Source organism: Gilvimarinus sp. 1_MG-2023 (assembly GCF_030548285.1).
Genome location: NZ_JAUOSC010000003.1, coordinates 1 through 115,343 on the forward strand (window position 1 = coordinate 1; position 115,343 = coordinate 115,343).

Annotated in this window: 84 protein-coding genes, 1 other RNA gene and 1 pseudogene (1 of these 86 running past the window's edge); 36 read left to right on the plus strand and 50 right to left on the minus strand. The window is 50.7% G+C overall.

Going from position 1 to position 115,343, the window contains the following annotated elements:
- The first annotated feature begins 397 nt into the window (after nucleotides 1-397).
- Nucleotides 398-788: a transfer-messenger RNA gene (ssrA, locus tag Q4563_RS05560) on the plus strand.
- Nucleotides 789-1,064: 276 nt separating this feature from the next.
- Here the strand turns inward: ssrA and Q4563_RS05565 are convergent.
- On the minus strand, nucleotides 1,065-1,403 hold the full coding sequence (locus Q4563_RS05565) for a tRNA-binding protein (protein ID WP_303603895.1): 339 nt from the start codon (nucleotides 1,401-1,403) through the stop codon (nucleotides 1,065-1,067).
- Between the two features lie 115 nt (nucleotides 1,404-1,518).
- Nucleotides 1,519-1,908 carry a hypothetical protein gene (locus Q4563_RS05570; RefSeq protein WP_303603896.1) on the minus strand — a complete coding sequence of 130 codons (390 nt, stop codon included), beginning with the start codon at nucleotides 1,906-1,908 and terminating at the stop codon, nucleotides 1,519-1,521.
- A 229-nt stretch (nucleotides 1,909-2,137) separates the two neighbouring features.
- Here Q4563_RS05570 and Q4563_RS05575 point away from each other — a divergent pair, with 229 nt between their 5' ends.
- The 7 genes from Q4563_RS05575 (at nucleotide 2,138) to Q4563_RS05605 (ending at nucleotide 13,340) form a co-directional block, all read left to right on the plus strand.
- On the plus strand, nucleotides 2,138-2,341 hold the full coding sequence (locus Q4563_RS05575; RefSeq protein ID WP_303603897.1) for a hypothetical protein: 204 nt from the start codon (nucleotides 2,138-2,140) through the stop codon (nucleotides 2,339-2,341).
- A gap of 661 nt (nucleotides 2,342-3,002) precedes the next feature.
- The gene (locus tag Q4563_RS05580; RefSeq protein WP_303603898.1) at nucleotides 3,003-5,135 is read left to right on the plus strand and encodes a type I restriction-modification system subunit M; all 2,133 of its coding nucleotides are present in this window, start codon (nucleotides 3,003-3,005) and stop codon (nucleotides 5,133-5,135) included.
- Nucleotides 5,135-6,388 (plus strand): restriction endonuclease subunit S, encoded by a 1,254-nt coding sequence (locus tag Q4563_RS05585; RefSeq protein WP_303603899.1) that lies wholly within the window; start codon nucleotides 5,135-5,137, stop codon nucleotides 6,386-6,388. The genes Q4563_RS05580 and Q4563_RS05585 overlap by 1 nt, the downstream gene beginning before the upstream one ends.
- A 141-nt stretch (nucleotides 6,389-6,529) precedes the next feature.
- On the plus strand, nucleotides 6,530-7,150 hold the full coding sequence (locus tag Q4563_RS05590; protein ID WP_303603900.1) for a type IV toxin-antitoxin system AbiEi family antitoxin domain-containing protein: 621 nt from the start codon (nucleotides 6,530-6,532) through the stop codon (nucleotides 7,148-7,150).
- 26 nt (nucleotides 7,151-7,176) lie between these two features.
- A complete protein-coding gene (locus Q4563_RS05595) occupies nucleotides 7,177-8,082 on the plus strand; it encodes a nucleotidyl transferase AbiEii/AbiGii toxin family protein (RefSeq protein ID WP_303603901.1) in 906 nt (301 codons plus the stop codon).
- Nucleotides 8,083-11,364: a type I restriction endonuclease subunit R gene (locus Q4563_RS05600; RefSeq protein WP_303603902.1), complete on the plus strand. Its 3,282-nt coding sequence runs from the start codon at nucleotides 8,083-8,085 to the stop codon at nucleotides 11,362-11,364. It abuts the gene before it with no gap.
- 173 nt (nucleotides 11,365-11,537) lie between these two features.
- A complete protein-coding gene (locus Q4563_RS05605; protein WP_303603903.1) occupies nucleotides 11,538-13,340 on the plus strand; it encodes an ABCB family ABC transporter ATP-binding protein/permease in 1,803 nt (600 codons plus the stop codon).
- A 470-nt stretch (nucleotides 13,341-13,810) separates the two neighbouring features.
- Here the strand turns inward: Q4563_RS05605 and Q4563_RS05610 are convergent, their stop codons facing one another.
- From Q4563_RS05610 to Q4563_RS05620, 3 genes are all read right to left on the minus strand, one after another.
- On the minus strand, nucleotides 13,811-14,497 hold the full coding sequence (locus Q4563_RS05610; protein ID WP_303603904.1) for a DUF3581 family protein: 687 nt from the start codon (nucleotides 14,495-14,497) through the stop codon (nucleotides 13,811-13,813).
- Between the two features lie 329 nt (nucleotides 14,498-14,826).
- A complete protein-coding gene (locus tag Q4563_RS05615) occupies nucleotides 14,827-16,035 on the minus strand; it encodes an acyltransferase family protein (RefSeq protein WP_303603905.1) in 1,209 nt (402 codons plus the stop codon).
- A gap of 22 nt (nucleotides 16,036-16,057) precedes the next feature.
- Nucleotides 16,058-16,657, minus strand: a complete 600-nt coding sequence (locus Q4563_RS05620; RefSeq protein ID WP_303603906.1) for a CIA30 family protein — start codon at nucleotides 16,655-16,657, stop codon at nucleotides 16,058-16,060.
- Nucleotides 16,658-16,841: 184 nt separating this feature from the next.
- Between Q4563_RS05620 and Q4563_RS05625 the strand changes: the two genes are divergently transcribed.
- The gene (locus Q4563_RS05625) at nucleotides 16,842-18,452 is read left to right on the plus strand and encodes an RNA polymerase sigma factor (protein WP_303603907.1); all 1,611 of its coding nucleotides are present in this window, start codon (nucleotides 16,842-16,844) and stop codon (nucleotides 18,450-18,452) included.
- 263 nt (nucleotides 18,453-18,715) lie between these two features.
- Here Q4563_RS05625 and Q4563_RS05630 read toward each other — a convergent pair whose 3' ends face one another.
- The gene (locus tag Q4563_RS05630) at nucleotides 18,716-19,384 is read right to left on the minus strand and encodes a peroxiredoxin-like family protein (protein ID WP_303603908.1); all 669 of its coding nucleotides are present in this window, start codon (nucleotides 19,382-19,384) and stop codon (nucleotides 18,716-18,718) included.
- A gap of 750 nt (nucleotides 19,385-20,134) precedes the next feature.
- On the opposite strand from Q4563_RS05630, the gene Q4563_RS05635 reads away from it, so the two are divergent.
- The 4 genes from Q4563_RS05635 to Q4563_RS05650 all read left to right on the plus strand — a co-directional run bounded on the left by Q4563_RS05635 (nucleotide 20,135) and on the right by Q4563_RS05650 (nucleotide 27,830).
- Nucleotides 20,135-23,131 (plus strand): TonB-dependent receptor, encoded by a 2,997-nt coding sequence (locus Q4563_RS05635; protein ID WP_303603909.1) that lies wholly within the window; start codon nucleotides 20,135-20,137, stop codon nucleotides 23,129-23,131.
- A gap of 108 nt (nucleotides 23,132-23,239) precedes the next feature.
- On the plus strand, nucleotides 23,240-24,796 hold the full coding sequence (locus Q4563_RS05640; RefSeq protein WP_303603910.1) for a tryptophan halogenase family protein: 1,557 nt from the start codon (nucleotides 23,240-23,242) through the stop codon (nucleotides 24,794-24,796).
- A 38-nt stretch (nucleotides 24,797-24,834) separates the two neighbouring features.
- Nucleotides 24,835-26,301 (plus strand): tryptophan 7-halogenase, encoded by a 1,467-nt coding sequence (locus tag Q4563_RS05645; protein ID WP_303603911.1) that lies wholly within the window; start codon nucleotides 24,835-24,837, stop codon nucleotides 26,299-26,301.
- On the plus strand, nucleotides 26,298-27,830 hold the full coding sequence (locus tag Q4563_RS05650; RefSeq protein ID WP_303603912.1) for a tryptophan halogenase family protein: 1,533 nt from the start codon (nucleotides 26,298-26,300) through the stop codon (nucleotides 27,828-27,830). Before Q4563_RS05645 ends, Q4563_RS05650 begins: the two co-directional genes overlap by 4 nt.
- Before the next feature lie 135 nt (nucleotides 27,831-27,965).
- Here the strand turns inward: Q4563_RS05650 and Q4563_RS05655 are convergent, their stop codons facing one another.
- From Q4563_RS05655 to Q4563_RS05670, 4 genes are all read right to left on the minus strand, one after another.
- Complete coding sequence (locus Q4563_RS05655) at nucleotides 27,966-29,114, minus strand: polysaccharide lyase family 7 protein (protein WP_303603913.1); 1,149 nt, start codon at nucleotides 29,112-29,114, stop codon at nucleotides 27,966-27,968.
- 381 nt (nucleotides 29,115-29,495) lie between these two features.
- Nucleotides 29,496-30,827, minus strand: a complete 1,332-nt coding sequence (xylA, locus tag Q4563_RS05660; protein WP_303603914.1) for a xylose isomerase — start codon at nucleotides 30,825-30,827, stop codon at nucleotides 29,496-29,498.
- A gap of 128 nt (nucleotides 30,828-30,955) precedes the next feature.
- Nucleotides 30,956-32,437: a xylulokinase gene (locus Q4563_RS05665; RefSeq protein ID WP_303603915.1), complete on the minus strand. Its 1,482-nt coding sequence runs from the start codon at nucleotides 32,435-32,437 to the stop codon at nucleotides 30,956-30,958.
- A gap of 637 nt (nucleotides 32,438-33,074) precedes the next feature.
- Complete coding sequence (locus Q4563_RS05670; protein WP_303603916.1) at nucleotides 33,075-36,293, minus strand: CBM35 domain-containing protein; 3,219 nt, start codon at nucleotides 36,291-36,293, stop codon at nucleotides 33,075-33,077.
- A gap of 242 nt (nucleotides 36,294-36,535) precedes the next feature.
- Between Q4563_RS05670 and Q4563_RS05675 the strand changes: the two genes are divergently transcribed.
- Nucleotides 36,536-36,670: a hypothetical protein gene (locus Q4563_RS05675; protein WP_303603917.1), complete on the plus strand. Its 135-nt coding sequence runs from the start codon at nucleotides 36,536-36,538 to the stop codon at nucleotides 36,668-36,670.
- A gap of 10 nt (nucleotides 36,671-36,680) precedes the next feature.
- On the opposite strand, the gene Q4563_RS05680 is transcribed toward Q4563_RS05675, so the two are convergent.
- The 8 genes from Q4563_RS05680 to Q4563_RS05715 all read right to left on the minus strand — a co-directional run bounded on the left by Q4563_RS05680 (nucleotide 36,681) and on the right by Q4563_RS05715 (nucleotide 47,753).
- Complete coding sequence (locus tag Q4563_RS05680; RefSeq protein ID WP_215977827.1) at nucleotides 36,681-37,412, minus strand: GntR family transcriptional regulator; 732 nt, start codon at nucleotides 37,410-37,412, stop codon at nucleotides 36,681-36,683.
- Between the two features lie 230 nt (nucleotides 37,413-37,642).
- Complete coding sequence (locus Q4563_RS05685) at nucleotides 37,643-38,488, minus strand: fumarylacetoacetate hydrolase family protein (RefSeq protein ID WP_215977828.1); 846 nt, start codon at nucleotides 38,486-38,488, stop codon at nucleotides 37,643-37,645.
- 66 nt (nucleotides 38,489-38,554) lie between these two features.
- On the minus strand, nucleotides 38,555-39,331 hold the full coding sequence (locus Q4563_RS05690) for an SDR family NAD(P)-dependent oxidoreductase (RefSeq protein WP_303603918.1): 777 nt from the start codon (nucleotides 39,329-39,331) through the stop codon (nucleotides 38,555-38,557).
- A 42-nt stretch (nucleotides 39,332-39,373) separates the two neighbouring features.
- Nucleotides 39,374-40,222 carry an amidohydrolase family protein gene (locus tag Q4563_RS05695; protein WP_303603919.1) on the minus strand — a complete coding sequence of 283 codons (849 nt, stop codon included), beginning with the start codon at nucleotides 40,220-40,222 and terminating at the stop codon, nucleotides 39,374-39,376.
- Between the two features lie 7 nt (nucleotides 40,223-40,229).
- A complete protein-coding gene (locus Q4563_RS05700) occupies nucleotides 40,230-41,270 on the minus strand; it encodes an aldo/keto reductase (protein ID WP_303603920.1) in 1,041 nt (346 codons plus the stop codon).
- A 16-nt stretch (nucleotides 41,271-41,286) separates the two neighbouring features.
- The gene (locus tag Q4563_RS05705; RefSeq protein WP_303603921.1) at nucleotides 41,287-42,447 is read right to left on the minus strand and encodes an alpha-hydroxy acid oxidase; all 1,161 of its coding nucleotides are present in this window, start codon (nucleotides 42,445-42,447) and stop codon (nucleotides 41,287-41,289) included.
- 18 nt (nucleotides 42,448-42,465) lie between these two features.
- On the minus strand, nucleotides 42,466-44,901 hold the full coding sequence (locus Q4563_RS05710) for a sodium:solute symporter family transporter (RefSeq protein ID WP_303603922.1): 2,436 nt from the start codon (nucleotides 44,899-44,901) through the stop codon (nucleotides 42,466-42,468).
- A 101-nt stretch (nucleotides 44,902-45,002) separates the two neighbouring features.
- Nucleotides 45,003-47,753, minus strand: a complete 2,751-nt coding sequence (locus tag Q4563_RS05715; protein WP_215977834.1) for a TonB-dependent receptor — start codon at nucleotides 47,751-47,753, stop codon at nucleotides 45,003-45,005.
- A gap of 256 nt (nucleotides 47,754-48,009) precedes the next feature.
- Between Q4563_RS05715 and Q4563_RS05720 the strand changes: the two genes are divergently transcribed.
- Complete coding sequence (locus tag Q4563_RS05720) at nucleotides 48,010-49,104, plus strand: mandelate racemase/muconate lactonizing enzyme family protein (protein ID WP_303603923.1); 1,095 nt, start codon at nucleotides 48,010-48,012, stop codon at nucleotides 49,102-49,104.
- 66 nt (nucleotides 49,105-49,170) lie between these two features.
- On the opposite strand, the gene Q4563_RS05725 is transcribed toward Q4563_RS05720, so the two are convergent.
- Nucleotides 49,171-49,821, minus strand: a complete 651-nt coding sequence (locus Q4563_RS05725) for an SOS response-associated peptidase (RefSeq protein WP_215977836.1) — start codon at nucleotides 49,819-49,821, stop codon at nucleotides 49,171-49,173.
- Nucleotides 49,822-49,887: 66 nt separating this feature from the next.
- Here Q4563_RS05725 and Q4563_RS05730 point away from each other — a divergent pair, with 66 nt between their 5' ends.
- The gene (locus Q4563_RS05730) at nucleotides 49,888-50,316 is read left to right on the plus strand and encodes a LexA family protein (protein ID WP_336623029.1); all 429 of its coding nucleotides are present in this window, start codon (nucleotides 49,888-49,890) and stop codon (nucleotides 50,314-50,316) included.
- Complete coding sequence (locus Q4563_RS05735; RefSeq protein WP_303603924.1) at nucleotides 50,279-51,553, plus strand: Y-family DNA polymerase; 1,275 nt, start codon at nucleotides 50,279-50,281, stop codon at nucleotides 51,551-51,553. The genes Q4563_RS05730 and Q4563_RS05735 overlap by 38 nt, the downstream gene beginning before the upstream one ends.
- Here Q4563_RS05735 and Q4563_RS05740 read toward each other — a convergent pair.
- From Q4563_RS05740 to Q4563_RS05750, 3 genes are all read right to left on the minus strand, one after another.
- Nucleotides 51,550-53,238 (minus strand): GGDEF domain-containing protein, encoded by a 1,689-nt coding sequence (locus Q4563_RS05740; RefSeq protein WP_303603925.1) that lies wholly within the window; start codon nucleotides 53,236-53,238, stop codon nucleotides 51,550-51,552. The two genes, Q4563_RS05735 and Q4563_RS05740, sit on opposite strands and share 4 nt — an antisense overlap.
- A gap of 136 nt (nucleotides 53,239-53,374) precedes the next feature.
- Nucleotides 53,375-54,154 (minus strand): substrate-binding periplasmic protein, encoded by a 780-nt coding sequence (locus Q4563_RS05745; RefSeq protein ID WP_303603926.1) that lies wholly within the window; start codon nucleotides 54,152-54,154, stop codon nucleotides 53,375-53,377.
- A 135-nt stretch (nucleotides 54,155-54,289) separates the two neighbouring features.
- A complete protein-coding gene (locus Q4563_RS05750) occupies nucleotides 54,290-54,961 on the minus strand; it encodes a 2OG-Fe(II) oxygenase (RefSeq protein WP_303603927.1) in 672 nt (223 codons plus the stop codon).
- A gap of 216 nt (nucleotides 54,962-55,177) precedes the next feature.
- Between Q4563_RS05750 and Q4563_RS05755 the strand changes: the two genes are divergently transcribed.
- Complete coding sequence (locus Q4563_RS05755) at nucleotides 55,178-55,945, plus strand: MBL fold metallo-hydrolase (RefSeq protein WP_303603928.1); 768 nt, start codon at nucleotides 55,178-55,180, stop codon at nucleotides 55,943-55,945.
- A gap of 8 nt (nucleotides 55,946-55,953) precedes the next feature.
- Here the strand turns inward: Q4563_RS05755 and tpiA are convergent, their stop codons facing one another.
- On the minus strand, nucleotides 55,954-56,712 hold the full coding sequence (gene tpiA, locus Q4563_RS05760; protein WP_303603929.1) for a triose-phosphate isomerase: 759 nt from the start codon (nucleotides 56,710-56,712) through the stop codon (nucleotides 55,954-55,956).
- Nucleotides 56,713-56,906: 194 nt separating this feature from the next.
- Between tpiA and Q4563_RS05765 the strand changes: the two genes are divergently transcribed.
- Nucleotides 56,907-57,458 carry a methyltransferase family protein gene (locus Q4563_RS05765; protein ID WP_215977842.1) on the plus strand — a complete coding sequence of 184 codons (552 nt, stop codon included), beginning with the start codon at nucleotides 56,907-56,909 and terminating at the stop codon, nucleotides 57,456-57,458.
- Nucleotides 57,459-57,500: 42 nt separating this feature from the next.
- On the opposite strand, the gene Q4563_RS05770 is transcribed toward Q4563_RS05765, so the two are convergent.
- Entirely contained in the window at nucleotides 57,501-59,159 is a 1,659-nt protein-coding gene (locus Q4563_RS05770) for a tetratricopeptide repeat-containing sulfotransferase family protein (protein WP_303603930.1), read from the minus strand.
- A 14-nt stretch (nucleotides 59,160-59,173) separates the two neighbouring features.
- Nucleotides 59,174-60,070 carry a D-alanyl-D-alanine endopeptidase gene (pbpG, locus tag Q4563_RS05775; protein WP_215977844.1) on the minus strand — a complete coding sequence of 299 codons (897 nt, stop codon included), beginning with the start codon at nucleotides 60,068-60,070 and terminating at the stop codon, nucleotides 59,174-59,176.
- Between the two features lie 119 nt (nucleotides 60,071-60,189).
- On the opposite strand from pbpG, the gene Q4563_RS05780 reads away from it, so the two are divergent.
- Nucleotides 60,190-60,729, plus strand: a complete 540-nt coding sequence (locus tag Q4563_RS05780; RefSeq protein WP_215977845.1) for a DUF2780 domain-containing protein — start codon at nucleotides 60,190-60,192, stop codon at nucleotides 60,727-60,729.
- A gap of 94 nt (nucleotides 60,730-60,823) precedes the next feature.
- Here Q4563_RS05780 and Q4563_RS05785 read toward each other — a convergent pair whose 3' ends face one another.
- A complete protein-coding gene (locus tag Q4563_RS05785) occupies nucleotides 60,824-61,504 on the minus strand; it encodes an OmpA family protein (RefSeq protein WP_215977846.1) in 681 nt (226 codons plus the stop codon).
- 259 nt (nucleotides 61,505-61,763) lie between these two features.
- Entirely contained in the window at nucleotides 61,764-62,645 is an 882-nt protein-coding gene (locus Q4563_RS05790; RefSeq protein ID WP_215977847.1) for a LysR family transcriptional regulator, read from the minus strand.
- A 208-nt stretch (nucleotides 62,646-62,853) separates the two neighbouring features.
- On the opposite strand from Q4563_RS05790, the pseudogene Q4563_RS05795 reads away from it, so the two are divergent.
- A pseudogene (locus Q4563_RS05795) lies at nucleotides 62,854-62,973 on the plus strand (hypothetical protein); the annotation flags it as partial.
- A 50-nt stretch (nucleotides 62,974-63,023) separates the two neighbouring features.
- On the opposite strand, the gene Q4563_RS05800 reads toward Q4563_RS05795, so the two are convergent.
- The 3 genes from Q4563_RS05800 to recQ all read right to left on the minus strand — a co-directional run bounded on the left by Q4563_RS05800 (nucleotide 63,024) and on the right by recQ (nucleotide 66,356).
- On the minus strand, nucleotides 63,024-63,530 hold the full coding sequence (locus Q4563_RS05800) for a protease complex subunit PrcB family protein (protein WP_215977848.1): 507 nt from the start codon (nucleotides 63,528-63,530) through the stop codon (nucleotides 63,024-63,026).
- An 82-nt stretch (nucleotides 63,531-63,612) separates the two neighbouring features.
- Nucleotides 63,613-64,140 (minus strand): disulfide bond formation protein B, encoded by a 528-nt coding sequence (locus Q4563_RS05805; RefSeq protein WP_215977849.1) that lies wholly within the window; start codon nucleotides 64,138-64,140, stop codon nucleotides 63,613-63,615.
- A gap of 65 nt (nucleotides 64,141-64,205) precedes the next feature.
- The gene (recQ, locus tag Q4563_RS05810; protein ID WP_303603931.1) at nucleotides 64,206-66,356 is read right to left on the minus strand and encodes a DNA helicase RecQ; all 2,151 of its coding nucleotides are present in this window, start codon (nucleotides 66,354-66,356) and stop codon (nucleotides 64,206-64,208) included.
- A gap of 375 nt (nucleotides 66,357-66,731) precedes the next feature.
- Here recQ and Q4563_RS05815 point away from each other — a divergent pair, with 375 nt between their 5' ends.
- A complete protein-coding gene (locus Q4563_RS05815; RefSeq protein WP_215977851.1) occupies nucleotides 66,732-67,289 on the plus strand; it encodes a DUF1415 domain-containing protein in 558 nt (185 codons plus the stop codon).
- Nucleotides 67,290-67,547: 258 nt separating this feature from the next.
- On the opposite strand, the gene Q4563_RS05820 is transcribed toward Q4563_RS05815, so the two are convergent.
- From Q4563_RS05820 to msrP, 5 genes are all read right to left on the minus strand, one after another.
- Nucleotides 67,548-68,399, minus strand: coding sequence for an SPFH domain-containing protein (locus Q4563_RS05820; RefSeq protein ID WP_303603932.1), 852 nt, complete (start codon nucleotides 68,397-68,399; stop codon nucleotides 67,548-67,550).
- A 21-nt stretch (nucleotides 68,400-68,420) separates the two neighbouring features.
- Nucleotides 68,421-68,885, minus strand: coding sequence for an NfeD family protein (locus Q4563_RS05825; RefSeq protein WP_215977852.1), 465 nt, complete (start codon nucleotides 68,883-68,885; stop codon nucleotides 68,421-68,423).
- A 106-nt stretch (nucleotides 68,886-68,991) separates the two neighbouring features.
- Nucleotides 68,992-71,412: a beta-propeller domain-containing protein gene (locus tag Q4563_RS05830; RefSeq protein WP_303603933.1), complete on the minus strand. Its 2,421-nt coding sequence runs from the start codon at nucleotides 71,410-71,412 to the stop codon at nucleotides 68,992-68,994.
- A 147-nt stretch (nucleotides 71,413-71,559) separates the two neighbouring features.
- Entirely contained in the window at nucleotides 71,560-72,156 is a 597-nt protein-coding gene (locus Q4563_RS05835) for a sulfite oxidase heme-binding subunit YedZ (protein ID WP_215977854.1), read from the minus strand.
- Nucleotides 72,157-72,167: 11 nt separating this feature from the next.
- The gene (gene msrP, locus Q4563_RS05840; protein WP_303603934.1) at nucleotides 72,168-73,166 is read right to left on the minus strand and encodes a protein-methionine-sulfoxide reductase catalytic subunit MsrP; all 999 of its coding nucleotides are present in this window, start codon (nucleotides 73,164-73,166) and stop codon (nucleotides 72,168-72,170) included.
- A gap of 121 nt (nucleotides 73,167-73,287) precedes the next feature.
- On the opposite strand from msrP, the gene Q4563_RS05845 reads away from it, so the two are divergent.
- From Q4563_RS05845 to Q4563_RS05855, 3 genes are all read left to right on the plus strand, one after another.
- Nucleotides 73,288-74,532 (plus strand): RNA polymerase sigma factor, encoded by a 1,245-nt coding sequence (locus Q4563_RS05845; RefSeq protein ID WP_303603935.1) that lies wholly within the window; start codon nucleotides 73,288-73,290, stop codon nucleotides 74,530-74,532.
- Between the two features lie 48 nt (nucleotides 74,533-74,580).
- The gene (locus Q4563_RS05850) at nucleotides 74,581-74,925 is read left to right on the plus strand and encodes a YciI family protein (RefSeq protein WP_215977857.1); all 345 of its coding nucleotides are present in this window, start codon (nucleotides 74,581-74,583) and stop codon (nucleotides 74,923-74,925) included.
- Between the two features lie 172 nt (nucleotides 74,926-75,097).
- Entirely contained in the window at nucleotides 75,098-75,511 is a 414-nt protein-coding gene (locus Q4563_RS05855; RefSeq protein WP_215977858.1) for a VOC family protein, read from the plus strand.
- A 6-nt stretch (nucleotides 75,512-75,517) separates the two neighbouring features.
- Here Q4563_RS05855 and Q4563_RS05860 read toward each other — a convergent pair whose 3' ends face one another.
- Both Q4563_RS05860 and Q4563_RS05865 read right to left on the minus strand, forming a co-directional pair.
- Nucleotides 75,518-76,027, minus strand: a complete 510-nt coding sequence (locus Q4563_RS05860; protein WP_303603936.1) for a cupin domain-containing protein — start codon at nucleotides 76,025-76,027, stop codon at nucleotides 75,518-75,520.
- A gap of 11 nt (nucleotides 76,028-76,038) precedes the next feature.
- Nucleotides 76,039-77,019, minus strand: a complete 981-nt coding sequence (locus Q4563_RS05865) for a helix-turn-helix transcriptional regulator (RefSeq protein ID WP_215977860.1) — start codon at nucleotides 77,017-77,019, stop codon at nucleotides 76,039-76,041.
- Between the two features lie 172 nt (nucleotides 77,020-77,191).
- Here Q4563_RS05865 and Q4563_RS05870 point away from each other — a divergent pair, with 172 nt between their 5' ends.
- The 5 genes from Q4563_RS05870 to Q4563_RS05890 all read left to right on the plus strand — a co-directional run bounded on the left by Q4563_RS05870 (nucleotide 77,192) and on the right by Q4563_RS05890 (nucleotide 87,687).
- The gene (locus Q4563_RS05870) at nucleotides 77,192-77,719 is read left to right on the plus strand and encodes a hypothetical protein (protein WP_215977861.1); all 528 of its coding nucleotides are present in this window, start codon (nucleotides 77,192-77,194) and stop codon (nucleotides 77,717-77,719) included.
- 24 nt (nucleotides 77,720-77,743) lie between these two features.
- A complete protein-coding gene (locus tag Q4563_RS05875) occupies nucleotides 77,744-78,694 on the plus strand; it encodes an ABC transporter ATP-binding protein (RefSeq protein WP_303603937.1) in 951 nt (316 codons plus the stop codon).
- Nucleotides 78,691-79,452, plus strand: coding sequence for an ABC transporter permease (locus tag Q4563_RS05880; RefSeq protein WP_215977863.1), 762 nt, complete (start codon nucleotides 78,691-78,693; stop codon nucleotides 79,450-79,452). The genes Q4563_RS05875 and Q4563_RS05880 overlap by 4 nt, the downstream gene beginning before the upstream one ends.
- Before the next feature lie 157 nt (nucleotides 79,453-79,609).
- Entirely contained in the window at nucleotides 79,610-83,164 is a 3,555-nt protein-coding gene (pulA, locus tag Q4563_RS05885) for a pullulanase-type alpha-1,6-glucosidase (RefSeq protein ID WP_303603938.1), read from the plus strand.
- 167 nt (nucleotides 83,165-83,331) lie between these two features.
- Nucleotides 83,332-87,687: a PAS domain S-box protein gene (locus Q4563_RS05890; RefSeq protein WP_303603939.1), complete on the plus strand. Its 4,356-nt coding sequence runs from the start codon at nucleotides 83,332-83,334 to the stop codon at nucleotides 87,685-87,687.
- Between the two features lie 67 nt (nucleotides 87,688-87,754).
- On the opposite strand, the gene Q4563_RS05895 is transcribed toward Q4563_RS05890, so the two are convergent.
- From Q4563_RS05895 to Q4563_RS05910, 4 genes are all read right to left on the minus strand, one after another.
- Nucleotides 87,755-90,877 (minus strand): efflux RND transporter permease subunit, encoded by a 3,123-nt coding sequence (locus Q4563_RS05895; RefSeq protein WP_215977865.1) that lies wholly within the window; start codon nucleotides 90,875-90,877, stop codon nucleotides 87,755-87,757.
- A gap of 3 nt (nucleotides 90,878-90,880) precedes the next feature.
- A complete protein-coding gene (locus tag Q4563_RS05900) occupies nucleotides 90,881-92,056 on the minus strand; it encodes an efflux RND transporter periplasmic adaptor subunit (RefSeq protein WP_215977866.1) in 1,176 nt (391 codons plus the stop codon).
- A gap of 181 nt (nucleotides 92,057-92,237) precedes the next feature.
- Nucleotides 92,238-92,843 (minus strand): TetR/AcrR family transcriptional regulator, encoded by a 606-nt coding sequence (locus Q4563_RS05905; protein ID WP_215977867.1) that lies wholly within the window; start codon nucleotides 92,841-92,843, stop codon nucleotides 92,238-92,240.
- A 384-nt stretch (nucleotides 92,844-93,227) separates the two neighbouring features.
- Nucleotides 93,228-93,785 (minus strand): hypothetical protein, encoded by a 558-nt coding sequence (locus Q4563_RS05910; protein ID WP_442903725.1) that lies wholly within the window; start codon nucleotides 93,783-93,785, stop codon nucleotides 93,228-93,230.
- A 147-nt stretch (nucleotides 93,786-93,932) separates the two neighbouring features.
- On the opposite strand from Q4563_RS05910, the gene Q4563_RS05915 reads away from it, so the two are divergent.
- Both Q4563_RS05915 and Q4563_RS05920 read left to right on the plus strand, forming a co-directional pair.
- The gene (locus Q4563_RS05915) at nucleotides 93,933-94,889 is read left to right on the plus strand and encodes a 2Fe-2S iron-sulfur cluster binding domain-containing protein (RefSeq protein WP_303603940.1); all 957 of its coding nucleotides are present in this window, start codon (nucleotides 93,933-93,935) and stop codon (nucleotides 94,887-94,889) included.
- A gap of 176 nt (nucleotides 94,890-95,065) precedes the next feature.
- Entirely contained in the window at nucleotides 95,066-96,076 is a 1,011-nt protein-coding gene (locus tag Q4563_RS05920) for a LacI family DNA-binding transcriptional regulator (RefSeq protein ID WP_215977872.1), read from the plus strand.
- A gap of 51 nt (nucleotides 96,077-96,127) precedes the next feature.
- Here the strand turns inward: Q4563_RS05920 and Q4563_RS05925 are convergent, their stop codons facing one another.
- Nucleotides 96,128-97,204 (minus strand): acyltransferase family protein, encoded by a 1,077-nt coding sequence (locus Q4563_RS05925; protein ID WP_303603941.1) that lies wholly within the window; start codon nucleotides 97,202-97,204, stop codon nucleotides 96,128-96,130.
- Nucleotides 97,205-97,235: 31 nt separating this feature from the next.
- Nucleotides 97,236-98,147, minus strand: coding sequence for an N-acetylglucosamine kinase (gene nagK, locus Q4563_RS05930; protein WP_215977874.1), 912 nt, complete (start codon nucleotides 98,145-98,147; stop codon nucleotides 97,236-97,238).
- A gap of 613 nt (nucleotides 98,148-98,760) precedes the next feature.
- On the opposite strand from nagK, the gene rdgC reads away from it, so the two are divergent.
- Nucleotides 98,761-99,675, plus strand: coding sequence for a recombination-associated protein RdgC (gene rdgC / locus Q4563_RS05935; protein WP_303603942.1), 915 nt, complete (start codon nucleotides 98,761-98,763; stop codon nucleotides 99,673-99,675).
- A gap of 50 nt (nucleotides 99,676-99,725) precedes the next feature.
- Here the strand turns inward: rdgC and Q4563_RS05940 are convergent, their stop codons facing one another.
- The 4 genes from Q4563_RS05940 to Q4563_RS05955 all read right to left on the minus strand — a co-directional run bounded on the left by Q4563_RS05940 (nucleotide 99,726) and on the right by Q4563_RS05955 (nucleotide 108,770).
- Entirely contained in the window at nucleotides 99,726-101,240 is a 1,515-nt protein-coding gene (locus Q4563_RS05940) for a tryptophan halogenase family protein (protein WP_303603943.1), read from the minus strand.
- Nucleotides 101,231-102,745 (minus strand): tryptophan halogenase family protein, encoded by a 1,515-nt coding sequence (locus Q4563_RS05945; RefSeq protein ID WP_303603944.1) that lies wholly within the window; start codon nucleotides 102,743-102,745, stop codon nucleotides 101,231-101,233. The genes Q4563_RS05940 and Q4563_RS05945 overlap by 10 nt, the downstream gene beginning before the upstream one ends.
- Before the next feature lie 62 nt (nucleotides 102,746-102,807).
- Nucleotides 102,808-105,546, minus strand: a complete 2,739-nt coding sequence (locus Q4563_RS05950; RefSeq protein WP_303603945.1) for a TonB-dependent receptor — start codon at nucleotides 105,544-105,546, stop codon at nucleotides 102,808-102,810.
- Between the two features lie 674 nt (nucleotides 105,547-106,220).
- Complete coding sequence (locus Q4563_RS05955) at nucleotides 106,221-108,770, minus strand: family 20 glycosylhydrolase (RefSeq protein ID WP_303603946.1); 2,550 nt, start codon at nucleotides 108,768-108,770, stop codon at nucleotides 106,221-106,223.
- A gap of 412 nt (nucleotides 108,771-109,182) precedes the next feature.
- Here Q4563_RS05955 and Q4563_RS05960 point away from each other — a divergent pair, with 412 nt between their 5' ends.
- Nucleotides 109,183-110,787, plus strand: coding sequence for a methyl-accepting chemotaxis protein (locus Q4563_RS05960; protein ID WP_303603947.1), 1,605 nt, complete (start codon nucleotides 109,183-109,185; stop codon nucleotides 110,785-110,787).
- On the opposite strand, the gene trpC is transcribed toward Q4563_RS05960, so the two are convergent.
- The 3 genes from trpC to Q4563_RS05975 are packed head-to-tail and all read right to left on the minus strand — an operon-like array spanning nucleotide 110,777 to nucleotide 113,270.
- Nucleotides 110,777-111,583 (minus strand): indole-3-glycerol phosphate synthase TrpC, encoded by an 807-nt coding sequence (gene trpC / locus Q4563_RS05965; RefSeq protein WP_215977881.1) that lies wholly within the window; start codon nucleotides 111,581-111,583, stop codon nucleotides 110,777-110,779. The two genes, Q4563_RS05960 and trpC, sit on opposite strands and share 11 nt — an antisense overlap.
- 25 nt (nucleotides 111,584-111,608) lie before the next feature.
- Nucleotides 111,609-112,637: an anthranilate phosphoribosyltransferase gene (trpD, locus tag Q4563_RS05970; RefSeq protein WP_215977882.1), complete on the minus strand. Its 1,029-nt coding sequence runs from the start codon at nucleotides 112,635-112,637 to the stop codon at nucleotides 111,609-111,611.
- A 45-nt stretch (nucleotides 112,638-112,682) separates the two neighbouring features.
- Entirely contained in the window at nucleotides 112,683-113,270 is a 588-nt protein-coding gene (locus Q4563_RS05975) for an anthranilate synthase component II (RefSeq protein WP_215977883.1), read from the minus strand.
- A gap of 198 nt (nucleotides 113,271-113,468) precedes the next feature.
- Between Q4563_RS05975 and rfbB the strand changes: the two genes are divergently transcribed.
- The gene (gene rfbB / locus Q4563_RS05980; RefSeq protein ID WP_303603948.1) at nucleotides 113,469-114,530 is read left to right on the plus strand and encodes a dTDP-glucose 4,6-dehydratase; all 1,062 of its coding nucleotides are present in this window, start codon (nucleotides 113,469-113,471) and stop codon (nucleotides 114,528-114,530) included.
- A protein-coding gene (gene rfbA / locus Q4563_RS05985; RefSeq protein ID WP_303603949.1) for a glucose-1-phosphate thymidylyltransferase RfbA crosses the window boundary here: on the plus strand, nucleotides 114,527-115,343 show its 5' portion. Its footprint extends 68 nt past the window's final position; 817 of the gene's 885 nt are visible here — the first part of the coding sequence; its start codon is at nucleotides 114,527-114,529; its stop codon lies beyond the right edge, outside the window. Before rfbB ends, rfbA begins: the two co-directional genes overlap by 4 nt.

The following is a 115,343-nucleotide window of genomic DNA, read 5'->3' on the forward strand; positions in this document are numbered from 1 at the left end:
GCTGGACGCTGGACGCTGGACGCTGGACGCTGGACGCTGGACGCTGGACGCTGGACGCTGGACGCTGGACGCTGGACAATATTGTGTTGCGCTGGCGCCTGGCGGTGTCAAGCATTATCGCCATTCAACTTCAATAAAAAGGGCGACCCCGGTAAGGAGCCGCCCTTTTTTAGCTGTTCTGCGTAATACGTTCAGCCTTCCGCGTGCTGCCTTCTGCGTTCTGCGTTTCGCATTCTACCCCCCGCGTTTTGCATCAAACATCAGACTTCTGACGTCAGACACTTTAATCCCTTGTATCCAAGGCCCCTCGGCCCTACAATAGCCGCCCCCTGTGAACTTAACCGTCATCATATTGTCACAGAGGGTGAGTTTACGCGGCCCTGCCGCACCCAGTTTTGGGGGCGATTTGGATTCGACGCCGGTGGCAAAACTCAAGGTGCATGTCGTGATGGTAGCGAATCACGTAAATCCAAAGCTGCATTTTATTAGTTGCCAATGACGACAACTACGGTGCCCAATTAGCCGCGTAAGCGGTTGATGAAGCACTTCTAACGGTACGCCGTTAGCGGTCCGTAACAAGGTGCCAGTACCGCGTTGCAGACTGTCATACAGAACTGGATAGCTGTGTTGTTATGACTGTGGCAACATTGCGAAACTTTTAGCAGACTCGTTCCCTGCACCCTGCCCGTTGGGTCGCAGATGAATTAAACCAATTAACGGAAACTAAGCATGTAGATCCGCGAGCGGAGTGCCGGCGGACGGGGGTTCAACTCCCCCCGCCTCCACCAAACAAACAAGGTCACCCAACTGGGTGGCCTTTTTTGTTTGTGGGGCAAGTAGAGAGTGTCCCCCGTAGGGTGGTTGACGTGCATGGACGCACTAATGTCGCGGGCGCAGGAAGCGCAGGAGCGATCACAAAATGCCGGGCAGATAATTGCTCCTGCAATATCTGCATTTCCACCATCCCTAGTGGTCAAGCATTTTGTACCGCGAATGCGCCCGAAGGGTTGGGGCCAGGGACAAGGTGAATGCCGCGCAGCGGCAGAGAAGGCAGCTTGGGCTTATTATGCCAACCGCGCGCCATTGGGTAACGCCATATCAACGGCTGATAGAACTACAGAACCATCAGGCCTATGCAGCCCAGTGACCAAACACTCCGACATAATGGGGCCAATTTGTTTTGGTGGGAAATTTACTACGGCTAACACCTGCTTACCGAGAAGCTCTTCTTTTGTATATAGAGCCGTAATCTGAGCACTAGACTTTTTAACACCGATTTCCTGCCCAAAATCCATCTTTAATTTGTAGGCAGGCTGACGAGCCTCTGGAAAGTCTTCGACCTCGACAATGGTTCCAACGCGGATATCGATTTTTTGAAAATCACCCCAATCAATATATTCCATAATTTACCTTAAGTATTTCTGTATATAACGTTGCACCAATGAGCACAACAACACTGGAAAATTTTTGTCGCGTAACACGAAAAGACGTCATTATTACGGAGCCTTATTGAACGCCTTACTGATACAAACCCTTCCTTGAAAGCTTTTTAATACAAAATACGAAAGTTAAAAAAACCACACATGCCCCAACTGAAGTTACCTGTTCAATGGTATTTGGTGGCACTACCAGCATAAAACCTTGGCCCTTTATTAATGATGAAAAGCTTGAAACACAAAATGGCATCATAAATAATCTGAACGTTTGCCAATGATCTTTTTGTTGCGCATTCGATACACTAAGCATAAGCGCAATACCAATAATTATGCTTATACCAATAGAATTAAGCCAAATCCTTAATGAGCCATCAAAATAATAATAAAGTGTTACGCAGTACCAAATCAGATAACACCATAAAACTATTTTCCCATTGGCGATGTTTTTAAAATACCGAATTGTGTTGTTCATAATCTCTCTTGTGCATAGTGCCCCGTAAGGGGAAATTTATGATTGGCTTAAACATTGAAAAGATGAGAATAAGACCCAAGCTCATTAACCAATAGCTCGGCAAAGGCCTATTATAGCGAGAGACCATTATGCAACAAAGTGGCTATGAGTAAGACGTCATCAAGCGCTGCGTTCTAAGCACCAACAACCATCTGCAGTAATTAAACGGTCTACTGCGAACGAAACTCTTATGCCCAACGCTAAACTGGAAAACTACCGCAAGCTAAATTTTCCGCCCACTTCGCCACTAAAAAGCAGAAACCTGCACACCTTCAACCCCACCACCTTATTGGAAATCCGCTTGCTGTTGGGTATGGTCCAATACGAACTTGCCGAACGATTCGCCATAGTTTTCCGAAAACCTACTTCGAAACAAAAAGCGGTGTCTGTTTAAGACTGTTGAATATGCGTTTAACGCCACAGATGATAAAGCGAGGTTAATAGCGTTAAATGGGGAAAACCTATTGAGGCTATGACAACTCCATACAGCGCAAACTAACTGCCCCAAACTCCGAATGCCTTGACTCCGGCAAACTTAAATAGACTAGATGCACAGAGCGACGATTGATCGACTTGCCCCGCCAGCCGAAAACTGAACAGAATTTGACCAAAATCAATGGTCAATAATCGGCCGGCAAGCAATGGTACATCAGGAATATGCGGCAAAAGCGCTTTAAGCCATCATGGGAATTAAGTGAACTGACCCCGGAATTCGGGCAAGTATGGTTGCTGATTCTGGGGACTACGTTTGGCCTAGATATCAGTGTAACGACTTGGGTAGAACTTCCGAGCTATGCTCACCTCATGCTGAATATTTGCCACTGGGTAAAGAAACCGAAGAGCTCGTCCTGAAAAACAGGGGCGTCCGGCACCAACATAATGATTCTGACGCCAAAAGTTTCATCTGACCCCATTAATCCCACCCTTCTCGTATCCCCCCACTAGCGGTATAGTTGCCCACCTGACACATAAGCGGCGGCTGACGAAGCTCGCCCATACAACATACAATCACCCGCCAGGCGGCCCACGGGCCCCGGCCAGAACAGTTGACGTTTATGAACGCCGAACAGCTAAAAGCACTGGAAGACAACCTCTGGCGCGCCGCCGATAACCTGCGCGCCAATACCGATTTAAAATCCTCCGAGTACGCCACACCCGTACTGGGGCTGATTTTCCTGAAATTTGCCGATAACAAATACGCCCTGGCCGAGCCCGATATTATTAAAGAGCACGCCAAGCTCAAGGGCACCCGGCGGGAAAAGTCCATCAGCGAAATCGCGATTGAAAAATGCGGCTTTTACCTGCCCGATAACGCCCGTTACAGCTACTTACTCAACCTGCCAGAAGAAGCCAACATCGCCAAAAAAATCAAAGAGGCGATGCAAGAGGTTGAAAACTACAAGCCCGAGCTAGACGGCGTACTGCCCAAAGACGAGTACCTACCCCTTGCCCGTATCGATAACACCATACCCGCGCAGCTGTTAAAGTCTTTCTCCGACATACCCCGCGATGCCAGCGGCGATATTCTGGGCAAAATTTACGAGTACTTTCTAAGCAACTTCGCCTTGGCCGAGGGCCAGGGCGGGGGCGAGTTCTTTACCCCCACCTCGGTCGTACGCTTAATGGTGGAGATTATCGAACCCTATAAAGGCACCGTGTACGATCCGGCCTGCGGCTCGGGCGGTATGTTTGTGCAATCGCAGCGTTTTATTGAAGAGCACCGCCAAGAGCTACAAGAGCTGGGCGAAGATCACGACGGCGACACTCTGTTTGTTAACGGCCAGGAAAAAACCCTAGATACCGTCAAACTGGCCAAAATGAACCTGGCGGTAAACGGCCTGCGCGGCGACATTCGCCAAGCCAACAGCTACGCCGAAGACCCATACAACGCCTTCGGCCAGTTCGATTTTGTCATGGCCAACCCGCCCTTTAACGTGGACGAAGTGCCCGTTGCCACGGTAGAGGGTGACCCGCGCTTTAACACCTACGGCATACCGCGCAACAAAACCAAAGCCAAAAAGGCCGCGCAGGGTAAAGAAACCGTCCCCAACGCCAACTATTTGTGGATTAACCTGTTCGCCACCTCACTTAAAGCGCCGGTCAAAGGCAAAGGCGGTGGCCGCGCCGCACTGGTTATGGCCAACTCCGCCAGCGATGCCCGCCACTCAGAGGCCGAAATTCGCCAAACTCTGATCGAGAACAACCTGATTTACGGCATGCTCACCCTGCCGTCCAACATGTTCTACACCGTTACCCTGCCCGCTACCCTGTGGTTTTTTGACAAAAACAAGCAAGACGATCGCCTGCTGTTTATCGACGCGCGCAATATATTTACCCAAATAGACCGCGCCCACCGCGAGTTTAGCGAGGCGCAAGTCAACAACATTGCCATTATCAGCAAGCTGCACAAAGGCAAACGCCGCGAGTATGTGCGCCTGGTGCACAGCTACTTTGAAAAAGGCATGGCGCTATTGGCCGAAAACAAAGCCCAAGTAGAACCGGTCAGTGAACAGTTATTAGACGTGCTGGACGACACACAGGGCAAACTGGCCGTGGGCGACCTAGTCAAACAATGGCAACAACTGAGCAAGCTGGACAAAAAATACCAGCAGTATTGCAGCGAGGTAAAAGGCCAGTTCAGGGCACACAAAAATGTGGACGCTATCAATAAAGCCCAGCACAAACTGCAAAAAGCCTGCGAGCCGTTTTTCGCGCAATTACACACTGGCCTAAAGCAGTTGGACAAAACCATACGCGCCCACGAAAAAGCCGCGCTAGAAAAAGCTAAGGCCCAGGCCAAAGCCGCCGGCAAAGCGGCCAAGCGCATCTCAGCCGACCGCAAAACCAAACTCTTAAAAGAGGCCCTGGAGCAACTGCACAAAGAGGTGCAATCCGCCGAGCTGTACTTTAACCATATTCACTGGCTGCAAGAGCGCTTCCCCAAAGCCGAGTACGAGGATGTCACCGGGCTGTGTAAATTGGCCACGCAAGAAGAAGTTAAAGAGCAGGATTATTCGCTGAATCCGGGTCGCTATGTGGGCGTGGTGATTGAGGAGGATGGTAAGACGGAGGAGGAGTTTATTGACTCAATAATGGCTTTGAATCAAAACTTGGTTGATCTCAGCGCTGAGGCTACCAACCTTCAAAAAACTATCAATAAGAACATCTATGCATTGGTTGGTGAATAATGGAGCTTTGGACCGAGAAACCAATAAAATCATTGGGAACTGTTGTTACCGGTAAAACACCATCAAAAGCACAAAGCGAATTCTATGCAAATGGTGAACATCTGTTTATTTCACCCAAGGACCTAGACTGGAATCAATTTTATGTTACCGACACTGAAACCCGCATTACAGAAAAGGCTTTAGAAAAGCATAAAAATCAAGTACTTCCAAAAAATTCGGTATTATTTACCAGCTTAAGCTTTGCTTTTGGAAAGATGGGAATAACCAGTCAACCCAGCCTAACCAACCAACAGATCAACTCTATAATCGTAAATGAAGAGCATGACTTTCGGTTTGTTTACTATTTATTACAACAATACCGTCCAACTATTTTTTCCTACAACTCTGGCATCGACACACCAATAGTTCCGAAGTCTGTATTCGAATCAATACTGGTTAAATATCCTAAATTAGAGACTCAAAGAAAAATCGCCGCCATTCTATCTGCCTACGACGACCTTATTGAAAACAATCAGCGCCGTATTACCCTGCTGGAAGCCATGGCCGAAGAAATCTACCGCGAGTGGTTTGTCCGTTTTCGTTTTCCCGGCCATAAAATCGCCGAGTTTGAGAAAGGAGTGCCGAAAGGGTGGGAGCGTCAATCTCTGTTAAAGTTATGTAGTGTTATCAAGAGAGGTATCTCGCCCAAATACAGTGATGGCTCCTCCAAGTTAGTCATTAACCAAAAGTGCATTCGAGATGGGAGAATCGATTTATCCCAAGCAAGAACACATGACAGCAAGGTCCCTGACGATAAGTACATACAATTTGGCGATGCCTTAATTAACTCAACTGGGGTGGGGACTTTGGGGCGAGTGTCGGTTGTAGAATTTTCCCCGGAAAATATAACAGTTGATTCTCACGTGACCATCTGTCGCGCTGAACCCAGTAAAATATGTCCCGTCTACTTAGGAAAGACCGTTGAAAAGATGCAGCACTATTTTGAATTTATGGCGGCAGGCTCTACAGGCCAAGTAGAACTTAATAAATCACTTATCTCAAAAATTGAGATTCTGACGCCAGATCAGACAACCCAAACTAAATTCCGAGAGTTTATCGAGCCAATCTTCAACGAGAAACAAACCTTATTTGCCGAAATTGACAACCTTAGCAAAACCAAAAACCTCCTACTCCCCCGCCTAATCTCGGGCAAGCTCTCCGTGGAGGACCTGGATATACAATTTCCACCATCCATGCAAGCAGAGGCGGATTAGCCGTTTATCGGGTTTACGGCGATCACGACAACGGGAAGGGTTGCAACGCCGACACTTGACCCGCGCCACCAAGTCAGACATAGTGTTACCACTTACACGCAAATGGAAGCATTATGTCTGACTTGCTATGGCTGACTCCCTATGGCTGACAATACAACCCACACACCCAACGCACTAAACCCCGAGGCGGTATTTCGCGCCCACGGCGGGCAAATGCGCATGAGCGAGGCGCTGGCGGCGGGGCTTAACCGCTACCAACTGTATCGCCTGCGCGACGCTGGGGTGATTGAGCCCATTAGCCGGGGCCTGTACCGCCTGGCAGAGCTGCCCCCCGTTACCCAGCCAGATTTACTGGCCGTGGCCAGCCGCTACCCCAAGGCCGTGCTGTGCCTAATCTCGGCGCTTGCCTGGCACGGCATTACCACACAAATACCCCACCGTATTCACTTGGCCGTAAACCGCCGCACGCGCCTGCCGGATATGGACTACCCACCGGTGCAGGGCTACCGTTTTAGTCAGGCCGCATTTGAGGCGGGCATTGAACAAAACGAATTAGACGGCACCACACTGAACGTCTACAACCCCGAAAAAACCCTGGCGGACTGCTTTAAATACCGCCATAAAATCGGCCAGGATATAACGCTAGAGGCCCTGCAACTGTACAAGCAGCGCTGCAAAGTAAAACCCGCTGAAATAATGCGCTACGCCCGCCTGTGCCGGGTAGACAATATTATGCGCCCGTATTTGGAAGCCGGGCTGTAAGTCGCAATCATCACAAGGAGGTTTATATGTCGCCAAGCAATATCGCCGCTTCGGTGCGCCAACGCTTACTTAACCGGGCGCGCCAACAAAAACGCCCTTTTAACGAGCTGCTGCAATACTACGCCATGGAGCGGTTTTTATACCGGCTAAGCCAATCGGCCCACGCCGAGCGCTTTATATTAAAAGGCGCACTGATGCTGCGGGTATGGCAGGCCCCCGAGGCCCGCCCCACCATGGATATCGACATGCTGGGCCAAACCGACAACCAGCCACAGGCCATCGTCCGGCAAATAACCGATGTGTTTAACACCCCCGTGGCCGACGACGGTGTGGTGTTTAATGCCGACACGCTCAACGCCGAAATCATCAAAGAAGACGCCGACTACCAGGGCGTGCGCCTACGCTTTACCGGCGAGTTGGCCGGAGCCCGCATTCCCATGCAGCTGGATATCGGTTTTGGCGATGCCATGGTGCCTGCGCCCCAGCGCAATACCTACCCCACACTGTTGGATTTACCCGCGCCCGAGCTCTGGTGCTACAGCCGCGAGAGCGCCATTGCCGAAAAATTTGAGGCCATGGTAAAGCTGGGCGAGCTTAACAGCCGCATGAAGGATTTTTACGATATTTGGCTGCTGGCCCGCCAGTTTGATTTTAGCGCCGAAGTACTGGCCGAGGCCGTTAAGCAAACCTTTACCACACGCGGTACTGCCCTGCCCCGCGCCCTGCCGTTTAATACAGACTTTATCGCGCTCAAACAGCCCCAGTGGCAGGCTTTTACCAAGCGATTAAACGCGCCGGGTGTTCCCACCCAGCTGGCTGAGGTATGCTCTGTATTGGCGGATTTTTTAGGGTTATTACTTGAGCCCCAACCCGCCGCCGCGCAGCTAAAACAACAACACTGGCGGGCCCCGGGCCCATGGAGACACCGGTAAATGGCAAACTTTATCGCCGAAGACGACATTGAAATGGCCCTGCTGCAACACCTGCAGCACCACCACGGCTTTAACGTACTAAACTGCTACACCGCCAAACCCGACGATATCAACGACGGCTCGGGCCGCAGCGATAAACGCGATGTCATACTGCCAGGCAGGCTGCGCGACGCCTGCCTGCGATTAAACCCCCAAATACCCGCCGAGGTGATCGACAGCCAGGTATTGCCCAAGGTGTGCGACCGCCGCGCCAACATGAGCCCCATTAATGCCAACCGCGAGCTGGACAGCCTGATTCGCGACGGCGTGGCGGTGGTGTATGACGATGAAAACGACATTAAGCAGCATGAGCAAGTCAAGCTGATCGACTTTTCCGCTACAGAAGAGGGAAAAAACGGCAATGATTTTTTGGCCGTACAACAACTCTGGATTAAAGCCAGTGTGCAGGCACCGCGCGCCGCCTACCGCCGCCCGGACGTTATTTTGTATATCAACGGCCTGCCGCTGGTGTTTATTGAGCTGAAAAACTCCAACGTAAAGCTGCGCTCGGCCTATGATGTGAATCTGTCTGATTATAAGCACGATATCCCCCAGCTGTTTCACTGCAACGCTTTTTGCATTTTATCCAACGCCATCGCCACCAAGGTAGGCAGCTTTACCGCCGGTTGGGAGCACTTTTTTAACTGGCTGCGAGTAGACGATGAAAAGGAAGCCATTAACCGCGACCAAATAAGCCGCAACGGCCTGACGCTGGAGCGTGTTATTCACGGCTTGTGCGCGCCCCACAAGCTGCTGGATTACGTCGAGAACTTTATTCTCTACCACAAAGAATCCACCAAGATTATTGCCCAAAACCACCAGTTTATGGGGGTTAACCAGGCGTTTACGCGATTTTTAAAGCGCGGCGAGCTGGAGGGCAAGCTGGGTGTTTTTTGGCACACCCAGGGCTCTGGCAAAAGCTTTTCGATGATTTTTTACGTGCGAAAGATTTTTCGCAAAGTTACCGGCAACTTTAGCTTTGTGGTGGTGACCGACCGCAGCGACCTGGACGAGCAAATTTACCGCAACTTTTTAAACACCAACACCGTCAACAAAAAAGACACCGCGCAACCCAAAAACTCTACGCAGCTGCGCGACTACTTAGGCCAGAATAAACGGGTGGTGTTTACCCTGATTCAAAAATTCCGCTTCGACAAAGGCAAAACCTACCCGCAACTGTTTGACCCAACCGCGCAAAAACGCGAAGTGGTGGTGATTGTCGACGAGGCCCACCGCACCCAGTACAAATCACTGGCCGAAAATATGCGGGCGGGTTTAAAGGGGGCCCACTTTATCGCGTTTACGGGCACACCTTTGCTGGGCAAAGAACGTAAAACCAGCAAGTGGTTTGGCGGCTATGTATCCGAGTACAACTTTCAGCAGGCCATGGAGGATGGCGCTACGGTTCCGCTGTTTTACGAAAAGCGCGTGCCCGAGGTACTGATTCAAAACGACGATTTAGGCGATGAGTTTTACGAGATACTGCAAGACGAAAACCTGGACGATGCCCAACAGGAAAAATTAGAGAAGAAATTCGCTAAAGAAATGCAGGTAATCGTACGCGACGACCGGCTGGACACCATCGCGCAGGATATCGTCTACCACTTTCCGCGCCGCGGGTATTTAGGTAAGGCGATGGTGGTATCGCTGGACAAGTTTACCGCCGTTAAAATGTACGACAAGGTACAGTCTTATTGGAAGGCCGAGATCAAGCGGCTGCGCGGCTTAGTCAAAAACACCACCAGTGACCTAGAGCGCCAGCGCTTTAAAAAAATGGTTGAGTATATGAAGTCGGTAGAGATGGCGGTGGTTGTCAGCGACCCCAGTGCCGACGAAGAAAAATTCACCCAAAAGGGGCTGGACATAAAACCCCATGTTGCGCGACTCAACCAGCTTGACGAGCACGGCCACGATGTAGAGGCCAACTTTAAAGACCCAGAGCACCCCTTACAAATTGTCTTTGTGTGTGCCATGTGGCTGACAGGGTTTGACGCGCCTACGGTATCGACCCTGTACCTCGACAAACCCATGAAAGACCACACCCTAATGCAGACCATCGCCCGCGCTAACCGCGTGGCGAGTTATCGCATTCAAGGGTATAGCGGCGAGCTAATAGAAAAGAAAAACGGCGAAATTGTCGATTACTACAATGTATTTCGCAATATGAAAAAGGCCCTGCGCGACTACGCCCAGGGCGAAGACGGTGCGACGCCGCCTATTCAAGAAAAATCCGAACTGTTCCGCCTTTTAGACGACGCCATTGTTCAGGCGGACCAATGGTGCCAAGAGCGCGATATTCACCTAAAAGCCATTATCGACTCCAAGAACACCTTTAAGAATATTGGCCTGTTTGAGCAGTACGCCGACATTCTACTCGGTACTGACGAGTGGCGAAAAACGTTTTACGTTTACGACAATACTGTATCGTCACTGTATGAGGCCTGCAAACCCGAGGTGTTAGGCCAGCCCAGGCCTTTAATCGCGGTTATTCAGTACCTGCGCGGCGTGATAGATATGCACGTTGAGCAAGCCGACATTGACGCCGTTACCGAAAGAGTCTCTGAGCTTTTGGACGAAAGCGTCGTGGTCGACAATGCTGATAAGTTTGCCGTTAAAGAGCACCAGGCGGAGTACAAAATTGTACAAAAGGGAAAATCTTGGGACTTAAGTAAGCTGAACTTCGACAAGCTCAAAGAGGAATTTGCCGAGGCCCAGTACAAAAATATTGAAATTGCCGAACTGAAGGCATTTATAGAGCAAAAACTCCGGCAAATGCTAGAGGCCAACCATACCCGCACTGATTTTGCCGAAAAGCTGCAAGAGATTGTCGATAAGTACAATGCGGGCGGCTCCTCAACCGAAAACTACTTTGAAGAGCTAATGACCTTTGCTGAAGGCATGCAGGCAGAGGACGAGCGCCATGTTCGCGAAGGGCTGAGTGAAGACGAGTTAGAGCTTTATGACCTTTTAAAGAAAGAAAAGCTCACCAAAGCCGAAGAGCAGAGCGTAAAACTTGCCGCCAAAGACCTTTTGGTTCGGCTGCTGAGCGAACACCCCAAAGTGTTGGTGCAAGATTGGTGGAAGGACGGCCAAACCCAACTGCAGGTAAAAGCCGTGATCGAGGAAGTGCTAGACGAAGACCTTCCCGAAAGCTATGACCGACTGGAGTTTAAAGACAAATGCGATAAGGTGTTTGAACTGGTCACGGATTTATCTGTACACGGTAGAAAGTGGATTGCTTGATTTGACAAAAACAAGCAGGACCTAACCCCCAGAGTACATGACCGCTACATAGAGTCGGCCACAAGAACTCCTGCCCCTGTGGTGTAGGGGTCGCCTTACTCAAGCAATCCCCCAACATTATCCCCCCATACTTGCGTAAACTATGCCCCCAAACCCCCAACTCGGAAGCAACCATGCGCGGTATGTCCCGTAAATTGCCCCCTGCGGCGCCCGACCCTTCAGTGCCCCGGCTTAACCTGCGGCAGGTGTGGGGTTATATCTGGCCTTATTTGTGGGATTACAAATGGCGGGTTGGGCTTGCCATTGCGGCGTTGCTGGCGGCCAAAGGGGCGACGCTGGCGATGCCCTGGGCGCTAAAACATATTGTGGATGGGGTGGACCGGTCTCTGCAGCCGGAGCTGGCACTGCCCCTGGCCTTTTTGCTGTTTTACGGTTTTTTGCGCTTTGGCGGGGTGTTTTTTGGTGAGCTGCGCGATGCCATTTTCAGCCGGGTGACCGAACGGGCGATGCGCCGGATTGGGCTGCGGGTGTTTCGGCACTTGCATCGGCTGGAGCTGGATTTTCACCTCAGCCGCCAGACCGGGGGCATTAGCCGGGATATCGAGCGCGGCACCAGTGCCATCAGTTTTTTGATGCGCTTTTTGATGTTTAATATTGTGCCCACGCTGTTTGAAATTTTTATGGTGGCGGCGATTTTTACCTTTGCCTTTTCTGCCTGGTATGCGCTGATTATTCTGGCGGCGGTGGCGGTTTATATTGGCTTTACGGTGTTTACCACCGAGTGGCGTACCCGGTTTGTGCGCGAGGCCAACCGGGCGGATTCCTCCACCAATACCCGGGCCGTGGATAGCCTGCTGAATTACGAGACGGTTAAATACTTTAACAACGAAGATTTTGAAGCGCAGACGTACGACCAGTTTTTGGCCGAGTGGGAGCAGGCCAAGCTAAAAAACCGCATGTCGCTGCTGGCGCTGAACTCGGGCCAGGCGCTGATTATCGCCGCCGCCATTACCGGCATGATGATTATGGCGGCCCAGTCGGTGATTACCGAGGAGATGACGCTGGGTGACTTGGCCATGGTGAACGCCTATATGATTCAGCTGTTTATTCCGCTGAATTTTCTCGGGTTTGTTTACCGGGAGATGCGCCGGGCGCTGACCGATTTAGAAAATATGCTGGGGCTTTTGAAACGTGCGCCGCGCATTGTGGATACGCCTGACGCCAAGCCCCTGCAGGTAACCGCCGGTGAAGTTGAGTTTAAGAATGTCGCGTTTGGCTATCGGCCCGAGCGAACCACCTTTACGAACTTGTCGTTTCGCGTAGCACCGGGACAAAGGCTGGCCATTGTCGGCGCCTCGGGTGCGGGCAAGAGCACCATCGCCCGCTTGCTGTATCGCTTTTACGATGTGGACGGCGGCTCCATCGCCATTGATGGGCAGGACATTCGCGAGGTGACGCTGGATTCGCTGCGCCAGGCCATCGCCGTGGTGCCGCAAGACACGGTGCTGTTTAATACCAGCATTCGCGCCAACATTGCCTACGGCAACCCCGAGGCGCCGGACGAGGCCATCGACCGGGCCATTACCATGGCCCATTTGAATGGGTTTATCGCCGCCCTGCCCGACGGTGACAGTACGCTGGTGGGCGAGCGGGGTTTGAAAGTCTCGGGCGGCGAGAAACAGCGCATTGCCATTGCCCGGGTGCTGCTTAAAAATGCGCCCATTTTGCTGTTTGACGAGGCCACCTCGGCGCTGGATTCGAATGCCGAGGCGGCAATATTGACCGCCATGCGGGAGGTGTCCAGCGGCCACACCAGCCTGGTGATTGCCCATCGCTTATCCACGGTGGTGGACGCGGATCAGATACTGGTGCTGCACGACGGCCAACTGGTGGAACAGGGCAGCCACCAAGAGCTGTTGCAGCGCGGTGGCCGCTATGCGCAACTGTGGGCGGTGCAGAAGCCAGAGCCCAATTAGGCCCGGCTGATGCTAACTTAATACGCTTAGCTAGAAGCCCTTGGGTGACCGCTAAAAATCCGCCCGTAGGCCGAGGCCACCTCTGTAACGAGCACGCAGCTCCGATTTGTGGCTTTGGTACCATTTTACCCCACTCGAAGTGTGGCCTATTGCCCCGCCACCAGATGAGCGTGAACCGAATACACGATCTAATCGAATCAAGTTATGAGCCGATTAGGGCCGATACTCCGCTCATAGAACAATAACTGACCCGTGAGTCATTATTCATCGTTAGCCGCCACGCCCGTTTTTGGGGCCTGGCTATCCAGTAAAGTCAGCATTGCTTGGGCGGGGTGACGGCAAACTCGCCGCGGCTATCGAGCGGCAACTAGGCTATTCACTTTTTTGTGGCATGGAGTTGAGTCATGGGCATCCCTTACGCTTAGCGGCAGTGTGTGTTTAGCCATTCAGTAAAAGGTCCCTACACCAACCTACCCCATGCTTTGATTGTAGTGCTCAATGAGCTCGTCCATGGCGGGTTTGTCGTAGTCGACAATACCGGAGACGAGCATGATTTTTTCGCCTTTACCGACTAGCTCATCGCCGTCTTTCCAGTGAAACGGTAAGGTAAGGCTGCCGCGTTTGCCCTCAGCGCTAAAGATGGGGGCCAGAGGCTCCAGTACGGGATTTTGAATATCAGTGCGGTCAAAATCTACCGCCATGCTCTGGTACATTACCATGGGACGCTTGGGGTTAATCATCACCTTTTGGGCCGACATAGCCGGCACTAAAATATGCGGGAAGGCCTCGCCCGAAAAAGCCACATACTGCTTGATGATACTTTCGACACAGGCCGGATCGGTATTGTTGTCGCCCGAGCGGTTCACAGTGACATAGGCTTTTTTGTCATCCGAAAATACCAAGGTGTCAGAGGGCTGCGGCAAGGTGATTATCGACTTTTCTGTGATCATCGCATCGAACGAGAACTGCATAGTCTGCGATATGCCGTACTTCAACAGCACCACGGCAAACAATAAGTCGCCCGGCACACAAAACCGTTTCGCATCCGTGTTGTGCAGAGGGTTGTAATCCCCGGCCACTTCCTTTGCAAACTGACTCGCTTGCTCGCGGGTAAAAGATAGAGTGTTATTGTTCTCGTGGAAAAAGTGATTAAGCATATTCGAAGGGTCTGGTGAGTCGTAAAAGGCTGGGAATAGTAAGCTTTTAAGGGTAGTTTTACAAACCTGCCAATAAAAGCCATGCAGTGGCAGGCTGCGGCACACGTTGTTACCTACTCGGCATCGTATAAACTCGCTGAACACCCTTCGTCGTGCAATGGCTGGGCGCCATTGCCGCGCCCAATCCTTTCACCGCCCCCCCACCGCAATTCAACCTCCGCTAGGTGGTGCTGGGTTTTGATTGCATTGAATGCCGCCACGGTTCACTGCCTTATAGTACCCATGCAAACCCAAAGCGCCCCGTATACGCACTGCGCGCTTGCTTACGGTCAGCCCACTGCGAACAGGGCCCTGTTCTTACGCTGCCCATTAAGCGTCGCGCCTATAAACGTAGACCTTACGCACAAGTCGTACAGCACGAGAGATAAGCCAATGGCAATACCAAAAACCAATGCCCACTTAATTCCCCAGTGCCAGCTCACCTCGGCAAAGGCAATTTGCAGCCAAATCACGATCGGTAAGTGAATTAAATACAGCCAGTAAGAGGCGTCGGCGAGATAGCGAATAACCTTATTGGGGCGGTCGAGGTAATGGCGAAATAATCCGATCATGAGCGCGATCAATGACCACATCATGACCGAGTAGCTAAATTTAAACGCCAGCGCTATATAAACAATGTGTGGATGACCGGGTTGACGCTCATAAGGGGAGGTAAGAATCGTCACAACAATAGCCGTTAGCGCCACTAACAATTTTTGCCAGCTTAACCGGCTAAAAGCCGGTATTAGGTCACTCTGGCGATGCATTAACCACCCCAGTGTAAAACAACCCCCATAAATACAATACACTGGCCAGTGCGGCACGAGAGACTTGTCGGGGGTATCCAAACCCCACTGCCCCATCAACCACATACACCCGGCAGTGGGAACGGCCAAAGCTAAAACAACCAGCGGCGAGTGACACAGCCACGCAAGTGCCGCATCCAATGATTTACTCAGTAAGCGGTAGGCAGGCTGAAAACGAACAGTGAGCGCGCGAACACACAACACACTAAGAGTCACTAACAACAGGTAATACAAAAACCATAGGTGGGTGCCCGTTAATAGCGATTGAGAAGCCGCCAGCATTGAACTGGCCCCCTCTTGCAACGCTGGCCAAAGACTGACATCGCCGCGCATACTCTGCGCACCCATGACCCAGGCAAATACCAATAGAGGTCGCAGTAGCATCCAGCCCAATACAAAGGGCAGCGCAATACGTAAGAGTCGCGACTTCAAAAACACGGCTCCCCCCTTGCGGTGATAGCTCATATGGCTGAAAAAACCCGCCAGTAAAAAGAACAACGCCATTCTAAAAGAGTGACTAACTAACGCGAACACGCCCACCACTGTGCTGGTGGAAATATCCATAACCGCCCAGCCAATATACACGGGTAAAAAAGACAAACAGGCGTGAAAAACAATGCCCAGCAAGAGCGCAAAAGCACGCACAGCGTCTAGATAATCCTGCCGGGTATTGTGTGGGGTATATGTGTCCATGGTCATATCCTTAACAAAGCCATTAGTAAAAGCTGACCTGATCCAATGCAAAGCTAAAGCGTTCGGGCTGCATGGCGTAGGCGACGATACTAATCCCGTTAATGGCTCCGGTGTTCAATGGCGTTTGCTCTGACCATGCGCGCTTAAGCGATTCAAACGGTACTTTTACCTGATGAAACTCACCATCGTTGGTGACCGTTACAGGCGCGGCGTGGTAATCATGGTTTTGAATTTCACTACCGTTTACCGTGACCGACAAGACTCCTTTGTTGAGCTTAACGCTCAGTAAAATACCGGTATAAGGCTGGGCGTTTTGCGAGCCGCCCTGAACGTCGAGTGGAAGCACCAGGCTCACCCAACCTAACTGCCCTCGCGCCGGTGTAATCTCCCCATCTACTGTAATAACGCCCTCGGCAATCGTGTGCTGAGCGGTGGAGCCTCCGCCCGCCAGACTGTCGGTTATGAGCTGACGCGGTAGCCCTAAGCTGTTATTCTCAGGCTTATCAAAGGTATCCACCACCGGTGGCAAAGTGCCACCCCAGGCTACCCCGGACAAGGAGAGTGTGGCCGCCAGAGCGATAGACTTAAGGGATGCGATTTTTGTCAGTGAATGTTTGTGCATGGTACTTTCTCCGCATATATAGAGGTTAACGACATAAGTGTCGCTCTCTAAGTACCCATGGCTGCGCAAAAGGTGACAATATTTCTAAGGAATCTCTGAATAAGCCCAAAAAAATAATTTTTCTGTCACCTTTTGTATAAAAGCTGGCACTCATAGGCCGAAGCGAATAAAACGGATCAAACAGATGAGCCTATTTAAAAGACGAGTGCAGTATAAAGAGTCGGCCGATACCTCACTGGTACTGGCCTCCATTGGCGGAGACCGCGACGCCTTTGGCGAGATTGTCAGCCGCTATCAAAGCCTGCTGTGCTCGCTGGCGTACTCTTCGGTGGGGGATTTAAAACACAGTGAGGATATTGCCCAAGAGACTTTTGTCGACGCCTGGCGCAAGCTGGATACCCTGGCGGAGCCCGAAAAGCTCAAGGCCTGGCTATGCGGTATTTTGCGTTTTAAAGTCAGCCGCTACCGCCGCAAGGAGTCGCGCCATAACAACAGCGACTCGGCCGAACTGGATGAACAGGAGTCACCTCAGCCGCAGGTGGATGAAACCCTTATACGCGAGCAGGAACAAACTCTGCTGTGGCAAACCCTACAACAGCTCCCCGAAACCTACCGCGAGCCATTAATTCTTTTTTACCGCGAGCAGCGCTCGGTGGAAAATGTGGCCGCCGAACTGGATTTAACCGAGGCGACGGTTAAGCAGCGCTTATCGCGCGGACGCAAAGCACTGCAAACGGCGATGGTCAGCTTTGTGGAAGACACGCTCAGCAAAAGTAAGCCAGGGGCGTCATTTACCACGGCGGTGCTGCTCGCCATCAGTACTATCTCAGCGCCCAAAGCTAAGGCAACAGCCCTGGGGATTGGGGCAGCCCATACGGGCTCGGCCTTTAAGTGGGCCAGCTTGTTAACGGTGTTTGCCGCCTTTTCGGGGCTGATTGGTTCGTTCTTTAGTGTGCGGGCAAGCCTGGCGCAATCACGCACTCGCAGCGAACGGCGCCTGACCATAAAAATCGTCGCCCTGTATTTAGGTATTGCTCTGGCATTCACTCTGGCTTTATACCTATTAAAAGCTCTGGCACTGGGCAATAGTGTTAACGCTCAGGGTTACGCCATCGCATCACAGCTCGTGGTGTTTGCTTTTGTCATCAGCTATTTGTATTTGCTGAGCTTTATGCTCACGCGCGTACCTCAGTTGCGGGCTCAGCAGCGGCTCGCTTTTCCGCAAGCGTTTCTTGCCGAAGGTGACCGGCCCGATGCCAAGCGGCGCGAATTCAAAACCCGTGCAACACTGTTGGGCGTGCCTGTCTTGCACTTTAAACTGGGCATGCCCGAGCCCGGCGACAAACCCGCCGTTGGCTGGGTTGCCGGAGGCGACCGAGCTTACGGATTGGTGTTTGCCTGGGGCGGCTGGGCGGTAGCGCCCGTTAGTGTAGGGATAGTATCGCTCGGGTTTATCAGTATTGGCGCGCTAGGTATCGGCGTTTTAAGTTTGGGGGCAGTGGCTATTGGTGTACTGGGTTTGGGCGCGGCGGCCGTGGCTTACAAGGCCTATGCCTCACTGTCGGCGCTGGGCTGGCAAAGTGCATTAAGCGGAGGATTTTCAATCGCGCAAGACGCCGCTCTTGGCCCGGTGGCTTTTGCCACAACCAGCAACAGCGAACAAGCCGCCCAGCTGACAAATTTAACCGCTTTTAACCACCACTATTTATGGGTGCTCGCGGTGATGTCAGTACTGGTGATTGTGCCGGCGGTATGGCATTCGAAGGTGGTGCGCCAGCGGATGGGGCAAAAGTAGCGCCCCTGCTTTCTCTAAGCCAATGGGCCTGAGAGACTTCAGGCCCCATTGAGTGATTTTTTATCGACAGCTGAGGGCCAATAAAATGAGTGCCAATATAATGAGGGGCAATAAAAAAGAATGGCTTATCGTAGAGGTTTCATTTTACGGACCAATTGCCCCACACCAACAACAGACCAAAAACAGACCAAACCAAGCAGACAGCCATATCAGGCATCAGCCAAACGCTCTGCGCAGATTAAGCGGCCTGCTTTACTGGGTTTTTATAACTGATCAATGACCTGTAACAACTGCTGTGGACTGGGGCGGGTTTTGTAATCCAGCGAGCTGTTGGCCCATAAAACCGCACCTTTGCCATCGACAATAAACGCGGACGATACGGCAAATTTACGATGGCCTGCGCCATTCCAGTCTTCCACCACTATGCCGTAATCTTTATACACTGGTACTAAATGTTCGGGCAGCTCCATAGTGACGTTAAACGCATCGTGCGCATTTAAGTCTGGGTCGGACAGAACGGGAAAGGGAATCTCATAGGTGCGCGCGGCCAGAGCTGCGGCATCAGGTTTGTCCGCACTAATGAGTATCGGCGTTACGCCGCGTTTTTCAAACTCGGGCCAGGCTTCAGTAAGCTGGCGAATTTGCACGTTGCAGTAAGGACACCAACCGCCACGGTAAAAAACGACCAATAAGGGCGCATCGTTTTTTAAGGTTGTCCAATCGACCTTTTCACCCTCGATGTTTTTAACGGAAAAATCGCTCACCACGCTTCCCTTTGCCAAACCCACATCGTCCGCCAAGGTTCCTAGCTGCTCTTGCGCGGTAGCGGCTAATTCAGGGCTTTTATTTGGCAACTGTACATCTTCAGCTAGCGCCGACAAACACACCAACAAACCTGCCACACCTGTTAATACACGCTTCACCGTATTCATACACGCTCCATTGTTATTAATTCGTTTAATCATTCGCTATCCTCAATTCAAACCCTAACAGTTTTTTAAGTCACTAGGGAGTGGGTTGGCTCATCTAATCGACTCGACGGCAAACTATAAGCCCGCGACTGCTCTAAGCAGTGTGTGATTCACCTACTATTTGGCGCATTTTAAATGTTTACGCAAGAAGCGAGCTTAGAGTCTGGCACCACAGTGATAAGCGTGAGCAATTTTGTACAGCAATGAATTGCGGGCATTCACCGAGCGCTTAAGATTATTATTAAGGCAGAGCTTCGAGCAAAACATGTAGACTAAATTATATAAATATTCAAGATGAAAAATTTATAGCGATTAACTTAAGACTCTCGACCAACCGGCTTTATCTGGCGTTAAAAAATATCCCGATAAGACAGCTTCAACCAAGGTTATACCTCTAGATATAAATGTGCGAACTATTGTATTTATGACACGAAATAGTTATTGTATTTTAGCCCGAGGAGTAATATGACAATGCTCGACGGTATAACGTAAACGTGGATAACCTGCGTTATCGTTAACGTCATAATAAAAGATCTTAAGCGTCTGTAGCCTACGTTATCGTTAACGTGATGCGCAAAGATCCTGATACGTCGCACCACGCTTTTTGGGCTTATCTTAATAAATTGATAATAAAATAAAAGGATTGCCATGCACTATTCAAATATACGACTCAAAAAACACTTTAAACGATCAGCCCTTGCTGCCTGCGTGATGGCAGTATCGACAGGTGCCTATGCGCAAGACGCCCTGGAAGAGGTTATTGTAATAGGCACTAAGGCTAGCCTAGAGCGAGCTCAAGACATCAAACGCAATGCGGATACCGTCAAGGACGTGATCACTGCAACGGATATCGGCTCTTTGCCAGACAAGTCTATTGTCGAAGCATTGCAGCGTATACCGGGCGTTGCTATTGAACGATTTAATGCTTCTAATGATCCCGATCACTTCGGTGTAGAAGGTGGCAAGGTTGTGGTGCGTGGTTTAAACCGCGTACGTGCTGAATTTAACGGCCGCGATGCACTAAGTGCTCGGGGCGATGGTGGCCTTAGCTTCTCTGACATCCCCCCCGAAATGGTCGGGCGCGTAGAGGTGAATAAGAACCAAACCGCTGACCTTATTGAAGGTGGCGTGAGCGGTACCATCAACTTGGTGACCCGTAAACCTTTCGATACTGACGGGCTTGTACTCGGCGGCACCATTAAAGCCAGTGAAGGCCATCTTGCAGAAGAAGCTGATATCTCGGCATCCGGCCTTATTAGTAACACCTGGGATTCTGAGGCAGGCCGTTTTGGTGCTCTTTTGAGTGTTACTCAATCAGAGCTGAATACGCGCAGTGATGGTATTGGCGTATACAACTATTACGATAATAACGGTGTCGGCGGTTTAGCGAGTGAATATCAAGGGCAAGATGTTGCTGTGCCAACATCGGCCTCATTCCGTATGCAGCAAAACAGCCGTGACCGCTTAGGTGTTGGAGCGTCTTTTCAGTGGGAAAGCACCAATGAAGATGTGTTAATTACCGCTGAGTTTATTCACTCCAACTCCGACCTGACCTGGCATGAAAATTTTGTTGAGCATCCTGAGCAGCCCTTCTCTGGTACGCCCAGAGCTGTATCCCTAGGCGATGACCAACAGTTTGACTGCCCAGCGACTAGCAGTGAGGCAAATCCTTGCTTATTTACCAGTGGCACACTGGTAGGCAGCACTCCCACTTGGGCTGACAACGTGCCAACTTTAACTCACACAGCCGCAACCCGTGTGCGCCATGATGAGGCTGAGGTAAGCGATTACAGCCTGAACGGTAAATTTCAGATAACCGATAACTTCTCCATCGAGGCCGATCTACAATACGTTGATGCACTGAACAATATTGTTGATACAACCGCTCATGGCAAAATCGCCGGTGATATGAGCATTAATATGGAGAGCGACACCGCTCAACTTGACTTTATTAACACCAGCCAAGGGGCAAATAGTGAAGCCTATTTTGCTGACTCTGCAAACTACCTTTTCCGTTCCAGCATGGATCACGTCTCTGAGAATAGTGCAGAGTCTCTAGCCCTTGCCGTTGATGCTGAATACACCTTTGACGACGATCTATTCAGAGGCGTTAAATTTGGTTTCAGACGCTCCGAGCGAGAACAAGATATCCGTGAATCGGACTATAACTGGGGGGAAGTTGGCGAGGTTTGGGGTAACGCGACCTATTTTGACGCAACACCTGACATTGTCGAGCAAGTAACTTTTAATGATTTCCATCAAGGTGACTCTTTAACCGAGTACAATACTTGGTGGTTCCCGGCTGTCGATTCATTAAGTCAAGGTAGCGATGAATGGTCTGAAGCTATGGCGGCAGCTGGTGTTGCGACCCCCACTTCGTGGAGTCCGCTCTCTGAACGCTCAGGTGTGGTTGACGGTACTACCTTCTTACCTTCAGAGTATTACCTTGTAGATGAAGAGCGCACAGCTATTTATGCAAGGCTCGATTTTGGCAGTGATGAATCTGCACTGCCCTTCAGCGGTAATGTGGGTTTACGTTATGTGAGTTATGACCGCGAATCAACCGGTGCCAATAATTTTCCGTCGCCGTTTTCGAACACTGACTTAGGCATTGGCCGTCATCCAAACTTGCCCGATCTTGACCCAGGATTGCCTGCTGACGTTGCAGCCTTTGCCAACCAAGAGTCAGGTATTGCTGAAGTACAGCAAATGGACACCGTGAACGAGCTATTGCCGAGCGCAAACTTAAAGCTAGAGCTTACCGATAACTTGCTCATGCGACTCGCTTATTCTCGAGCTATGTTTTTACCCACAATGGACAAAGTGCGCCGAAATTTTGTTATTGAGGGAAATGCAAGCACTGTAGATTTCACGGCAGAGGAACTGGCAGGCTACGGCTTTACTGATCCAGATAATTTGCCCGATGGTATCGGACCAAAATCTGTTTCTCTAGCGGGCTTTACCGCTAATAGCGCTGGTAACCCTCTTCTAGAACCTGAAATGTCGGATAACATTGATGTGTCGCTAGAGTGGTATTTCAGTGATCTCGGATCTTTAACCGCCACCTATTTCAATCAACAGATTGAAGGTTTCCATCGTCAGCGCTCTACCCCCATAGATGTTACAAATCCAAGTAACGGCATTACTCAACAAGTGGCGGTAACGCAGTTTGTAAATGCCGGTGATGCCACCATTGAAGGGCTTGAGTTAGCACTGCAAACTACCTTTGGCTGGATCGCAGAACCGCTTGATAACATTGGCATTCAAGCCAGTTACACCTATATTGATGCAACAGCTCGAGATGATCAGCAGCCCGAAGACTTAACCGGTAGAGAGGAATTTACTTTCCGTAATTTTGTCGGCCTCACCGACCTAGAGGGTCTTTCGGAATCTAACTATAACTTCACACTGTTCTTCGATAATGGTCCTATTGAAGCGCGTTTGGCGTATACATACAGAAGCGAATTCTTGATGCATACACGTGATGAAATTGCCTTCTCTCCGGTGTATGGTGAAGCAACGGACCATCTTGATGCCTCTATTAGTTGGGATATCAATGACAACTTCACTCTTGGCTTAGAGGCTAACAACCTTCTGGACGAGGTGACACAAACGTCCATTCAATACAATGAAGAAGGGGTTCTAACGCCTCGTTCTTACTTTGTGAGTGATCAGCGCATCGGCCTTTTCTTAAAAGCTAAGTTCTAAGCTGTTTGATTAACAACCACGCAACAAGCCTAAGTCATGCTTAGGTTTGTTGCGTTGGTCACTTCATCTTTAATAAATTAAAATCTTCCTGGCAGCAATGAGGTAGCCATGGATCGACAATTAAAATCAATCTGCATACTCGGCGGCGGAACAGCCGGCTGGATGACAGCGGCCGCATTATCCCATCACTACAAGAATTCCAATATTTCCATTTCACTGATTGAGTCCGAGCAAATAGGCACCATCGGTGTTGGCGAAGCGACCATCCCACATATTCGACATTTTAATGCCATGCTGGGCATTCCCGAAAACGAGTTCATAAAACAAACCCAAGCGACTTATAAATTAGGTATAGAATTTCAAAATTGGGGTTCGTTAAACCATCGCTACATGCATCCGTTTGGTGTTTATGGGCAAGACATTGGCCCTGTGGAATTCCACAAAGCATGGGCTTTTTCGAGATTAAACGGCGGCACAAGTTCTTTATTTGATTTCTCATCCTCAATCGCCATGGCAAAAGAAAGACGCTTTGCCTTTCCAAACATACAATCAAACACGTTGGATTCACGCTACTCCTACGCTTTTCATTTTGATGCCAGCCTCTATGCCCAACTGCTTAGAAAGTTTTCAGAAGATAACGGGGTTAAACGTGTCGAAGGCAAGGTTAATCACATCCATAAAAATGAAAAAAGTGGTGAGATTTCTAGTCTAACATTAGCAAACGAGGCATCCGTTAGCGCAGATTTCTTTATTGACTGCAGTGGATTTAAATCACTATTGATAGGAGAAAGCCTCGGTGAAAAATTTGACAGCTGGAGTCAATGGTTACTGACTGATAGCGCAATTGCGATGCCAAGCAGCAATGAAAAAACCAACCCAAGACCCTACACCATCTCTAGAGCCAATGATGCCGGCTGGTACTGGTCTATCCCATTAAAAAGCAGAGTGGGAAATGGCAATGTCTATTCAGCAAGCTTTACTAGCGACGAAAAAGCGCACGATTCACTGACTCAATATATAGAAGGCGACATTCTAGGTGACGGACGTGTAATTCGGTTTACCCCGGGCCGAAGGAAAAAAAGCTGGGTGAAAAATTGCGTGGCTATTGGTTTATCATCCGGGTTCTTGGAGCCTTTAGAATCAACCAGTTTATATTTAATTCAAGTGGCAATCATGAAACTACTCGAACTCATGCCAGTTGATCAACACTACGAACATTTAAAACATGAATTTAACCATGCCATCTCATTTGAATATGAAAAAATTCGTGACTTTATTATACTGCACTACAAGTTAACACAAAGAGAAGATACCGAGTTTTGGCAATACTGCAAAAATATGACCATACCTGGGTCACTGCAGAACAGAATTGATTTATTTAAGGAAAATGCCTATATCAATGATGATAGACGAGGCCTTTTTTTAACCGCAAGTTGGCTATCAGTTATGGTTGGGCAAGGGCTTATGCCGAAGTATTCTGGCATAGAGGCCGAATCTTTACAGGCGGATAAGCTCAATGGTTATTTAGAAGAAATGAAAGCCTATATTGCAAAAGAGGCCAGCACCAAGCCCTACCACATCGACACATTAAATCAAACGGTTAAAAACACTAACCTGAGGGATACTCCACCCTCTAGCATGAGTTTTTATTCTACTTCTTCTTAATGGTATAGATTTAAATCCCAATGACTCCAGATATCAATATGACAAAAAATATCGCCATCATAGGAAGCGGAATACCGTTATTTTTAACCGCATTGTATATTGAGAGAACCACACGGGGATTAGCCTATAACATTAATATCTATGAAACGACAGGTGCAAGCTCAAACAATCATTATTCGGCACAGAAATTCTCCCTGTCACCCGATATTAGAAACTTCCACAAATATTTAGAATTCTCGGAAAATGATTTCTTCTCTAAGGTAAAGCCAGGCTTTTCTTTAGGGCAAACATATTGCGGCTGGACAAAAAAACCTTACCATTTAAGCTTTGCAAATAAATCGTTTCAGCTACTAGGGCAAGAGATTCATACGGTATTTCAGCACTTAACCAACAACGAGCAAGACTTAACTTTCGACCAGCTGTGTATCGGCGGGCATTTAAGTCAACTCTCGCGCTTTACGCCACCATCGGCTCATAAAAATTCACTTTTTCACTTCATTAATTATGGATACAGTGTCAGCGAAGATCGTTACCTTGACTATTTAAAGGAAAAACTACTGCACATCAATACAACCTCCTCCCATTTAACGTATCAAACATCAACTGACGACTTTGACACACTATTCAAAGACCGAGATTTGGTTATAGACGTACGAACGGAATGTGTCGATGTACAGAAAGATCAAAATGACGGTCAACTATACCGTCACAATCTTTGTGTTGATATTGATTTAAACATGGCATCAAGTAAAATAATTCGATCCGATGGCAGTTTGATTAAACTGGTAAGCACTGACACTGAAACAGGTATTGTTTTGTATAACACAAAAGCAACGCTATCGAAAAACGACCTCCACTTGCTTGCCGCAGAAGCTCCAGAATTAGAATTAGAGGGTGCAATTTTCAACAAAATCCTTAATTCCGAACAAACCCAAAAAATCACCTCGAACGAAACCTCATTAGATGTATGGAACGACAACATCATCAATTTAAAACGTTTAAACGGTTCATCTACAGGACTGTATTATGATCGATTCTGGCTATTAAGGCTGGCTCTAATTGAGCTCAAAAAGCATTGGCCTAACAATGCCCGAACCCCATCGATAGCAGCTCACTATAATGCTATTATGTCTGAATATGCCGAAGAGCTTGACTTCATTGATCACTTACATTTTCATAACAATAGCTCTGAAAACACTCAACTAAAGACACTCATTGCTACCCACTCAAGGGGAGAAGCCTTGATCGAGCTCTACCAAGAAGAAGGTCGACTCCCACAAGTTGCATTGCGTAGCATGGATGGCGACAAAATTTTTAGCTTGCTTCAGGCTCTAGCGATCAATAATAAAAAAACATCGCATTACAAATTTAACATCGATAAAAATGCTTTAATAAAAGAGCTTTTTACAATATCAGAATCATTCAAAACAGCGGCCCTAAAAGCACCCACAATCAAGACCTACAAACAACAATTAAAATCGAAGTCGACGGAACAATCATTATGAGCGCATCAAAACAAGAATCAACCGGCCAACCGATAAAAAAGATTGTCATTCTTGGCGGAGGCACTGCCGGCTGGATGACCGCTGCGGCCTTAAGCAAGGTATTTGGGGCAGGATTTTGTGAGATCGAATTGGTAGAGTCCGATTCAATTGGTACCGTTGGCGTCGGCGAGGCCACCATCCCTCAAATCAATTTGTTTAATGCCGTCTTAGGCCTAGATGAAAATAAGTTTATTAAAGACACTAAAGCGACCTTCAAGCTTGGTATCGAGTTTGCAGATTGGGGGAAAATCGGCGACTCTTATATTCATCCTTTTGCTGAGTATGGCACGCAAATAGACAACCTACCTTTCTATCACTACTGGAAGAGATTACAGCTTTTAGGCAAAGGCTCCGACTTGGGTGATTACTCTTTAAATGTGCAAGCTGCTTATAACAATTTATTTATGCGGCCCACAACATTAAAAAACTCACCTTTATCTAAAATTGCTTACGCTTTTCATTTTGATGCAGGGCTTTATGCAAAAACGCTACGTGAGTACGCCGAACAAAGAAATGTAAAACGCACGGAAGGATTGGTTAAGGATGTCAAACAAGACCCAGACAACGGCTTTATCACAGAGCTACATCTCAAGGATGGTGGCGTTGTGTCAGGTGATTTCTTTATTGACTGCAGCGGGTTTAAGGGATTGCTTATCGAGAAAGTACTTAAAACCGGATTCGACGATTGGTCTTCCGATCTACCCTGCAATAGCGCCGTAACTGTTGCCAGCGAAAGGTTAAACCCTTTGCCTTCTTACACTCAATCTACGGCTCACGAGGCGGGCTGGCGCTGGAGAATACCTTTACAGCATCGTACCGGAAATGGTTACGTTTACTGTGATAAATTTATTGATGACGACAAAGCCGCTGACACCTTGCTACAAAACATTAACGGAAAGCCGTTAAATGAGCCCCGACTACTGAAATTCACCACAGGAAAACGAAAGAAATTTTGGGTGAAAAATTGTCTGGCTATTGGCCTATCATCTGGGTTTTTAGAACCCTTGGAATCGACAAGTATTCACTTTGTACAATCGGCCATTTCCAAGCTCTTAGGTTTATTCCCCACAAAAGACTTCGATCCGATTGTTATCAATAAATTCAACCAACAATTAGAAGAAGATTTCTTAGGCGTAAAAGATTTTCTAGTGCTCCACTACAACGCCACTGAACGCAACGATTCCGAGTTTTGGCGCTATTGTCAAAACATGCCTATTTCAGACAACCTAAAAGAAAAAATAGCACTCTACAAAAGTGGTTGCAGAGTTTATCGTGAAAATAACGAATTATTCGGCGACACAAGCTGGGTGGGTGTAATGGAAGGGCAAGGTATAAGCGCTTATGGTTACAACCCAATCGTTGATGCCTTATCAGAACAAGAGCTTGAAAACAAAGTCAACGGCATAAAAAGAGTGATCGACAAATGTCTAACCGCCATGGGCTCTCACGCAGACTATGTAGAAGAAATCTGTAAATCCGTTAAAGACTAATCGTTGGTGTTTGCATTAAATTCAACACTGCGGTGGCGATAACACTTGCATATCTCCCCATGCCAAGGGCAACCATAATACAGGCACAACCGCTAAAGCGACTGTGCCTGTACACTTGAGATACGCTAAAAGATTTTACTCGTTTGAGTCGAGCTGGATATCGTAGAAGTTGACACTGGCGTAGTGACCATCTTTTTTGTCTTGCTCCCAGTCACCACTACCGGCACAACCGGCGTACCACATGCCTTTGGCCTCTTTAACGCTGCATTGATTGTAAGCGCCAGCCTTAAAAAAGAACCAGTCGCCGGTGTAACCGTTGGGGTGGTCTTTTTCATCGACCTTGCCATTGGCATCGACGTTATTGGACAAATCAATTTTATACTCAACCGTATCGCGGCCTTCGGCGCTAAAGGTCAGGTGCATGATATTTTCTTGCACATCGACTTTATAGCTAAAGTCTTCACCGAGTGCGATACCTTCCTCCATTGGGTTGGCGTCGTTCTCCCAAGTGTTGCCCCATACCGGATAGGCAATATCGGTGCGGTTTGGATCTTCTTTGGCAAGATTTCGCTCGTAGGTCCAAAAAACGGAACCTGTGTCGTGTTTAGGCCACTTTTTATAGTAAATTTTGAGCGGCTCATTGCCACCACCGTAGCCTTCACCTTGTTCCATTAGCGCGCTGTCTTTACCGGCATGAATTTGCCCTACCACCACCGAGTAAGCTGGCGGCTTTTGCGGCAGTTTTGCTTCTACTGCTACATGGTTGACTTTCAAGTGTGCCGATAACGTTCCACCAATCGAGCCAAACTCGCTTGCCTTAGGGTTACTGGCTAGCGCAAAGTTATTGCCGGGCGCCTTGCTTTTTGACAACGAGGGGTTTACCACTTGATGCAACTCACTGCGAGTGTTAGACGAGTTAGGCGTTGTGGTGGCGCGATTTGGCGCCGCGAACGTCACCAGGCCGTCTTGGGCGTAAAAGAACTCAGGGTGCACAAAACCCTGCAACTGGGCGGGGCTAAAGCCATCGACCTTGCCATCGCCGTCTTCATCCAGAGGTAGGGTGATTTTCCAGTGGGATAGGTCGATCACTGACGAAGGCGCCTCTCTAGCGGCCTCTGGGCTGGTAACACTGGAACTCGCAGCTACTGAGCTGGGTGAGGCCATCACCGCTGCGGTGTCGGTCGCAGCCTCGGGCGCACTTGTATAGGGCTCGTTGTCGGGCTGACAACCAGCAGCTGCCGCGATCGCAACGACAAGCAATGATTTTTTGGCTAGACAGGTCATAAACACACCATTTCGATTATTAATATGTCACTGCGCGTTTTCAGCAGCAAATGTAGCCCCGGTAATATAAAGCTCTGAGCCCTTCCCTTCAACAGAGTAACGCTAAGCGATCCCAAAACCCTATACACGCCATCAGGCTAGCCCCGACATTAGCCGATACGAGATGGCAAAGCCACCTTCAATACAAACCATAGATGCTGCGCCCGTAAACAGAGCAATAAACGCCGATGAGCTCGCAAAGCGTGGGATAGTCAGTAATGTGAGGCTAAGGGAAACCAGGGGGATTGGCACGAGGGGAAATTCAATTCGGGAAAGCCACCCCAGCCCTCGCGGCAATGCGCGCGAGCTAGGGCTTAGTGCTTAGTGCTTAGTGCTTAGTGCTTAACGAATATAACGATTGATAATGTTTTCGTACAACTCTTGCTGACCGCTGATTTGCGCAGGCTCGCCATTGCTGTTACCAAGCGCTGCCAACGCTTCGAGGCTCAGATCACCAGCTTCGAATTTGGCGCCTTCACCGGCATCGAAGCTAGCGTAACGGGCTTTGCGCATGGTCTCTAAGTTAGATTTTTGCAATAAATCATCGGCAATAATCAACGCGCGGGCAAACACATCCATACCGCCAATATGGCCGTGAAAAGTATCGGTCAAATCGGTCGAGTTACGACGGCGCTTGGCATCGAAGTTAACACCGCCACCGGCCCAGCCACCGGCACGTAATACCACCAGCATCATTTCTACGGTTTCAGTAATGTTGTAGGGGAACTGGTCGGTATCCCACTGGTTTTGGTAGTCGCCGCGGTTAGCATCAATGGAGCCCAGCATGCCGGCGTTAGCCGCCACTTGCATTTCGTGGTCCATGGTGTGACTGGCCAACGTGGCGTGGTTGGTTTCGATGTTTAATTTAAAGTCTTTGTCTAAACCGTGGTGACGCAAAAAACCAATAACGGTTTCGCTGTCGAAATCGTATTGATGCTTGGAGGGCTCCATCGGTTTGGGTTCAATTAAAAAGTTGCCGGTAAAACCATTGGCTCGGCCGTAATCGCGGGCCATGGTTAAAAAACGGGCCATGTGTTCTTGCTCGCGACCGATGTCGGAGTTAAGCAGACTCATATAACCTTCACGCCCCCCCCAGAACACATAGTTTTCACCGCCGAGCGCAATGGTGGCATCGATGGCATCTTTTAATTGCGCACCGGCAAAAGCGACAACATTAAAATCAGGATTGGTGGAGGCGCCGTTCATAAAGCGCGGGTTGCTAAACAAGTTGGCCGTACCCCACAGCAACTTCATGCCCGAGGCTGCTTGTTTTTCTTTGGCCCACTCGGTCCACTGTTGTAAACGCTGCTGAGTTTGCGCGCGGCTGTCGCCCTCTTCAATCACATCCACATCGTGAAAGCAGTAAAACGGGGTGCCAATTTTGGTGAAAAATTCAAACGCGGCATCTAGCTTCATGCGTGCGCGAGCATCGGCATCTTTGCCCTCGCTCCAAGGAAACTGCAGCGGCCCCGGACCAAACGGATCGTGACCCGCGCCACAAAAGGTATGCCAGTAACAGGTAGCAAAACGCAAATGCTCTTTTAAGGTTTTACCGGCCACCACACGATTTTCGTCGTACCACTTAAACGCTAGTGGGTTATCCGACTCGGGGCCTTCGTAGGTAATTTTACCTACACCTTTAAAATATTCTTTGTCGCCGATGAGTACACTCATATCAAATCACCTTGGTAAAATCCGCAGCCAACTCGCGCAGCCGCTCGGTCTGTGTATAGTCAAAATCATTACATTAGGTTTAAGCGCTACGCACTAAACGCGCAGCACCTCATTTGCTTTTTTTGCCATTACGCCACGGGTAGTTGTTCCTGCCAGTGCTGGTATGCTGCTTGGTATTGCTCGGCCTGTGCGGCATCGGGCTCGATTACATCAATACACTTAAGGCCTGCAAACGCCTCATTGGCACTGGCGTAGTAAGCGCTACCCAAGGCCGCGCCGCGCGCCGCACCGGCCGCGCCATCGGTATCGTAAATCTCTATCGCCGCTTGGGTGGTGCTGGCAAATGTGTGAGCAAACACATCGCTTAAAAACATATTGCCCTTGGCAACTTTAATCACCTCGCAGCTGCCACCAATGCTCTTCAACACATCGAAGCCTTGGTTTAGGGCAAACACAATGCCCTCTTGCGCCGCGCGCACCATATGGCCTAAGCCGTGACGGTTAAAATCGATATGGCGAATATGGGCGCCCAAATTCTGATTTTGAAAAATACGCTCGGCGCCATTGCCAAAGGGATGAAACACCAAACCTTCACTGCCAATAGGCACCTTAGCGGCCAGCTCATTAAGTAGTGGGTAGCTAACCTCGCCGCCGGTAGCGAGCATTTTCCGTAACCAGCTGTACAACCGGCCGGTGCCATTGACACACACCAGCACGCCGTTACGCCGCTGCGCTTCGCTATCGGTGACATGGACAAACGTATTCACCCGCGATTGCCGATCGGCAACGTTGTGCTCCGTCACCCCATAAATAACACCGGAGGTGCCGGCGGTAGCCGCCACTTCACCAGGCTCGCGCACATTCAAGCTAAACGCATTATTGGGTTGGTCGCCAGCGCGGTAACTGATTTTTACCCCAGATTTAAGCCCCAGCTGCGCTGCCACCGCATCGCTAACCACTCCTTGCTCGCCAATATTGGGGACCCGTGCGGGCAGTAACGCGGCGGGTATTTGCCAGTGATCCAGTAAGGTTTGTGCGGGCGCTCGCTCGCGGTAATCCCAAAAGGTGCCTTCCGATAAACCGGACGCGGTAGTCGTCACCTGACCCGATAAACGCATGGCGATATAATCGCCGGGCAGCATCACCTTATCTATTCGGGTAAACAATTTGGGCTGATTTTCTTGTACCCAGCGCAATTTGGCCGCCGTAAAATTGCCCGGTGAATTGAGCAAGTGGCCAAAACAATAATCGTCACCAAGTTCCGTTAATGCGGCATCGCCGTATGGCACGGCTCGGCTGTCACACCAAATAATTGAGGGGCGCAATACCTGTTGCTGATCATCCACCAGCACCAGACCGTGCATTTGGTAGGAAATACCAATCGCCTCAATGTGTTTTAAATCAATGTCGGTAGTGGCGGCTATTTTTGCCAAACCCTGTTCCACACAGTGCCACCAGGTGTCGGGGTCCTGCTCGGCAAAGCCCGCTTGGGGGCTGCTGATCTCAAGTTCGGTGTCGGGATATGCAACAGCGGCGAGGGTTCGCCCCGACTCGCCATCAAGTACCGCAAGTTTGGTGGATGAACTGCCTATATCGAGTCCGAGAAACATAGTGGCCTACCCGTTATTATCGTGCTGTACATCTAGCGGTGATCAGGTGGTAAATCTACCGCGCGAATGCCCTCACCTGCCCTATAGCCGCCAGACAAATAAGCCCAACGCTCGGCTGTTGGAGGCACTGATACCTGCCAACGACACACCGCAGATGACAACACTACTATTGCCTAACGAAGCCCCTGCGGGGCCCGCCAAGTACTGAATAAAAAGAGGCTTCGACAGGAGAGTCACAAGCCCAAAGTCTAGCGTACACAGAGGTTGCTAGCGAACGACAATTCAGAACAAGCTGGCGATACACACCAACCTTATAAAATCTCTACATACTCATCTGATATTTCAATATAGCAATATTAATATTTTATAGATAGAAAAGTCAAGCATAGGAATGTTTATTCAAATCCACCTCGCCTATCATCATATGCTGCGCACGAGCCACGAACGAACTTACAGCACTGGCAACAAACTTGAGACGGGTGATAGTTGCAAAGAGGTAAAAATCGGCATGGCTTGCCTGGCACTAAAACTGAACTCGGGAGAACAAGAGCGAATTGCGCTGTTAGCGACCGGAGCTGACATAAAAAAGGGCCTCACAAACGTGAAGCCCAAAGCCCATGTTACGAAAAAGGAAGTCTTATTTTACAACGATATAGTCTAAGTTCACCCACCCCGTATCTTCTGCATCCACCTGGAAGCGAAGTACGTTGCGACCGGCATTTAATATGAGCGCCTGCTGAACCGCAGCCCAACTGCTCCACTGCTCCGTTCCCTGGAACGTCGCTTGAGCTTGGTCGACCTCATTAACATAAAGGCTGAGGGTGCGATCACCAGAGGGACCATCGGGACCCATCGCGTACTGAATATCCAAAAGGTACTCACCGGCCGTGGGAACATTAAGTACGATCTCAACTGAATCGCCAACATTAACCATATCACCGACAAAACCAAAGCCACTAAAACCTTCGTGATTATTATTGGCTACAGCCTGATTTAAGGTACCATCTTCTACTTCGATTTTTGGCGCTAACTGAATGTAATCGATATTAATATGGCCAGCGTCGTCTTCATCATATTGAAGCTTTAAGGTATTAGCCCCAGCTATTAAGGGAATTGCTGCATCCGCTTGTTGATTGCTCCAGATATTCCACTCACCCGTACTTACAAAGTAGGTATGCGCTTGCTCTGTATCACCAACATAGATACTCATTGAGCGATCCCCTTCTGGGCCATACAGTCCCATCGCATAACGCGTATCAAGGATGTACTGTCCAGTGGATGCCACATTAACCGTAAACTGAACGGCGTCGCCAATATTTAAAATATCACCGACAAAGCCGGAACCCGAGTAACCCTCATGTCCAGTGTCAACTTTTGCCCCGCCCAACAACAGAGCGTCTTCTGCTTCTTGATGAAAACTCTGATTGACAAGTAACAGATAATCTATGTTGAGAGCGCCATCACCCGCGTCTTTTTTCAGTGTTAACGTGGCGCCTTTAGGCAGATCGATATAGATTGAATCCGAATCTTCATAGGAGCCAGAAAGGGAGCCCGTGGCTTCGAACGTAATCTCACCTTTGCGCTCATCATTGACATAAACACTGTAGGTTCCCGATTCAGTTGCGGCATACTTTAACTGTAATGCCGTAGCGTGAGGTACGTCGGAAAACTCAATTCCAGAACCATCGGCATGAATGTTTTCGATGGCTTGCCCCCCAGAGGCCTCTTCATCATTAAAAATAGACGCTCCGCCTAACAGTGTAGCTGACTCAGCCTCCAAAACATTGCCTGAGGCCGACGCTGTCAAACCCGGCACTTCAGGTGGTTCGGGGATACCGTCCAACAAATATAGATAATCTGATTCAAGCCCTGCATTGGCGATAATATTTAACGCCTCTTCTGGCCAATCTGCACTGGGATAAACATACATATCAGTAATTGATGAATCAGGAGCACCGGTTCGGTTGGAGCCAGATGTGGTGTAAATATTACTGTAGTGATTGGAGTGCTTGTCGCGCCAAGCATTTAGCTCGAAGTTATCTTGCCCTGGTACAATTTCAAATACCAAATCAGTGCCGGTGTACCACGCGGTGCCTTCATCTGGGTGATAAACGCCCTGGAAGTGTGTCGTAGGGGCTTTAACATAGTTACCACTCGCCTCTGAGTTAGGCTGATTACCCAACGTGTAAAAGGCGCCACCGTCCTCCAATACAGTCATAACATTGTAAACACGATTGTTGTTAAACTTGTTATTTTGCGCAACTGTAGTTGGGTTATCAGGAGTCGTTTCTGGTGCGAAATTATTCCAACCCCACCCTAAGCTAACACCCGAATATTTGGTATTTTGAATTTGATTGTGCTCGATATGCAAACCATCGGTAAAAAAGGCAGTAATTGCGGCGTGCCCCCAGTAGATTCTAGTGGTATCGTATAGTAAATTATTGCGCACCAATATATTCTGAACAACACCTTCGTTATCACTGGAATACTTTTCGTGTTCACCACCGTCACCAATGTAAACATGCTGAGGGTGGGCGATATTAATACCCGATCCACCCACGTCGATAATGGCATTACCTATTATCTGGCTGTCAATTACATCATTGGTAAAGTTAATACCCTCGTTACCAATATGCTTAATAGTGCCATTTTCGATACTGATAGAACCCGCGTGATTAACGTTAATAGCGCCGCGCATAACATCGTAAGCGGTATATTTATCATTGTGCCAGTTACCATCACTGTATGCCGTTTTCCAGGTGGCGGCCTGCACTGTCGATTTTCCGGACGACCCAGCCACTTCAGGTAAAACCGCTTCAGTATAAGCAAAAGTGATTCCACTAAAGATTATATTTTCAGCTCGGCTTTCTTTCGACTCCCCCTTTATATTAAGCAGCTCACTCGCCAGCGGTGCCCACACCTCGGCGCTGGCCATATCAATATTTTCGCTATAGTAGTAAAGCGTATTATCAGACTGATCAAAATAAAATTCATTGGGTTCATCTAAAAATTCATAGGCATTCAGTAATACATGCCTACCATTTGTATTAAAAGCCCCCCAGTTTTGATTCATAGCGATTGATGCGTAAGGCTGTGATAATTTCATTACGCGATTAGAATCTTCAACCAGCGTTTCACGCACTGTGACAAAATTAGTGTTCCACTTGGTTTGATTCATAATTTCAAGATCAGCAGGACGGCTAATCTCTGGAACATCAGACACGCTATACGTCACACCATCTGGGTGAGAACCACTAATACGCGCCCAGTCAGCTTGCCCCTCAGTAATGGTATAAGTACCCCAACTCCCCGTGCTGGTTGCACTTTGGCTCGCCATATACGCCCGCTCACCATTGACGATCAATGTACGCAACTTAGAAGAGTGCTCTAATGTGGCTTTATAAATATTTCCATCGTGCTGACTCCACCCAGTGACTTGGGTGGCTCCATTGAGTATGGGCTTTTCACCTTCGTAGGCTTGATAAATTACTCGGTAACCATTGCGCCCAGAATCAACTGACTGCAGTTCGAGTGGCTGTGTTAGCGGATAGTGACCACCGCGCAGATAAACATAGATATCTTCTTCCATGTCGGCGTTAACCGCACGTACCGCATCGCGGGCGGCTTGTAAGGTTTGTAACGGTTGCTCTAATGTACCGGCATTTGTATCGTCACCCGTGGGAGACACATAGAACTCATTCATCACCACGGGGGTTGCTGGATCAGGATCAGGGACTGAACTTTGACTAGAGTCAGAATCCGAGCCACACGCAGTCATTAAGGCTGCCGCAAAAAAGCTTGCAGCCAACCCTGTAAACCTGACATGAAACAAATGGCAATCAAAAATTTTTATCATATGGCACTCCGAATCATTATATTTATAGTTTTTCTCACTCTTACCGCAAGTGAGATTTTATATACCGAAACTGATATTTCAATACGCAACCGATAATATCTTATAAAATCTATGAGTCAAGGGAACCCCGCGCCATAAATGAGGAGGAATGCGCCTTTTTTTGAAGCGTTGCTTAGCTCAAAAAACTCACGTTGACATCCATAAACAAGGCCATTTATTCAGCCTAATGGGATTATGGGATTATGGGATTATGGGATTATGGGATTATGGGATTATGGGATTATGGGATTATGGGATTATGGGAAATTTTATTTGGTGTTGGCCAAATGGCGGAAGCCATTCGGCGACAAGGAAGGGGAAATAAGGTAGTGTTTTAAACGTGTGCGTTTAAAACATTCTTAAATGCCGGTGCATAGCCTCTTTAAAGTGCACCGTCAGAGCATTTACCGCGGCATCTTCATCGCGCCGGGCACAGGCTTCTAATATTTCGATATGTTCGCCTAAGGTTTGCTTAACCAGGGGTGGGGTAAAAAAGTGCTCCAGCTGAATTAACTTGATGTAGTATTTCAGCTTAGTGGCTGTCACTTCGACAAATTCGTTGCGCAAGCTGGCAATTAGGGCGCCGTGAAAACGCTGCTCGTTTTGCTCGATCAGGGCTAACACCTCTTCGGTGACGCCTTTTTCGTCCACCAGCTTAATAAGCTCTTTGTGCTCGTCAATCAAAGTCTGGATCAGCTTATCGTCACCAAACTGGGCAAAGTTGCGCGCCGCAGCGGTTTCGATAATGGTTCTGAATTGGTAGGTATCGCGTAGGAATTCTAAATCGGGCTTGCGAAACTGAATACCCGAGCGCGGGTGAATGGTCAGCATATTTTCGCCTTCCAGCACCTTTAATGCATCGCGCAGTGGCTGCATGGGGATGTTCATGAGCTTGGACAGCTCGCTCTGGGACATAAAAGCGCCGGGCGTGAGCTTTTTCTCAAATACCCACTGTAGGATTTTATTGTAAGCAGCCTGACTTAATGAGCTGGTTTTCTCATCGGCCACCTCGGTAACTGCCCCATTTTTACCTACAACGGTCTCTTTACGCTTTCTTGCCACTTTTTGTGCCGCTCCCATGATTCTTGCCTCGATCGTTCACTGCCATACACACTTATAACATTGCGACAGCAGTAAGGTTAAAGTTTATCATATCGCGAGCGGCAACTGATATTTTAAGGCACCTGTGAAAATACAGCATCGACTTGCACTTGCAAAGATACCCAGGTTAAGCCTGCCTGCATTATGCGCATGGCTTCGCTTAACACTCATCACCAGTGCCCTTTAGCGGACACTGGTGGTTAAGAGGCTTACTGGTAATCGACAAATGTTTGGCTTTGCTGCCCTAAGCCTTCGATTCCCAACTCTACTTTATCGCCATGCTTTAAATACACTGGCGGCTTTTGACCCAGTCCCACGCCAGGTGGTGTACCAGTTGAGATAACATCGCCGGGCTGCAAGCTCATAAACTGACTTAAGTAGCTAACAATGGCGGCTGGTTTAAACACCATGGTGTTGGTATTGCCGTTTTGGTAGCGATGGCCGTTTACCTCTAGCCACATTGACAAGTTGGTAGGGTCACCCACTTCATCTTTGGTAACCAGCCATGGGCCTATCGGGCCGAAGGTGTCGCAGCCTTTGCCTTTATCCCACTGTACGCCGCGCTCCAACTGAAACTCGCGCTCGGACACGTCGTTACACACACAGTAACCGGCAATATAGTCATCGGCGTCAGCCTCAGAAATATAGCGAGCCTCACGGCCAATCACGATCGCCAGCTCCACTTCCCAGTCGGTTTTGCTGCTGTTTTTAGGGATAGTAATATCGTCGTTAGGCCCGGTGATAGAACTGGTGGCCTTGGTGAACATCTCGGGCTCCGATGGAACTTGGGCACCCGACTCTGCTGCGTGATCAGCGTAGTTTAGGCCGATGCATAGGAACTTACCCACATCGCCCACACAGGGGCCCAAACGCTCCGATGCGCTAACCTCAGGTAAGGTAGACAGATCGAGCGCGGCAATTTTACTCAGAGACTCGGGTGAAATATCGGCGCCACTGATGTCGCCGACCACACCGGCCAAACTGCGAATGGTACCTTGGGCATCAACAATGCCTGGCTTTTCTTGGCCTTTGGGGCCGTAGCGTAATAATTTCATAAAAACTGCCTTTCTATCTAAGTGTATGTGTTCTAAGTGTGTCGGTTAAAATTTTGCTCTAGCCGTTTAGCTATTGAGGGTGATAAAACCACCATCAATCGGAAAATTAGACCCGGTAATAAATGCGGCTTCTTCCGAGCACAAATACGCCACTAAGCCGGCGACTTCCTCCGGCTGGGCCATGCGCCCAATGGGTTGCGACTTGGAAAGCTTTTCAAACATTTCTTCGCCGTTGTCTGGGTAATTTTTGGCGATAAAATTGTCCACAAATGGGGTGTGCACACGACCGGGAGAAATACAGTTACACCGAATACCATCGTTAAGATAATCTTTTGCCACCGACAAGGTCATGCTGAGCACCGCGCCTTTGGACATTGAATAGGCAAAGCGGTCGGCCAAGCCCACCGAAGAGGCGATAGAAGCCATATTGATAATAATGCCCGAGCCCTGCGCCTTCATCGATGCAATTACGCCCAAGGTGGTGTTGTAGAGGCCTTTAACATTAACCGCGTACAATCGGTCTAAATCTTCTTCACGGGTGTTTTCGATATTGCCCACATGGGCAATGCCGGCGTTGTTAATCAGGATATCAATTGGGTATTTTTGCGTTATCTCACCCAGCACCTGCGCCACTTGCTGCGAGTTGGCCACATCACAGGCGTAGACTTCGCACTCAGCGCCTAACGCTTGCACTTGCTCGGCGGTGGCGGCGGCGGACTCTTGCGTTAAATCGAGAATAATGACCCGCGCACCGTCTTGCGCCATTCGCAGACAAATACTTTGACCGATACCGCTACCGCCACCGGTCACTAAAACTGTTTTACCTGTTAATTTTTTACTCATATCAGTTTACCTTAAACTCTGGACATCTATATTCACTGCGCGTTAAAGGCTGTAAAACTGTTGCGCGCTACGGCCCCACACCCACGCTTGATCATCGACACTTAAGCTCGATAAATAAGAGCGGCAATCTCTTACCCAAGAGTCATAATGCCCCGCCAAACGAATAACCGGCCAGTCGCTACCCCACATAACCCGTTTGGGGCCAAAGCATTGCAAGACATGGTCAATGGCGGGCACCACTGAGGAAAACCTCGGCTGCGAACCGGCCTCATTCAGTAGCCCCGAGAGCTTGCAATAAACATTGCTGCACTTGGCCACCGCAGCCAAGTCACGCTGCCACTGAGTTAAATCGGTTTGCGTTAAATCGGGTTTAGCCGCGTGATCAATCACGATTTTTAACTCGGGGTAACGCTCGGCCAAAATTTTTACATTGGGTAAGTGGACCGGTGTAATTAACGCATCGAAGCAAAGCCCAAGCTCTGTTAACACTTTATAGTGGCAATCTAATTCAGGCAGAAGCATCCAATCCACATTATCAATGGCCTGCAGCATGGGACGAATGCCTTTAAACTTGGGCCGCTTCGACAAGTCGAGTAAACGTTGTTTGGCAGATACCTGCTCAAGCGCAACCCAACCGACCACGCCGGCCACAAATGGAGTTGCATCGGCAATGGACAACATAAAATCGGTTTCGGAATCGGTTTCGGCGGCTTGCACCAAAACGGTCTGATCAATGCCATTGCGCGACAGAGTATCGCGTAGTTGTTCGGGCATAAAGTCAGCATAGATTGCGCCCAAATTGGGCGTTAACCAAGTGTAATCGCCGCGCGATCGCCGCCAAAAATGCTGGTGGCTATCGATACAAAACAACGACTCATACTCGCTTTTCATCCTTCCCCTACTCCGCCACTTTAGCGCTGGGCAATGGCGCCGCCTTGTCGATCAGGCCCTGGGTTTGCAATGCCTGCCAAAACTCGCTGGGAATGGTTTGCTTAAATAACTCTATGGTTTGTTCAATACGGCGCACACTACCCAGCCCCGGTATCACCGATACTACGCTTGGGTGGGCCAGTGGAAATTGCAAAGCCGCTGCCGCCAAGGTGACGTTAAACTCCTGACACGTCGCTTCAATGCGTGCCACTTTCTCAATAATGTTCGGTGTGGCCGACATATAGTTATACATAGGCTTGCTGACATTATTGACGCCGGTGGCCAAAATACCGGAGTTGTACGGGCCGCCCACTACAACGGAGGTATTGCTTTGTTCGCACTTAGGCAAAAGCGTGGCGAGCGAGGCTTGTTCGAGCAGGGTGTAGCGCCCGGCCAATAAAAAGCAATCCCAGTTACCATGCTCCAGCGCCGCTTCACACACTTCGCTTTCGTTAACCCCAAGGCCAATGGCTTTCACCAGCCCTTGCGAGCGCAACTCATCCAGCGCTTTATAGCCGCCCGTCATGGCCGTTTTAAACAGCTCATCGTTGGCATCGCCGTGGGTCATGCGGCCGATATCGTGTATATAAAGAATATCGATACGATCAAGCCCCAAGCGCATAATGCTGTCTTCATAGGAGCGCATTACACCGTCGTAGCTATAGTCGTATGAAAAATCAAACGGCATGGGCGAGACAAACCCGTGGCGCTCGGCGCGGTAACCGGCCGGTTTTAACAGTCGGCCAACTTTGCTCGACAACACGTAATCGCGCCCTTGCAGATGGCGTAAAGCGTCCCCGGTGCGCCTCTCGCTTAACCCTTGGCCATAGTGAGGCGCGGTATCGAAATGGCGAAACCCCAGCTGCCAGGCAGCGGCCAGCGTGTCGGCCGCCTCGGTATCGGAGACTGGCTGATACAAGTTGCCTAAAGGCGCACAGCCAAAGCCCAGCTCATCCACTTGTAAACCGGTATTGGCGATTTCGCGTTTGGGGATGACGGTGTTATTCATAACCTAAAAAGTCTCGTTAGTGAGCGTCATTTGACACTAAAAATCGGGGCAATTGATCAACTCGCTCGCAGCCCAGCTGATTCATAATTTGTTCCATCTGTTTGTGCAAACAGTTAATCGTGTGCACGCCACCCTTTTTACCCAGCGCGCCTAAACCGTAAACAAATGGCCGCCCAAGAAACGTAAATTCAGCGCCGCAAGCCAGCGCCGAGGCGATATTGGTGCCGGAACGCAGGCCACTGTCCATCAGGATTTTAATTTGATCGCCGTATTTTTTAGCGACACGCTGCAAAGGCTCCACCGGGGATTCGCCGGCATCCAGTTGACGCCCACCGTGGTTGGACATAATCACACCATCGGCACCGATTTGAATGGCGGCCTCGACATCGCGCTCGTTAATTAACCCTTTTATCACCAGCGGGCCTTGCCAGGCATCACGGATGGGTTTGAGACCGTCGATATCCACTCGCCCCATAACGGTTTTATTCATAAACTCCGCCAGTTGATCCACCGGCATGCCTTTGGGCATATAGGGTTTGAGGGTTTGCATTTCGGGCTTGCCGGCTAAGGCGGTTTCGATAAACCAGCTGGGGCACGACAACATTTGCATAATATTGCGCAGGGTCATTTTGGGTGGCATGGACAAACCGTTTTTAATATCGCGCGGGCGATAGCCAAAAGTTTGAACATCAACGGTAACCACCAACACTTTATAACCCGCGCTGCTAACACGTTGCAGTAAGTCTTTGCGAATAGCATCATCGGTGGGGTTGTAAAACTGGTACCAGGCATTGCCCTCAGAAATTTCAGCAATACGCTCCAGCCCACTGGACGAAACAGTACTGAGAATATACGGAATATTTTTCGCAAGTGCGGCTGCAGCGAGAATTTCCGGTGCTTTGGGCCACATAAGCCCCTGCAAACCAATCGGGGCAATACCAAACGGTGAGGCATAGGTATGACCAAAAAGCTCAACACTTAAATCGCAGCCGGCATAGGGCTTAAGCAATTCACTGCGTAACTGCACCGACTCAATGCCGTCGCGGTTGCGCTGCAAGCCCAACTCATCCATGCAGCCGCCTTCTAAATAATCAAAAGCAAACTTAGGAATACGTTTTTTAGCTTTCGCTCTAAGGTCGTTAACCGTGGGGTAACGATTGTCGATAAAATTATTCACACGTGGCCCTGCCATTCATTAAGGGTTGTACTCTGACCGGTAATCACCGTACAAACGCATGGTGCCCCAGTGCTTTAACCAGGTGCGCTTATCGCGCTCGCCCGACCACCAGTTTTCGTGATGGAAGCCGCCCCAGTTTTCTTGTTTGGGTTTATCCAAATCACCCACGGCAAGGTTTAACCCCATTTCGGTGACTGGCATTTCAGCTGACCAGAACACCCCCGGCGCTATCTCTAGGGTTGGGTTAGGCTTAATGCGCCACTCCAGTGTGTAGCCAGATAAATCCGGTTTAATACGCACCTTCGCCTGCATGGCGCCGGATAGAATCCACGCCTGATATGTGTCCCAGGCCGATTTGAGCGAGCGCTCTTCCCCCTCCAGCAAACCGCCCTTTTGCAGTCCGCCCAAGCGTGACTTGTGGGTACTGACTACCATTTGCCAGCTGTGGCCATTACCTTTATTGAGTTCGCCGTCTTGCTCACCGGCTTTGTTTTCAGCATTAATAAGCACCTCTACCCCATCACCAAACCAGGGAAAACCTTCGCGAGTCAGCTCGTGTGCGCGCGGATTTTCATCGGGCAGCCAGCGTTCGGTGTCGATGCCATACAGAACATCATCGGTAATATCAAAAGCAAAGTAGAGGTATTCAGTATCGTGTTTAATGTAAACATGGCCCGATAAATCGGCTTTATCGTGCACTGGCGAGAACTGTGGCACCCAAGCATCGATGCCGTCAAGCTTGGTAGCATCGCGATATTCTTCAGGGCTCACCCAGCCATCAAAGTTTGGCGATTCACCACGGTATACCGACACCTGTGGCTTAGTCGTCTCAGTTGCTTGCGCCGATATCGGCGCCGCGGATGACCCACCATCACCCGAGGCCAGATACTGGAAACCGCCGTACAGTGAAACCATTACCAGCGCCAACACACCCCAGGCGATCCAAATGGGTTTGGAATTTGAGCCATTTTGCGTCGCCATTTGCTTAAAGGTTGGCAACCACTGCTCATCGGGTGAGGGCTTAGTCAACAGTGATAGAACAACGGTAAGTGCCACCGAAATTACAAATAAAATAAAAGTAGTGGTGAGAAAGTGCGGCCACGCCTCAAACAATCCAAAGGTTTTTTCGTTAACACTGAAAAAACCCACGGTTACACAAAGTACGCAAGACAGGGCAAAACCATAGGTCGCACCGATGGCAGTCACCCGGCGCCAGAACAAGCCCACCAAAAACAACGTACTTAAGGGGGGAGCCAAAAAGGCAATCAAACTTTGTAGCAGCTCGAATAAGTTGGCCGAAACGCTGCCCATAGCAACAGCCCAGAAAAAGGCCAATACACTGGCGGCCAACGTAACCATTTGCCCGACAAAGCGAATTTCTTTATTAGAGACCTCTTTACCCTTGCGAATAACAGGCTGATAAAAATCTAAGGTAAAGATCGTGCTGAACGAGTTAAGCCCGGAATCCAGAGTACTAATAAGCGCGGCAATCAGTACCGCAATCATCAGGCCACGAAAGCCAATGGGCATATATTCACTCACCATAGCAATAAAGGCTTGGTCAGAATTGGCAACACTTGGGTTCAAGCAAAAAAAGATAATACCTGGCAAAATAAAGATAAAAGGCGGTAGGATTTTCAGCGCTGCGGCTAAAAACACACCTTTTTGCGCGGTGGGTAAATCCTTGGCGGCAAACACACGCTGCACAATAGTCTGGTCCGTACACCAAAACCAAACGGCCATCACCGGAAAGCCCAACAGGAAGGAATACCAGGGCACATCGGGAGAATCCGGGTCAATCAAAGTCCAGTATGAGGCCGGGGTTTTTTCGATCAAAACACCGACACCACCCAGCTCATAGAGCCCGATCAGTGTTAACGCTGCCATACCAACAATCATCAGTATGGTCTGAAAGGCATCCGTTACAATAACGGCCGCTAAGCCACCGACCACTGTAAAACTGGTCGCGATGACTAATAAAAACAATATGGAAAGTGTCAGATCCCAACCCATAAATTGGGTAAACAGTAAACCACCGACGTATAACCCTCCCCCAAGCCACACCACGACAATGGTGCAGAGCGAGTAGATCGTCAGCAAGCGATACATGGTATCGCCAAATCGGCGTTTAATAATTTGCGGTATTGTCGGTACGTTCAACCCCAAGTAATACGGGGAGAACACCATGGCCAATAATAATAAAAAGATCCAGGCCATCCATTCGAAATTCGCCACCAGCATACCCGAACCATAGGCAGCACCAAAACTTGCGACCAGGAACGACGGGCCAATATTAGTACCCCAGATGGACATGCCGATACTGGCAAACCCCACACTTTTGTCGCCCAGAAAAAGGCTGGCGCCTTTCTTTTGTTTTGAGGCTACGAACAAACCGACTGCCATAATGGCAATCACATAGAACGCGATAACGAAGTAATCAATCGAATGGAGCACAGAGTATTTATCCTGTTATTCAATATTCAGGTAAGAACCCACACGACCGGAAAACACATACCAGTGGTGTGGGCTCATTGCTCTAAACTACCCTGTAAAGGTTAGAAAGAAGCGCGTACACCTACTACTGCAGTTCTTGGCCGTGTGACGTAATCACGGAAATTACTGCTGTCGTTGATGTAGTTGCGAGCATCTTCCTCGGTTACGTTGCTGATATCCAGCGTCAGCTGCACATTTTCCATTACATTATAAGACAGGTTAATGTCTAACTGGCCAGAGCCTTCCGCGAAAGCGGGCTGGTTAGCGCGATCGAAACCACCGCCCAAGGCCTGAAAGTAATCATCACGATAGATATAGGCCATACGCGCCGAGAAAGCTTCAATCTCATAGTAACCAATGGCGTTGAAGTTATGTTTAGACGAACCTGGGAAACCATTATCCAACAATGGGTTGTTGTCTGGATTCTCAAACTTCGAATCGACATAGGTGTAGTTTGCTTGAATACCAAAGTCGCCAAAGGGGATATTGGTGCCCAGCTCGAAACCTTTCACATCACCTTTCGCGACATTAATGGGCTGAGTGGTATCAAACAATTGATCGTAGCCATCGATAGTGACGTCGGTACGCGCTTCGCGCAATACAAAGTTAGACACATCTTTATAGAATACACTGGCAAAGACGGCACCGCCCGAGTCTAAGTAGTACTCGAAGGTGGTATCGAACGACCAAGCCGTGTAAGGCTCCAGGTCAGGATTACCAATCTCGGCGGTTGAGTTAATGGTGGAGTCGTAACCGGGATCATTCACATCTTGAATGTTAACCGAACCGTTCACTTTTAGGTCCGTGTACTCGGGCTGAGACATGGTTTTGGCCACACCCACACGCCACTGCAAACTCTCGGACACTTCCAGCATAAAGTTAGCGCTTGGCAACACTTGGAAGTCATCGCTGTCGGTTTCGGTATCAATATAGCCCAGCTCTTCAACAATCGCGTTTAATGGATTGACAATGCGCGTTGTCTGAAAGCCTTTCACATTGCGATCGGTACTGACCGTGCGAACACCGGCATTGGCGGTATAGCGACGATCACCAATTTCACCTTCTAAATCAGCCTGCACATAGAAAGCCAGAGTCTCTTCTTCAACCAAGAATGAGTTGGCTTTATCGAGTGGCAAACCGGTGCTGTCATCAATGGCAAAGAATGCATCATTAATAGTCGATGCACTGGCTCGCTCATTGAAAATTTCAGGATAAACTGCTGCTTGCGCGTCGTAATCGGTCACCAAGAACTGGTTAAAACCAATATCGTGACCAGGGAACAACTCTTCGGTTAACGAGCCATCAAATGAGGCGGCACCCAGGTCGGCATCATCCCAAAGCAGGGTAAAACGGCCGGTTTCACGCACATCAATTTCAGTGTTGGCGTGGCGCACACCGGCTTTAATGTTAAGGCCTTCGTTGACCTCCAGGTCAAAGTCCATACGGAACGCTAACTGCTCGTTATTACCGCGGCGATCACGACCAAAAAAACCAACACTCAGGTAAGAGTCAACATCGTTAACTTCTTCACCGTAGGTGAACGATGGCACATCGCCCGTACCGTCATAGCGGAAATCAGCCGGATCCAGCCCATAGGCACCCATAATACCCAGACGCAGGTCTTGCTCAAACTCAACTTTTGAGTAAGAAACATCTGCACTCACGGTAAAGGCGGTATCTTCACCGTATACAGTATTAAAGCCAATAACCGAGTTTTCCGATAAGTTATCAAACAACAGATCAAAGTTTTCTATTTTAAAGTCACCGCCGGGGTTGGTGACGCCAGAGCCATCAATCTGTTGTACAAAATTGTTTTCAATACTAATAGCATCTTCATCAAACACACCGTTGTAATCAAAGAACAAATCGACGGTGGGTCGCTGCGAGTAAACATTGTAGGTTGAGTTATAACCATCTACCCCGAATTTTAAATCGTCGGTGGCTTGCCACTCGATACCGTAAGAGAATGATTCGCGCTCTTTTTCACCGCGAATGGCGTTCATGGTAATACGGCTGTGGGAGATAACATCTTCTTCTGTGCGATCAGCAATACCGTCGCCGTTGGTATCAATTTGAATGTCTCGCTCTTGCGCGCGAGTGTAGGCTTCGTCTACTGCGTAATCGGAATCGGAAAGCACCACTGACAAATAGCCCGCCACAGTATTATCGGCATTGCGCAAACCCAGCACGCCAGAGAACTTAGGTGACCACTCTTCGGTTAAGCTATCGTTAACACCCGAAATCGAAACAACACCACCGACAACATCACTGTTCTTATAAAGGCCTTCAGCACTCAGTGGCTTTAACGTTTTCAGCTCTACCGAACCGCCAATACCGCCTTCAATGGTTTCCGCCGTGGGCATTTTACGCACCACCACACCACTGACAATTTCCGCGGGAATAACATCGAGGTTGAACTGACGAATATTGCCAATACCTTCGTCACCGTGTGACAGAGGTGTGCGGCCATTCACGCTAGTATTGACAAACAGCGGGCCCATGCCACGAATGGAGGCGCGATCACCCCCAATGCCGTTGTCATTACGTTGAATTTGCACGCCGGGGATCCGACCAATGGCTGCGCCAATATTATCATCGGTAAATTTACCCAGATCTTCAGAAGTCACAACATCCACCACGCCTGTGGCGTCGCGCTTAACATCCTGAGCGGCTTGAATACTTTGACGAATACCCATTACCACCACTTCTTCTAATGCCTCGCCGCTCGACTCTTGCGCCTGGGCATCGACAAAACCTGCACTGATGAGCATTGGAACAATGGCACAAAGGTGTTTTTTCTTAAACTTAGTCATTTTCGGACCCTTCCTACAATTATTAGAAAAATTTTAGAAGTTGTATATTTGGCTACTAGCTCAAGCTGAAAACTATATTACACTCATCACTGCATATTTCAATACTACGATATGATATTTTACATAAAGATTTTAAAATATTTATATTGACCAATAATATCACCAATGCTTAAATAGTTTCATAGCCCCCTGACGGCACCACAGCGCTGCAGTCCCCCGCTCACTGCAACGCACTATTGATGTAAACGGATCAACTATGACTGCAACCATAGAAAATATAAGAATTCATTGTTTTGATTACCCGCGCGACCGCGTTATCGGTGATTCTCAGTTCGCCTCGACCCACGTTTGGGCCGGCACTCTGGAGCTGATTGATAGTTCAGGCAATATAGGGTTGGGCTTTTTCCAATCACTGCACACGCCCCTACCCGAGGCCCGCGAAATCAAGGCACTGGTAGAACGCCTGCGCTTACCCAGCATGCTGAACCGCCCGCCAGAGGCCTTAATTCACAAAGTGTCGCGCCCGCGTGGCGGCAACATCTTCCCACTGCCCCATTCCTTAGATCAGGCCATTGATCAAGCCCTGTGGGATTTGGCCGCCAAACACGCCAACCTGCCGCTGTATCAATTTCTCGGCGGCACCAGCAATAAGGTCAAAAGCTATGGCAGCGGCGTGTGCTTTCATATGAGTGATAACGAGGTATCTGACTTTTATACCGGCGCGGTTAAGCACGGTTTCGATGCCTATAAGGTTAAGGTGGGCTTTGATACGGTGGAGCAAGATCTGGATCGTTTGGCGCTGGTGCGCGATGCGGTAGGCAGCCAGACACGACTGATGATCGATGCCAATGAGGCCTGGTCAGCGAAAGAGGCTATTCGCCGCATTCGCCGTTATGAAGAGGCGGGCTTCCCGATCTACTGGGTGGAAGACCCTATTTTGCGCCACGATATTCCCGGCTTAATCGAGGTTAAGCAAGCGCTGACCGACAGCCACTTAAATGTCGGCGAGTACTTAGACCTTAGCGGCAAACGCAACTTGGTTGATCATAACGCGGGCGACATTATCAATATTCACGGTGATATCTCGGCCGCTTTGAACATCGGCTGGCTGTGCGCAGAACACGGCGTGCCTATTTCGCTGGGCAACACGCCGATGGAGCTGGGCGCTCATATTGCCTCGGCTCTGCCCGAGGTGGTTTACACCGAGCACTCTATGCTCAACATGGACCGTATTGTCGAGCAGCCACTCGCCGTCGAACAAGGTTACATTGTGCTGACAGACAAGCCCGGCCACGGCTTTGCCCTGTCAGCCAGTGCGCAGCAGGATCTCTGTGCCTCAGCAGCCGGTTAAGCTTTTCCCCTCTGGCGAATGGGCAAATAGCCAGAGGGGCTTTCTCCCCGACGCCTAGTTTCTTCTCTAGCCATTCGGCACATAGTGAACTGGCTCTTTATGCCGGGCATTGTTTACGCTTCTATCAATTCTACGCGCAGTCAGCGGCGAGCTTACCCCGTATAAATCGTTTACCAGTGCCTGCGGGTTTTGGCGATGATCCAGCCACTGCAGCATTTGCTCGTTATTCAAACTCAGCGGCATTCGATTGTGGATGGGCTCGAATTCAGCGCTGGCCGGCTGGGTGATGATCGAGCAACTCCACACCTGCTCTTGCCAACACTCCCACACCGCCGCTAAACGCAGCACATCCTCCTCACCGGTGATGTAGTACGGCTGTTTACCGGCGGGGGTTTTCTGCCACTCGACAAACCCCGCAGCGGGCACGATACCTCGCCGATACTGGCTGGGGCCCTTGTAGGCACGACTGGTCAAGAGCGTTTCTATACGCGCATTAAACATAGCGAATTTCTGGTTGGGCGGCTCGGGGGACCAAGCGGGGTGTAGCCACCAACGCATCGGGGCCAGGTCAACGCCGCCCTCATGGGTGAATATCACCGGAACCGGCTCGGTGGGCGCCAGATTGTGGTGAGTGGGCAACTGGTAATGCTCCAAACCGACCAGCTTGAGCACGTCAGTCGCGCCCGACGTCTGATCCACAAATATTCGACCGCACATGTAAAACCTCTTGACGCTCTCTGAGTCTTTGCCACTATACTGTATATATTTACAGTATTGGACAATATGAAAATGATACCCGTTAGCGAACCTTTAAGCCACCTACCACTTAACCTATTCACCCATCGGGTGCGGGCAGGCTTCCCCAGCCCCGCGGATGATTACATTGAGCAGCCTCTGGATTTAAATGAACATTTAATACGCCACCCAGCTGCCACCTACTACGCCCGTGCCCAAGGAGACTCTATGTTACAACTGGGCATTTACGATGGCGACCTCTTGGTGGTAGACCGTTCGCTGGAGCCTAGCCACGGCGATGTGGTGATTGCGGCACTCAATGGCGAGCTAACCTGCAAGGTACTGGACAAACGCTATGGGCGCCTACTGTCCGGCAACGATGATTTCCCACCCATTGCCTGCACCGGCGATAACGAGCTGGTGATAGAGGGGGTGGTGATTGCATCCATTAGGTATCACCGTGTTTGCTCTGGTTGATTGCAACGCTTTCTACGCCAGTTGCGAGCAGGTGTTCCGCCCCGATCTGCGCGGTCACCCAGTGGTGGTGTTGAGCAATAATGACGGCTTTATAGTTGCCCGCAGCAAAGAGGCCAAAGCTCTGGGCATACCGGATTTAGAACCGGTCTGGAAGGTTGAGCATTTGCTGCGCCAGCATAAGATAACGGTATTTAGCAGCAACTATCCCCTGTACGGCGATTTATCCAGCCGGGTGGTGACTACTTTGCGCCACCATGCGGCCGAGCTGGAGGTGTACAGCATCGATGAGGTGTTTGTGCGCCCGTGGGCGGCCGATGGCGATCTAAAGGCGCTGGGGCATACCATGAAAACCGCTATTTGGCGCGATGTGCGCATTCCGGTGGGTGTGGGCATGGCCAGTAGTAAGACTCTGGCTAAATTGGCCAATCGAGCTGCTAAGAAAATACCGGCGTTAGAACACGTTTGTGTCGTGAGCAACGATTTACAGCGGCAGTGGCTGCTGCAACGGGCGGATATCGAAGATATTTGGGGGGTGGGCCGCCGCTTAGGTAAGCAGCTGCGGCGTTTGGGCATTCACAATGCGTGGGCGCTATCCAGAGTCAATGTAAAATGGCTGCGCCAACGGTTTTCGGTTTGTCTGGAGCGAACCATTGAAGAGCTCAACGGCATTAGCTGCTTGACCTTGGATGAAGTCCCGCCGGCAAAAAAACAAATTTACTGCACCCGATCTTTTGGGGCAAAAGCCACGACATTAGCACCAGTTTTACAGGCCACAGCGCTCTATGCCACCCGCGCCGCAGAAAAACTGCGCCGCCAACAGCACTTGGTCAAAACACTCCACGTGTTTTTACAAACCTCCCCGTTTGATCAGCACCACTACGCCCGCAGCTGCACACTACAATTACCTTACCCCACTGACGATACTCGCTTAATTGTCGCGGCGGCGCAGCGCGGTGCAGCGCATTTGTTTAAGGAGGGTTATCAGTTTTTAAAATCCGGCGTGGGGCTGGTGGACATTGTTGATAAAACTTACCTGCAGGCAGATATGTTCACTCCGGCCCAGCCGGCAAAAGCCAATGCCTTAATGCAGGTCATGGACAGTATTAACACCAAGTACGGCAGTAGCACCGTACACACCGCAGCGGAAGGCGTGCGTAAAAAATGGGCCATGCGCCAGAGTTACCGCTCGCCGAGCTACACCACCTGCTGGCAAGACTTACCTAAGATCAGCTGTTAATCAATCACGACTTTGTTACGGCCATTACCTTTGGCGCGATACAAAGCGATATCAGCATGATGCAGCAGGGTGTCGATACTTTCCCCGGGCAAGCCCAAGTGAGCACCAACACTAAGCGTTAAAGGGGTGCCCGTACGCACGCTTTCTTCGGCAACCATCGCTCGGATTCGCTCGGCCGCTTGCATCACGACCGCGTGCTCACAGGGGCCCATCACGACGACAAATTCATCGCCGCCCCAACGCCCTACTTGATCATAGGGCCGAATAGAGGCGCGCAACCAAAGCGCCACCCGGCGCAGAATCTCGTCGCCAAACTGATGGCCGTGCTCATCATTGATGCTTTTAAAGTGATCGACATCAATCCACAGAATGCCGAAGTTCACTTGTTCGCGCTCGGCGCGCACGATCATTTCATTTAAAATATCATCCAGACCGCGCCGGTTTTTTAAATCCGTTAATGGATCGGTGCGTGCTTGCCTATGCAGCTGCTCGGTGCGGTGTTCCACCCGCGCTTCCAACTCTTCGGTATTGCGCCGTACGCGATCAGTCATTTTCTCGAAATGATCGGCCAAACGACCAATTTCATTATCTGGCTTGGGTAAATACGGCAAGTCATAGTTGCCCTCCCGCACCCGATGCACTGCCGCTTCCAGACTTACCACGGGTTTGAGTACGCGCGAGCGAATAACCCAGTGAAATACCGTCAATGTAACTATCAGTGTTGCCAGAAATACCAACCCCAACGGCCAAAAATAACTTTTAGGTACCAGCACGCTCAAATCTAACAGGGTGATTTCAAACCAACCAATAGAGGGCAGATAAGCCACGCCCACCAGATGCTTTTTGCCATCGATCACCACAAAGCCACTTTCCACTGAACCCGGTGCATCGCCACGCTTTTTTAACAGCGCCAGCATTCCCAACATTTTTTGTTTGTCTTGAGAGTGCTCGAATAAAAGATCCACGGTTTTCTTTTGCCCTTCGGGTTTGATAATACTGGCAAAATCGATGTAGTTACGGTCACGATACAACTGAATTGCGCCGTTATAATCGGCAAACAGAGTGGTAATACCTTCTTGACCAATATCGACGATATCTTGCAAGAAAGCGTCCAGATTCAAGCCGGTGCCCACCATGGCCACCACCTCACCCGCCTCTGAGCGCACCAGCACATCAATCCACAGCTTGGTAACACCGAGCTGAGTATCTGGGTTGACGTTAAGGTGAAAATCTCGCCCCTCTTCTACCAATTGAAAAAACCAGGCGTCGTCGCCGGAGGCGGGGTCTAAAATATAGCGAAATTGATCATCGGCGTAATCATTTTGCGCATTGTTAAAGTAGTAATGACGATTTTCGGTCAGGGCAATAAAATAGCTTTTAGCGCCAAAACCGGCGCGGAAGTTCTCGAGCTCGCGAATGGCCTGGGTTTTAAGATCTGAGTTATCAGGCTCAAGAGCCCACTGTTTAAGCACAGGAGTACGAGCCAGCTGTTTAGCCAAGCCAATTTCTCGCTCCAGTGAGCTGAGCAGGCGTGCGCTGTCGTAGCGCACCTGTATTTCAGTGACCTGCCGACCCCAGCGCTCAATGATGGACTGACTAAGGGTTTGGTAGGCCCACCAAGAGGCGCCACCGGCACAAAGAATTAAAGCAGTGGCCAACCCCAAAAAGCGTGTATTTAAGCTCAAGGACGCACTCCTGTAGCATTATGTGAACTTACGTGCCATTACAGCAAAGTGCGGCCGCCCCGTCTACGCTTAATCTTGCTCGATCTAAAAAAACACACCGTATTATGGCTCTCTCAAAACCCTATCCCACCCTATGTTATAGGGGGCTGGGAAGGGCCGGTCGACCGGCAGCGTTCATAATCTCGGCATAGCGCCCTGTTTGGCGCAAGTGCTTGAGCCCTTTATCCAGAGCTTCACTCAAAACAACAGAGCGAGGCGAAGAGGCATCAAAGGCAATAAAAATATCACTGCGATAGAAACTGCGGCCTTTGATAAAGGCGGCTGGGTCTAACTCCAAGGCATCTAGGTTAAAAGCAAACACCTCATCAAACATCAAGACCAAATCGAAGCGCTGCGCCTCAAGCATCAATAACAAGCTTTTTTGTGTGGGTACGGCCTGGATCTTAAACCTATGTTTGTGTCTTTCGAAGACATCGCCGTATTCAAATCCGAGAATGACGCCAATTTTTGTACCATTGGGTATATCGGCAATTTGGGTATAAGGGTGCACATTGTCGGCACGATAAATAAAAGAAACACCGGCGTGTAACAGCGGTTCGGTACCAAAGTGGAAGCGAGCCTCGGTGTTGGCCTGTCGGGTGACATTCCAGCAGGCGTCCATCTGCCCCTGCTCTACCATGCGCAAGGCACGGGCGTAGGGAGCCGCATGGGTTAACAGCTGGTACCTTTGAGTCGCAAAGGCCTCGGCGGCGATTTGATGCGACAACCCCCGCCCTTGCGGGCCAGAAAAGGGGAGCCAGCTGTCCTCAGCGGCAATACGCACCATTCGGTTGACGCCCTGGGCCCAGCTGGGCTGGCCGCCCAGTAATGCGAGAGCCAACACCATGACTACCCAAGGGTTTAACTGCTTTGCCATAACCGTGAAATACTCGCCTCTAGACGCGTTGATGAGTATGGTCAAATACCACGCTTACCACCAGTTTATAACACGACGGGAAAGAAGCCAGTTCAGTGCGTAATTTCCAAGTCTCAGTAGGCAAACTCTGATTTCTTAGCGCGGCGGGTCAATACGTGTCGCGGTGCTGGTATTGGTGCGAAACCAGCCGGCAATAGCATATCGATCGCGTTGAGCCGGTAGCACCTGGTGGGGAAAATCTTCGCTCAAAAACACCACCAATGTGCCTCGCTGCGGGCGCACTTTCACCCCGGTTGCATCCTCTTGGTTGGCGTAGAGCACCAGCTCACCACCATCGTTATCGCCCCACTCGGGGTTTAGATAGGCCACCACGGATAACACCCGGTTGCGCTCGCCTTTAAAGGCATCCAGGTGGCGCGCGTAGTAGGCGCCGGGGGCATAGTGGGAGTAATGGCTTTCAAACGAGAACAAACCCAGCAGTAACTGGCGATTGAGGGTAAGGCGCAGCTGATCTGTCCATTGGCACCACAGGGCGCCCGGTGGAGTATCTCCGGTTATCCAGACAATTTCGTCACTGCGAATTCTCTGCTCATGGACAAAGTCACTCTGCCGCCCAATACCGGCCGCGACAAACTCGGTCTCATCGAGGTTACTCACCTGCTGTAATAATTGCCGGGTTAAGGGTTCAGGCAAGGCCTCGGGTAAAATACTGTAACCGCGTTCGCGTATATCACAGGCCACCTTGGCAAACAAAGCGGCACTTTGCTCGCTGGTTTGACCGATATCGGTGGCAAAACTGGTGTTCATGGCAGTGCCTCAGGCGGGCCACATTATCGCGGCCATTAACGGCATTGCACACTCGCAGCCGGGGTAGTGCTATTTAAAGCACTTACTCGCTACTGGCAAGCTTTATTTGCTCTCACTCGCATCAACCAGCCTGCTCAACGAGGCTGGCCAGCCGCTTTTTTAGCGCGTAGACTCAGCCCTTATCACACCAACGCCTCTGACCCAAAGGCTGCTTTTATGCTCCGTATCGCGCGATTCTTTCTCGATAACCCTCTGCGTAATTACAACTATTTCCTGTTGGACGAACACAACCGCGCCTTGATCATCGACCCCACCGATGCGGCTTTAACGCTGGAGTACCTCAAAAACCAAAACCTAACTGCCGAGGCGATTTGGATCACCCACGAAGACCTCGACCATATCGGTGGCGCCGATGAGGTGAGTGCCCAATTAAACATTCCCCTTTGGGCGCCTAAAGCCTTTTCGCATTTAATGCAAAGTGCACAGAGTTTTAACGGGAGCGACACACTGCACTTTGCCGGGCAGAGCTTTAGCATCAAACACTTGCAAGGTCATACCCCACATCACCATGTTTTTTATAGCGCGGAGCAAAACCTGCTGATATCGGGGGATATGCTGTTCAATTACGGTATCGGTAAGGTGCGCCAGGGACAACATCAGAAAATGTACGAATCGATTCAATGGTTGGCAGAGCTGCCCGGCGAAACGGTTTATCTGACCGCTCACGATTACGATCTAATCGGCTTGCGCTTTGCGCTGTCACTACAACCCCATAAAACCGAGCTGCACGATAAGCTTGCGCATTTAGAATCCCTAACCCCGGAGCAACGCCCGCTGTTAAACATTGCTGAGCAGCGCCAGCACAGCCCCTATTTTTTACTGGATAATCCCGAAATCCATCAAGCACTTAAACAAAAAGGCATGCCTTGCGACACGCCCTTTGCGGTGTTTAAGTCCATTCGGTTACTGCGCGATGAGTTTTAACCGCGCCGTCAACTTTCAACCTGATTAGCCGCGGCACAAATTTGCGCGAAATGTTCCGGGTCGAGGCTGGCGCCCCCTACCAATAAACCGTCCACATGATTAATCGCCAACAGCTCGGCGGCATTGTCTTTTTTAACACTGCCACCATAGAGAATGTTGACCTCATTAGCGGCCGAGCCCAAAATAGCGTCGAGCTCTTGGTAAATAAATTCGTGCACCTCTGCCACCACCTCAGGGCTGGCCGCTTTACCGGTACCGATAGCCCATACCGGTTCATAAGCAATACACAAAGTTTCACCGGTCAAATCCAATCCATCGAGGGTTTGGTGCAACTGACGGTAGAGAATATCGCGGGTTAACCCCAATTCGTATTGCTGCAGGTTTTCACCAATACACACAATAGGCATCACACCCGCCACCAGCGCCCGCTCGACCTTGGTGCGACAGGACTGGTTATTTTCCAAAAAAACCTGGCGGCGCTCGGAGTGGCCAATCAAACAAAAATCACACCCCACCTCTTTGAGCATTTGCGCGGAGGTTTCGCCGGTAAACGCGCCAGATTCAAATTTACTGATATTTTGGCTGCCAACCATAATGGAGGAATTGCGCAGTACATTGACCAAGCCACTGATGTACACATAAGGTGGAGCAATACCAATGCGGGCATTAAAGTTTAGATTGCGAATGGACGCAACCGACGCTGCGATCAGATCGGTACCGCCATTTAACTTCCAGTTAGCCACCACCAGCGGTGATTTCTTTGACATATTCTCTCCGGCCTCTGCCTAAACAATACTTATCACTCTATTCTAACACAGGCGATGAGGCTGCCAATATTGCCTTTCCCTGAAACAACACTTAAGCCGCACTGGCTGATTTTCTTGAATCATCGGCACACAATCTGCTAAAGTTCGCCGCTTTTACCCTCAGCACTGGTTGCCAGTCATAAAGGATAAACATCATGGCAGATAGCCCTTACCTATGGATATTTGTGGTAACCAGCTTGGCGCTCACTTGGCTGTGTCGACGCCAATTGCGCAATCCCAAATGCCACGGATTTTACCGTTTCTTTGCTTTTGAGCTGTTACTGGTTCTGGCCGTAGTCAATATTCACCCCACTGAGATGGACTTCTTCTCACCCCTTGGCACCATTGCCGGCGGGTTTACCCTAGCTTCTTTGATGGTGGCCTTTCTCGGCTATAAAGCGCTGCAAAAAGCCGGCGTAACCGACCGCCACCAGCCGGAAAACTTTCCGTTTGAAAACACCCAACAAGTGGTTACCTGGGGCATATACGCCTATATACGCCACCCAATGTACGCGTCTTTGATTCTGCTGGGGATTGGTCTGTTGCTACACGGCATAACACCGTTAACCGGAGGCTTACTGACCGGGGTTTGTGTGTTTGTGTGGCTGGCGGCGAAAACCGAAGAGCAAGAAAGCTTGGCTTTTTTTGGCCAGCCCTATGCAGAGTATCAACGCCAAAGCAAAATGCTGGTTCCGCAGGTTATTTAAAGCATCCATCTGCCTCCCCGCACACAATCAAACTTCGGCTCTTTATGCCAGCAGCGGTTTAAGCTCTGCCAGGTGTGAATCATAATGTCGCCAACGCTCGATTGAACCCTGATAGAGCGGGCGCGATGCTTGGTCGTAACTGGCGGTGGCTACCGCCCGCCCGGTGCGATAGAAATCTTCACATCGCTCATCCCACGCCAAGTTACAAAAGTTTAAAGCCGCGGCCACCACAGGCTTAAAATCTTGCACCAGTGTTTCGTATTGCAGGGTGTGTAACGCCACGACATTCGCCGTTTTCAGCGCCTGCATCCACGCCTGATAACGCTGGTAATAATCCGCCAAGCTGGCCAAATCGTAAGCGTAATCGTGGGCACCGGAAAAGTACTGAAAATAACAAGACAGACATGTATCCACAGGATTGCGCGTGACGTGTATGATTTTTGCCTCGGGAAAGACCCGACTAATCAACAGTAAATGTTTAAAGTTGTCCGGCATTTTATCAATCATCACTGAAACTTTTTGCCCAGTAGAATTGGGCAGATGTGTTTGATAAATCGCTCGCATTTGAGCGATATCAGGCGCGGTTAGTTGTGCAACACCCTCCGGATAGCCATAGCCCTGCGCCTGCATAAACTGAATAAGATGAGCTACCCCTTGAGTTTCACCGGCGCCTTCCACCTGCGGGTGGCTGGCCAAAATCTGCTCGGTTAAACTGGTGCCCGAGCGCGGCATCCCGACCACAAAAACAGGCACGACACTCAATGTGTCATGTTCACGTTTGGCCGGAAAACAATCGGCACCGTCGAGCGCCGCTTGCAGTGCAGCAAAAAACGTTTGCGTTGCATCGGCGCGATAGCCAATAGCCGCCGCCCGGTTGGCCTGTCGATACACCGCAAAAGCTCGGTCGTAATCCGCCTGCTTGTCCAGTATTTTGCCCAGAGTAAATAAACCCAAAGCTCGGTCTGCGCCTTGCAGCCTATCGCTTTGGCACAGGCGTTCTAAACACTCAATGGCGCGCTCGGCCTGAGCATTTTTTTCCCACACCTCAGTCAATACCAAGACACTTGCGGCAGACAAGCCTTCAAACTTATCTTGCCAGTGGGCGAGCAGATCCTGCGCGGCCTGCGGGTTATTGCGGCGCAGTAAAACCCGCGCCTGCCCGGCCAGTGCCGATTCGTGCTCGGGGCTTGTTGTTAACACCTGTAAGTAGTGAGTCTCGGCCCGGTTGATATCACCCAGCTCTAACCATAAATCGGCCAGTAAACTTTGCACCTCAAACAGGGTCGGCAGGCGTTGGAAAAGCGGTTGTAAAACATCAATCGCCGCTTGGTGCTTACCCTGCCCCGACAACACTTTTGCCAGGTGTACATGGCCATCAACATGTTCTGGGTTTTGAGCGGTGGCGCGGCTTAAATATTGTTCGGCCGCCACTAAATCCCCTGCCGCCGCCAAGGCCATACCTGCCAGAAAAAGGGCGTTGTGGTTATTCGGGTTGAGGGCCGCTAAACGCGCAAAACACTGAGCCGCCTGGGTGTACTGTGCCACTTGGTAACTGCACATACCCAGTAAATGTAAAGCCTCGGATTGGTCGGGCACCTGCTGGCATACTTGCAGAGCAAGTTGCCCCGCTAAGCGCCAATCACCGGATTGATAGAGCGCTTGAGCCCGTTGCAGAGTCTGCTTTAATTCAACTTCATCCACGCAGGAGCCTCATTTTATTGTGTGGCAACTTGCACTTTAGAAAGTTGCTCGGCTTTATCCTTCTCGTAACGCGCGGCGGCCGTTGCCACCTGGCCACTGGCAGTGCCACTGAGCCAGCGACGAGTTCGACCGGCATCCCCCAGAGGGGTGCGTTTGCCAAACGAATCGAGAAAAACAAACCCGGTGGGCTTGCCCTCAACATTGGCCACCATCACTAAGCAGCGACCCGCCTCGCTTAAATAACCGGTTTTGCTCAACAGTACATCCCAGCGTGAACTGCGCACTAAAGGATTGGTATTGGCGTAATAGAGCGAATAGCCCGGCTGGGTAAACCAAACGTCATGCTTGGAGCTGGTGCTAATTTGACGAATAACATCGTACTGAAAAGCCGCCTTGAGCATAAGCATTAAATCATTAGCGGTGGATACATTTTGCTCAGACAATCCACTGGAGTCGACAAAATGAGTATGCATCATTCCTAGCTTGTGAGCTTTTTCATTCATAGCATTAATAAAAGCGTCATAGCCTCCGGGGTGGTGGCGTGCCAATAAATACGCCGCGTAGTTTTCCGACGACATCACGGCAATATGCAGCAGATCTTTGCGTTGGGCGCGAGACTGGGGACGAATACGCGAATAGGCATTGGCCGCAGCGGGAAAATGCCGCTTGCTGACCTCTAGCCGTTCGTTTAAATCAGCACCGGAATCCAGTACTACCATTGCCGTCATAATCTTTGTCACAGAGGCGATAGGCATCACCCAGTCAGCGCGCTTGGCGAATACTGGGGTATCACTGCCGAGCGGGCTTACCGCCGCACTGACCGAGGCCAACCGAAGCGGAGACTGTACCTCTGAGGCTTCCACCAAGGGCATCAGTAACAAGACCATCAAACTAAAAACACAACGCAACATCTATCCACCCAGACAACGGCAAAAACGCAAGGTTAACATGAATCATCCGCCATTTCTGGCGCTTTATCGCAAGCTCTAGAGGCTCCGAGGGTAAAGGAAATTATTGCAGAGCCGGTCACATGGGCGCAAAATACCCCCTCGAACGAGTGGCGCGCACTGCCACCTTAATGACCCGCGAGCATACTAACCGCTCGCTACCCTATGGAGTAGAAATGAAACCATTACTGATTGCTTTTTTATCATTGTTTGTTGCCCTGAACGCTCAAGCCTTTGATTTGGGTGATGTCGATAAGGCTTTAGGTTCAAACAATGAAAGCAGCCTACCCACAGGCTTACTGTCGAGCCTGACCGATTCATTGGATATTAGCTCAGAGCAAGCCGCAGGCGGCACTTCAGCGCTTTTGGCAATGGCGGCAAATAACTTATCGGGTGATAACGCCTCATTGCTGGGTGATATTATACCAACGGGTAGCAGTGGCGGGCTGACCTCACAGCTGGTCAATCAGATCACAAGTATGGATGGTGTGCAGAGTGCTTTTGAAGGCCTGGGCATGGATCCGGCCTTAATCCAACAATTTACCCCGATCGTCATGGGTTATATCGGAAACAACGGCGGCGGCGATCTGCTGGGTATGCTGGGCTCATTGTGGGGTAACTAAAACGCGCCTACACTACGCAAAACAAACCGGCGAGTTTGTAAAAACTCGCCGGTTTGGGCAATCGTTCAGTATTGGCTTGATTTAGCCGTCGCAATTAACGCGCACTGATATTCATTCCCCGCTCTTGCTCTAGATTAAACTTCACCACTACACGGCGATTCATTTCACGGCCTTGCGATGTACCGTTATCAGCCACAGGGTTACTCTCACCATGACCATCCACGTTCCAATTGGTAACCTGCACCCCTTCAGACTTTAAGTAATCAGCGACACTGCTGGCGCGCTCATCCGATAAGGTCTCATTGTATTGATCGGGGCCGGTGGCATCGGCATAGCCATCTATCTCTGCCCGCAGACTTACATCGTCAAACTTTTCAGCGGTTTCCACCAACTCAGCAAGCTCATTGCGAGCGCTACCGGTCAGCTCCGATGAATCAAAAGCAAAACGCACAGTGGTATCGATAGGGAAAGCCGCCAAAGCCGGATTGGGCTTTTCTGGTGATTGAGTTTGTTCGGCGTTGTCATAAGCTTGAGCATCAGACGAATCCGCCTGTGTATTGGTATCGGTGTCGGTGTCTTTTTTCACCGCGTGAAAGCCCGACTGAGCTGCACTCACATTATGACCGTCTTTATCGGTTTTCATATGAACCAGCTCATATTCAGACTCTTCATTGGCTTCGGCATTAGCATTGCCATCAGTGGTGCTGCAACCGACTAAAGCGACTGTAGAAGCGGCCGCAGTCATAGCCAACCAAAATTTATTGCGCTGTTTCATGGTGCTCTCCTATTCATAAAAATGTTTATCTGAGAACATTAAAGCGAGGACTGTGCCAAGTGTAATTAAAAAATAAAGATGCCGCTTTACCCAGTTATAACAGCCTCTTTTTGTGACTTGCGTCTATTTTATTATTGAAATGTTTCGAGCCATTGCGATAAAACCACACTGCAAAGTATGACAAATCTGTAGTATTTCCAAATATTTTTACCAAGTTGCAATGTCACCAAATTTACATATAGATAATGTCTATTTACCTTTACGGTGTTGCGGCTTGACTGATAAACGCATCAATATAATCGGTGGCTCGGTCTGCACTGCGCACACCGACGTATATCTGTTTATGTAATTTTTTCTCGCCCAAACTTATCGCTTTAATAGGCAAGCTTGCGGCATATTCCTCAACCAGCCAGCCCGGCAATGCTGCCACGCCTCGCCCAACCGCTACCGTGTGCAATAAAATATCGGTGGTCTCTATGGTTTTGTGGCTGCGCGGTGCAACACCCGCCGGCAACATAAAATGACTGAAAATATCCAACCGCTCTACCGGTACCGGATACGAAATTAATACCTCGCTCACCAGTTGCTCGGGCCGCACAAAACTCTGCTGCGCCAGCGAATGACTATCGGCCACCACCAGCACCTGTTCGTATTCGAACACAGGGGTAAACTCGACTCCAGGTTTATGCAGCGGGTCGGGGGTGACGAGCAAATCAATATCGTGTCCAAACAATGCGGCCATGCCACCGAATTGAAATTGCTGTTTAACGTCGACATCTACCCCCGGCCAGGCCGTTAAATACGGCCCCACGATTTTCAGTAACCACTGATAACAAGGATGGCACTCCATGCCGATGCGCAACACTCCCCGCTCCCCTGCGGCCATACGAGCAATCACATCTTCGGCATGCTCCAACTGTGGCAGCAAGCGCCCGGCGAGCCCTAACAAATATTGCCCGGCTTGAGTCGGCCGCAAGCGGCGGCCTTCACGCTCCCAAACTGGCGTCCCGAGCTGCTGTTCCAGCTTTTTAATGGCATGACTCAACGCCGATTGAGTCAAGTGCAAACGATCAGCGGCTGCGGTCAGGGAGCCGTCTTGTTCTACTGCCCGCAAAATAGCCAAATGGTTGCGCTCTATCATGCCCTGCCTCTTAATCTCAAACTAAAAGATGAATACACTTCATCAAACAATGAAATAATACCATTTTTAATCATATCAACCACCGCCGACACTGATCCCTTATTGACTAGGAGGCCAAGATGGCAAAGGCTCATAATTTGAGGCTTCCCCGCATAGGCGCTAAGCGCGCGAACGCATTCCCGCTAAACGGTTTTGAGTAAACCCTGACTGCGGCTTAAAAACCCATCAGTGGAATGAGATACTGCCCGCATTGCGATATATGGCAATTGCAGCCAGAACTTTGCGCCCAAGTGGCCAAACCCAAAGCCAAGAAACAAGCTCGGCGTAATTCAAAAGCCCGCCTGCCATATCTCACCTACGGTGAGATATGGCAGGCCGTTAGCCGCAACTGTTGACCACGTCCCCGGCAAAGGTTACCGACTTATCGGTAGCCTCAATTGAGATAAAACAATAAGGGTAACGTATGGCAGTGTTTGCCGAGCAGGTTTGCGGCTCACCCTCTTGATAATTTACTTGTAACGCACCGTCTTTTTCAATGATATTCAGCACATCGATAAAGTGCCCGCCTGAAGGTTTCATACCGGCGTGCAGCACAATCACCTGTTGTGTGGAAAAGTCCACCGCTGGCGCTTCTTCCTGACTGTTTAAATCGGTCGCCAGATACCTTTCTCGGTATTCGTGCTCGTTATCAATCACAGCAAAATAGGGATCTTCGTAGGAGGTATAACCAGACACCGCGGGGCAGTCGATAGCCGTAAAGGGAATGCTCATATCACCAGCACCGGAATCTGAGCCGCAGGCGCTCAGCATACCAGCGGCCAGTAAGGCTAGTGTAAGTCGAGATGTTCGCAACAAGTGACGATGCACGTGCTTTCTGTAGTCCATGGCTTTTCCCATAAAATCCGTATAAAAATTAAATTTACTATAGGTAAAGTCAAGCGCACTACTGTAGCGAAGTAAAAAGTTGTTATCGCTTCGGCAAGTAAAAGCAGCCTAGTAATGCCAATAACATGGTCGCAATCAATCCGGCGCTAATCATTATCAAGCCGTGAGTCATGGAAATGGGCCCCAGCACCAGTGGCGTGGCCTGACATAAATCTTCCACTTTAAACAGAGCCGGCAGCCAAGCATCCAATGGAGCCCAGCCGGGGAAGTTGGCTTTAAAGCCGCAGGCACTGCCGTGGCCAATATTATATTCAACTTTGACTAAGCCCCAGGTTTCCCACGCTAAACCCAAGCTTAAAACAAGGCCCGTCAAGCTCGCTATGACCCGGCCCCAAAACCACCGCTTTAATACCAACGCCAAAACTGACACTACAAAAATCGCCGCCACCCAAACCCGCACGTAGATACACATTTCACACGGGTAGTAGTGTTCAACATACTGAAAATAGAGAGCGCCGCCTTCCAGAGCGAGCATGGCGGCGGCAACGGCCAGCCAAAAATAGCGGCAAGAGGCTAAGCTGAGCGCTCGCTGCGCGAGTGTTGTATTCATTTTTCTTCGCCTATCTAATAGTCTAGTCAGTCGGTCAATAATCAAAACTTTAGCTTTGCTGGCACTTAATGCACCGTCTCACGCACAATAACCGCGCGTACACAGCGCAGCACACCATAATCGTAAACTCCATCAAGCGCATCATAGACCGGCTTGAGTTTAAAGGGTTCATCGTCGTGCGCCAGCATAACATCGAAGATGGTTTCCAGCTCTTGCTCGGGCAACTCCACCACCTCAGCCACATCCAGCTGGCCCTGCTCAATTAACCCGGCCAGATGGCCGTAGACAGTGGTGGGGGTCAACTCGCGCTGGCGGGCGATGTCTTCAATGGTCATGCCGGCTTTAAACAAAGCAAAGGTTTCATGCTCGGTGGCTTTTACATTCTCGGCGCTACCGGCATAGTCGGCTAAGCTTTCGACATGCTCGGTAATGGCAGTGATAAACGCATCGCCATAGTGTTCTAGCTTGCTGGCGCCCACGCCCGAAATGCGCGCAAACGCATCTAAATCCTGCGGTTGTAAGCTGACCATTTCCATTAAGTGCGCATCGTGAAAAATCATATAGGGCGCAATGTCCTGCTCACTCGCCAGCGCTTTGCGCAATTCGCGCAGCTTGTCCCACAGCGCGCGATCTGGGCCGGTGATACCCTTGGCCGCTGGGCTGCTTTTCGACTTGCGCCCAGAGTCGACTTTTGTGTCTTTACGCAGTTCAATACTTTGCTCCCCTTTTAACAACGGGCGACATTTTTCGGTGAGCAACAAGCCACCGTAACCGGCGACATCCACCTGCATTAAGCCGCGCGCTACCAACTGGCGAAATACCGAGCGCCACTGATTCACATCTAATTCTTCACCGATGCCGAAAGTGCTGAGTTTATCGTGACCGAACTGGGTCACCTTCTCGGGTGTTTTACCCAGCAGTACGTCTATCAAATGATTAACACCAAAACGCTGACCGGTGCGGTAGCAAACGCTGAGTGCTTTTTGCGCGACCACGGTGGCATCATAGGTTTGCGGCGGAATTAAACAGGTATCGCAATTATTGCAGGGGCCGTGTTCCGGCTCACCAAAGTACGACAACAGCACCTGGCGTCGGCAACTGGTGATTTCACACAAGCCGAGCATGGCATCGAGCTTGTGGTTTTCGGTGCGTTTGTGAGCGTCTGAGCCCTGGGACTGACTCATCATTTGTTTTAGTTTTAAAACATCCTGCACACCATAGGCCATCCACGCAGTCGCGGGTTGGCCATCGCGGCCAGCGCGGCCGGTCTCTTGGTAGTAAGCCTCGATGCTTTTAGGTAAATCCAAGTGCGCCACAAAACGCACGTCGGGTTTGTCGATACCCATACCAAAGGCAATGGTGGCAACGATGATAACGCCCTCTTCTCGCAAAAAGCGCTCTTGGTGATTTTTGCGAGTCGCCGCCGGCAGGCCTGCATGGTAAGGCAGTGCGGTAAAACCTTGCTTACTCAACCAAGCGGCGGTTTCGTCTACTTTACGGCGCGATAAGCAGTAAACAATGCCCGCATCCTCTGGGTGCTCGTTGTGTAAAAAACGCAATAGCTGTTGACGGGCGTCTTGTTTTTGCTCAATACGGTATTGAATATTGGGCCGGTCAAAGCCACTGACAAACTGCGCGGCATCCTCTAATTGCAGACGAGTAATAATCTCGGCGCGAGTGCGGTCGTCGGCAGTGGCCGTTAACGCCACTCGCGGCACATTAGGAAACTGCTGATGCAGCAAGCTTAGCTGTAAATAATCCGAGCGGAAGTCGTGCCCCCACTGCGACACGCAATGCGCTTCATCAATGGCGAACAACGCCAACGGCAGCTCCTGCAGCATCTCCAAGGTACGCGGTTGAATTAAACGCTCGGGGGCGACGTATAAGATTTTGACCTCACCTTGGCGCAAGCCTTGCTCAATGGCACGCACCTCATCAAACGCGAGGCTGGAGTTTAAATACGCGGCGCTAATACCCAGCTGTGCCAGCGCATTCACCTGATCTTGCATGAGTGCAATCAGCGGCGAGACGATAATCGCCACGCCCTCGCGCACTAAGGCCGGAATTTGGTAGCACAGGGATTTACCGCCGCCGGTGGGCATGAGCACCAAGGCGTCTTGCCCGGCAATAACGGTCTCAATAATCTCGGCTTGCGGGCCTCTAAAGGCCTCGTAACCAAAGGTGCTTTGCAGTGTTTGTAGGGCTGTTTGAGTCATGCGGGGAGTTTAGCAGCTTTAGCCCTTTCACGAATGAGACATAAGATTAAAAAACCGACCACCTAATTAATAATAGTTATTATTTGCATTAAGGTGCTTTTAAGCTACAAACAACGACCAACCGTTTGAACTAACCGATGAGCGCATCGAACACTGGGTAACACAATTCGTAACCGAGTGCGCCATAGCCAGCGCCGCTTGTCGATATTGCTTATTCGCCTCTCACAGAGGTTAATGCTTGGGTGGAAATGCTACTGGCCATGGACGTTGCCCATCGTCAAACCTGTCATTAGCGCCGCCATTGCTTTCGAACCAACAGAGCGACTATAGTGCTGCTATTAGGGCACAGGGCCCATAAATAGGGCGAAAGTAAGTGTGAACAAGCTAGCAACCAGCAGTGTTATTGCCGAGACAAAACAGTGGTTCGAAACCGTAGTACTCGGACTTAATTTATGCCCGTTTGCCCATCAACCAGCCAAACACCAGCGTATTCGTTTTGCCGTGTTTGATGAAACCGACGAGTTTGGGCTATTTGAGGTGCTCGGCGCCGAGGTGGCCCGGTTAGACGAGGCGGACATCAGCACATTAGAAACCACACTGCTAATACTGCCCGAGGGTTATGAGGACTTTTACTTTTACACAATTACGGTGCAGCAAGCCGAAAGCTGGCTAAACAAGCAAGGTCTGCTGGGGCGGTACCAAATAGCTCACTTTCACCCCGATTATCAATTTTCTAACACCGACTATGACGAGCGCAGCAACTTAACCAATCGCTCGCCCTACCCTATTTTGCATTTACTGCGCGAGCAAAGCTTAACCAATGCGATTGATAACGGTGCCGATACCGAGTCTGTCCCCGAGCGTAACATCGAGCGGATGCAAAGTTTAACCGAGCAAGAAGTTGCTACACTGTTCTCGTATTTAAACCGTTAACATTGCTGAGGCCGCGTTTATATACAACGCGGCATGCCATCCCAAAAGCTTTATCTCACTCGACCAAGCTGACCACCTGCTCACGAACAGTAATGATGCCCAGTATGTAGCCTGCGTGGGCTAGTCGGTAGTTGACAACAGATGCGTAGATTTACGGGTAGCCATCAGCCTTAACGGCTCGGAGTATTGCTTTAGCAGGCTAACATCAATAAAAGTGTGGAAGAGGAAGGGCCAATGGTTATTGGCCCCAAAAGATGTTTAACTTTTGCCAAACATACCTTTAAAGGCATTGGCGAGATCGGCGGGGTAAACCACGGTTTTGGAGTTGGCGGAGGTTGATAAATCGCCGATGGACTCAATATATTTTTCCCCCAGCAGATACATCACAGGCAGTTCATCGCCACCTTTAACCGAGTCAGTTACTACTCGAATCGACTGTGCCGACGCGTCGGCCAACACAATTTTTGCCTCAGCGTCGCGGCGCGAGGCTTCCAGGCGACCGTCGGCCTCGAGAATAGCGGCTTGTTTTTCCCCTTCGGCACGAGTTACCGCGGCGCGCCTTTGACGCTCAGCAGCGGCCTGTTCTTCCATTGCCTGCTGCATGGTAGGCGATGGGTTAATGTCCTGAATCTCAACGGTTTTGAGAATAATGCCCCAATCGGAGATGTCATCAGAAATGGAGGCTTTTAACTTGGCCTTAATTTGATCGCGCGATGACAGAGCCGAATCCAACGCCATTTCGCCAATAATCGAACGCAGTGAGGTTTGAATCAGGTTTTGGATAGCGATGGTGTAGTTTTCTACGCCGTAGACGGATTTTTCCGGGCTGACGATATTAATATAAGCCACGGCGTTGGCTATGATTACCGCATTATCGTAGGTGATTACATCCTGCGAAGGGATATCCAACACAATATCTTTGGTGGTGACTTTATAGGCCACGCTATCGAAAAATGGAATAATGAGATTGAGCCCTGGGGTGAGGGTCATGTGGTAGCGCCCCAAGCGCTGCACAACGTCTTTGCGCCCTTGTGGCACAATTCTAACCCCACGGGTAATAACAAAGAACGTTAAAAAAACAATGGCACCAACGGTAATAAGTGCGTCCATAATTGATATCCTTTCTATTGATTATTGGTGAAGTGTTACCACAAGATCGTTGCCAGACACATCCTTGACTACCACGCGATCTCCCGCACTGAGATCATCCGAGCAGATAAAGCGCCACTCATCTTCACCCAAAATAGGTGCCGAAAAGCGCAACTGACCGCGTCCGGTGGAAGCGTTAAAAACCAAGACGATGGCGGTTTGACCCAGCAGCTTTTCATAGGCCATACCGCTGCGGGTTTTATCTTTCATACGCGGAGCCACCCAGCGAAACCAGGCGACGAGACATGACATGGACAGAACCGCCCACAGGAACAGCTGGGCGGCCAAATCGAACGGCAGGAACAGACTGAGCACACCGACCACAATGGCGCTCACCCCCAACCACAACATAAAAAAGCTGGGTAAAATGATCTCTAACGCGGCCAGAGCAAAACCTGCTACCACCCACGCCCAAGCAGGCAAACCCGAACTTACCCAGTCTTCCATTGCGATCTCCTTGTAGGCATCTTCAATACTACAAAGACACCCTATGATTATTTCTCAAGGAGTATACATCAAATACACCGCCACAAAGCTGTAATCGGCAAAACCACTATAGCTCAGCCGGCGTCAGGAAAGCGGAGACATAGCGGGTTTGCACGTGGCACAGATCGCGCGATACCACAATTCCCGCCAGTGCTTGCGAAGCATAACCGGCAAGTTCGACGGTAATGTCGTAGGTACCCGCGCGCTCCTGCGCGCCCTGGAAATAGCAGCTGCCCCAAGAGGAGTCTATCTGAGTTAATGTCTCTTGATATTCACCATCGGTGGCGGTAACACTGGCGCTACAGGCATCAGCTTCTTCCGCCCACACATTGACATGAAGACCGTAACGCAGCTCTTCAGTGCAAGCGATCGGCTCACCGCCAACTGGTAATGAGGGGTTGCTGGCATCGCCCCACTGGGCAGCCCAGACTTGGTTGTTATGCGCATAAAAAACAGCATCATCATGCAACAACCCGCGCCGGGGCCCGACGCCACTATCCCACTGTTCGCTGCCGGCGGCTTCAGCCACCAGCGTGCCTTTATCCAGCATGGTGGCGGTATCACCCTGTAATCCCTGCAGCTCCAGCATCTGCAGGCCGCTATACTGCCAGGTGGCGTACGCTTGGTCGACTCGGGCCTGTACTTTTACCGGAAAAGCTACCCGTAGGTTAGCTTCGGTGTCGGCTAAAAAGCTCAGGGCGCGCAAGTCGTAGAGCGCTTCGCTGCTACTGCCCTGTTGGCCAATATTAACCTCGCCGGCCAAAGTAGGTACACCCGCCTCCACCTGTATCAACTGCGCTTTAATTCCGTCGGTCCAGCCCGAGATGGAGTCAACATTTTGCCCAAGGGTAAATATATATTGATCGTTGATTGGATGAATATAAGTGGCAAACCCCGGCACCTCTAGCTCGCCGCTGATTTTAGGGTCCAGCGGGTTGGTCAAGTCCACCACATAGAAGGGATCAACCTGTCGAAAGGTGACGATGTAGGCTTTGTCTTGAGTGAAGCGTACCGCGTAAATATCTTCTCCCGGTTTGCCGATGGCTTGGGACCGGTTGGCATTGGGCAATTCGGCGATCGTAACCAAACTCTGGCCACTTTGCTCTAACACAAACAAGTGGTGGGTCAACTCGCCCTGCCACTGGCTGGTTACCACTCGGAGCTTGTCGTGCGCTTGATGCACCCGAAAAGGCGCACGACCACGCAAGGTGCCGCTGACCGCACCGGTGGCGGCGTACTCGGGCCCCTCAGCGGTTAAATTGAATTTATGTAAGGTGGTCGTCTCGCCCTCACCCGACCAGTTTGACCCAGTAATATAAAGCGCATCGGTGCTCATGGTCATATCATCCACCGCCGTGCTTAAGCACTGGCTGGCCAATACCGACTGGCTGGACAAGTCGATAGCGGTGATATTGACCACCGAATAATAGCCCGTATGCTCATCCACCGAACTCTGTACCAAGCATTCCTCGGTAAGCGGGGCTTCAACTGAGCCTACGCGATAGCCCGGTAATATGTCGGCAAGACTCGCCTGAGCCAATACCTGCTCGTTGTCGGCTCGCGTATTTTCTTGATCGTGCTCTAAGTGCAAGTCATTCAACCAAGGGTCAAAACGGGACACTAAGTACAAGGTATCGCCAATCTGCCGACTATTAATTAAGGCGCCGTCAATACTGATGCTGTTCTCCAACTGGGGCAAGGCGGGGTTGCTGACATCGATAAACTCCAGCCGAAATTCGCTGTTTACCGGCCCCGGCCAAATATCCGCGGAAAACACAATATCAGGTGCGCCCCCCGGCATCAGCGGGTAAATATTGCCCCACTGATTGCGAATAGCAATCACATGGCTGGCAAGGTCGGCCTCCTTGTGTAAATACAGAGATGTCGCCTCCCCCCAATCACTTTCGGCGAAGCTGTAGCTTCCCGCTAATTGCGCCGATGGGGTGTCGGGATCAGTGGCAAAGACTTGAATACCGGGCAGATTCGAGGCGGCATTTTCCGGCACATAGGAGACAAACCAATGTGCGCCATCGTATTTAGCCACATCGGCCTCATCCACACCGGCGACATGGACATTGGTATCGGAGTAATCGCCTGCGCCATCATTACTGCCTTCGACTGGTGAGGCAGAAAAATCTACTTCTCCGCCCACCCCTTTTTCAGGGTAAAATCCACCGGTTTGCAGGCGAAAACCGTTGGCTAGGTAGCGGGTTAAATCCTGCCCTGCTATCGGTTGCAGTGGTTTAGAGTCGACCTGGGCGGGCTTTAAGGGTTCATAGTCGACAGGCTCTGAGCCGCCGCTTCCTACAGAGCTTCCCTGACTCGAAGAGCTGCTACTTCCAGCGGGGTCACTCCCTCCAAGGCTGCTCAGGCTCGAAGAACTTCCATTTCCACTGGGGTTAGTCCCCCCTGGAGTGTCCGAGCTTGAAGACCCACCACAGGCTGACAACCCCAGCGTTGCCACTAAACCTAATACCAATACCCGCATTTCACACCTCCCATGGCATTCACGAGAAAACCTTACACTGATTGAGGTAAGCTTAACTTGTTCAACAATGAAAACTGTGTGTTTTTGTAAAAACGACGAGCAGGCGACCAAACTACCTCAGCGCTATTAGATTTGAGGGATACGGTGTTAGAGAGCTTTCTTGCGGGCCATTTTTTGCCGCCAATACAGCCGATACCCCAGCAATAGCGCGGCAAGAATGCCATAAATAACCGCCTCAAAATAACTGGAGCGCACCTGCCAAAGTACATGCACCCAAGCCAAACCAAGCGCGACATATACCAGCCGATGCAAAGACTGCCAGCGTTTACCCAAGCGGCGCATCATCGCCTTGGTTGAGGTTGCCCCTAAAGCGATTAGGATCAACACCGCCGGAGCCCCGGCGGTAATATAAGGGCGCTTAACCAATTCGGCAAAAAAACGACTGAAATCTAACCCTAAAATAAACACTAAATAGGAGGCCACGTGGCACAGAGCATAGAACAGAGCAAATAACCCCAGCATACGCCGGTGTGGCATTAACCAGCGCCACTTGGCCGAGCGCACCAAAGGCGTCACCGCCAAAGACGCAAACAAAAAGTAGATCGCCCACTCACCGGTAAAAAGCACGATGGTTTTTGCCGGGTCGGCCCCCAACTGCTGGCTTATCGTTCGATAAAAAATCCAGCCAAAGGGCGCCAGCGCTACCATAAAAATAAAAAGTCGCCGCCAAGTTACTGCTTTCATACGTTCTGCCTTCAATAATGCTTACGCAAATCCATCCCTTTATACAGGTGCGCCACTTCATCGGCATAGCCATTAAACATCTGCGTATCAATAATATTGGGGCTAAACAACCCACTGGGCAGGCGCCGCTCACTGGCCTGAGACCAGCGCGGGTGATCGACCTCAGGGTTTACATTGGCGTAAAAACCATACTCGTTAGGTGCTCTCACATTCCAGCTGGTGCCGGGTTGTTTTTCGGTAAACTCAATTTTGACGATGGATTTAATACTTTTAAAGCCGTACTTCCAGGGTACGACTAGGCGTAACGGAGCACCATTTTGGTTGGGTAGAGGCTTGCCGTACAGTCCAACCGCTAAAAGCGTCAGTGGGTTCATCGCCTCATCAATACGCAACCCTTCGCGATAAGGCCAGTCGATAGTACTGAAGCGACTCGCTTGCTCGGGCATTTGCTTACTGTCCAACAAGGTGGTGAACGCAACATATTTAGCACGGCTGGTAGGTTTAAATTGCTTGAGTAACTCGCCCAGTTCGAACCCAACCCAGGGAATTACCATGGACCAGGCCTCGACACAGCGCAATCGATACACCCGCTCGCGCAGAGTGACCTTGGCCAGCAAATCCTCCAAATTGAAAGCCCCGGTTTTTTCCGCGTGTCCGGCGATCTCTACCTTCCAGGGGTGGGGCTGTAATGTACCGCTGTGTTTAGCGGGGTCGGACTTATCGTAGCCGAACTCGTAAAAATTATTGTAGCTGGTGACGTGCTCATAGGGCGTGAGCTTGTCTGTCACTTTTTCACCATAAGGTTCAGCACCGGCTATTTTTTGCTTGAGCCAATCGGGGCCTACCGCTGCGCCCGCATCGGCCACAAAACCCGGCTTGGCGCCCGCCCCGGAGGCTGCGGCTAACGCCCCAGCTCCCAGCGTCAGCTGCATAAAACGGCGCCGCTCGCGGTACACGGACTCTGGGGTGATCTCACTCTCACGGATACGATTTGACGGTTTAATAAACATTTCTGCCCCTGTAAAGAAACGGTTTGTATTATCGCTTATCCTTAAGACTCGATAAGGCCTACGTTGTTACAAGATTCATTTAACTATACGATCTATTTTTTTAAAACGATGTATCAGGGATATGAGCGACGCTATACACCACACTGTACAACGAATTTACCGCGAACACTCGCGTCAAGTGCTCGCCACCCTTATCCGCTTATTAAAAGACTTCGATTTGGCTGAAGAGGCCCTGCACGAAGCCTTCGCCTGTGCACTAAAGCAGTGGCCAGACGAAGGGGTGCCACACAACCCCACCGCTTGGCTGGTCTCTACCGGACGATTTAAGGCGATTGACCAGCTACGCAAACACCGCCGTGAGGTAGACTTAGCCAGTGAAGACACCGCCGTCTGCCAAGCCCCCGATCCCGACACTCTACACTTAGAGGATGATCGTCTGCGGCTTATCTTTACCTGTTGTCACCCCAGTCTCAGTCAGGAGGCCGCCATCGCTTTAACATTGCGAGAGGTGTGTGACCTCAGTACCGAAGCAATTGCCAGTGCGTTTTTAACCAAGGCCTCCACCACAGCGCAGCGAATAGTTCGCGCCAAACGCAAAATCCAAAGTGCTGGTATCCCCTATGAAGTGCCGGGCAAACAAGCGTTACCAGAACGCTTACAAGGTGTACTGAAAATCGTGTACTTAATTTTCAATGAAGGCTACTACGCCAGCGGTGGGGATAGCCTGCAGCGTGTACACCTGACCGACGAGGCCATTCGCCTCGGGCGCTTATTGACCCGCCTACTGCCACAATCCGAGGTTTATGGCTTACTGGCGCTTATGTTGTTACAGCACAGCCGTCAAGATACACGCTCAAAACCCAACGGCGATATCATACTGCTGGAAGATCAGGACCGAACACGCTGGCATCATGACGCCATTGCTGAGGCCACCGCCCTGCTGCCCCGCGCTCTTGTGGGGCCGGCCACAGGCTCCTATGCCCTACAAGCTGCCATTGCCGCTCTACACGCCGAAGCCCCAACCGCGGCAGATACCGATTGGCAAGAAATCTGGGGACTCTACCAAGCACTTTATTTGCGTACCCCCACGCCGGTGGTAGCCCTCAACCAAGCGGTTGCTCAAGCCATGGCGGGGGATATAGATACTGCCATTAGCCACATAGAGCAACTGGCTAATGGCGATTTAGCCTCTTACTTTCCCGCCCATGCCGCCTGGGCCGACTTGCTGCGCCGCTCGGGTCGCCACCATCAAGCCCACGAGCGTTACCATTATGCCCTAAGCTTAACCCGTTTAGCGGCAGAGAGGCGCTATTTACAAATGCGCATCGAACAGTATGAAAAAAATATTGGTAGCGCTGTCGATTAGACAGTCCGGCGGACGACTATAACGATCTCAAACACACTGGAGCGAGCAATGAAGTATTTATGTTTAGTGTATAGCGATGAGCAAGACCTACACGGTTTACCCAACAGCCCACAAGACCAGGAGTGCGCCGCCTACGCCGAAAAGATCAGCCAGAGCGGCCATTTGTTAGCGGGCGAGGCCTTGCAACCGGTCGCCACCGCAACCACTGTGCGTGTGCGTGCCGGTGACCTACAGATCACCGATGGCCCTTTCGCCGAAACAAAAGAGCAATTAGCGGGGTTTTATATGATCGAAGCGAAAGACCTGAACGAAGCACTGCGCATTGCCCAGGATATCCCGCCGGCGCGGGTCGGCAGTATTGAGGTGCGCCCGATACGGCAACTCAATACATAATAAAAACCTCGGCATTGTCGAAATCAACAAACTCGAGACGACTGGTAGATGCGAGGCCTTTAACCTTAGCGTGCATAACGGAAAACAAAACAATGCCGATGCATATTGCCGTTAACACCACAATGTCGTGAAAAACAAAAGGCCTCATCCACAATCAATCAGGAGATCCATAATGCGCGAACTAAACCCCTATGTTTTTTACAACGGCGACTGCCAAGCAGCCGTTGAGTTTTACAGTCAAACACTGGACACCCCCATCGATGCATTAATGCGCTACGGTGATGCCCCCGACGGCTCGCCGTTCGGTGACGATTATGCCGATAAAGTCATGCACGCCAGCCTGCGTATCGGCGCATCGACTCTAATGGCCTCGGACGCCCCGCCCGGCAATTACCAAAAGCCACAAGGAGTTTCCATTTGCCTGCAAGCGGAGTCCGCGCAAGAGGCCGAAGACCTCTACGCAGCGCTGAGTGCAGGCGGTGAGATCCAAATGCCGCTGGAAAAAACGTTTTGGGCCGAACGCTTCGGTGCTTTTACCGATCGGTACGGTATTAAGTGGATGGTCAATTGCGATTTTCCGACCTAAGGTCGGTTAATCCCAGTAGGGAAGATTCTGTTCCCGTTTGCCGACGTGTAAAAACATCTCGGGTTTACCGTCGGCATCGCTGTATTGTGCCATCACGCCAAATTTACCACTGTCGGGGTATTCCGCTAACTCGGGCGTCAGACGCGTACTGACGGCCAAAAAGCGCAAAACGTTAGCGCCGGTATTGATAATTTGGTGAGCCGTTTCAGGCCCGCCTGGCGGGCAGGCAATAATATCACCCGCTTTAATTGGCTGGTGATTCTCCCCCAAGCGCAGCCGACCCTCGCCTTCCAGAATATAAAACATCTCCTCATTCACCCGGTGACAGTGGTAGGGAAAGGCGCTCTTTCCAGGCTCCACTTCGGTCAGGTTATAACCTAACTTTTTCGCCCCTAGTACCGGCCCGATAAAAGCCATTTGCGCACCATATTTTTGGCAGGCATCGCCCATGGGCCCCATCCCCTCAGGCATAGGTTGAGTCGTTAAATCGGCAATATTTATAATTGGCAATGGCATTATTGGCATCCTTAGGCAGGTGTGGGCAGTGCAGTCGCACTTTGGTAACTCTCGGCAATCGCCCGGGCTTTATCTCGCACCAATGCAATAAGCGCGGGCGGGCTTTGTAACTCAGCACCGGGCAAAAAGCCCATCACCCGACAGGCCGCCATATCCAACTCCGCACTTTTAAAGGACGCAGTCACCGAACCGTCGGGGTGATTGACCAAATTGTCCCAGCAACAGGGGTGATCTTTTGCCACCAAAGCCTGGTTTTTGGGAAAGAAAAGCACCACTTCAAACGCTTCGGATTCCAGTGCACTGGGGCTAAAATAGTCATCCGGATCAAAATTGACGGGGCGTTCAAAGGTTACATTTAACGCCTCAACCGTCTCAATTCGGTCGACGCGAAACGAGCGCAAAGCACCGCGCAAATGGCAAAAGGCCAAGCAGTACTGCTGCCCCCAACTGTAAACCAACGCATAGGGATCAATGGTTCTACTGATGCTGTGGATTTGTCCGCGGGAGCGATACTCAATCGTTAACTGAGTGCGCTCGTGCACCGCTTGATAAACCTGATGCAATCTTCCCTCGTCGATGGTGGGGTTAATACGCGGCATACCCCGAGTCAGCAAACTCTCGCGCGCCCAGTTCATATCGGCCAGTTGCGCCTCGGGCAGCACATTGGCTATTTTAGTCATGGCGCTTTGTGCCGCGGGGCGAAATAATTTGCCCCAGGCGCGAGCCACCATTTCCGCCCCCAGGCAAACCGCTACAGCCTCTTGCGCCGAAAACATAAGCGGTGGCATCCGGTATCCGCGCACCAGAGAATAGCCACCGTGGCTGCCGCGCTCGGCGTAAATAGGCACCCCCATCTCTTCCAGCATACCGATATAGCGCTGCACCGTGCGTACTGACACCTCTAATTCATCGGCCAACTTAGAGGCCGATAAATTTGGTTCGCGCTGCAAAGCCATAATCATATGGATAAGACGAGTTGCGGTTGTCGCCATAGCTACACTCCCTGAATCATTTTTTTAACTTTAAACAGTATATACGTCAGAAAGTGACACATATCGGAATTAGTTTAGGGCCTGCCGACACCGATCTTGCGCCTTGCAGTCGAAACTGTGTCGGCCCAATCGACTAAACCGGAGATATTACCTGCTTGAAAAGGATGCCCCTATGCCCAATAGCCTCAACATTGCTTTCAGCCGTTTACTCGACCAATCGCAGCAACGGCGCCAACCCATGCTGCATTTTGCCGAACAACTGGCCGATACCGAGCGCTACACGGTCGCCGAAATACACGTCGAATACGCCGTATTACAACCACACCTTATTCGCACTCTACAAGCTCAACTCAAAGATCAAGAGTCTCCGCTAAGAGAGTATGACCCCGTACTGGCCAATCAGCTCGAAGATGGTAGCTTTCGCTTGTGCGCCCTACTGGAGCAATTCTTGCCACACCTCGCAGCCCTGCGAGAGCTCAGTAGAGCGGAGCTTTTGCCCCAGCGCTATGCACTCTATCTAGACTGGAACTTAATTGTCGCCGAGTGCTTTATTCATTGGGACCTTGTTAGCCGGGTGGAAAAGTTATTACAACAAATCTCATCGCCCACAGGTACAATCGAGCAACACGAAACCGGCATCAGCGGCAACACTTTAGCCCATTGCCGCAGGCGCGTGCATCGCTACTGCGCCGCGCTCTAACCACATTCAATCACAGGAGTCTCTGTGCAACCGATCATCGACATACACGGCATCCGCAAAACCTACGCCTCAGGCGTAGAGGCACTGCAACCGATTGACCTTAGCATTCAACGCGGGGAAATATTTGCCCTGCTGGGCCCCAATGGCGCGGGGAAAACCACCCTAATCAGCATTATCTGCGGCATTGCCAACCCGAGTGCAGGCCGCATCAGCATCGACGGGCTGGACATTGTGCGCGACTATCGCCAGGTGCGCCAACGCATTGGTTTAGTGCCGCAAGAGTTGGCCGTCAGTATGTTTGAATCGGTGTGGGATACCGTCCGTTTCAGTCGCAGCCTGTTTGGCTGTAAACCCAATGACGACTATCTATCGAATTTGCTAAAAGATCTTTCGCTGTGGGATAAAAAAGATAGCCATATTATGGCGCTGTCGGGGGGCATGAAACGGCGGGTACTGATTGCCAAAGCTTTGGCACACGAACCCAGCGTATTATTTTTGGATGAGCCAACCGCCGGGGTAGACGTAGAGCTGCGCCGGGATATGTGGAGCATGATTCGCAAGCTGCGTCACAATGGCGTTACTGTCATCCTGACCACGCATTATATCGAAGAGGCCGAAGACATGGCCGACCGCATTGGCGTGATTAATAAAGGGAAAATTGTTTTGGTGGAAGAAAAACACGCCTTGATGCAAAAGCTCGGGCAAAAAACCATGACCTTGCACCTCAACGCGCCTCTGCCTGAAATACCCGCTGCACTGCAAGAGTACAACCTGCAACTGAGCGAGCAAGGGCGAGCTCTGATCTACCAATACAACAGCGCCGACCGCAAAGAAGGGGTTGCCCCCCTACTGGCCAAGGTCGGTGAGCTTAATATCGATTATCACGACCTATCGACCAAACAGAGCTCCCTGGAAGAGATCTTTGTCTCTCTCGTCCACCAACCCGACACGCACAATGCGGAGGCAACGCCATGAACGGCTACGGTATAAAAGCCATCTATTTATTTGAATTGGCCCGGACCTGGCGCACACTGATGCAATCTATCGCCTCGCCAGTGTTATCGACCTCGCTCTACTTTATTGTGTTCGGCTCGGCCATTGGCTCGCGAATTGTGGAAATAGACGGCATTCACTATGGCGCCTTTATTATTCCCGGCTTGATTATGCTGACGATATTAACCGAGAGCACATCGAACGCCTCGTTCGGAATTTATATGCCCAAATTTACCGGCACCATATACGAGATTTTATCGGCCCCGGTTTCGGCGCTGGAAATTGTTATCGGCTATGTCGGTGCGGCGGCGACAAAGTCAGTCATCTTGGGGCTTATCATTCTTGTCACCGCGCGCTGTTTTGTCGACTACAGCATCGCGCATCCGCTGTGGATGTTGGCATTTTTAATGCTCACTTGCCTCACATTTAGCCTGTTAGGTTTTTTAATTGGCCTCTGGGCGAAAAGCTTTGAGCAGCTGCAAATTATTCCCATGATGGTCATCACTCCGCTGACTTTTTTAGGTGGCAGCTTTTACTCCATTTCAATGTTGCCCGAGTTTTGGCAGAAAGTAACCCTGTTCAACCCAGTGGTATACTTAGTCAGTGGTTTTCGCTGGAGTTTTTACGGCGCGGCCGACGTTCATATAGGTATCAGTCTGGCAATGATCGCGATCTTTATTGCTATTTTTAGCGCGCTGATTGCCTGGATTTTTCACACCGGCTACAAACTGCGACCTTAATACAAAATCACTCAAGCCTGATCGACACTCTGCATACGTATTCATCTGCAATGTATACGTATGCAAATTTTCCCGCTCGAACTCCTGACGTAACCTCTAGCAGGTTTTCAACAACCTGCTAACACTCCAATAATCATAATATTTCGAGAGGTTCACCATGCGTTCCGTGCAAATTACGTGTTTGCTTACCGCGGCCATACTCAGCGCCTGTGGCGGCGGCAATGACCATTCCGACAACCATTCCAGCTCATCATCCAGTGTAGCCAGCAGTTCATCCCAGGCGTCAAGCTCCAGCGTTGCGCCGGGTATGGAGCTACCGGTTGATCTGGCCGACGATCAGGCCATTTTATTTTACCAGCGCTCCGATGAGGCTTATGACGGCTGGGGGCTGCACCTTTGGAATGACGATGCCTGTGGCGCGCTGGATGCTGACGCCATTGCCGCCATCACCTGGGACTCACCCCTGCCTGCCAGTGGCGTGACCGACAGCAACGGCGCTTACTATATACTGGATTTAAATGCCCCGGTCGCCGATGGTGGTTGTTTTAATTTTATTGTTCACTCGGGCGACGACAAAGCCTTGGGACAAGCGGACTTAGTGTTTGATTTAACCCGCGGCCCGGTTTTATTGACCCAGCACGGACTGTCCAATCTTGAATACCCCGAAGACGACAGCGGCGAGTCATCTCTGCCGTTTTCCCTTAGCGATACACAGGCGGCGATCTTCTATACGCGCCCCGATGGTGACTACGACAACTGGGGGCTACACCTTTGGAATGGCGGCAGCTGTAATGCGCTGGCCGACAACAGCATTAACGGTATCACCTGGGATGCCCCTATGGCGCCCACAGGCATCGACGCCGAGCGCGGCGCTTATTTTATACTCGATTTAAACGAGCCCGGCGGCTGTATTAACTTTATCGTCCACCAAGGCGATGAAAAGGCACTGGGCGACAGCGATGGGGTTTTCGACTTAAGCCAAGGCAATATCGCCTATACCAACCACGGCTCGAATGTCATTGTCTATGGCGGTGATCAAGGCCCGGCACAAGTCACCCAGGAGGGGTTTAGCGCGCACTGGGTGGATACCGATACCGTGCTGTGGAATGCGCCCGCCCAAACTGCACGCGTGATGCTGCACAGCGATAGTAACGGCGACATTACAGTGGCCGACAACCAATTGACCGGCGGCCATTCGATAGCGTTAAGCAATTCAACCGTCAGTAGCGCTAGCGCACAGAAATTTCCTCACCTTGCCGACTGGCAGGCCTGGAAAGTGGACACCACTGAGATAGACCGTGCCGCTTGGCTGGCAGGCGAGTTGGTACTCGCGGCCTACGACAGTGAAGATCAGTTACTCAAGGCCACCGGTGTACAAATCTCCGGCGCGCTCGACGCCTATTACGCCAACGATGCCCAGCTCGGCAGTTGGATAAGTGGCGAGCAAACACACTTTGCCGTGTGGTCACCGACCGCGCGAAACATGACACTGGAAGTCTTTGCCAGCGCCACTGACGATCAGCCCCAAGCCAGCCATCCGATGACTCAAGACCCGGCGGGCGTATGGAGCGTCAGTCTCAGTGACGACTTGCACGGCGCTTACTATCAATACCGTTTTGACCTCTACCACTATGCTACGGACCAGGTGGAGTCGCTTACCGCCACTGACCCCTACGCCCTAAATTTGTCCAGCAACAGTCGCCTCGCGCAAGTGGTCGATCTCAGCCGACCCGACACACAGCCCGATGGCTGGTCGAGTCACAGCATACCGCCGCTAGATGCACCTGAGGACTCCGTTATCTACGAGGTGCACATTCGCGACTTCTCCGCGCTCGATGCCAGCACTACCGAGTCCTACCGGGGCAAATATTTAGCCTTTACCGAGCAGGAGACAGCCCCGGTGCAGCATCTGCGCGAGCTACAACAGGCGGGCCTGAACACCATTCATTTACTGCCCACCTTTGATATCGCCACGGTAGACGAAGACGAAAGTCAACGCGTGGATATTACCGATACCGTCGGGGACTTATGCGCACTGAACGCCAGCGCCACAATTTGCCAATCCGCCAATAGCAGTGCCAGCCTCGAATCGATTCTCGCCGGTTTTGACAGCACCAGCGGTGAGGCTCAGGCACTGATGAACGATATACGCGGCCTGGATTCGTTTAACTGGGGCTACGACCCCTACCACTACACAACACCCGAAGGCAGCTACGCCACCAGTGGTGAAGGCTTTACCCGCATTGTCGAGTTCCGACAAATGGTGCAGGCGCTGCACGCCTTAGACCTGCGGGTTGTGATGGATGTAGTCTATAACCACACCAACGCCTCGGGCCTGGCGGATAAATCAGTGCTGGATAAACTGGTGCCCGGCTATTACCACCGGCGCAATGAGTTGTCCGGCGCGGTTGAGATGTCATCGTGCTGCGACAATACCGCCAGCGAACACGAAATGATGGAAAAGCTGATGGTCGATTCACTGGTCGTTTGGGCCGATGCCTACAAAATCGATGGCTTTCGTTTCGATTTAATGGGGCACCATATGCGCGAAGATATTCTGGCCGCCCGCGATGCGGTACAAGCCGTAGACCCCGACACCTATTTTTACGGCGAAGGCTGGAACTTTGGCGAGGTTGCCAACAGCCGGCGCGGCATCAATGCCATTCAGAACAATATGGCTGGCACCGGTGTGGGCAGCTTCAATGACCGTATTCGCGACGCCGTACGCGGCGGCGGGCCCTTCGACAGTGGCGACGCTATTCGCCGCAACCAGGGTTACGGCACCGGCCTTTATCACTACCCTAACGAGTTAAACTCTGGCACTGCAGACGAGCGAGACGCACTGGATGATCTCACCGACCGCCTGCGCGTCAATTTAGCCGGCAGCTTAACAAGCTACTCTTTGATCGACCGCAACGGCCAAACCACCACAGGTGGCGAGGTGCCCTATTTCGACCTGTATGCCGGTTACACGGAAGACCCGCAAGAGAGCATTAACTATATCTCTAAGCACGACAACCAAACCCTGTGGGACAATCTGCAATACAAAGCCCCCAGCGCCATGACCTCCAACGAGCGCATGCGCATGCAGAACTTCTCCCTCAGTGTGCCCATGCTCGCCCAAGGCATTCCGTTTATCCATATGGGGGTCGATCTTCTGCGCTCCAAATCCATGCAACGTGACAGCTACGACTCGGGTGACTGGTTTAACCGGGTCGACTTTACCGCCCAGAGCAACAACTGGGACGTGGGACTGCCGCGCGAAGATAAAGACGGCGCCAACTGGCCGTTGATTCAATCGATTCTCAGCAACCCCAATACATCGCCTGCAGCGGCCGATATTGAAAAGGCGCGCGAATTGTTCAAAGAGTGGCTCGCCATACGTGCCAGCTCGCCACTGTTTCGACTGCGCGATGCCAGTGCCGTACAGCAAGTATTGGGTTTTCATAACACCGGACCTGAACAGACCTCGGGAGTTATCGTCATGAGTCTGCAGGACACCTTAGGGCTGGATAGCACCTACCAAACCGTGCTGGTAGTGTTCAATCCGCAGGCCCAAAGTCTGCAACTTGACACCCCCGTGGCGGGGAATTTCACATTGCACCCAGTACAACAAAACTCCGCCGACAGCGCCACACGACAGGCAAATGCCGACGGCAATAGCCTAATCGTGCCCGCTTTAACCACAGCGGTTTTTGTACAGTTAGACTAGCCGGAGATACAGTCTAAGGTGGGCCCTTATAGCCCACCTTAGCGCTTTTACCCCCCCCCTTTCACCCCCACGTTCGCTTAACGGTGAACAGAATTAACAGGCTGTTTCCCCCTCCCGCGTAGTCTGCGCTATAGTTGTGGTATATCTGCTCACACTGCCGGTCCCCTATGAATCCCCGAACCACATCCGATTTACAGCCGCACAAGCGCAACCAAACCCAACGCACGCGTTACTCTTACATCGCTATTACCACCATTGTGCTTATTTCAGTGATACTCGGTGGATTTTATGTCGACGCCACCAATAACAAGCACCATATACAGGCTCAGCGCAACGAAGTCGCCGACGAACTCGCGTTTATCCGCGCCGAGCTGGAAGGGCAGATCACCAGCAGCCTGCAAACCGCACAGGGCATGGTAGCTGCAATTAAAGCCAACCCGGCTATGACGCAAACCGAATTTAGCCGTTATGCCGATCACCTAGTCGTCAACCAGCCTCTACTCAAGCATGTTGCCGGCGTGCCCGACCTGGTTATTCGCATGATTTACCCGCTGCAGGGTAACGAGGCTGCTCTGGGGCTGGATTACCGCGATCTGGATGAAAAAACCCATGGTATTCAGGCCGCTATCGAATCGGGCCAGATGTCTCTGGCAGGCCCAATCGAGCTTATTCAAGGTGGGCAGGCATTGATCGCACGCATCCCAGTAGTCCTCGAAACAGGCGAGTTTTGGGGGATGGTAGCGGCGGTTATCGAGCTTGAGAACTACTTCAGTATCAGTGGCCTAAACAAGGTTGACACCTTGCGCCTAGCTCTACGCCACAGTCCCGAATCGGATGGCTCAGGCATACCTTTTTTTGGCAATCGTACACTGTTCACACAAAACCCAGTGATCGCCAAAATTTATTTACCGAGTGCAAGCTGGGACATTGCGGCTATTCCTAATGCTGGCTGGGACACCAGCGCCAGCAGCTCGATCTGGTTGCGAGCCTTTACTATAACCTTGTGCTTACTGGTGTTATTCAAAGCCCTGTGGGTGCTGCATTTATTAAAAACACGGCAACACTCCGAAGAGCGACTGCAGGGCCTATTTGATCTTTCCCCACTGGGCATAGCACTAAACGAGTATCACAGTGGCCGCTTTATCGATAACAATACTGCTCTGCAAAAAATGCTGGGCTACGGACACGATGAAATTAACGAATTGACCTATGAAGATGTCTCCAGCCAGTCCGGCAGTAACGAACAAAATAAACATATCGAGCAATTAAAGACCAAGGGTAGATACGGCCCGTTTGTTAACGAGCTTACCCACAAAGATGGCCATACCATTCCGGTACAACTGAATGGTATTTTAATGACCGATCGGAAGGGGCATCGCTACGTTTGGTCAATCTTTCAAAATATCAGTGCCCGATTAGCCGCTGAAAAACAACTTAAAGAGCATCAGCGACAGCTAGAATTGGTGATTAACAGCACTGGTGTAGGGATCTGGGACTGGAACATTACCACAAACACCACCATGTTTAATCAGCGCTGGGCGGAAATCATCGGCTATGATTTAGAAGAGCTGCAACCCACCAACTTTAATACGTGGGATAAGTTTGTACACCCAGATGACCAAGATGTAGCCCACCAAGTACTCAATGCATACTGGCAAGGTGAAACGACTCAATACACCTGCGAAATACGCATGCGCCACAAAGAAGGGCATTGGGTATGGGTGTTAACAACCGGTCAGGTTGTAGAGTGGGGCGGTAGCGGCGACCCCATCCGCATGGTGGGCACGCATCTCGATATCAGCGAGCATAAATCTGCACTGTTCAAACTCGAACAATCAGAACGGCAGATCAATCAGTTTTTTAATAACGCCAGTGCGTTTATGTGCATTACCGACTCTGCGGGATACTTTGAACGCATCAATCAGAGTTTTTGCCAAGCACTGGGTTATACCGAAGAAGAGCTGGCAGGGTTGCAATCGACTGATCTTTGCCACCCCGATGACCAGGTCAATGCGCAGCAAGAAATACATAATATTGCCTCTGGCAAACCGACCAACTCTTATACTAATCGAACACGCTGTAAAGACGGCTCTTATCGCACTCTTTTGTGGAATACTTCACCAGACCCACAAACCGGAAAATTTTACGCCTCCGCTATCGACATCACCGAGCGCCAGCAGAGCGCCGATAAGATAAAACGCCAACAAGAAATGCTGCAGGCGATGAGCCAACTGGGACGCATTGGCGCCTGGGAAGTCAATCTAACTCAGGGCACCATTTACTGGTCGGACATGACCCGTGAGATTCACGAGGTAGATGATAACTTTACGCCAACACTAGAGGGCGGCATTGAGTTTTATAAAGAAGGCGAGGATCGAGAGAAAATTATTCGTCTGGTAGAAAACACCATAAAAACCGGCGAGCCTTTTACCACAGAGCTGAGAATTGTCACCGCCAAAGGCAACGAGCGCTGGGTGGCATCAACGGGTAAAGCAGATTTTCAGCAACAACAATGCATACGTTTATTTGGCTCATTCCAAGATATACACGAACGCAAGCTTGCCGAACAAATATTACAAAGTGCCAAAGAACAAGCCGAAGCCGCCGACGCCACCAAAAGTGAATTCTTAGCCGTAATGAGCCACGAAATTCGCACACCAATGAACGGTGTACTGGGCATGTTGAACTTGCTGCAACGCTCGCCATTGGAGGAGAGTGACCTACACAAAATCTTCATTGCTAAAACCAGCGCTGAATCATTGCTTACAATCATCAATGACATTCTAGACTTTTCCAAAGTAAATGCCGGAAAACTTGAGATGGACAATATTGCTTTCGACCTACACAAACTGTTAGATACGTTGGGTCATACACAGGCAATGCGCGCGCAAGATAAGGGGCTAGAACTTCTGCTCGACACCTGCGACCTCGAAGAGGCCTCAGTCATGGGCGACCCGGGTCGACTGCAACAAATACTTACCAACCTAGTGGGTAATGCCATTAAATTTACCCATGACGGACAGGTTACAATTCACTGCAAGTCTCGCCATCACGACGGCAAAGTTAAATTTGAAGCTACGATCAGTGATACGGGCATCGGCATCAACCCGAAAAAAGCCGAGCATCTATTTCAAGCCTTCTCGCAACTGGACGCCTCCACCACTCGCGAATATGGCGGCTCTGGCCTGGGGCTCGCCATCTGCCGCAAACTTACGGATTTAATGCAGGGCAATATTAGTGTTACCAGTAAACCTGGCGAGGGCTCAAGCTTTCATTTCTACGTGAATTTAAATTCCGCCAATGAAACGTTATACCTACCACCTCAAGCCTTGCCACGCGAAATAAAAATTGCGGTTGCTAGCCCCAGCAAAGAGCTGCAAAATATTATTGAACGGCAGTTTTCTCACTGGGGAGCCACTATTTGCCACATCCAAACGCTGCACAATGATTTATTGCCGCTGGATGCGATTTTATTGGATACCCATAGTGACGATGTTATAAAAACAAACGCACACAATCTGCGCCAGCAGGGCTTATGTCGCAAGCTAATTGCTATCACCCAAATGAGTGAACCCTACACCGCCACAGGATTTGACTCGCGAATATTTCAACCCCCCACGAATACCGAACTAAAGAATATTCTTGATGCCACTCATAATGAAGCTACGGTACAACATGTGGAAAAGGTTAAAATGAATAACGAATTTAAATCGGCACAAGACTCTTCTTACCTTTGGCCAGCAAGTAGCCGGATACTTATTGTTGAGGACAATTCCATCAATCAAGAAGTTGCTCAGTTGATACTCACTGAGCTAGGGCTTGGCTCCGCCATTGCTGGCCATGGTGCTGAGGCTCTCGAGGTGCTACAACAAGCACCGGATGCCTACCCTTATTCATTAATATTAATGGACTGTCAAATGCCAGAAATGGACGGGTTTGAAGCGGCCCGACGTATTCGCGCCGGTGAAGCCGGCGTCGCTTACATTAATATTCCCATTGTCGCGCTCACCGCCAATGCTATGAGCGGCGACCGCGAGAAATGTTTAGCAGCAGGTATGAACGATTACCTGGGCAAACCAGTGCAAGTCCCCGAACTGCTTATCTGCCTGCAAAAATGGCTACTCGATGACAACACGGAATATGCACCTCAGGAGAAAAAACCCGCTGCAGAGCAGATTTGGGATCAGGAGGCCGCACTCACTAGCCTGTTTAAACGCGATGATATACTCGCCAATCTTGTCCGGCAGTTTTGTGAAAAAATGCCGGAACGTTTGCAAGAGATAACTCAAGCGAAAACCCAGAACGAAACTCAGTCTATTGAGTTTCACGCCCACACTATTAAAGGCAGTGCCGGACAACTCAAGGCGCACCGTTTGCAGCAAGCGGCCGACAACTTAGAGCAGGCGGCAAAAAACAACGACAACACACAACTGGAATCGGCCTACACATTATTCTTACAAGAAGCTGAATTGACAGTCACAGTTTTCACGCGATATTTGCATCGATTTGCAGAAAGCGATTAACAATCAACGGGTTTCAAACCAAAAAAAGGCGGCCAATGGCCGCCTTTTTTAATGTGGTCAGTTACACTTACGACGCCGATTTATTGCGCCCGGTCACCCACTCACCTAACTTTACCACCACAACATAAAACAATGGTACAAAGAAAATAGCGAGGAAGGTCGCAGAAATAATACCACCTAATACCGCGGTACCAATCGCATTTTGCGCGCCTGAACCCGCACCGGTACTAATAGCCAAGGGGGTTACGCCAAGACCAAACGCCAACGATGTCATAATAATCGGACGCAAACGCATACGCACCGCTTCCATCGTAGCCTTCACCAAGTCCATACCCTCTTCGTACAAGTCTTTGGCAAACTCCACAATCAAAATAGCATTTTTAGCCGACAGCCCCACGGTAGTCAAAAGCCCTACCTGGAAATAAACGTCGTTGGATAGCCCTCGTCCCATGGCGAACAGCATAGCCCCTAGCACACCCAAAGGCACGACGAGCATAACCGAGAACGGCACCGTCCAACTTTCGTAAAGAGCGGCCAGACATAAAAACACCACTAAAATAGACAGTGCGTAAAGCAAAGGTGCCTGATCACCAGACTCTTTTTCCTGCAGTGACATGCCAGTCCACTCAAAGCCAATGCCCGGCGGCAACTGGGTGGCCAGGGATTCCATAACCTCCATCGCCCGACCCGAGCTAACACCCGGTGCGCCCTGCCCCTGAATATTCACCGAAGACACACCGTTATAGCGCTCAAGGCGTGGCGAACCGTAGATCCAGCGTCCGGTTGAGAAGGCTGAGAATGGCACCATATCACCCGCTGCATTGCGCACATACCAGTCGCCGACATCCTCCGGCATCATGCGATACGGGGCATCACCCTGCACATACACCCGCTTAATACGACCGTTATCAATAAAGTCGTTAACATAAGATGCAGCCCAGGCGGTGGAGAACACACTGTTAATTTGGCTGATAGGTATACCCAGGGCCGAGGCTTTCTCCAGATCAACGTCCAGCTTAAACTGCGGCGTGTCTTCCTGCCCGTTGGGACGAACCCCGACCAGTTCAGACTCTTGGGACGCCATACCCAACATTTGATTGCGGGCATTCATCAGCGCTTCATGACCCTGCCCCCCCAAATCTTTCAGCTGCATGTTAAAGCCCGAGGCGGTGCCCAACTGAATAATCGGTGGCGGCGCAAACGGAAAGATCATGGCTTCTTTAATAGTAAAGAAATACCCCATGGCGCGTCCGGCTAAGGACTGAACATCTTGCCCGGCATCAGTGCGCTCATCCCAGTCGCGCAATTTAACAAAGGCAATACCATTGTTTTGACCACGCCCACTAAAACTAAAACCAATTACCGAGAAAACCGACTCGACTACCGCCTCTTCCTGGTTAAGATAATAGTCTTCGACCTTGTTCATGACCTCAATGGAGCGCTCTTTGGTGGAGTTCACCGGCAAGCTCATTTGGGTAAACATAATGCCTTGGTCTTCATCGGGTAAGAACGAACCCGGCAAGCGGCCAAACAAAACCCCGAGCACAACGACAATAACGACATATACGGCCATAAAGCGAGATTTACGAGCCAGAATATGTTTAACACTGCCCTGATAGCCCGATGATGAGCGATCAAAGAAACGGTTAAACCAACCAAAAAAACCTTTTTTATCGTAGTGCCCTTCGCCACCAGGCTTTAGCATCACCGCACACAAAGCCGGCGTCAGTGTCAGGGCGACAACTACAGAAAGCACCATAGCCGACACAATCGTGATCGAGAACTGTCGGTAAATCACCCCGGTCGAACCACCGAAGAAGGCCATAGGTACAAACACCGCGGACAAAACCAAGGCAATACCGATCAGGGCACCGGTAATCTGATCCATGGATTTTCGCGTCGCCTCGCGCGGCGGTAATTTATCCTCGTGCATCACCCGTTCGACGTTTTCCACCACCACAATGGCGTCATCCACCAACAGACCGATAGCCAACACCATGGCAAACATGGTCAGGGTATTAATACTAAAGCCAAAGGCCTCCAGGATGGCAAAGGTCCCCAATAACACGACCGGAATCGCGATGGTTGGAATTAATGTGGCGCGGAAATTCTGCAAGAATAGATACATCACCAAAAACACCAACACCACCGCTTCAATCAGGGTGTGCACTACGCCCTCAATAGAAAGCTTCACAAAGGGCGTGGTATCGAAGGGATAGGCCACTTCAAGAGAATTCGGAAAATAAGGTTTTAATTCAGCAATACGTTCGCGTACATTTTCTGCGGTTTCCAGTGCATTGGCCCCAGAAGCCAAGGTTACGGCTAAGCCTGTGGCAGACTGGCCGTTATACTCAGTCTGGAACTGATAGTTTTCACCACCAAGCTCCACCTTGGCAATATCGCCAATACGAATTTGCGAGCCATCCTCATTCACCCGCAATAATATATTGCGAAACTGTTCGGGGGTTTCCAGACGCGACTGCACCACAATGCTGGCGTTCACATCTTGGCCCGGCAGCGCGGGTGCCCCACCCAACTCACCAGCGGCAATTTGTACGTTTTGCGCTTTAATCGCGGTCACGACGTCTTCGGTAGTCAGCTTGTAGGTCGCGAGCTTATCGGCATTGAGCCAAATACGCATGGCGTACTGGGAGCCAAAAATGGTGATGTCCCCCACCCCGCCGACACGGCTTAATGGCTCGCGCACGTTGGCGGCAACATAATCGGCGATATCGTATTTGTCTAAGCTGTTGTCGTTAGAAACAAACCCCAACACCAACAGAAAACCGGCCGACGACTTGTTGACTCTAATACCTTGCTGCTGAACCTCTTGCGGCAATAGCGTCATTGCGCCCTGAAGTTTATTCTGTACCTGAACCTGAGCAATATCCGGGTCGGTTCCGGCCTCAAAGGTCACCGTAATCTGCCCTACCCCTGATGAGTCACTGGTAGAAGACATGTACTGAACATTATCGATACCGGTTAGGTTTTGCTCGATAATCTGCACCACCGAGTCTTCCACAACCTTAGCCGACGCGCCCGGGTAAGAAGTGCGTATTTCCACCGAAGGTGGCGCTACCTCGGGGTACTGAGATATTGGCAAGGTGTTGATTGCCAACAACCCGGCCAACATAATAATAATTGAGATAACCCAGGCAAAAACCGGGCGATCAATAAAGAACTTCGCCATACATTACTCCCCTTGTGCGCTGCCCGCTTCGACGGTGGTTACGGTTGCACCCGGACGAATTTTTTGTAACCCGGCGACGACCACTTTATCTCCGGCGGCCAGACCGCTCTCTACCAACCAGTCACTGCCGATCGCTCGATTGGCAACCACAGGGCGAGGCTCGATGACACTCTCGGCATTGACCAACATGACGCTGGCATTGCCCTCACGATCGCGTATAACAGCGCGCTGCGGTACCAGTATCGCGTTTTGGCGCTCCCCTTCAGTCAGGTTGGCACGGACAAACATACCGGGCATTAGCATACCTTCAGGGTTGGGAAACAGCGCCCGTACCACAACAGTACCGGTGCTCTCATTGACACTCACATCGGAAAACTGCAACTCACCTTCATGCATGTACTCGCTGCCATCGTCCAAAATCAATTTGACCTTTGGCGTCCCGGTGCGGCTGGTTTTGCCGCTTTGCACATCGCGCTGCATTTGCAAGGTACGACTGGCAGACTGTGAAACATCCACATAGATGGGATCGAGCTGGGTTATCGTGGTTAGTACAGCGGCCTGTTGAGCCGATACCAGTGCCCCTTCGGTCACACTTGAGATACCAATACGGCCATTAATGGGCGCCTTCACTTCGGTGTAACGCAAGTCAATCTCCGCGGTGCGCAGCGCCGCCTCGCTGACGGCAACATCGGCCTTGGCTTGATCGTAAGCCCCCAAAGCATCGTCGTACTCTTGTTGGCTTACCGCTTTTTCGGCCAACAGGTTTTTATAGCGCTGCTCGCGGGCCTCGGTGATGGTCACTGTAGCGCGTGCGCGAGCAAGTTGCGCCTTAGCATTGGCCACGGCCGCTTGATAGCGCGCGGCATCGATTTGATACAGTTGTTGGCCCTGCTCAACTTGAGCCCCTTCGGTGAATAAACGCTGTTCAATAATGCCGCTGACCTGGGGGCGCACTTCGGCCTTACGAAAGGCTACTGTACGACCCGGTAGCTCATTGCTTAGCTCAACGGTCTGCTCAGTGAGAGTGACAACCGACACCTCGGGCGGTGGGCCGCCAGCGGCCATCCCCTGCCCGCCCTCTTGTTGTTCACAGGCAACCAATGACGCCAACGCCAGCAGTCCAGCGAAGGTATTTCGCCCAACCCGTGCCCAGCGTCCTCGTTTTTCAATCGTTAACATCTCATACTCCTAGCCCTTGGGCTTTGCTTGCCTGGTAAAATTTCAGCACACCACAATGAATAAGCGTTCATTATGGGGCATAACTCGGTCGACTGTGAGTCGAATAACAAAACTTTGAAAGTGTAAGGACGCGTTTACATATAGATGGACACCAGTGCAGCGCCTTACTCAAGCCCTCCACCTAGTGGTGATAGCGAATAGCGTCCCAACAGGCCTCTATCACCGCACCCAAGCCGGCTTCATCCAGTTGTATCATGCCCAAGCAGTGGTCCCGGGCTAAATTGCAAATAGGCTCAATACTCAGCGCCATCAAAACATCTTCGGGCAGATTTTTTAACTGTTGGCTATCTCGCCCCCGCTGATACATCTCTTTGATGGGCCGTACAGGATCAAACACTTTCTCGCGTGCCGCCAACAACAACTCTGGGCTTTCATAGCTAGCACCAAATAAAATATCCGGCGGCATGGTGTCAAACTGACCCTTGCTGAGCATAATTTCCGGCGCCTGCAAACTAAACTGCCATAAATTGCGGGCAATCTGATGATACTGCTGCGCCACTGGCCAATCGTCGTCCACATCCGCCAGTAAATGACACCCCACCTCCTCGATAATATCTTGGTGCAATTGCTGGATCAGGTCCTCTTTATCGTGGAAATACAAATAAATAGTACCCGCCGCCACACCGGCGCGCTCGGCCAGCTGCTTCATGGAAAATCCGTGAAACCCGCGCTGAGACAACAAACACAGCGTGGCGTTTAAAATCGCACGACGTTTATCGTCTGTCATACCCCTAACCGCCGCATAATGAACATTCATTCATTTTATACTTCCACACCCACAAGGTAAAGACCAGACAAGCTTAAAACGTCTATACCGCTCTTTTAATCACCCCAGCCAAAGGTTTGCGGGCATGCCTCTCCTACAGTGGCGACCTGGCACCCTTGCCAGGTTAACTTTCACAGTGAGAAATGAAACAGGAAGCAACATAAGAGATAACGTAGAGAGTCGCGCTGCAGGCAATCAGGCATTCAACCCCACAACCATACTAAGGGCATTGCAGAGGTGATCAAACAGCTGGGAGCGAAGGCATAACCCCCTCCAGCTAACAGGTTCTAAACGGCACAAAAAAACAGCCCCTATTATGGGGCCATCTGGGGAGTAGAGGATCGATTACAGAGGTTTGTAGTTAAATTTCTGTCCACTCACCGCCGCCTCATACATTAAACCACCCTTAGCATGGGTAAAAATGGCAATACCATTATTGTATTTAGCTCGTTGTATCCCCGCCTGGTCGGATGTGCCTGAGGCTCCGGCTGCCATACCGGTGGTTCCCACCTGAGCACTGGCACTGGCGGTTATCGCCACGGCGCTAGCCTGAGCACCAAACTCAAACTTACCGGTTTGAAAGCGCCGTAAATCGGCTTTGCTGGCAAAGAAAATAATTTCACTAAAAGCCTGACCACCAATCTGTAAGCCGATACTAAGTTGGGTCATGCTGGTGTTGCCAACATGCCGATTATTTTGGTAGACACGCCCTTTTCCATGCGCGCCACCGACGCCTATCGCCCCTTTACCAATGGTAGGAAACACCGCGTAGCCGTAGGCACTTTGAAAGAATTTTTGCACCTCGGGTGATTTTTTAAATATATCCACCGTAGCCTGATAAGGCTCTTGTGCCCCGGCCGTAGCGCACAACAGCATCAGCACTATTGTTAGTGTATATCTCATCCCAACCTCACTTATCAATGTAAATTGTCCGCCCCCAAGTAGCTTCTGTATCACCAAGTAAGCTACTGCCAGCACTGTTGACAGTTTACCCCGCCGGAGGTTCTATGGCCTAATAGAAGCTGTGATCACACTCTCAACCTAGATGTTATGAGTAAATTGACCTTTGAAAACCAAACCCTAATACCCGGCCCCGGGCAGAGTGTACTGGATACATTGCTGCAAGCCGGCGTACAAATTCCCCACAGCTGCAAACAGGGTGTGTGTCAGTCCTGCCTAATACAAGTGGGCGCGGGAGAGATACCCGCCCAAGCACAAGCTGGGCTCAAGGCCGGACAAATAAGCAAAGGGCTCATGCTGAGCTGCAGCTGCTACCCGCAAAGTGACCTTAAACTACAGCGTTACAACCCCAAACAAGAGATGCTGACCACCCGTGTCGTCAGTAAACGGATGCTGCGCCCCGATGTCCTTGAGCTCAAGCTCGATGGCGAACTGAAATACCAAGCGGGGCAGTATGTCACGCTCTGGCGTAACGATACCATTGCCCGTAGCTTTTCTCTGGCCAGTCAACCCACAGAGCGTTTTCTCAGCTTTCATATCGACGTGCGCCCCAATGGACAATTCAGCCAGTGGGCCGCTCAAACATTACAGCTTGGTGATTCGCTCAGCCTACAGGGCCCACTGGGGGATTGCGTCTACCAAAGTGAAGCCACCACCCCCTTACTATTGGCAGCCACTGGCACCGGTGCTGGCACCTTAACCGCACTGGCGAAAGAGGCCCTCACACAAGGGCATACCGGCCCTATTCATTTCTTGATGTGCGCTCGACATTTTCAGTCGATGTATTGGCAGCACGAGATTAACAAGCTCGCTCGCCAGCACAGCCACTTTCAACCTCGCTTTTTGGCCCTGGAAGGAACACCACTTACCGGAGGTGAAATTGCGGATGTTTACCCGCTTATCCGGCAAGAGTTTCCTCCATTAAACAATGTTGATGTGTATTTATGCGGTGCCGCAAGTTTCGTCAATAAAATGCGAAAACAATGTTTTTTAGCTGGGGTAAAGCCACGCAACGTGTTCTGTGATGCCTTTGAGCCAGGCGGTTAAGTTTACTTTTTTTAAGGCAAACTGAGCCCCACAACTCACGCAATAAATTATGCTCGAATAAGCCGTGAAAAGGCTGTAAAATTACCGCAACCACTCTCTCAGGGCTCGGCCATCTAAAGTGGTCTGATTAGCGAGGGATAATAATTTCAACACGGATTGAGCAGCCTCTCGGCACCATGAAACCAACTATTAAAGATGTAGCAAAGCTTGCCGGGGTATCGTTTAAAACGGTATCGCGCGTTATTAATAACGAAGGCACCGTAGGTCAAGACTTGCAAGATAAAGTCTGGAAGGCGGTTAAGCAGCTGAATTACAAGCCTAACTTGTCAGCCCGTGGTTTGCGCGGTGCAGCTTCCTCTATCGGTTTTATTTACGACAACCCCAACAGCAACTATGTCATTGACATGCAGCGCGGGATTCTCGATGAATGCCGTGCACAAGGCTACGAGCTGGTGATTCATCCGTGCGATGCGAAAAGCCACACTATTATCCAAGAAGTGATGGAGATGATTGATCGCAGCCGAGTGGGTGGCTTAGTATTAACGCCCCCAATTTCTGAAAACAAAGACATTCTAGCCGCTATTACCGAGCGTGGCATTCAGTTTGTGCGGGTTTTATCCGGCGCCAGCGCGCCCGACGACTTATCTCCCTGCGTGTTTATTGACGATCGCAATGCAGCCTACGCTATTACCGAGCACTTAATTAAACTCGGCCATCGTGATATTGCATTTTTAGGCGGGGACGAAGAGCACCAATCCAGCGGCGAGCGTCTGGAAGGATACAAACAGGCTTTAGCCGACAATAAAATAGAATTTATCGATAAACGTGTACTGCCGGGTAGCTACTCGTTTGAGTCGGGGGTTGAGCGTACACGCAACGTATTGTCCAGCCCCGGAGCACGCCCCACGGCCATTTTCGCCTGTAACGATGAAATTGCCGCGGGCACTTTATTTGCGGCACGCATCCAAGGCGTTGATGTTCCGAACCGTCTGTCGATTGCCGGCTTTGAAGACAGCCCGTTCTCGCGCCAAGCTTGGCCCAATTTAACCACAGCGGCCCAGCCGACCAGCACTATCGCACAAAAAGCCACTAACTTACTGATTAAAAGCCTGCGCAATGGTCGCAAAGTAGAAAGCGAAGGGTTTTATCCCGAGCTAATTATTCGCGAATCTACCCAAGCGCCTTAGCGCCTTATCCTCTCATCGTATCAGGCTTGCACCTAGCCGGCCTACGTGACTTCAGATCGAAATCACAATCTTTTTGCGATCCATCCCCCAGGCAATCAGCCAAAGTGCTGTGACGTGAGCCAATGCAAATACCAGTGATGCGTTATACGTATTAAAGAAAACGCACAGCCCTGAATAAATGAACTGATACAGTGATTGCCCACCAACACTGAACAGGTAATAGGTTTTCACCCAGACGATGCTTAAGCAATAAATAAAAAGCGGATTTTTACCCAGTGTCGCCAAAGCAACTTCTACCGATTTAGACACACTCAATTTTTCCAGCTGCACCAAGGCCAACAATACAAAAATTGCCGCACCACTGGTTAACAATACAAAGGAGCTGGTCCACAAGTATTTATTAAGCGGAAACGCTTGATGCCACAGCAACGCAAGCACAATACTGGCAAGCGCTATAACGACCAACACCCATTGAGCCTTGCGCTTATTCTCGCTCGCAATCAATATTCGCGCCGCCTCAAAGCCGGCAATCACACTAACAATGGCAGGCAGCGTACTCAACAACCCTTCCGGATCAAACGCTATGCCCTTACCTTGCCACAGGTGCTCCGCTCCCAAAACAGCGATATCCACCTGGCGCACTAAGTTGTTGAGTAAGCTGTATGGCTCAGCCACTGCATTCAACAACCCCCAATAACCCAACAATAATCCAACACTGATTACAAGCCGCACAACGCCCGGCAACCAAACAATAAACGCAGCAGCGCAGTAGGCCAGGCCGATTCTTTGCAATACGCCTAAAATTCTTAATTCGGAAACATCGGAAGAAAAGGGATAGAAATTCAATCCAATACCTATGACAAACATAAGCATTGTGCGTTTGAGAATTTTAATCGTGCGTACAGAATATGGCACATCGGCCTGTGAGCGATTGGAAAAAAACATCGCCGAGCCAACAATAAAAAGGAAAAAGGGGAAAATAAAATCGGTAAACGTAGCGCCATGCCAGACGGCGTGACGCAATGGCGAATAGACATAAGACCATGAGCCTGGAGTATTCACCAGAATCATTAGGGCTAGCGTTAAGCCACGCATAGCATCGAGTGCAATATAGCGTTGCTTGGACATGCCTCTCCTTAGCCTTTATTTCAAGACACGGTTATTCGACAGCTATCCGAGATTGAGTTTCGAACTGTGTGCGGGCAAATTGAACTGCACCAAACTCTGGTTGGTTTAATGCTTCCGACATTTTAGCGGCAATGTCTTTATCCATCCAATCGACAATACGTTGTGACACCCCGCCAAGCATTGCCATGCGGGGAGGGTTTAGTTGCCACAACTTGCGTGCAACATCAGTTAGATACCCTGCGCCTTCGTGAACAATACTTAATGCAATTTCATCGCCCTGCTCTGCGGCGGCAAAAACCAGCGGTGCCATTTTTGCATAGTCGCTGGACTTGGCGCCATTTAAGCGCTCGACAATCATAATCCCGCGAGCTTGGAGCTGCTCTGCCACCAACTCAGTCATTGCCGTTTTGGGACCCAAATCATCGGAGTCCAGTAAGACGGCTTTAATACACTCAAGTCCCATCCAGGCGCCGCTGCCGACATCACCCAACGGAAACCCATGAGCGCCTAAAGTAAGCGTGTCATTGCCAACATGGGCAAAGCCACAAGAGCCAGTACCAGAGACAATCACAGCACCATCAATCTGATTGTGAGCGGCGATACAGGCAATATGCAAATCAGTGGTTAAGTACTGGGCGTAATAAGGGTGATCCCACTGCTTAACGATAGTGTAAAGGCTAGGTACATTCACACCCGCCAGCCCCAAACCGGCAACGACGCGAGACTTGTCTTCAGGTTTTAGGCCTGCAGAGCGCAATGCATTATCAGTGGCATTGACTATCGATTCTAAAGCGCGCGGCACACCATGGTAAGGATTCGCCGGGCCACCGTTACCTTCGCCGATTACCCGGTTTTCTTGATCGACCAAAATTGCGCGGCACTTAGTGCCTCCGCCATCGACACCTAGATACATTAGGTCATTGATTGTTGGTCGATTTGCCATGGTAACCCCGTTGCTATTTTTAGTATTGCCTTACGGCTCAAACGATTCGCAGTGTAGCGCAGCGAACCGACATAAAACATATTCAATTGGCAGGCTCTGAAAAAGATGGCTGATGCCCAGTGGGCACCAGCCATAAGGAGAGCCATGATAGATGATACATTCAGTCCCTAAGTATCGCGCAACGCCTTCCTTAACATCGCGATTTGGCCTGTCACCGCTAAAATGCCCATAATAACGATGACCGAACCAAAATTTTGCGTCCCTTGAAACAAATACGCCTCAAGACAACGTTGTCTTACTTTATGATAGCGAGACAACGTTGTCAAGGGGTTTCTGCACTCTAACTCAACATCGCATAAGACTATTATTTCTCTGTATTTCAATGACTTAGAATATATATTCGATAAAAATCATTACAAATCGAGCGAAATTTATCTAATTTTTTGAATTCAAGACTCAGCAGCTTTCTCAATAAACCCAACGGAAATATTTCAATACACCCGTCGCGAGTCACAACCAGACCACCCCAGCTCGCCACTCCTTTAATTAAAGGTGCTAAACTCGCCCCCCTTTAATTTCAATCGCCCAGCAGATAAACGGACCGACAACGATTATGTGGTATAAAAACCTGCGAGTTTTTCGCTTACAAGATGCCTTTACCCTATCAGCAGAAGCATTGGCTGAAAAACTTGCCACCGCCGAATTTACTCCCTGCGGGAAAATGGATCTCACTCGTTACGGCTGGGTATCGCCCCTGGGGCCCGATGGCCAGTCACTGACACATGGCGCCAACGGTCTCATTGCCATTTGCACAAAAAAACAAGACAAAATTCTTCCCGCTGGTGTGATCAAAGAACAGCTAGAAGACACCATTCGCGAGATCAAAACGAAAGAAGGTCGACCGGTTGGCCGCAAAGAAAGAGAAAATTTAAAAGACGAAATTACTTTTTCAATGCTTCCCCAAGCCTTTGCTAAATCCAGCATTAGCCACGCTTATATCGATACCCGCAACAAGCTGTTGGTGATCGATAGCGCCAGCGCCAATCGCGCCGAAGACTTGATCAGCGCCCTGCGTGATGCGCTGGGGTCTTTGCGTTGCATTCCTTTAATGCCGCACAACGCCACCACCAACACCCTTACTCACTGGCTAAAAAGCGGGGACTTGCCCGGCGACTTTACCCTCGGGGATGAGTGCGAGTTAATGTCAAGTCAGGATGAGCGCATCATACGTGGCAAGAAACTCGACTTACTAGACGAGCAATTAATCCAGCACTTAGAAACGGGGATGTTCGTCAGCAAGCTGGCTATTCAATGGAAAGAAACACTCAGCTGCGTGATTGATGATCAGTTTTCATTCAAACGAGTTAAATTTTCTGACGCCCTACTAGAGCGCGCAGGAGATCGCACGCCAGAATCGCTAGCCGAACAATTTGACCATGAGTTTTCAATTATGGGGTTGGAGCTAACCGCATTTATTAACGCGGCTTTACTGGCGTTTGGCGGTGAAGCTGAAAGCGAGTTAGTCTAAGCGCGCCAGCCTAATCGCGCACAACACTAAAGATATTTGCAACCGAGCCACTAACCACCTTCGGTCAATAGACAGTTCTGCGCCCCTTTCGCATTGTACTCTTTTAAACGTTGCTTAGGAGCATGAGCCGATGCAGGTGCTTGTTTGGTGGGCAAGTTAAACTCACCCTTGCCCGCCAGTAAACAGTACCAAGATGTTTTGTGGTACACCAAAGCGTCACTCAGCTCCGATAAGACAGAATCAAAACTCTCCTTACTGCGCCAGGCGCGCAGTAGACGAGCAAGTTCGGGCGACATCACCTGATTGTTCTGCACCGTTTTCCAATAGGCAGTATCGGTGCGTGAACTCACCAAATAATGTGCCTGTAAATAATCTATATTGCCGTCGATCAACTGATTGACCGATTGATTAAACCGCTGTTGTGCCCGCCCCGACAAACCATCGCTCTGATAAAGCTCGACAAAACGCTCGCAGGTAAACTGAATAATACGCAGCATCGGTGCCTCTAAGGGTTCCAAAAAACCTTGCGATAAACCGATGGCGATGCAGTTTTTCTCCCAGTGGTGCTGCAGACGACCGGGCTCCCACATAATACGGCGCGCGCTAAAGTCATCACAAGCGCTACCTAACTGCTCTCTAAGTTGCGCCTCGATTTGATCAAAATCGGCATAGTTTCGGTCAAACACATAACCATTGCCCCAGCGCTGAGTTAACGGAATGCGCCACATCCAACCGTAGGGCATCGCTTGGGCGATGGTTTCGGTGGGGAATCTCGCCTGAGGTTGTGCGGATTTTTGCGCTTTATCCTCGGCATAACGTGCAGGCAGTGCCACAGCGGCGTTGTTGCTGAGCCGGTCCTGGCAACTGATAAAAGGCACCGCCAATGCCTCGCGCATTAACAGCGACTTAAAGCCTGTGCAATCGACAAAGAAGTCACCCGCCAAACGGCCGGACTGAGCCAATTGCACAGAGTCTATGCCCCCGGCTTCGGTGCATTTTACGTCAACGACTTTATCATCAATATGAACCACGCCGAGACGCTTGGCGTGTTGTTTTAAAAATTCACCCAATAGATGGGAATCAAAATGGTAACCGTAATCGGTGGCAACCTGTACCGAGCCATCGGACATTCTCGCAAACGGGGCGCGCCCCATTTTTGCAATAGCACTCGCGGCAAAATAATCATCGGGCACCGGAGTTAAGTCATACCCCATTCGGCGTGCGTAGCAGTCTTTAAAAAATTGAATGGCTCCGCTCTGATCCAGCTCGGTATTAAACGGATGAAAATAACTGGCAAAATCTTCCCGACTGGACCAACCGGGAAAGCGAATGCCACACTTATAAGTCGCATTGCAGGCGGGCATCCATTCGTCTTCAGGGATATTTAGCGTTTGAAAAAAATCGCGTAAAAATGGGGTTGATCCTTCGCCGACACCAACAGTGCCAATCGCGCTCGATTCCACCAAGGTGATGGCAATATCGCCACGCCACTGCTGGGCCATTAAGCAAGCACTCATCCAGCCTGCCGCTCCGCCCCCAACAATAACGATCTTTTTCAGTTGCATACACCAGCCCTCGATTGCGCCGCGTAGCGCGTCAGCAGCTCGCGTTGATCGCCAAAATATTGCTGTGCCGTTTGCTGGCACTGTTCGGCCGCCTGCCGATCGATCTGCCGCGCCCCGTTAGCCGCGTTAAAGCAACCCATCCCGGCAAACAACACGTACCAAGAGGGGCGCAAATAGGCCAGCTCACCACGCAGCTCGTGCAGTGTCTGCTCAAAGCCGCACCCCGAGCGCCACGCCTGCACTAGTCGCGCGAGATTATCCGGCATTGGCGCTTCGCGGCACTCGCGCCAATAGGCTGTATCGGAACGGGTATTCATACGGTAGTGGGCGCAAATATAATCCAGTACGCCATCGGTTAAGGTATTGACGTTTTTATTAACCAAGTTCTGGTTATTGGCCAGCACAGGTTTATTTGCATCAAAATGCTTAATAAACATGTCCACGGTGTATTGCACTAACATTAGGGCCGTGGCCTCTAACGGCTCAATAAACCCTTGCGACAACCCCACACTGAGACAGTTCTTGTGCCAGTGTTCATCCAGCCGCCCCAGCGACATTTTCAAATGGCGCACAGGAAGATCTTGTCCGGCCACACCCAAATGGTTTAGCAGCTCACTTTGTGCCTGCTCGGGAGAGCAGTGACGCGAGCTATAGACATAGCCATTGCCCGTGCGCGTGTACAACGGAATTTGCCAAGCCCACCCATGTTGCAGCGCGGTCGAGGTAGTTTCCGAACGCAGACATTCTTGTGCGGGTGTCATAACCGTTACGGCACGATCGTTAAACAGGTAGTCGGAATAGCTTTTTACGGGCAATTGAAAGGTTTTGCGACCAATCAATCCGTGAAAACCGGTGCAATCAATAAAAAAATCAGCGTTAAGAGGGCCGTTTTTTTCGCTAAGCAAACGGGTTACGCGCCCGTCTTGCGCACAGGTTTCGACGCTATCGATATGGTCGACAATACAGTGCACACCAAGTTTTTGCGCATGCTTTTTTAAAAACTGCCCCAGTTTAGCGGCATTAAAGTGATAGCCGAAATCCACATCCGTCGCCAGACTATCTGAGATAGGCGCGAGCCCCTGCGCCGCTAATGGCTGATTAACAAAATAGTCATCTGGGTGGACTGGATTGGCCCCTTCGCTAAGAGCCTGTTTGCTGTTCGTGAAAAAGCGCTCTGCGGTAGGAATATCCAACTGCGAGTAAAAAGGATGGAAGTAGCTGGTAAAACCGGCCACGGTAGACCAGCCGGGAAAACGTATGCCCGCCTTGTAGGTGGCATCACACTCGGGCATCCAGTCAGCGTCAGTAATCCCCAGTGTTTGAAAAAATTGTTTGAGATAGGGCGTAGACCCTTCTCCGACCCCAATTGGGTCGAGCTTATCGGATTCTATTAAGGTGATTTGAGCATCTTTACAGTGATGCTTTAACAGGTTTGCTGCCATCCAGCCGGCTGTTCCACCGCCGACAATCGCAACATGCATACCATTGAGAGATTTGTTAATCATAAGGTCGTCACCTTAAAAAGGCTGGCCCGAAGGCCAGCCAAGGTGAGATAAGTGATGTCGTATTAGAACTTGTAGCTCGCGCCGATGAATACACGCTGGCCGTTCGACAAAGTCGTACCGCCCAAGCGAACGCCATCGGTAGCACGTACGTAATAGTTCTCGACCACTTCATCAGTCAGGTTTAGCGCTTCGAGTTTCAAAGTCAGGTTGTCAGTCACATAGTAAGACAATTGGGCGTCTAACTGAACCTGTTCGTCACGCATTTGGTTACCGATTTCGGTTTGCGCGATGAAGTACTCTGAACGATAGCTGTAGTTCAGACGAGCACTGAGAGTGTCATTTTCGAAGAAAGCGCCCAGGTTGTACGCGTTTTTAGACGCATTAGGGAACTGCACATAAGTGGTCTCTAGGGTAGAGCCCGTGATTGTGCCTTCGTCATCGACAATAGATACCGCGCTTTGAACTTCAGCACTGCTTACGTCAGTGTAGGTGTAGTTGGCCAATACGCCGAAACCAGAATCGAACGAGTGAGTAAACTGAACCTCAACACCTTCGATGGTTGAAGCACCGCCGTTCTCAGGACGTTGCAGCTGGTTGTACTGAACACCTTCGATCTCAGCACTCACAACTTGGTTAAAGATAAAGTTGGTAATGTCTTTTTTGAACGCTGTTGCGCTGGCGTTAGAGGCATCAGCAAAGTACCACTCGATACCCATTTCGTACTGATCAGCCAACAGTGGTTTCAGATCTGGGTTACCCGAGCTACCACGGCCAGTTTCAGGCGTCAGGTTGAACGATGGAGCCAACTGGAACGGCGCTGGACGGGTAAGAGCACGACCGGCGGCGAAACGCAACACCAGCTCTTCGCTCAGATCGTATGCAACGTTCAAGCTAGGCAACCAAGCTGAGTAATCAGACTCATAAGCGTCTTGTGCGCTGCCATCGGCATTGTAACCGTTAGCTTGCTGCTCGGTTTCAACGTAACGCATACCAACGTTACCGCGAACACCATTGGCTTCAAAAGTAGCCATTGCGTAAAGCGCTGTAATGTCTTCTTCTACATCAAAAGAAGCCAGGTTCTGAATCAAGCTGTCATTACGACACAGTGAAGTATCGTCAACACCACACACATCAACCGCATACAAAGCGTTGTACATCAGCTCGCGGTCAGGCATAAAGTAAGTTTGGCTGCCGCGATTGGTCGTTGCAGAGTGATCAACAGTGATCAGATCGCCATTCCAGAAATCGCTGGCCGCACCCAGGCTGCCTTCACCGGTAGGCGCCAGGTTAGACAAATTAGTTTGGAAACGCTGCTGCGAGAAAGAGCGATCGCGTACTTTAGCACCGAAGCTCAAGGTATTCACCGCACCTAAATCAACTTCCAGATCATAATCAACCTGGGCGTAGTTTTCCTGATCTTCGGCCATGTTGACCTGATCGAAGATACCACCGAGCCACATTTCGTCGCCTGGATTAGTCATCCACTGGTTGTAAGTGGTGAAGTCAATGTAAGGAGCGGTGCCGCCTGGGTTATAGAAGTCCAAACCGGTGCGCTCATCTGTAGGATCAGCCCAGAACTCAGTGAAGAAGTCACGGTTGGTGCCTTCACCTGTAGTTTGACCCAACTGCCAGTGAATGGTGTGAGGACCGTTAAAGAAATTACCTTCAAAATCGATAACCTCGGTGCTCATTTCCGAACCATCACGATAGATGTTGTCATAAGCCATAAAGCGAGACCAAGAGGCCGCTTCGTGGTTTTCACCACCGCGAACGTACAACTCTTCGATCACATTCTGGTCGTTGGTCATACCCATGTCAGTGTCGGTGCCCAAGTAGGCAACACCACGGAAACCAATACCGATCAAGTTAGAGTTTACGTTGTCAGCTTTCATTTCAGATGACAGGTAATGAACAGTCATGTCCAGGTTATCACTAGGCGCAAACTGAGCAGTCAGGTCGATACCGGTGCGCTCACGCTCTTGCTCGAACAATACCGAACCGTTACCCCAAGGAATTGCACCCTTGTCGTCATTGCCACCACCGGCCAATGCAGGACCTTCCATCAGAGGATCGATACGGTCAATCGATGGACCAAACCAACCAAAGTCTTCCATACCTTCACGGTGTACAGAGCGCTCTTGCTGAGACAAAGACACTAAGAAACCAAAGGTTTCATTGTCGTTTTTCCAGCTGTACATACCAGACAAGGTAGGATCAAAGTTTTCACCGTTTGAACTGTACTGACCTTCAGCACTGACATGAACAGTGTTGGCATCCATATCCAAAGGCTTACGGGTACGCAGAATAACCGTACCACCCAGACCACCTTCATCGATGTCCGCTTGCGCCGACTTGTACACCTCAACGCCGCCAATCATTTCTGAGGCGAGGATTTCATAGTTAAAGTTACGCGTAGCGTTAGACAGTACGAACCAGTTACTGGTACCTACGGCCTGACCGTTTAGCAGGGTGATGTTCTGGTCAGGAGAAACACCACGAATGGTTACGCCCTGGCCTTCACCGAAGTCACGATCAATGGTAATACCGGGAATACGAGCCAGAGACTCTGCCACGTTCTTATCGGGGAACTTACCGATATCTTCGGCAGTAATTGCGTCAACAAAAGAACTTGCATCGCGCTTCATATCCAAAGAAGTTTCCAGTGAGCCACGAATACCGGTGACCACAACTTCTTCGAACATCTCTTCTTCTTGAGCTTGTACAAACGCGGACGCTAACAGGCAGGACGAAATACTGGTAACCAGTAACTTCTTGCGAAAATTGCCTTTGGTAGTTTCCATAACTGTCTCCTCACTATCATTTTAATGTTTTTTGTGAAACTGATGACGGCCTGCGCAGTGTCCACTATCCACTTTGCCAGACAACGGTTGTCGTCAATTCTCTAATGATGGAACAAAGGCCGCGCTATTTTGCGTCATACCATTTATTCCCCAACAAGCCGTGCACCTGTGTTAACAAGACTTGCAGCCTACGGAGTATAGTTTTACACCCGCCGCGACAACGTTGTCAAGATAGTTTTTTAGGTCAAGTTAAAGAAGAAATTCATAGCAACCTTCATAAAAAACCAACATCCTCTTTACAATCAATAGATTACAGGAATATTTCACCTAGAAAGCCAACCCTTGAAATCGCCTAAAAAAAGTTTTAACCCAACCAATGACAACGTTGTTCACGACACTATTTTTATCGATTTTATGCGCCAAAAAATAACATAAATGGCGCATAACCCCTTCTTATTTCGGCAGCTCAAATTGTTACCGATCAACCCCAAGGGCCCGCAGCACAAGGGCCTCAACGTTAACGTTCACTTCCAGCTCGAACACTTATCCGGCCTGCTTAGCAATACTGCCACGCATGACGCACCCTCGTTGTGCGCACACCCAGCAAGAAGGCACAAAAAAGCCCGAGCGATCACTACCGACTCGGGCTCTTTAGGTGCACAAAGGATATTAGCCTAACGGGCAGGTAACATCTCGGTGCGACTGATCACATCACCTAATCGCGCACGTAATAATACCTTTCCATCACCTATTGCCACGGCATCCTGATAAGTCAGCCACTGCTCACCATCCTGACTGTATTCGAGCGTCACCCCAGGATAGAGACTATTCATTGTGAGCCTGCCAGAATCGAGCTTTGCGCCCGGTGGTGGTAAATAAAAGGCGGCACCCTGCGCCTGCAAACGCGGCAGTTCACGCTGCACCAGCGCACTGACAAACCGCTGATAATCCGCCAGCCGTCCCGCCGCAGAGTTGGAGTCCTCCCAGCTGGCCTTATGCCAGGCGCGCTCGGCTAGGGCAAACATGCGCGGATAGATCATCTGCTCTAACTGCTGGGCGGTGCGAATCGTTTCACTCCATACCTGCCCTTGAATGCCTAAAACATTTTCAGGCTTTTCCAGTGCCGGCAACGGGCGCCCAACCAGTGCTTCTAAGTTATCTATTGCCACACCATTGCGGGTAAAATCGGCGTTGGCATAGACATCATCCGGCATATAAGAAAACACCTTCGCCAAGTCGGTATAGCGCGCCGCCCAATAGTAACCGCGCTCTTGTGGGTGAACCTCGTGCGGATGGTCAAAGTACAAATGCGTGCCGTGCGACAACACCACTTGGTAACCCGCATTGGCTAAACGGTGAGCCCGGTCGGCAACCCCCCACTCCCAAATATTGTCCCAGACGTTAGCAATCACCTTATCATTGACGAACTGGTCTCGGTTAAAGGTGTTTTTCTGGTCATACATCAAACCGTCTTCCCAACCCATTAAGTCTAACCCGCGCTGCTCGGCAATGGCCGACACACGACTGACAAAATAAGGCTTAAGATCGGCAGGGCCCGACACCCCCAGCGTTTTGGCAAAGAGCTCATCGCACAATGGCGATTCGGTCCAGGAGCCAGCACCAACCTCATCCCCCCCCATATGGAAAGTATCCAGCTTGACGCCTGCCTGACGGTACATCTGCTGCAGCTCGTAAATCACCTTATCGACAAAGTGATAGGTCGATTCGCGGCAAACGTTGATCGAGTTATCGGTATAGCTCTGGACGGTAATATACTCAGAGGTATCTTGCGGGTCGGACAATAAATATTGTTCTGCCGCCTCGGGTTGTCCGGCCTGCATCAAGCGCTGGTAGCGCGCGTCCATGGATTTTACCGCCGCCCGAGCGTGACCCGGCATATCAATTTCCGGAATAACAGTAATATGACGCTCGGCAGCGAACTGCAAAATTTCGACAAAATCATCGACCGTGTAATAACCGTTGCCACTGCCCGATGCAAAGGGCCCGGTGCCCAGCTGAGTCATTAAGCATTCGCTCTCAGCAAGATCAAAACAGCGTTTGGCGCCGATATCAGTCAACTCTGGCAAGCCGGGGATTTGCAAGCGCCAGCCTTCATCTTCGGTCAAGTGCAAGTGCAGCTTATTAAGCTTGTAGCGCGCCATTTGCTCAATCAGGCGCAGCGTCACCTCTTTGCCGTGGAAGTTACGCCCCATATCGTAGTGCATGCCGCGCCAGTGAGCGCGCGGGCTATCGGTAATACTGGCCCGTGGCAACTGAGCGCTATTATCGGCGTTAACGGTTAACCCCAGCAGGCTCTGTACACCGTAGAAAGCACCGGCCACGTCACGGCCAACCACCGCAATACGGTCTTTGTCGACCTCTAACACATAGCTCTCGGCGGTTGCGGGCACCTCGGCGTCGACGGCGTCAGTATTTCCAGCCAGAACGTAAATGACAGGCCCATCGACCGAGATATGATCGGGTTCGGCGCTGAGCTCCAAGGCGAAGTCGGCCGCCAAGCGCTCTTGTAAATAAGTAGCTTCAAAGCGCGCACCACCGGAGTAGCGAATTTGCCACTGTTCGTCCAGAACGACTTCGGCGCGACGAAATTTGGCCTGCGCCGGTGCGGGAATAAGACGCGTCTGTGCACTAACCTCAGCCAGGTTGGCCGCCCACTGATAGCGCTGCTCTGGACTGACAATTGAATACTGATCGTCGTCGTTGCGGCGCAGTTGCTCGGTTTCGGTGATAGGCGCCACATAATCGGTTAAACGCTCGGTGTCAGTATTGGCAAAAACTTCCGGCTCCAGGTCAGCCAAGACCACAAATGCGCGGGGCATAAAATCGGAGTAAGTCACCATATGGGCACTGGGCGTAAACTCTACTTGCAGTTGCTTGCCCTCGGCCAAGCCGGCAAATGCCTCGGAGGGAACCAGACGGTGCAAGTCACCTTGTACATGCTCAATACGTAGATCAGCATCTGGGCGCGCCTCAACTAAACGCACCGCGTGAAAGTAAAGGGCCCAGCCTTGCGCCGGCAAGGCATGCTCCGACTGATTATCCAGCGACAGACGCATAACACGCCCGGGTTCGGCCAGGTTGTCCACCACTTCAAATGTTAACTCAGTATGGTCGGCAAAGTCGGCCAATTGTTGCTGTGACCACTCGGTCGCCAACGTCAGTGCCGGCCAACAGGCGGCTATAGTAAGTAGCAATCTACGCATTGTTGTTTTCCTCAATACTGTTTTTATGCGGCCAGCGGCACATTGTAAACCGCCTGACAACGTTGTCCAGCATACATTAAATACAAACCAACGCCCATCACTTTACACAGATTGGCTTAGGTTAAGCAAAATGTGGCCGATAAGGTTTTATAGCTAAAGAGCGCTCACAATATTACGGAAAATTGCTCGAACGTCCGCCTTTTGCACCGTTTGTGCTCACAGCACAACCGAACTGCACCAAAAGAAAACACGGAGTTATGCCGCAATCGAACAAAAACCATTGCGATCAATCAAAAGGGGAATAATGCGCCATTTTTGATTGACACCCCGAGGGGTATGGTAATAATTTTCAGAGTTATGAACCGACGTGTTATGAATATTGGTGAGGTACCAAATGTCTCTTAGAGTAAAAATGTGGGTATTATCGGGACTGATTTTTATCGGCCTACTGATTATTACCAGTGTCGGTCTGTTTACCTTGCGCCAGGCGACCAGTGATGATAATGAAGCACGCGTAAAACAGCTATTGGCAAGCACCTATGCCACCGTTGTCGAAATGGAACAATTGGCCCAAGAGGGGGTGCTCAGTGATGAGCAGGCGCAGCAAATTGCCACGCGATTGCTGCGCGACAACATTTACCACAAGTCAGAGTATGTCTACGTTGCCGATAATGACCTCAACTTTATCGCCACACCGCTCGACCCCCAGCTGCACGGCACCAGCTTTCACGAATTTAAAGACGGCGATAATAAAAGTGTTGGGGAAATTTTATTGCGAGCAGTGAATGCTGCCGGCAATGAACTCGCCTCTTATCACTGGACACAGCGCCAGGAAGACGGCTCAATCGAAGACAAGCTATCGATCGCGCAGCGCTCACCGCGCTGGGGTTGGTTTATCGGCACGGGCATTGGTTTTAACGAGGTCAACGCTCGATTTTGGGACAGCGCAAGCAGTCAACTGCTTATCTGTATCTTCCTCAGTGTATTGATTTTGATTCCGGTGCAAATCAATGCCACCAGAATCCAAAGAGGCTTGGGTGGTGAATTGCGCGATGTGCAAGATCTGGTAAGGCGCGTTGCCGATGGCGACCTAACCGAGCAGGCTACCTTGCTTAAGGCTTCGGATGACAGTATTTACGGCTCGGTAATGCGTATGCGCCACAGTCTGCGAGACATTATGTCCGCCCTCACCTCGGCGGCTCAGTCTTTGGACCAGGTGGGAGACGATATTGTCGATCGCGCGCAAACCAGCACCGCTATGGCCGAAGAGCAAAGTGGTACCGCCGTGAAAATTGCCGCCTCGGCGGAAGAGTTTAACCAACAAACGCGCCACGCCATGATTCAGGCAGAAGACGCCAAACAACAAACCCACGCCGCCTCCACCACCTCGGAAAACGGCCAGCGTTTAATTTCCAGCGCGGTCGATAAATTTACCGAAATTGACCACAGTGTGAGCACCACTCAGGCCAGTATCGACACCTTGGCCAGCCGGGTAGACAACATCTCCGCGGTGGTCTCGGTGATTAGTGCCGTTGCCGAGCAGACCAATCTGCTGGCTCTAAACGCCGCCATTGAAGCGGCTCGGGCCGGTGAGCAAGGTCGCGGGTTTGCGGTTGTTGCCGACGAGGTGCGCCAGTTGGCATCGCGCACAACTCAGGCGACCCAGGAAATCAGCGAAAGCATCAGTGCTGTACAAAAAAGCAGCCAGGAAAGTAAAGGCCACATGGATGCGATGGTGAGTGAGCTGCGCGAGGGCATTGAGCAAACTCGCGAAGGGGGAGCCATTGTGGAATCCATTCGCAACGAGACCCAATCGGTGGAGGATATTGTCTCGCGCATTGGCCAAGCTATGAGCGAACACGTTGAGGCCAGCGGTTTGATTTTGGATTATGTCAGCCATATGGAGGCCTCGTCGCAGAACACTAAAGAGGCGGCACAAGGCACCTTGGCAACCTCTCGTCAAATCCGCGACGCCGCCCATCAGCTAAGCGACCAGCTCGAACAGTTTAGGCTGTAAAGCCAAAAAACTCTGCCAGCGCCGCGCCGGGATCGTCGCGGCGCATAAATGCTTCGCCCACCAAAAAGGCGTTCACATTGCGCTCGCGCATGGCCTGCACATCGGCTGGGGCTAGTATGCCGCTCTCGGTAACCACCAAGCGCTCATCACCGATGGCATCGAGTAGTTTATAGGTCGTCTCTAGTGTGACATCGAAGGTGTGCAGGTCGCGGTTGTTAATGCCAATCAAACGATTAGGTAGCGCCATTGCCTGATCCAGCTCGCGCTCGTTGTGCACTTCGACTAAAACATCCAGTCCCACATCTAACGCCAATTGGTTAAGTGCGCGCAAACGCTCTGGGCTAAGCGCGGCCACAATCAGCAGCACGCAATCGGCCCCCATGGCGCGAGCCTCTAGCACTTGATATTCATCCACCAAAAAATCTTTGCGAATAACCGGCAGACTCACCGCCTCGCGCGCCTGTATCAGGTATTCATCAGCGCCTTGAAAGAAGTCCACATCCGTTAAAATAGACAGGCACGCCGCGCCGCCGCGCTGGTAACTCGCCGCCAATTCAGCGGGCACAAAGTGTTCGCGAATAACGCCTTTGCTGGGCGAGGCTTTTTTGATTTCGGCAATAACGCCCGACTCACCGGCGGCGATACGTGACTCCAGCGCCCGCACAAAGCCTCGCACAACCCCTTGTTCAGCCACGGCTTTTTCTAAGCCGCTGATAGATTGTTGAGTCTTGCGCTCGGCAATTTCTTCCCATTTGCGGGCGATAATTTTACGCAATATCGTCGGCGTATCATTCATTTCAAAACTACCTTGATTAAATTATTTAAAAGCACTGGGTGAACGACACCAGTTCGCGCAGTTTCTCGCCGGCCAGACCCGAGCCAATCGCGTCTTGCGCCATAGCAACCCCTTCGGCCAGTGAGTCGGCAACACCGCACACATAAATAGCGGCGCCGGCGTTTAACGCAATAACATCGCCCGCCTTCTGCCCCAGCTCATCGGGCTTACGCCCCAGTGCCGCGTGAATAATGGCCAGGGACTGCTCGGCATCCTCTACCGCCAAGCCAATCAAACTCTGACTCTCAAGGCCAAAATCTTCCGGCGCAATGGTGTATTCGCAAACCTCACCATTTTTCAACTCGGCCACATGGGTAACGCTGGCCAGCGAAATCTCATCCAGGCCATCCGCCGCGTGCACCACCATGACATGCTCACTGCCGAGCCGGCCCAGCACTTCGGCCATGGGCTTGCACAATTTTTCACTGAAAACGCCGATCACCTGCCGCTTAACCCCAGCGGGGTTGGTCATGGGGCCCAACATATTAAAGATGGTGCGCAGGCCCAGCTCTTTGCGCGGGCCAATGGCGTGTTTCATGGCGCTGTGGTGCGCTGGAGCAAACATAAAGCCCACCCCCAATGCCTCCACACAGCGAGCCACTTGCTCGGCATTAATGGTTAAGTTCACGCCAGCCGCCTCCAATACATCCGCGCTGCCGGTTGAACTCGACACCGAGCGATTGCCGTGTTTTGCAACACTGCCGCCAGCGGCAGCAACCACAAAGGCGCTGGCGGTAGAGACATTAAATAAATTAGCACCATCGCCGCCGGTGCCACAGGTGTCCACTAGGTGCTCGGCGTCAATACTGACTTGACTTGCCAGCTCGCGCATAACAGTGGCCGCGCCGGTCATTTCATCCAGCGACTCACCTTTCATACGCAACGCAACAAGTAAGGCGCCAATCTGCGCATCGCTCGCCTCGCCGGTCATCACCTGACGCATGACCGCGATCATTTCATCGGTGCTCAAGTCAATGCTATCGACTACCTTAGCCAGTGCCTGTTTAATGTCCACAGCTCTCTCCGTAGTAAGTTCTGCCCACTGCCAATGTCGCGCGGGTCAGCACGAATAGGTTAAAAAGTTTGCCAAAAGTTGATGCCCTTGTTCACTCAGAACCGATTCCGGGTGAAATTGCACCCCTTCCAGCGGCCAGTGCTTATGCTTTAAACCCATAATTTCCGGCTGACCACTGCGGGCCGCAGGCTGGGTTCGGGCGGTGATTTCCAGCGACTTGGGCAGATGCTCTATATCAGTAACCAGCGAATGGTAGCGGGTCACTCTAAGCGGATTTTTTAAACCGGCAAACACGCCCTGGTGATTGTGATCAACCAAAGAGGTTTTGCCGTGCATTATCTGCCCGGCGTGTACCGTGCGCCCGCCCAGCGCCTCGGCAATGCATTGGTGGCCTAAGCACACCCCCAGCATGGGGATATTACCAGAAAATCGGCGAATAACCTCGACCGACACGCCCGCGTCTTGCGGTCGGCCAGGGCCGGGCGAAATCACAATATGAGAAGGTTGCAGCGCCGCAATCTGGTCTAGCGTTAATTGGTCATTACGCGCCACCTGCACCTGCGCCCCCAATTCATCAAAATAATGAACCAAGTTATAGGTAAAAGAATCGTAGTTGTCGATCATCAATAGCATGCAGGCCCCAGCGGCACCGTGACGGGGGTGGCAAGGTTAGCACAAAGCAGTGCTCACTGGCAGCTTACAGCCTTCCGCCAACACAGTTTTTAACTTCAACCGGCATAGGCATTACGGTATCATGGGCGGCTATTATCGAGCCGGATTTTCACGCCCTTGGCACCCGGCCGCCCATTATCCACGCAAGCAAGTTCGCCTATGAAAGTCATCGTTACAGGCGGAGCTGGTTTTATCGGCTCTGCGGTGGTCCGTTATCTAATTCAAGAGACTGACCATCAGGTTCTCAACCTAGACAAACTCACCTACGCCGGCAATTTGGCATCGCTGCAAGAGGTTAGCCAGTCCGAGCGCTATCGCTTCGCACAAATCGACATTTGCGATGCCGCCGCCGTTGCCGAGTTGCTGCAAGACTACCAGCCCGATGCCATTATGCATCTGGCAGCCGAGAGCCACGTAGACCGCTCCATCACCGACGCCGCCAGCTTTATGCAAACCAACATTATCGGCACCTATACCTTGCTTGAACAAGTGCGTCACTATCTTGCTTCGCACCCGCGCGAGTCGCACTTTATCTTCCATCACGTCTCCACCGATGAAGTCTATGGCGACCTGGAAGGCACCGATGCTTTGTTCACCGAGCAAACCCCCTATGCACCCAGCTCGCCTTACTCGGCCAGCAAGGCCAGCTCCGATCATTTAGTGCGCGCTTGGCATCGAACCTACGACCTACCGGTAGTTTTGACCAACTGCTCCAACAACTACGGCCCCTATCACTTTCCGGAAAAATTTATTCCGCATATGATTCTCAATGCGCTGGACGGCAAGCCCTTGCCCGTTTACGGCGACGGTACGCAAATTCGCGATTGGCTCTATGTGGAAGATCACGCCCGGGCGCTGGTACACGTCATGTTAGAGGGCAAGGCTGGCGAAACTTATAATATTGGCGGGCTGAATGAGAAGCGCAATATCGATGTAGTCCAAACTCTGTGCGATTTATTAGAAGAGCTGGCCGCCGATAAAAAGCCCGAGGGCGTGACACAGTATCGCGATTTAATTACCTTTGTCGCCGATCGTCCCGGCCACGACCTACGCTATGCCATTGACGCCAGCAAAATCGAGCAAGAATTGGGCTGGAAGCCGCAAGAAACGTTTGCCAGTGGAATGCGCAAAACCGTGCAGTGGTACTTAAACAACCCCGGCTGGTGGCAGGACGTACTCAACGGCAACTACCAACTAGAACGGATAGGACTGACGCAATGAAAGGCATCATACTCGCCGGCGGTAGCGGCACACGACTCTACCCAATCACCCAGGGTGTATCCAAACAGCTGATACCGGTGTACGACAAGCCGATGATTTACTACCCGCTCTCTATTTTGATGTTTGCGGGCATTCGGGAAATTTTAATTATCACCACACCGGAAGACCAAGCCAGCTTTCAACGCCTATTGGGTGACGGTTCGCACCTGGGGCTGTCTTTCCAATATATCGCTCAGCCCTCACCCGATGGTCTGGCACAAGCCTTTATTTTGGGTGAAGACTTTATCGGCGACGATGCTGTGTGTCTGGTGTTGGGCGACAACATTTACTATGGCCACCAGCTCACCCATACGCTGCAAAATGCTGTGGCCAACGCCTCGGACGATCAAGCCACCGTATTTGGCTACCATGTACACGACCCGGAACGCTACGGCGTGGTGGAGTTCGATGCGGCAGGCAATGCCGTGAGCATTGAAGAGAAACCCGAGCAACCCAAATCTAACTACGCGGTCACCGGCTTATATTTTTACCCCAACGATGTGATTAAAAAAGCCCAAGCGGTTACCCCATCACATCGCGGCGAGCTAGAAATCACCAGCGTTAACCAAATGTACCTGGATGACAGCCGGCTCAAGGTAGAGCTTATGGGGCGCGGTTACGCTTGGCTGGACACCGGCACCCACGAAAGCCTGCTGGAAGCCGCACAGTTTATCGAAACCATCGAAAAACGGCAGGGATTAAAAGTTGCCTGCATTGAAGAGATTGCTTACGAACTGGGCTATATCAGCAAAGAGCAACTTATTGAACTGGCAA

Bases quoted from the DNA above. Each gene is read 5' to 3' on its own strand.
- Q4563_RS05860 (WP_303603936.1), bottom strand. From the start codon at position 76,027: ATGCCATTGCCAATTATAAATATTGCCGATTTAACGACTCAACCTATG.
- Q4563_RS05625 (WP_303603907.1), top strand. From the start codon at position 16,842: ATGAGCCTATTTAAAAGACGAGTGCAGTATAAAGAGTCGGCCGATACC.
- Q4563_RS05845 (WP_303603935.1), top strand. From the start codon at position 73,288: ATGAGCGACGCTATACACCACACTGTACAACGAATTTACCGCGAACAC.
- Q4563_RS05640 (WP_303603910.1), top strand. From the start codon at position 23,240: ATGGATCGACAATTAAAATCAATCTGCATACTCGGCGGCGGAACAGCC.
- trpC (WP_215977881.1), bottom strand. From the start codon at position 111,583: ATGAATGATACGCCGACGATATTGCGTAAAATTATCGCCCGCAAATGG.
- Q4563_RS05655 (WP_303603913.1), bottom strand. From the start codon at position 29,114: ATGACCTGTCTAGCCAAAAAATCATTGCTTGTCGTTGCGATCGCGGCA.
- Q4563_RS05850 (WP_215977857.1), top strand. From the start codon at position 74,581: ATGAAGTATTTATGTTTAGTGTATAGCGATGAGCAAGACCTACACGGT.
- Q4563_RS05905 (WP_215977867.1), bottom strand. From the start codon at position 92,843: ATGACAGACGATAAACGTCGTGCGATTTTAAACGCCACGCTGTGTTTG.
- Q4563_RS05945 (WP_303603944.1), bottom strand. From the start codon at position 102,745: ATGATTAACAAATCTCTCAATGGTATGCATGTTGCGATTGTCGGCGGT.
- Q4563_RS05675 (WP_303603917.1), top strand. From the start codon at position 36,536: ATGGGATTATGGGATTATGGGATTATGGGATTATGGGATTATGGGATT.
- Q4563_RS05940 (WP_303603943.1), bottom strand. From the start codon at position 101,240: ATGCAACTGAAAAAGATCGTTATTGTTGGGGGCGGAGCGGCAGGCTGG.
- Q4563_RS05730 (WP_336623029.1), top strand. From the start codon at position 49,888: ATGAAAATGATACCCGTTAGCGAACCTTTAAGCCACCTACCACTTAAC.
- nagK (WP_215977874.1), bottom strand. From the start codon at position 98,147: ATGGCAAATCGACCAACAATCAATGACCTAATGTATCTAGGTGTCGAT.
- recQ (WP_303603931.1), bottom strand. From the start codon at position 66,356: ATGACTCAAACAGCCCTACAAACACTGCAAAGCACCTTTGGTTACGAG.
- Q4563_RS05725 (WP_215977836.1), bottom strand. From the start codon at position 49,821: ATGTGCGGTCGAATATTTGTGGATCAGACGTCGGGCGCGACTGACGTG.
- Q4563_RS05780 (WP_215977845.1), top strand. From the start codon at position 60,190: ATGGGCGCAAAATACCCCCTCGAACGAGTGGCGCGCACTGCCACCTTA.
- Q4563_RS05570 (WP_303603896.1), bottom strand. From the start codon at position 1,908: ATGAACAACACAATTCGGTATTTTAAAAACATCGCCAATGGGAAAATA.
- Q4563_RS05910 (WP_442903725.1), bottom strand. From the start codon at position 93,785: ATGAGATATACACTAACAATAGTGCTGATGCTGTTGTGCGCTACGGCC.
- Q4563_RS05615 (WP_303603905.1), bottom strand. From the start codon at position 16,035: ATGGACACATATACCCCACACAATACCCGGCAGGATTATCTAGACGCT.
- Q4563_RS05950 (WP_303603945.1), bottom strand. From the start codon at position 105,546: ATGGAAACTACCAAAGGCAATTTTCGCAAGAAGTTACTGGTTACCAGT.
- Q4563_RS05720 (WP_303603923.1), top strand. From the start codon at position 48,010: ATGACTGCAACCATAGAAAATATAAGAATTCATTGTTTTGATTACCCG.
- pbpG (WP_215977844.1), bottom strand. From the start codon at position 60,070: ATGTTGCGTTGTGTTTTTAGTTTGATGGTCTTGTTACTGATGCCCTTG.
- Q4563_RS05750 (WP_303603927.1), bottom strand. From the start codon at position 54,961: ATGAACACCAGTTTTGCCACCGATATCGGTCAAACCAGCGAGCAAAGT.
- Q4563_RS05670 (WP_303603916.1), bottom strand. From the start codon at position 36,293: ATGATAAAAATTTTTGATTGCCATTTGTTTCATGTCAGGTTTACAGGG.
- Q4563_RS05600 (WP_303603902.1), top strand. From the start codon at position 8,083: ATGGCAAACTTTATCGCCGAAGACGACATTGAAATGGCCCTGCTGCAA.
- Q4563_RS05645 (WP_303603911.1), top strand. From the start codon at position 24,835: ATGACAAAAAATATCGCCATCATAGGAAGCGGAATACCGTTATTTTTA.
- Q4563_RS05835 (WP_215977854.1), bottom strand. From the start codon at position 72,156: ATGAAAGCAGTAACTTGGCGGCGACTTTTTATTTTTATGGTAGCGCTG.
- Q4563_RS05605 (WP_303603903.1), top strand. From the start codon at position 11,538: ATGCGCGGTATGTCCCGTAAATTGCCCCCTGCGGCGCCCGACCCTTCA.
- Q4563_RS05565 (WP_303603895.1), bottom strand. From the start codon at position 1,403: ATGGAATATATTGATTGGGGTGATTTTCAAAAAATCGATATCCGCGTT.
- Q4563_RS05680 (WP_215977827.1), bottom strand. From the start codon at position 37,412: ATGGGAGCGGCACAAAAAGTGGCAAGAAAGCGTAAAGAGACCGTTGTA.
- Q4563_RS05830 (WP_303603933.1), bottom strand. From the start codon at position 71,412: ATGCGGGTATTGGTATTAGGTTTAGTGGCAACGCTGGGGTTGTCAGCC.
- Q4563_RS05590 (WP_303603900.1), top strand. From the start codon at position 6,530: ATGGCTGACAATACAACCCACACACCCAACGCACTAAACCCCGAGGCG.
- Q4563_RS05745 (WP_303603926.1), bottom strand. From the start codon at position 54,154: ATGGCAAAGCAGTTAAACCCTTGGGTAGTCATGGTGTTGGCTCTCGCA.
- Q4563_RS05635 (WP_303603909.1), top strand. From the start codon at position 20,135: ATGGCAGTATCGACAGGTGCCTATGCGCAAGACGCCCTGGAAGAGGTT.
- Q4563_RS05955 (WP_303603946.1), bottom strand. From the start codon at position 108,770: ATGCGTAGATTGCTACTTACTATAGCCGCCTGTTGGCCGGCACTGACG.
- Q4563_RS05575 (WP_303603897.1), top strand. From the start codon at position 2,138: ATGCCCAACGCTAAACTGGAAAACTACCGCAAGCTAAATTTTCCGCCC.
- Q4563_RS05915 (WP_303603940.1), top strand. From the start codon at position 93,933: ATGAGTAAATTGACCTTTGAAAACCAAACCCTAATACCCGGCCCCGGG.
- Q4563_RS05960 (WP_303603947.1), top strand. From the start codon at position 109,183: ATGTGGGTATTATCGGGACTGATTTTTATCGGCCTACTGATTATTACC.
- Q4563_RS05880 (WP_215977863.1), top strand. From the start codon at position 78,691: ATGAACGGCTACGGTATAAAAGCCATCTATTTATTTGAATTGGCCCGG.
- Q4563_RS05595 (WP_303603901.1), top strand. From the start codon at position 7,177: ATGTCGCCAAGCAATATCGCCGCTTCGGTGCGCCAACGCTTACTTAAC.
- Q4563_RS05715 (WP_215977834.1), bottom strand. From the start codon at position 47,753: ATGACTAAGTTTAAGAAAAAACACCTTTGTGCCATTGTTCCAATGCTC.
- pulA (WP_303603938.1), top strand. From the start codon at position 79,610: ATGCGTTCCGTGCAAATTACGTGTTTGCTTACCGCGGCCATACTCAGC.
- Q4563_RS05700 (WP_303603920.1), bottom strand. From the start codon at position 41,270: ATGAATAACACCGTCATCCCCAAACGCGAAATCGCCAATACCGGTTTA.
- Q4563_RS05925 (WP_303603941.1), bottom strand. From the start codon at position 97,204: ATGTCCAAGCAACGCTATATTGCACTCGATGCTATGCGTGGCTTAACG.
- msrP (WP_303603934.1), bottom strand. From the start codon at position 73,166: ATGTTTATTAAACCGTCAAATCGTATCCGTGAGAGTGAGATCACCCCA.
- Q4563_RS05785 (WP_215977846.1), bottom strand. From the start codon at position 61,504: ATGAAACAGCGCAATAAATTTTGGTTGGCTATGACTGCGGCCGCTTCT.
- Q4563_RS05650 (WP_303603912.1), top strand. From the start codon at position 26,298: ATGAGCGCATCAAAACAAGAATCAACCGGCCAACCGATAAAAAAGATT.
- Q4563_RS05620 (WP_303603906.1), bottom strand. From the start codon at position 16,657: ATGCACAAACATTCACTGACAAAAATCGCATCCCTTAAGTCTATCGCT.
- Q4563_RS05900 (WP_215977866.1), bottom strand. From the start codon at position 92,056: ATGTTAACGATTGAAAAACGAGGACGCTGGGCACGGGTTGGGCGAAAT.
- Q4563_RS05825 (WP_215977852.1), bottom strand. From the start codon at position 68,885: ATGGAAGACTGGGTAAGTTCGGGTTTGCCTGCTTGGGCGTGGGTGGTA.
- rfbB (WP_303603948.1), top strand. From the start codon at position 113,469: ATGAAAGTCATCGTTACAGGCGGAGCTGGTTTTATCGGCTCTGCGGTG.
- rdgC (WP_303603942.1), top strand. From the start codon at position 98,761: ATGTGGTATAAAAACCTGCGAGTTTTTCGCTTACAAGATGCCTTTACC.
- Q4563_RS05585 (WP_303603899.1), top strand. From the start codon at position 5,135: ATGGAGCTTTGGACCGAGAAACCAATAAAATCATTGGGAACTGTTGTT.
- Q4563_RS05765 (WP_215977842.1), top strand. From the start codon at position 56,907: ATGGCAGATAGCCCTTACCTATGGATATTTGTGGTAACCAGCTTGGCG.
- Q4563_RS05855 (WP_215977858.1), top strand. From the start codon at position 75,098: ATGCGCGAACTAAACCCCTATGTTTTTTACAACGGCGACTGCCAAGCA.
- Q4563_RS05870 (WP_215977861.1), top strand. From the start codon at position 77,192: ATGCCCAATAGCCTCAACATTGCTTTCAGCCGTTTACTCGACCAATCG.
- tpiA (WP_303603929.1), bottom strand. From the start codon at position 56,712: ATGTCAAAGAAATCACCGCTGGTGGTGGCTAACTGGAAGTTAAATGGC.
- Q4563_RS05920 (WP_215977872.1), top strand. From the start codon at position 95,066: ATGAAACCAACTATTAAAGATGTAGCAAAGCTTGCCGGGGTATCGTTT.
- xylA (WP_303603914.1), bottom strand. From the start codon at position 30,827: ATGAGTGTACTCATCGGCGACAAAGAATATTTTAAAGGTGTAGGTAAA.
- Q4563_RS05800 (WP_215977848.1), bottom strand. From the start codon at position 63,530: ATGGACTACAGAAAGCACGTGCATCGTCACTTGTTGCGAACATCTCGA.
- Q4563_RS05975 (WP_215977883.1), bottom strand. From the start codon at position 113,270: ATGCTATTGATGATCGACAACTACGATTCTTTTACCTATAACTTGGTT.
- Q4563_RS05695 (WP_303603919.1), bottom strand. From the start codon at position 40,222: ATGAAAAGCGAGTATGAGTCGTTGTTTTGTATCGATAGCCACCAGCAT.
- Q4563_RS05820 (WP_303603932.1), bottom strand. From the start codon at position 68,399: ATGGACGCACTTATTACCGTTGGTGCCATTGTTTTTTTAACGTTCTTT.
- Q4563_RS05895 (WP_215977865.1), bottom strand. From the start codon at position 90,877: ATGGCGAAGTTCTTTATTGATCGCCCGGTTTTTGCCTGGGTTATCTCA.
- Q4563_RS05610 (WP_303603904.1), bottom strand. From the start codon at position 14,497: ATGCTTAATCACTTTTTCCACGAGAACAATAACACTCTATCTTTTACC.
- Q4563_RS05690 (WP_303603918.1), bottom strand. From the start codon at position 39,331: ATGAGTAAAAAATTAACAGGTAAAACAGTTTTAGTGACCGGTGGCGGT.
- Q4563_RS05865 (WP_215977860.1), bottom strand. From the start codon at position 77,019: ATGGCGACAACCGCAACTCGTCTTATCCATATGATTATGGCTTTGCAG.
- Q4563_RS05755 (WP_303603928.1), top strand. From the start codon at position 55,178: ATGCTCCGTATCGCGCGATTCTTTCTCGATAACCCTCTGCGTAATTAC.
- Q4563_RS05580 (WP_303603898.1), top strand. From the start codon at position 3,003: ATGAACGCCGAACAGCTAAAAGCACTGGAAGACAACCTCTGGCGCGCC.
- Q4563_RS05805 (WP_215977849.1), bottom strand. From the start codon at position 64,140: ATGAATACAACACTCGCGCAGCGAGCGCTCAGCTTAGCCTCTTGCCGC.
- Q4563_RS05790 (WP_215977847.1), bottom strand. From the start codon at position 62,645: ATGATAGAGCGCAACCATTTGGCTATTTTGCGGGCAGTAGAACAAGAC.
- Q4563_RS05685 (WP_215977828.1), bottom strand. From the start codon at position 38,488: ATGAAATTATTACGCTACGGCCCCAAAGGCCAAGAAAAGCCAGGCATT.
- Q4563_RS05890 (WP_303603939.1), top strand. From the start codon at position 83,332: ATGAATCCCCGAACCACATCCGATTTACAGCCGCACAAGCGCAACCAA.
- Q4563_RS05665 (WP_303603915.1), bottom strand. From the start codon at position 32,437: ATGTTTCTCGGACTCGATATAGGCAGTTCATCCACCAAACTTGCGGTA.
- Q4563_RS05630 (WP_303603908.1), bottom strand. From the start codon at position 19,384: ATGAATACGGTGAAGCGTGTATTAACAGGTGTGGCAGGTTTGTTGGTG.